Below are 115,343 nucleotides of genomic sequence, written 5' to 3'. Positions count from 1 at the left end.
TCCTCGCCCAGTCGTTTACTGTGATTCCATTCATTCATCACCGCTGCGCGGGATTCAACCTCCCACTCCAGCGAATGAATCGCCTGATCCAACACTGTCATCTTTTGCTGTATTTGCTCCGCTGCATACTGAATCTGCTTGCTCAGTGCCCGAAGCACATCCGGTTCCACACGAATGCGCATTTACCATCACCTTTCCTCTTCCCCTGCAGGCTGTTTAAGCCAGTCCAGCAGCATCTCGTGAAACTGTTCTCTAGTCGTCAGTGCTGCAACTAGCCAATCATCTGAAGCCGCTGTGCTCATACGGAACAACCAGTTGGATACCGCACTTGCAGCAAATGCTGCAGACTGCGACTTCCACCCGTCTTCATTCCATACGAGCAAACGAAGCTCCCCGTCTGACTCCTTACCCACCAGACAGCGTGCCAGCGCAAGTGAGCCCTCAGGATCACTTGTCTCCTGTGCGAGTTCATCTGCTACAGTCTGTACCTCACTGTTTTCGAGCTCATTCATGACATCATAAAATTTTTTCTTGGAGCACATTAGTGCCGGTTTCTCCACAGGAGAATGGCCGCTCCATTTCATCCGCTCTATCAGAACATCAATGGCTTCACGAACACTTCCCAGATCGCTGAGCCGGAACGCGTCCGGTACGTCGTCAACACGGGAAACTTCAACGACCCGCTCATCCGTGCAATGGATATAACTCTCATACGACTTGCCGTTGATCGTGTAGCGAATCCAACAAGCTCTGTCGGACAATCCGGCAATGGCTACCCTGGAGAAAACGGTCGGTGTCATGATCAGCTCATCGGTATCCTGATCCCGAATCAGATATCCTTTGTCAAGCAGGGAGGTTTTCACACGCTCCCACTCCATCGCGATATCCTCCGCCATATAGCCGCGAAACGGATCTTCCACACCAAGCAGTCGGTCTGAACCGAGAATACCAGCCAGGAAAAAAAGTTCCTTTGTTTGTAACGTGACTACCTTTTGCTTAGAATCATGAACCGTCAACATTATGAGCCACCTCCCCTCAAACTACAACATGCCATCGGTCACGAATTTCAGAAATCCAATCGGTCATTTTCCAGCTGTCATCACATGGAACTGCACCTTTAACCCTGGAATATTTACGTTTTACATAATAACCTTGACCCGGAGGCAGTACCTTCAGCCCACCTGAACTACCTCCAGATTCGGAATAAGGTATACGGAAGAACGAGAGATCGTTAGGGTCTAAAGTCCCGAACAGCATTCCGCTCTGGGAAGCCTTCACATCCGTTACCCAGTCAGAACCAAAGGTCGGGAAGTCTGCCGGAACCCCGGATAGAATCACGTGTACACCACGATCCCTTCCTTGACGAACAATCGCTCCCAATTGATCTTTTACATTAAAATCGTTTAGCTGCTTGGACAAGGTGTCCGCATCATCGATAACGAGCACAAGTTCCGGTCCACCGGAAATCTCGCCTCTTTTCAGAACTTCATCGTACAACTGTTGAATCACAGGTGCAAGCTGTTCTTCTCGCGATACATGTCCACGGACATGGGGCAAACTGCTAATTTCCCCCAGTCCACCTGAGCCATAACGCATATCTACTGTGTATATTTGTACATCTTCCGGAGAAGCATGATAAGCCAGTGATAACATCCATGTCAACAAAAATGTCGTTTTGCCGCCTTCCATCGGACTCGTTACCATGAAATGTGGACCTTCACGCAGATTAAGCTGGAATGGTTCCAGATCATCCGTAAGCAGTCCCACAGGGACAGTTATAGATGATGTATCCCAAGCCTGACCATATGATCCTGTCCGAATGAGCAAATCTTTCAGTTTGATCTCTTCCGGAAGTGGAGCAATCTGCGGCGCTTCTTCCCCTGTCCAGCCTTGGCGAATCTCAGCAATCGTACGGCGCAATGCCGATGAACGTTTGCCCTCATCTGCCCCGGAAGAAGGTAATGCAGCCTGGAACATCAACGGAGGTACTTGCCCTTTGACCAGACCTCGTCCTGGCGGAAGTTGGCTTGGTGCCTTGGAAGGTCTTCCCACGGCATAATAATAATCGCTTGGATCGGATAACTCAAATGAAACCGCATTGGGAATATTGCTTCTGAATTTTTCAAATACATCGGTTACCCGATTCGCAGTAAGCACAAAAGTGATACCCAGACTTCCGCCTTCACGCAGAATCGTCTCCAGAAGTTCATTTTCTTCCGGATAGGCATTGCGGAATGAAAGATAACCATCGATAACCACCACAACCTGCGGGACAGCCGCGTGAGCTGTCCGGCGGTAAGCCGAAATCGTTTTAACACCCGCCTCTGAGATGATATCTTTGCGTTGTGCTGACAGCTTGAGGATATAGCGGAATAACCGTTTGATCCGGTCTTCCTCTTCCGCCATCATCACGCCACCGATCTGAGGTAGTGCTGCAAAGTCCTTCATCATGCGGCCCATGTCGATAATGTAACCATGCCAAGGCTCAGTTCTATTGGAACGGGCCAGCGACATAAGTAAGGTCTGAACAAATGTTGTTTTTCCCAGTCCAGGCATGCCGTAAACGACCAGATGGCCTTGATCCACAGGCAATGCGAGCGGTTGTTGGCGCTGATTAGGGAGATCATCCAGCAAACCAACCAGTGGTTTCAGACCACTGGCCCCGCCATCAAGCAGCAGATCCCGATTCTCTTCTTCCTGCCAGTCCTGAAGACCTTCCCATTCCAGTGTCTCTGGTAAAGGTGGCAACCATGGTCCTGGCAAACGACGGATACCTGCATCCGCTGCAGACTTTGCAACATAATCAATAAATACCTGAAGCTGTTTTGGAACATCTTCACCTTTGAGAACGGCTCTGCGCTCTCCGGTTAACAGAGGCTCCCGCTTACCGTTCAGGCGTACTTCCATGACAGGCAGTACCGTCGTTGAATCCTCCTGTTGGTTATACGGTGCACCACTCCAAGCGAATTGCATTTCTTCAAATACTTCATCACTACCAACCTGGAAATATCCACGACCAGGCTTCGTAATCCAGGCAGCATTTGGAATCTTGATCATGTCCCTGCTATCTCCTTCACTCTGTACGCGAAGGCAGATCCGAAAGCGCGAATTACTCCATATTTTATCGTCCACAACACCAGCTGGCTTTTGGGTTGCCAGAATTAGATGAACCCCAAGTGTCCGGCCAATGGCCGCGATACTGATCAATTCATCCATGAACTCCGGCTGATCTCGCTTCAATTGAGCAAACTCGTCAATGATAATAACCAAATGCGGGAGTGGCTGTTCATGTCTGGAACGCAGAATCTTGTAATATTCATCAATATGCTGGAGGTTTCCCGCATCATTTAATATTTTTTGCCTTCTGACCAGTTCGGCGCGAAGTGAGATATTCGCCCGCTCGATCAGATTCCCATCCAGATTGGTAATCGTCCCTACCACATGAGGCAGATCAACAAATGTATTAGACATACCGCCACCTTTATAGTCGATCAGCATGAAGGCCAGATCATGCGGATGGAATTCAGCAGCCAGTGAAGCAACGATGGACTGGATGACTTCACTTTTACCTGAACCAGTTGTACCTGCAATCAGACCATGCGGACCATGACCCTGACGTTCAATTTTGTCATGCAGGTTTATCGCTATTTTTTTGCCGCCAGCTCGCACACCCATTGGTACGGGCAGCGTGTCCGGATATCTCGTCTGCCCCCATCTGGATACCACATCCAGATCTTCCACGCGTGATGTGCTCAGCATATCGAATAACGGAAGCACTTGCGGGATATCTGAAGCAGATGACCGCTTTAACCGGATCGGTGACATATAACGGGAAAGCGCCTCTGCCATCTCCTTCGAGATCACATCAGGCTTGTATGTTTGTTGAATAACATCTGCATCTTCCGTTTTTTTGATATACACCCCTTTGCCATGGGAGGCATCCATAATCAACTGACAATGCATCGGTAGAGATTCCTTACGATTAGCCAGTATGATGGTGCATACATCAATGTCCTGAGCAGATTCTAGCAGCAGTGGAAGTAACGGTTCTTCTTCAATCAATTGCGTATCGGAGAGAATCACAACGTAACACGGCGTTTGTATGCTTTTCTTGTAGCGATCTTCCTTATTGTTACGGCGCCGGTTCAACACGGAAAACAAGCTGTCCGCCAATTGATGCGCACCGCTGTGCCTGTCGGCCATATAGCGTTGTCCTTGGTCTTCATCCCAGATATGGGGCATCCAGCGAAGCCAATCCCATTCCTTGCTGTCCTTTTCTTCATAGAAAGCAGCAAGCTTCAGTTCATCCGGCGAATGACGTACCGTCAGTTGTGAGATGATGACTCGCAGGGAAGCTAGCACTTCCTCCCGATCACCGACCAGTCCCATAACCTTCGATTGGAACAAAGGTAATGTAATGGAAGCATCCGGTACCGTCTGGAATTCAGCCGCAAGTTCATGGGCCGCTTCAATTAGCTCGTCCTTCTCGTAACCATCAATCCGCGGAACCTGAAGTTTAATACGGAATGGAATCTCTCCCGTACCAATGCGCACCTGAAGGAAATCATCATCCTCTGGTGAACGCTCCCACAAGGAACTGTTCCGGTTCTTCACCACTTGAAGACACACACCCGGATCACCATGAATCTCGTACAGGCTCTTCACTTGCTCCGCCTGAGCTTCTTTCAGTTCTTCCCGGTGTTTGTCCAGTTGGGCAAGATACATTGTTTTTCGTTCTTCCAATTTTTTGCGATATGATTTCTTGTTGCTCAGATACACGAAGAATGGAATGGTGTAAGAAGTAAGCATCATCATGACCGTCATCATCTGAAACATCATATAACTGCTGTTATTCATTTTGCCGGTCATATTGATATATACGTAGAAACCAATGCTGACCATGGTCATCATGATCGGCACAATAATGGATATCATGGAAAACGTGGGTTTGCTCGGTTCTGTTGGAGGCCTGAGTATTTCGAGTCCTTCTTCCTTGAGAACCGGTGTCATTCTTGGAGAACGCTGATATAACACATTCACGAAGAGAAGACCTCCTTTAGTTCGTTCAATAATGAATGTATACGTTCAAAAGCCCTATTCGTTGCTGTCCTGTTGAAACAATGAACGTCTTCCATACACCGGCGCTTCTTCCGTAGTCGTTGAAAAAGCCCGCTGCACACGTACGCAACTGCCTTGCCGCAGCCCTGTTTCCATTAACTGCTGTGCGTTCTGTGGAGAGAACCACAGCCCTTCCGGAAACTTGGCTTCCAGGATGTACTGAATACCGTCTCCCGGTGCCTGTCCGAAAATGCGAACGCCAAGTAATGTCTTCAAATGTTCAATGGTACATTCATCCGGAACATCGATGTCGAACCATTCTCCTTCCTCGCGGCCGGAATACACGGTTAGAATCATCCGAATCCCTCCCATGGTCTCATATGTAAATTGTCCTAATGTCAGATTAAATCAAAAAAAAGAGAATGAATCGTTATATCAACCCTATTTTCTTACATAAACACCCTGTTTGCAATGTGCCACCTGTAATTTTGTTACATATGACCCACGTATATATTAAAATATCGTACATTCGACTCAGAACTTTCGTGGCAGTTATGCATTTAAATATTGCGAGGATACGAAACTTTTTATTTTTTGTTCCATTTAAATGGTAATTAAGTTTCGTTTTTCAGGACTTTTATTCCTTCGCTCACAATTGAATTGTGAACACTTTTCAAACATTACCCACCTTTATGTTTTCATAAGCTGATTTTAAGGTAATTTTAAGCATTGGAATTTAATATTACCTGTATGAAATAACAACCGTGAGGTGATTTCAAGTGAGAACCCTAATAACCTTTCAAAACAAATCAATCCCTGTGTATTTTAATCAAGAAAACAAACAACCTATGCAGAAGACATTAAGATTGCTTAGCAGTGCTCTTGAGCATAAAATTAGCAACGGTAAACGCGCCATTCAAAAATGTCTGCATTCTTTAATTAGTATTGAGATTGTCAATGGAGAAGCCATTCTCCACAGTCGAAGTGAAAACGACTCCCTTGCTTTATCATTATATTAAAAGGAGTCTACCAAGCCACATTTATTACAAGACATGAAAAAGGAAGCTGTCGTTACAGACAAGCTTCCTTTTTGAGGTGTATACACGTTAACAGCGGATTACAATTATGATCAGCCATCACTCAGTGCAGTTTGCTCAGGACATAGGCGGCATCATGCTCTTCCGCAATCTCGGCTTTACGAATACGAATGACAAACAGCCGAACCAAATTGGCACGTGTATGTTCTTCCTGACAGGTATTCAGTTTCCTCAGAATAAAGCGGTCAATGGACATGAATTTAACGCCCCTTTGCCATTGGATTTACGGATCGATTCTTCCGTGTATCCATAAATAACCAGATAGCGTCGGCCCCAAACAACTTTTCCGCTCTTATATTAAGCCGTATTTTGCTGTGGTGTAAAATTGTGCAAAAAGCCCGTCCCACCAAGCTGGAGACGGACTTTCGCATGATTTGTCGATCTTTTTTCAACCCACTCTAATCATTCATAAATACCTCTGCTAGTTCATCCTTTTTCGACTTATTTCACTCCCGGATATTCCCGATATTGGTGCTGAATGCTGATCCAGCGAGTACGTGTAAACTTCTCAATTGCCCAATCACCACCGAAACGTCCAATCCCCGAAGCTTTTTCACCGCCAAACATCACATGCGCTTCATCGTTCACAGACTGATCATTTACATGTACCATACCAGATTCAATGCGCTGGGCAACCTGATAGCCTCGATTCAGATCTGTGGTGAATACGGAACCACTAAGTCCATAAGGAGTATCATTCGCCAAACGTACAGCTTCATGCTCATCATGAGCCTTCATGATTACTGCCACTGGGCCAAACAATTCCTGCTGCACGATATCTTGTTCAGGTTTAACATCGGTAAGTACCGTAGGAGACAACACACTGCCTTTACTGTCTCCACCGAGTAATAACCGTGCGCCTTCGGCCTTGGCTTTGTTCACAAGCTCCATCAATCGTGTTACTTCTTTTTCCCGAATGAGAGGACCCACGAGTGTTTTGGCATCTGCCGGATCACCTGCCTGCACATTCTTCGTTTTGGCAACAAATGAATCGACGAATCTGTCGTAAATATCAGCATGCACAATGATACGATTCAGAGCCATACAGATCTGCCCCTGATGCAGAAACTTGCCAAAGACCGCGGCTTCAACAGCACGTTCAATGTCCGCATCTTCCAGCACAACCATGGCGTTGTTGCCGCCTAGTTCCAGTGCCGTTTCTTTTAAATGTTCACCCGCCAATTTACCGATCCCCTGTCCAACTTCTGTGGAACCCGTGAATGAAATTACTTTGGGAACCGGATGAGCGACAAAGTAATCCCCGATCTCACTGCCACTTCCAGCAACGACATTTAGCACGCCCTCAGGCAGACCGGCTTGTTCGAACAAATCGGCGATGAGCCAACCTGCCGTAATCGGAGTATCCGATGCCGGTTTAATCACCACACCATTGCCGAGCGCAATCGCTGGAGCTACGGATCGAAGGCATAGATGCAAAGGGAAATTCCATGGCCCGATGACACCGATCACTCCCTTCGGCTCTCGAACCACACGGTTCTCTTTGCCAGGGGTATTAGACGGGATAATCTCACCCTTCATACGATAAGGAAAAGATGCTGCTTCATCCACAATGCGTTTAGCCGCTGCAAACTCCGCCTCCGATTTGATTCGGGTACTCCCGGATTCTGTGATCAACAGTTGAATGATATCCTCTTTTCGCTCTGCCATCAGAGATGAAACTTTCCGCAGTACCTCTTCTTTCACAGCAGGTAATGACTTCGCCCACTCAATCGAATTTTTCTGAGCAGACTCATAAGCTTTATCTATGTCTTGCTTATTGGAAGAGCGCCATGTGGCAATAACTTCTCCCGTATAAGGGTTGATATTCTCCATTGTTTTCTCACCGGAGCCATCTACCCATTTGCCATTAATATATTGTTTCGTCCATGTTATATGTTCGGTGTCCATTAAAGTCATTTGAAAACGCCTCCTGATCAAGATTGAATGTCACACCTGCATAACGGTGTAATACATCATTAACCTTGTTCAGAATTACGCAAACGCGCAGCCTTGAATTAGCTATTCCATTCTTTATGCTTAAGGGAACAATACAACCTACAGTGTCCTATCCCTATCTGCACGTTTTTCATCGATCGGGCAGGCTCTTCTCTCCAAAGAGGCTCAAGTCTTCCCATCCGTAGCCAATTTCAATCAGATCTTGACCACCAATGCGGATGGACTGTGTCTTAACTGGAGTTCCTCCCATCTTTTCATAGAAGCGACAAGCTGAATTACGCTCCAAAGCCCATATGATCAAACGTTTCATATTGTGGGTCTGCAGATCATTAACGACATGTGTCGCCAGTTGCCGACCTATCCCCGTTTGTTGCACTTCCTTCAGCAAATATATAGCGTACAACTCTCCATCATAAGGTAATTTGCCTTCACGCTCCTTACCCCCACAAGCAAATCCGACAATGTTCCCGTGATCCTGTTCAGCTACCACCAAGATCTGATTCTTTTCGCCAGAACGAATGGTCTTCTCCCACTGCGACAATCTTGATTCTATAGTCAAATGATCCAAAAAATCGTCGGGCACAATTCCCCGATACGTTGTTTTCCAACTCTCCGTATGTACATGGGCTATCCCTTGCGCATCCCCTTCACGCGCCTGCCGGATTAACATCGCTATCACTCGCTTTCTCTCGTAACTGCCGTAGTTTTACCATATTATATGTTCATCTTTCTATAATTCCAAATTCATCCACTTCAGTCCTGGTTGTAAAAACTTATTTGGTAACTGGCTATCTTAACCTTATAATACGTGTTCAAAAAGTCTGGTTTTCAGTACCAAGAAGATGGAATGAAGCTAGAAATGGAGTAGCGGAGCGTAGATAGAGCTACGTGAGCAACGGACATTTCGGCTGAATTTCATATTCGATGCTGATGATGCCGCTAGGCATGATTCGTAATCAAAAGTGGACTTTTTGAACTACCTCTGCTCTTATAAAGTAAAATCCGGCCCTACGGCCGGATCGTTACTCTTGTGCCTACAGATACCTTGGAAGACAGATCCAATACATCCGAGTTGTACATGCGTATACAACCATGGGAGACAGACTTGCCAATGGACCAAGGCTCATTGGTTCCATGTATGCCATAATGGGGAGCTGACAGTCCCATCCACAACACGCCAAACGGCCCACCTGGATTGGATTGTTTGTTAATAATCGTGAAATCCCCGTTTGGACTCTGCGTGAGCATCTTGCCGGTGCCCACAGGATAGCCCTTAATCACCTGATTGCCATCCAGAAGATATAACATGTGGTCAGACAGATCTACAATAATCCTGTAATCTGGCATAATGACATCCCTCCTGACCTATCTTATGCAAGGTACCGGATGATGCCCGCCTGATTTCAGGCTTCCTCCCACTCTTTCACAGTACGGGAGTGCTTGGGTTTGCGACTAGTGGCCGGTTTGCTGGAGGCGGTACGCTTTCTGGATGCCACTTCTTCCTTGCGTTGCTGATATTGCAATTCCTTCTGCATTTTCAGATAATTATTCAATCTTTTTTCATCTAATGACCCATCCTGTATGGCCTCTTTCACTGCACATCCAGCTTCCCGTGTATGACTGCAATCCAGAAATCTGCACGTGGCCGCAAGTTCTTCAATTTCTCCAAACGCATGCGACAGCCCATCATTCCCCTCATCCCAGAGATTAAGTTCACGCATTCCTGGAGTATCGATCAATACAGCTCCCTGTGGAAGTACAAACATCTCCCGGTGTGTTGTGGTGTGTCTCCCACGGCTGTCTCCCTCACGGACGGACTGTGTAAGTTGTACATCCTCTCCCATCATCCAGTTCACCAGCGTAGACTTGCCACTGCCAGAAGATCCTGTGAGCGCAACAGTCAACCCAGGCTGCAAATATCGTTCCAGTAAGGATTTACCTTGACCCTCCACTGCAGATATCGCAAGCACTTCAACACCTGGAGCGATTCCTTCTACATTTCGGATCTTTTCTTCCACGTTGTTGCACAGATCACTTTTGCTCAAGACAATGACTGGCCTTACGCCACCATTCCAAGCCATCATCACGTATCTTTCGAGTCGTCTAAGGTTGAAATCATGATTAAGTGCAGCCACGATTAACAGTGTATCTACGTTTGCGGCGATTAATTGTTCTTTGGTCACTGGACCTGCCGCCTGTCTCGATACCCTGCTCTGACGAGGCACCAGATGGTGAATAATTGCTTCTTCACCTGCCTGACCTGTAATCGCCACCCAATCTCCAACCGCTGGTACCAAGCTGGTCTCCAGACTATCATGACGCATTCGGCCCGAAATTCTCCCCCAGCATTCGCCCTCTTCTGTAATCAAACGTTGCAGATGTCCATGGTCTGCGATAATTCTGGCTGGCTTTCTCTCCTGCTCTTCCATTCCTGTCTCTTGCCACAGTTTCTGCCACTTTGCAGACCAGCCGTACTTCTCAATATGATTATCTAAAATAAAAATTCCTCCCAAAATAGGTTTGTTTTCTTCGTTCAAGACCAGTGAACAATCATCTTTCCGGTTCAGATCAAAACAAAAAACCACGAGCAGAAATACACCCGCGGCAATGAGTAGTTAGACGAATCAAAGATTATTCCTTCTCGTAGATATACCGGATAGCATACTTAACCACCGCTATAAACAATTCAGGAACACCCTTTTATCGGCAAACAAAAAAGCCACGGGTGCGTCACCCGTGGCTTCATCTGAGCATGACATACTTCACGTTAAAATGGATACTGCTATCCAACTAACGCAAAATTACATGCTTTGATCCGTTCCGGAGACGCTGTTCATATTCAAATTAACGTATACTGCATTTAAGTTTGCCATTAACAATCGCCTCCCTTGTAGAATTATCCATTATGTTACACACTGCGCTTTGCAGTTGTCAAGCACAAATTCTTTTTACCAGCCTACTCTATTTGACCTGATCCCATCGTGTCCACATTTCCTTCGGATTCAATTCATAGATCTCCTCTTCCCGATACATGAACTGATGCATGATAAATTCCCGCCGAATCGTGGCAAAGTCTTCATGGTATTGCTTTATAAATGTATTGATTTCTTTCTCCGTATACTTCCGACCAAATTCAAGCTGCTCGACCAGATGACCAAGTACAATCAGTTTTTTCTTGTATTGAGCCGGAATCTGACGCAGTCGTCCATCTTTGGAGAAAAAATTTCTCATGACCGACGCTTTCAATGTTTCGTTCACATCACTCATATCCGTAACCTCCTCTCTCTTAAAGATAAAATCAACCGAAGCCTGTGCATTCTCGCGGATAAACGAAGGATTGAGTGTAAAATACACTGTATTTTTCTCCCGTCGTTCCTTAATCAGCGCCGCCTCTCTCAGCTTGGATGCATGATGTGTCACGGTTGGCTGTGACAGATTCAGCCGTTCGGCAAGTGCCTGTCCGTGAAGTTCACCCTGTGCCAACAACAGCAGCATGCGGAGCCGGGTCGGGTCAGCCAATGCTTTATGATAAGCCACAATTTTCTCCAGCTGCATCATCGTTCATCTCGCTTTCAATTAGATGTATATCTAATTTGATATTAGTCTTTTCTCCTCTCCGCGTCAACTCCTTGGGATTCAAGTAAGCCTGTCTAATTTAAACTCACGCTTGAACTGGCATTGGCTCGTTATTTACGGTAGGATTATATTGCTTGAAATAAGGAGGATTAAGAACATGGAAGATGTCATTATTATCGGCGGAGGCCCGTGCGGTCTATCTGCTGCCATTGAATGTGAGCGGCTGGGACTGTCCGCTGTGATCGTTGAGAAATACAATATCGTTCAATCTATTTATCTGTATCCAACCCATATGCAGTTTTTCAGCACAGCCGAGCTGCTTGAGATCGGGAATGTTCCGTTCAGCACACCTAATGATAAACCGTTTCGTTATGAAGCACTTGCCTATTATCGCAGGGTAGCCGAACATTTTGGTCTGCGTGTTCATAACTATGAGGAAGCCCGTGAAATTAAACGCAAGGATGATGGTACGTTTGAGGTACATACGCTCAATCGCCGCGGGGAGGCCATCGTACATGTTGGACGTAATGTAGTTGTAGCTACCGGTTATTTTGACCATCCTAACTATCTGGGCATCCCTGGAGAAGATAAAGATAAAGTAACCCACTACTTCCGGGAAGCCCACCCCTATACCCGTACACGTGTCGCCATTATTGGCGGAAGCAACTCAGCCGTGGACGCAGCCATGGAACTGGTTCGGGTCGGAGCACATATTGATATGGTTTATCGCGGCAGTGGTCTGTCCCAGCATATTAAACCATGGGTACGTCCATTATTCGAGAGCATGGTGACAAAAGGTCGCATCACGCTGCACCTGGAATCACGCGTAAATGAAATATTGGATGATTCGATTCGTCTGATACACACGGATGGTTCCACTCGGGAACTGGATAATGACTTTGTACTGGCAATGACCGGTTTCCGTCCAGATCGTCAACTACTCACGTCGGTAGGTGTGGAGATGTCTGATGATATGGATAAACCTCTATATGATGCACAAACGATGGAAAGTAGCGTACCTGGTGTATATGTGGGCGGAGTCATCGCTTCGGGTCGTAACGCCAATGAAGTCTTTATTGAATCCGGGCGCTGGCATGGACGTTACATTGCGGAACATATCGTTAGCAAACAACGTGGACAGACCGAAGGGAAATGAAAACAATGGATATGACTTCCCTGCTGTTGCTCGTATTTGCGGCTCTCGGGATTATCAGCAGCAACACACCTGTGACCGTAGCAATGGTATTTCTGTTGTTGCTACGAGTCCTGAACCTGAATCAGGCATTTCCATGGCTTGAAAAATACGGACTTACACTGGGCATTATCATTCTGACCATTGGTGTAATGGCACCTCTTGCCAGTGGCAAGATGAGTCTGCAGACGATCGGCGAGTCTTTCCTGCACTGGAAATCACTGCTCGCCATTGGCGTAGGATTACTGGTGGCATATCTCGGAGGACGCGGCGCTACGCTGATGGGAACACAGCCAACTATCGTCGCAGGACTGCTGATTGGAACGGTACTTGGGGTTGCCCTGTTCAAGGGTGTGCCTGTAGGGCCATTGATTGCTGCAGGAATATTGTCACTGCTACTGGGCAAATCCTAATGCCGGTTGTGATCGTTGAGACCTGACATGCTCTGCAGATTGGCTGTATTTCCCTCCGTTGTGTGATATACTTCTATTCATGCAAATTATGTACACGAGTCTACAGCAGAATAATGCATATTAGAGGTTGTTCAAAAAGTCCGCTTTTGATTACGAAGGATGCCTAGAGGCATCATCAACGTCGAATATGGAATTCAGCCGAAATATTTGAACACGTACTATTGTGGTTATGCTGTTGCATGAGATATAGATTCACTTTGCAACTATTAATGGCGCAGGAGGATTAAGGAACCATGTCACGTCAGTTTATTACAGAAGCCGTGATGGTGGCCATTTACGGTCAATTGTTAGCGCCGCCCGCGCCTGTTGAATATATTGTTCCTTATACCACCATCCTTGAGCTATATGAATTCCAGACCAGTCCTGATCCCATGATGGATAACCCGGCAGATGATCAGCATGTGAAATCCAAAATCAATGAAATGATTTCTTATTTCGAGGAACCGCTGAATAAGAAAAAAATAGAGCGTGCGTTACTTGTTCCATGGGCCAAAAGCCCCTCCATTTTATTTGGTGACCAAGTATCCATTGCCATTATCAACGCAATAGATACGGCACAGTACGGGGAGTATTTCGATCCGATTGAGACAGAATTACTGCTGACATCTCAGCGCCTGAGTATCCCGATTCTCACCGATCAGGTTGAACTGATCGCACGCATCATTGAGTCCGAATCACCAGTACAGGTATTTGATATTGATGATTTTGATTTTGCGATGGATGATGAACCACTGGATCAGGTATAATTCATGCTCTGAGCACGTGAATCGAATTCTTAAAAAAATGACCTTGTCACCCACTTTACGTGGATGCCAAGGTCATTTTTTGCGTCAACACTTATTTTATTCTGTAATATCCCGCGCTAACAGAATTCGGCTAATCTCATTCAGAGGTGGTAAAGACTCCAGAGCAAAAAACTTAAGACCCGCATCACTATTTACACGCGACTCCACAAGATCATCCTGAATGATCACTGTCCGAAACAGGGCAATGACATAATACTCTTCATCTCCGCTCGAATGCATATGCCGAAGATCAGGCCCCGAATACAGACCTTCCAGAATCATGGTATCAGCAGTCCAACCTGTCTCTTCCCATAACTCCCGATGTGCAGCATCTTCAATGGCTTCCCCAGGGCGCATCTCACCAGCTGGCAACCGCCACTGACCGTGCCCCGCATGCTGAATCAGCAGTAATTCACCTTGTTCGTTCTCAGCCCGCACCGCCGCTTTTACAACAATGTGAGAGCGTTTTGCGATATACTGGGCCAAATCTCGTGCTGGCAGATTCACTGCTTATCCCCTCCTCCTACTCGGAAGCCGGTGGCGACCTGTGATTCATCTATTGCCTAGCAGCATACTTCAAGGATTAGATATTTCAGTATAACGATATTCGATATCCTGACCTTCATCAACGATATCCACATGCAGTTGGTGCCCTTTCAAATACCAATAATCGTGATCTTCCATAAAGAATTGAATTCCCGACACTTCGGTTTGATCCGCAGGATGTCTTGGTTTCTCCACAGCAATACCTAGCGAAAATCCAGGGTGAAGACCTCCGCCAGAGCTATAACGGGCAAAAAATCGAATGCTGTCTCCCTCGTTCAAATTCAGTTCTTCCTTGTACCAGCGAGCAGCTTGATCGGATACATGTATGGTACTCATTTGGTGTCAGCTCCTTCTGTATATATATGTTCCATCATATCTCTACAGGGACTTGAATACAAACCCAAGTGCCCACATAAAGACAAAATTAATTGTGAAAAATGTTTGACAGATTGTAAAAGCCGGTGTTAAGATGCAAACATACGAGGTCTACATTGAATTTATTTCCAAAAAAAGAAAGGGTGATTACGGTGTTTAACAAACATATGATTGTTCAATTCAAAACACAATTAAATACCGGAGCACACCCGAAATCATTATTCCGTTCATAAGTCGGCATGACAGGCGGTCTTTCTTTAGAACCTCTGTGATGTTTACTCACAATCGAACTTATATATGGTGGCGGCTCTGTTCTCCGAGCCATGCTGCCGTATGATTATATGAAGACATACCGCCTGCGTGCGGTATGTCTTTTTTTGTGGGTACATTTCGGCATTCATGAACGGAATTTGCATTTCTCGGACATCGAAAGGAAGGGATAACACTTGTTCTCTGTACTTAAAAACCTGGCCTGGTTCTTCCGGCTGGAACGCAAACGATACCTAACCGGTGTCATCTTGCTTATTCTGGTGGGCATTGCCGAACTGCTGCCTCCTCGTCTTCTTGGTAATGCCATCGACGAGATTGTGCGCGGTTCCATTACCGGCACCTCACTTACGCGTTATATTCTGCTTATTCTGGGAACAGTCATCATTATCTATCTCGTTACATACGTTTGGATGCACAAACTGTTTGGTGGTGCCAATCTGGTGGAGCGGCTGCTTCGTTCACGCTTTATGGACCACTTGTTACGGATGACTCCTCCCTTTTTTGAGAAAAACAGAACAGGAGATCTGATGGCTCGAGCCACCAATGATCTTCGTTCCATTGCCACTACAGCAGGCTTCGGCATGCTGACCTTAACAGACTCTACAGCCTTTCTGGCCACCGTATTGTTCGCCATGGGTTTCCTGGTTAGTTGGAAATTAACCTTGGCGGCAATCCTGCCATTACCTTTTATCGCCATTGCCATGATGATCTATGGTAAAGCTGTACATCAACGTTACACCCTGGCACAGGATGCATTTGGAGATATGAATGACCAGGTGCTGGAATCCATCGCCGGTATTCGTGTTGTACGTGCCTATGTGCAGGAACGTCTGGACGAGAAACGGTTCGCCGACGTGACCGAAGATGTGTATCGAAAAAATCTGGCTGTTGCCAGAATGGATGCCCTATTTGAACCCACCATCCGCCTCTTCGTTGGACTCAGTTATGTGATTGCACTTGCCTACGGCATATATCTTGTATTTCATAATGAAATTACCCTGGGGGATCTCGTATCGTTTAACATGTACCTGGGGATGATGATCTGGCCCATGTTCGCCATCGGCGAATTGATTAACCTGATGCAGCGCGGTAGCGCTTCACTTGATCGGGTCAACGAAACTTTATCGGTAGAACCTGCTGTCCAAGATGTGGAGCAACCTGCTCACGTTACGAATCCGGAAGAAATTGCGATGCAGGATGTTACATTCCGTTATCCCAGCTCCACTGTCGACAATCTCAGTCATATCAGCTTTTCGCTGCGGCGGGGTCAAACATTGGGTGTTGTGGGTCGTACGGGTAGCGGTAAGTCTACTTTGCTCAAACAACTGCTTCACGAATACCCTGCCGGTTCGGGCACATTAAGCATCTCGGGTCATCCGATTCAGGATATCGCCAAAGATGACTTGCACAGCTGGATTGGGTACGTACCACAGGAACAAGTTCTTTTCTCCAAATCAGTTCGTCAAAACATTCAATTTGGTCAACCTGGGGCCAGTGATGAAGTCATCATGGAAGCCATTCGTACCGCCGCTTTTGACGGGGATCTGGGGACTTTATCCGATGGACTAGATACACTCGTTGGTGAAAAAGGAATCTCTCTGTCTGGTGGACAGAAACAGCGGGTATCGCTGGCGCGTGCCTTTATTGCTAATCCTGATATTCTGATCCTTGATGATGCCTTATCTGCTGTCGATGCACGTACTGAAGCCAAAATCATTGAAAATATACGCAACAAACGCTCGGGCAAAACTACGCTGATCTCGACTCATCGCCTGTCTGCTATTGAACATGCTGACCGAATCATCGTACTGGAGCACGGGAAAATTACGGAAGAAGGCACTCACCAGGAACTGTTAGCCATGAACGGCTGGTACCGTGAACAGTATGAACGGCAACAGGTCGAGTCCAATCTGTCCACGTAGGAGGTCAATTCATTGAAGTCTAATACAGGCAAAAGGCTGCTTGATTACGCCTTGAAAGCCAAAGGAACATTTATTGCTGCATTAATTATGCTTACCATTGGTGTTGCGGCCGAGCTTGCCGGGCCGTTCATCGCCAAATCCATGATCGACAATCACTTGCTCGCGATTGAGCAGCCTTTCTATGAGACGACAGCTTCAGATGAAGCCGCAGTCTACAACGGTAAGAACTACAAACGCGAAGGCTTGTTCGAACCGGATGAAAACAAAGGTTCCGAAGTGCGGGTATTACAAGCCGGCAGAAGTTTTTATTTTGTAAACGAACCGGTAAGCGCACCTGACGGGGACCGCACATATACGGATGGAACCCTCACGGTTACACGCGCAGGTGAGGTAACAGGCCAATATGCGGCAACACCCCTGTCCGCTGGTGAACTGTTTACTTTTTACAAACCGGAGATGCCCAGCATCTATCAATTAATTGTGTATTACATGATCTTCCTTGTGATCTCGGTCATTATGGAGTTTGGTAAAACTTTCTGGCTGCAATCCTCGGCCAACAAGGTCATTCAAAGACTGCGCAACGATGTGTATGCCCACATTCAGCGACTGCCGGTGCACTTTTTTGATAACCTACCCGCAGGTAAAGTTGTATCACGGGTCACGAACGATACAGAAGCCGTCAAGGATCTGTTCGTTGCCGTTCTTTCGAACTTTTTCTCAGGAATCATCACGATTACAGGTGTGTATGTCGCACTCTTCCTGCTCGATGTTCGCCTGGGCCTGATCTCATTATTCGTCGTGCCGATGCTCATTACATGGATTGTGCTCTATCGCAAATTCGCCACTCGCTACAACACGATCATTCGATCACGACTGAGTGAGATCAATGCAATCATTAACGAGTCCATTCAGGGGATGTCCATCATCCGCGTATTCCGCCATCAGAAACAAACCAAGCAGGAATTCGAAGATCTGAATGATGACTATATGAAACACCAGAACAAAATGCTTAACCTGAATGCCTTCACCTCACACAACCTGGTTAACGTATTACGGAATATCGCCTTTGCAGTGGTCCTGTGGTACTTCGGTTCCAGTGTGCTGGATGGCACAAGTATTATCTCCCTTGGTGTTCTGTATGCCTTCGTTGATGTTCTGGGACGTTTGTTCCAGCCAATTACCGGCATGGTGAATCAGCTCGCCAACCTGGACTCCTCCCTCGTATCTGCTGGTCGCGTCTTTGAGCTGATGGATGAAAAAGGAGAACCCGTAACCGATGGCTCCATGCCAAGATACAAAGGGAATGTTGTCTTCGACGATGTATCCTTTGCCTATAAAAAGGATTATGTGCTCAACAATATTTCGTTCAAAGCATCACAAGGTCAGACGGTGGCTCTGGTCGGCCACACCGGTTCGGGTAAAAGCTCCATCATCAACCTGCTGTTCCGGTTCTATGATCCGCAAAAGGGCAAGATCACGATCGATGGTCAGAACGTTAAGGATCTGCCTAAACAGTGGATTCGCGAGCATATGGGGATTGTACTTCAGGACCCGTATCTGTTCACAGGCACGATTGCTTCCAACGTCAGTCTAGGCGATGAGAAGATCTCCCGTGAACGAATTGAACAGGCGCTGCGTGATGTAGGCGCTGAGCGTATACTGGCTCATTTGCCTCAAGGCTTTGACGAACCTGTCATCGAGAAAGGAAGCACATTGTCTGCTGGTCAGCGTCAGTTAATCTCCTTTGCTCGTGCACTCGCATTTGATCCGGCCATCCTCATTCTGGATGAAGCAACTGCCAATATCGATACGGAAACGGAAGCTTTAATTCAAAACGCACTCGAAGTCCTCAAAAAAGGACGTACCACCTTCATCATTGCTCACCGTCTCTCCACCATTCGTTCAGCAGATCAGATTCTGGTTCTGCATCGCGGGCGTATCGTTGAGCAGGGTGCACATGATGAACTGATGGAGCTTAAAGGCCGCTATTATAAGATGTATCAGCTTCAGCAAGGTGCGCAAGCAGCAGCGGTCGCAACGCTCGAGAATCCGTCAGGCGAGACCGTTCGAACATCAGCCTCCTTTGCAGGAGGAAATGCATAAGCTAGTAAAACGGAAATCTGTTATGCGCATATCATTTTTGATTAATTCGTAAAACAGGCAACACAAAAACCGATCTACACAGCTACCTTAGGGGATTGCGGTGTAGATTGGTTTTTTAGTTTTATCAGGAGCCATGTTACTTAGCTGCTCATTTCCCCCAGACAAAAAAAACAATCCGCGCACAACCTCACGGCTGCTGCGGATTGTCTATCCATCCTTTGATCGTATATCCCATGTACATCACAGTCTCCCTTGCGAGAAAAGGAAACTTGCTGCGCCAGGTTCGATAAGCCGTTGTTCGTGTCGGAGATGGTACGGCATCCATACCCAGCCCGGCAGCCAGCTTCATGGCCCGTTTCATATGCAGCGGATCACTCACAATTGTATAGGTGTGATAACCGGCCTGTTCACCAATTGGAATTGAATTGAACAGATTCTCCTCAGTAATTCTGGATTTGGTCTCTATGCGAATGTCCGCAGGATCTACTCCATGTGCGATGGCATACTTCTGACCCACTTCAGCTTCCGTATGTTCTCCATCATCACCTGACCCGCCTGTAAAAAGCAGATTACGAACTTTACCCTGACGGTATAATTCAATCGCGTGTTCGATACGTTCGCGAAATACAGGTGAAGGGTTATCCCCCGCCACGGCTGCACCCAGAATGATGGCTGCGTCCGATATCCTGGATGAATCCTCATCCGTATATGCAGATATACGTACTGCCGTAACTACAGTCCACAGGATTCCAACCAATACTACAGCCAGAGTTATAATTAATATCCAGCGTTTCGTTATCCGTCTGCTTGTCATTCATCCTCTTCCAAAGCCCTTGCTTGCATACTCTCGGTATGCATACGCTCCAGCGTGTGCAGAGCTGCTGCGGATTCGGCATCCAGACCAAGCTCTGCAATCCAGGCACCCGTATATTGCTGGAGACGGATCTCCAACTCCTGTGCACGGTCTTTGAAATCCTCCAATTCCTTAATCATGCGTGATCGTCCTTCCGGACTGAATGTCTCGTGAATTCGTTCCTTGAAATAATGATGTACGATACGGTTACGTTGCTGCCATAACTCATTCAACTGGCGAGTCTCTTCCTCTGAAAATGTAAAATGATGGCGTACTTCATGAATGAGCTGCCCCAGTGAACTGCTCATTTTTCGTTCGTACAGATCTTCCAGGTCTTCTTCAGACACAGCCTTGCCCTGAGACATTTTCATTAATAAAATCAGATTGACCAGCTGCTGTTCAAGCGCCTGCCCGTAGTACACGGCCAATCCGTAATAGGCAAACAATTCCCTGGAGTGTTCGCTGTCCATCATGTCACCATTCTGGATATCTGTATTTTGCATTGCGAGCGCCTCCTTCAACCGTACGATGTTATCCATTCCATGTCACTCTATCCTAACCAAACCAAGAGCAACATTCAAGTTATCGGAAAGCACGTCTTCTAACCCCGCAGATCTCTCCTCCCGGACAGCCACACATGGATGATTAGTAACGCTAATGCATAGATCACAGTCCACAGCGTAACCGAAACAAAAGAGTTCATCTTTGATTCATCAAATAACATCATCTCACGAACCAGATAAAAGGCTGGTGGAAGAATACGGCCGATCCATTCTAACGATTCAGGCAAACGTTCGCTTAAGGAACCTTGGATAAACGATAGTAATAATACAATAATGAGGGCAGGCATACTGCGACTAATCAAGGGAATGTATGACTTTTGAAAGAATACACTGATGCCCAACCCCAGTAGCGATAACCCCAGATGTCCTAACCAGGTCATCATCCACTCCTCACTTGTGGGTTGTCTCTCGAACATTCCCGCGAACACGGGATACAGCACAGTGATTGCGGTGAGCAGGAATTGCATTATCCAGGCACAGATGAGTTGACTTGTTACCACCTTACGCCTGCTTCCTGCATGAAGGACCAGTAATTGAACCTGCTTCGCAGGTTCGGTATTCATCACCATTACTCCGAGCCAAGCAGCTGCCAGAAATAACAGCATAGCCGTGACACTGTAGCTGTCCGCAATAGGGTTGGGTTTGTAGGAATAAATTAGCAGCATGGCGATGATATAAAAGATAACCGGTGCAAAATATTTCTGTGAGCGAATGTGATGCCTTAACAAATATCGGGTCAGATAGATCATTGGGCTTCTCCCCCCGCATCATCCATGGAAGAGTTTAAGTCCACAGATTCTGTGACACCTCCACGACTCGTATGTACAGCTGGATGTTGTCCTTCCAGCAGACTTTCCATATGTAATTGACTTTCTTCCTGTTGTACAGTCACAACCGAACCTCCAGATGCCAGAATCATTCTGAGAACATCATCTGCTGATTTCTGAACCACTTTCCAATCCCACAACCAAGACTTCGATTTCTCCGAGCTCGTATTACGAACTAAAGACAGTACTCCCGGTTGTTCTACAACGGATGGATTGTTGGCCAGATCCTCTCCAGCTTCCGTCAGACTTTGAATACATACAACGGGTTCGCCAGCTTGTAGTATATCTTCACGACTCCAGTAGCGGAGCACGCGGCCTTTCTTCAACACAATCACCTGGTCTGCCAAACGTTCAATAAGCAACGGTTCATGGCACGCTGTAACGATGCATGTCCCTCCATCCTTCCATTGCCCCAATAAGGATACAACTGCCTCTTGAGCTGGAATATCCAAGCCTGATAAAGGTTCATCCAGTAACAAAAGACCACCCGGTCCAGGTAACAGGGCCTGAATCAAATTTACTTTTTGCAGGGTGCCCTTCGATAATAAGGGTAACTTCTGATCGATAGCGGTATCCAGATATAGAAGTTCACTAAGTTCTCTAATCCGCCCACGCAGTACTTCGGGGCGAATGCCCCGAATCCGTCCCATCTCCCACAAGTACTCTCCAGATGTAAAGGGTAAACGTGGCAGGCCATCTACTGCATACCTTTCAGAACCCTTCATTGTACGCTGGATCGATCCTGTATCGGGTAACAAAATACCTGCCAACATACGTAGCAACGTACTTTTACCAGAACCGTTTCTGCCAACAAGCACAGCACATTCTCCCTGCTTCACTTCCAGATTAATTTCATCAAGTACTTGAGCATTACCTAATCGCTTGCTCACTTGTTGAAGCAACATACCTCGACCTGATGAGTCTGCTACATCTTGATCGGCTTTCTTGAAAAGTCCACGTGTACTCCATATCACCTGGGATCACATCCGCTCTGGAGCTTGCACACCTAGCAAATGTAAACTGTACGCGAGGCGTTCGGCAGTCCGTTTGGCCAATGCCACCCTGAAGGGTCTTATATCAGATGGTGCATCCGCGATCCGTTCGGCGTGATAGAAGCGGTTGAACGCCTGAGCGACATCTATCGTATATTTGGCAATGACCGAAGGCTCATTTCGATGAATTGCTTTTTCCAAATACTCGGGATATTCACCGAGCAGCTTCAGCAACGCCCAAGCGGTATCTCCGATACTGGATGAAGTGGTCACTGTTACATTCTCACCATCCGCAAGGCTGGGGTTAGGCAGAGGGTTTTCATTTTCTACACGTATCGCCTCTTCTGCCTTGGCAAGCACACTTTGAATCCGGGCATGGGTATATTGCACATAAGGTCCGGTCTCTCCTTCAAAACTCACGGCATCTTCCAATGAGAAGTCCACATCATTTAACCGATTATTGCGCAGATCACCGAAGATAATAGCACCTACACCAACAGCCTCGGCTACCTTCTGAGGGTTCTCCAGATTCGGGTTTTTCTCCTGAATAATCTGTAGTGCACGAGCAACTGCCTCATCCAACACTTCCTGCAAAAAGACGACTTTACCACGACGGGTAGACATTTTCCGTCCCTCAAAACGCATTAATCCAAACGGGATATGTTCACACTTCGCAGACCATTCATGACCCATCCGGGAGAGGACCGCAAATACCTGCCGGAAATGTAGCTTCTGCTCGCCTCCGACCACGTATAACAACCGATCTGCCTTCATCACCTCATGACGATACACCGCCGTAGCCAAATCCCGTGTAGGATAGATGGTTGTTCCGTCTTTTTTGATAATCAGGCACGGGGGCATGTTCTCGTCCTCCAGACGTACCACGAGTGCTCCATCACTCTCTTCAAGTAAACCTTTTGTCTTGAGTTCTTCAACCACCGCGCCCATCTTGTCATTGTAAAAGCTCTCCCCCAACGTATGGTCGAACTGTACATTCAGACGTTCATACATCCGGTTGAATTCCTTCATGCTTACTTCCACAAAGAACGCCCATAACCGCTGTGCTTCTTCATCCCCTTGCTCCAGCTTGCGAAACCACTCCCGTGCCTCCATCTCCAGAGAAGGATCGTTCTCTGCCTCATCGTGGAAGCGCACATACAGTTCCAGGGACGTACGGATCGGATCTGCCTGCAGCGCTTCATCATTGCCCCACCGTTTGTAGGCTGCGATCTGCTTGCCAAACTGGGTTCCCCAGTCTCCCAGATGATTCACACTTACGGAGGTATAACCCGCTTCGTTATACAACCGATACAGCGCTGCACCGATTACAGTAGAACGCAAATGTCCGATACCGAAGGGTTTCGCGATGTTAGGGGAAGACATATCAATCACGACACGCGAACCCTGACCAAGCTGAAGCTTACCGAATGCGGCATCCCCCAGTTCTTTTAGCAGATTCGGCGCGAGCTCCTCCCGATTAAAGCGGATATTTACATACGGCCCGGCGGGAGTCGCTTCAATTCCAACTGCCTGCAATCCAGTTGCGAGCTCGATCGCAATAACTGGCGGTGCTTTTTTTAATGACTTCGCCAATGCAAAACAAGGGAATGCTGCATCACCCATCTCCGCTTGTGGTGGGACTTCCAGTAATCTCAGAACCTCTTTTTCATTCAATCCCGTTAAAGGCGCAATATCGGCCGCAGCCTGCTTCATCAACATGTCAAACACTCCTTATCCAATCATTATTGGGTGAAAATAAACACAAAAAAGCTCCCGTCTCTAAATAAGAGACGAGAGCTGACTTAACAGTTCCCGCGGTACCACTCTAGGTGAACAGCTGCTATTAATATGCATCAACATGCATACCAGTAGGACCTGTTCCGCTCGATGCGTATAACGGTCGCAAGCCGGGTTACCCTCAGACAGATATGGCCTATCCCCAATCGGGATACGTACATCTTTTCGGATAACCATCTCACGGGTGCGGTTCACTCAGGTCATGTCATACCGGCTTCCACCTCTCCCGGCTCGCTGTCATGTATGGATCTGGCTACTCTCCCGATCATTGATATTCTTCGTTTCAATTCATTGCCCTCATTATACATACCACGGTCAGACTTGGCAACCTGCATTAAAAATCCCCTACTGAAAGGCAACACATAGGCACATCGTCTCAGATGCCTGTGTTTCACTGCCTTCCCTCAGGGGACCAAGGTCATTATCGGTTTTAATTATATGTTCCAGTGAAATAGTAATTATGCTACTGCTGCCATCAACCGGCAAGCTTCGGCACATCTGCGGCAAGCCTCTGCACATGCTTGGCAGTGATCATGGTTGTGTTTGCCACACTCTGCGGCGCAAGCTTCACAAGCTTTCACACACAATTCGCATATTTCAGCAATGAAATCACTTCCACGTGTCATTGCTTGTGCAGCAAAACTGCAGATCTCCGCACATTCCCGATTCAAACGGATACAATCACGCAGCATCGCCAGATCATATTCTTTCAGACTCGATATGTAACATACGTTGCAAGCATTCATGCACTCCAGGCAAGCATCGATACATTGTTGATATTGTTGTTGTGTCATTTAAAGTTACCTCCCAGGCAAAGTTTGCTATGCTTCTTAATACCCAGTTGGGAGGAATATTGAATCATCTAACTTACTTTATCGCTTCCAATTCCAGTAATTGGTCACGAATGACAGTTTGGTCAAAATGTTCACCTATAAACACAGCAACATTAGGGACTTCTCCCTGAGGCGTGATCTTCATGTAGTCCGATTCACGGTAGGCATACTGGAACCAGAAGCGGCTCGCCGTGTCACTAAATGATAAAATGCCTTTTGCTCGATACACATCACGTGGGAGTGCGGATACAAATTGTTCAAACGCCTCGCTGTTCACCGGATGACTGAAATAATGCGTATAGACCATGACATGTTCGTGTGAGGCATGAGGAGCGGGATGCTCGTGACCGTGGTCATGGCTATAGGATGGGTCAGTATTCGTAGCCTCGCCTTGGACTGTATGATGTGTATGTTCATGTCCATGATTGCAGCCATGTGTACCACAGGTTTCCGTATGCACATGATGCTCTTGGTGAGCCGGCTTACCTGCTTCAGAAGCTGAATCACGTATATGCACGTCTGCCCCGCTACGAAGCAACAGATCCATCTCCACCTCACATTTGACCCTAGGAATTACGGGTGCGAAGCCATTCCATTTTGCCAAAAGCTGTTCCAGATCTTGCAGTTCCTGTGCACTCACCCGATCCGTTTTGTTCAAAAGAAGCACAGACGCACAACGAATCTGCTCCTGCATCAGTTTGAAGGTCTGCCCCTTCTGCTCCTGATACAGACCTGATAGATGTGCTGCATCCACAACGGTAATGAGACTTTTCAGTTCCAATCGCATGTAAAGTGAGGTCTCTGTAACTGCATCCAGAATCTCCATTGGATTCGCCGCACCGGTTGCTTCAATAACGATCACATCGGGTGATTCCTCCTGAACGAGATCAGCAAGTTGCAATCCCAAGTCACCACGTACGGTACAACAGATGCATCCACCTAACATCTCTGTCATTGGAACGGTGGAATCCACAATCTGACCATCCAGATTGACTTCGCCTAACTCATTCATGACCACTGCGGGACGCAAACCCTGCTGTTGCCAATGTTCGATCAACTGAACAAGCAGTGTTGTTTTGCCACTCCCCAAAAAACCTGACAGTATATATACAGGTATGGATTGTTCTTTTAAAATCGTTTCATTCATGCGTAACACCTCTCTGATTGTCCTTCTTGTAACCTAGTCTATCTATATCTAGCGAGTGTACACCATCCCGCATTCGTTGTGCAATAACGTTCAACTCTTCCCAGTACATTGCCTGATTCTACCGGATGGTCTATGCTATGAGGACATGTTGATTGAAGGAGGAAGTTTCATGACTAATTCAGTGGAACAACATCGCCAGGAAGCTCCGACCACGGTATCGTGCATGATTGTTACAGTGTCAGACACGCGTACCAAAGACACGGACACCAGTGGCCAGCTCATGCATCAGCTTCTGAATGAAGCAGGTTATCAGATTGTTGAATACATCATTACACCAGACGAAACGGAGAACATTCGAAGCATCCTGCAGGATGCAGCTGTTCGTGATGATATCGAAGCCGTGCTGCTCAGCGGCGGAACAGGGATTGCCCCCCGAGATACGACATACGAAGCAGTATCCTCACTACTCGACAAGGAACTCCCAGGTTTCGGTGAGATCTTCCGTTTTCTCAGTTACACCGAGGATATCGGTTCCGCTGCCATCCTGAGCAGAGCCGTCGCTGGAACAATCGGACGCACAGCGGTATTCTCCATGCCGGGTTCCAAAGGTGCCGTCAAATTGGCCATGGAAAAACTCATTTTGCCTGAACTGCGGCATGTCATGCGTGAAATATATAAACCCGTCTGAAAGATCAGACGGGTTTTTCGGGTTTATTTTCAGCAGTACGGTAAAGAACGAAGGGTATCTCGCTCTACTTACCTTAGTTGCCCCAGCACATGTTGGAACACCTGCATGACATCCTGCTCATACTTGTCCTTTTCCCCACCCGAAGCTGTATAAACGAGTGAGACGTATCCTTTGCTGCGAATCGTTGTCCGGCCAAGCGCATTCTCCAAGACAGCCTCATCACGATTCTCATTATACATTTGTTCCATGCTGGCAGCCCGGGTTGCTGCATCACTGAAAATATGGACTTTCACAATGTGTCTGCCACTTCCATTCAACAAATACATATAAGAAATCCCACCATGGCCGTCATCGGCAGACATGTTATTCATCAGCTGAATGCCTTTTGCTTCAAAACTCTTACTGATCTCACTTACCAATTCACCGTTTAATCCGTGTCCTTGACTCTGTGCCCGCACATTCCCTTCATCTGTCGCTTCGCGGGTGTAGACCTTCCGCTCCTGCTCAATGGATGATGCCGAACAAGCCACCAGGGACCAGACACTCGTGATCAACATTCCACTTACAAGTACCGACTTCATTGTTCTTCCAACCAGACTTCGCCCTTTTCTAGCAAACCACATGCCAATCCTTCCTTTCCAGCCACATGTACTGTGACCCAATCAGGTAGAATTAGCATGTCTAAGGACTTAGAATCTTATGCGGATGGCAGATCTGATATTGTATTGACCACAGTCCGACCTACTGCACCACCTTGGAGTATCGTCTCAAGCGTATGTGGCAACTGGTCTAGAGAAATTTCGCGGATTCCCAGTTCCAGCGCGCGCTCCGGTTTCCATTCTCCGCCGAGCAGTTCCCACAGCCGTTCCCGACGTTCCATCGGACAATATACAGAGTCTATACCAATAAGCTGGATACCACGCAGAATAAACGGAAGTACCGTAGATTCAAAAGCTGTGCCTCCGGTTAACCCAGATACCGCTAGTGCACCTCCGTATTGAATCTGTTTCAATCGCTCCGCAAGAGCCGGTCCTCCTGTTGGATCAACAACTCCCGCCCATAGCTGTTTCCCCATGGCTCCTTTAGCTGGAGCATCAGCTTCTTCACGAGTAATAACCTCTGAGGCGCCCAAGTTTCGGAGCAATGACTCCTCCTGCTCCTTCTTGCCTGTGCTGGCTGTTACTTCGAATCCAAGTTTTGCCAGAATCGCCACTGCCATACTGCCAACGCCACCCGTTGCACCCGTAACCAGAACCTTGCCCATCTCCGGTGTCACTCCAGCCTGTAACAGCGCATCTACCGAAAGTGCAGCCGTAAATCCTGCGGTTCCAATTGCCATGGCTTCTTTCTCACTGAGACCCGGTGGCAGAGGCACCAGCCATTCACTGCGCAGACGCGCATACTCGCTGTACCCTCCGTAATGGGATACGCCAGGTTCAAATCCTGTACTGATCACCCGATCTCCTGGTGCAAAACGTCCACTGACCGACTCCTCTACCGTTCCGGCCAGATCAATTCCCGGTACCATCGGGTACTCACGAACGACACCACCCTTTTCAAGAGTCGCGAGTCCGTCTTTATAATTGACACTGGAATACTGCACCTGTACCGTTACATCTCCATTTGGCAGATCTTCCTTCTTCAATTGCTCTATAGCAGCTTTCACTCCGCCCTGTTCTTCTTTACGGACAACATATGCGTTAAAAAGGTTTTTCATCGATAGCCACTCCTTCTTTGAATTTTATATATTTTTCCATTAAGCACATGAATTGTTCGCATTCAAGCTTAACGACTACCTTTTACTTCTGGATTCTTCAGATGTTGATGATCAAGCTCTGTCTCTCCTGAGCGTCAACAGATAGATTAGTGGACCCACAATAGGGATGATCCCCGCCGCTGCACAAGCTGGTGAACGTCGACTCACTTCAGTATCCCTGTATATCGCAATCACAGAAAGCAAGGTCAAAAGCACAAAATCAATCGTCATAATATGTACAAAGGATGATTGCTTGAACGCGTCCATATATACATCCGGATGACCTTGCGTCACGGCATAGAATGCGGTCCCCAGCGTCAACAGCAGAAGGAGTACATGCGTCAACTTATGGGCTGCTACCCGTCCAATTCCCGACTCCCGCTGACGACCAAAATGCAAGCTTGTGTAACCCGAAGATCTATTCGCGGATGACGACCATGCATAATAGGGAAGCAGCGCAAAAGCGCCTAGTCCAAAAGAAAGAAATACAAAAGGCCAAGCCGGTACACGGCCACCTCGTTCTTTCACAGATGTTCTTAACAGCATACAGGCATAAACTGCCGGGAAAATACCTAACCACGAAAACACAGTAAGCAACCAAGGCTCTTTGCTTTGCATTGTGATCAGTTCTTTGAATGTTGGATCACTTCCAGGGGACTGCCCCGGTGCCAACATCAATGCATAGGCCATAAAAGCGATCCAGACCAGTCCTAATATCCATCTCATGTCTGCACCTCCTCTTACTTTCATCCCCTACAGCTGCGGGATTGAATCAATAGATGCAGAATTTGGCGTCTCCTGCGCTTTCCCGAGAAATAATTACTGCGTTGCCCCTTTAAACACGTGTTCAAAAAGTATGTTTTCTAGAAAAAACCTCTTGGATTGCGCATGACCATTTCCAGTATAGCCTGCTACCTTGGAAGTCTGTCCATGAGATTTCTTACATACGGGTCCATGTCATCGAGTCGTTTAAGAATAACGTATACATTCCATGATCATCAAAAAGGCATAAGCCAGTATTCTTACCTGGTTATGCCTCATTGTCATTCTTGAGTTTAGATCATTCCTCTGTGGATTTCACATGTTCCGCAATGAGCTTCTGTTTCATATTCCATGCCGCAGGGCTGATGTTCACACGGTAGATCTCCGGGTTGAGCTTCCGTTGGTATTCAGGCCAAAATAGGTTCATCTGTTCCCGATGATACGTCCGAATCTCATCCAGATTAGGCAGCTCATACACTTTGCGTCCGTTCACAAAGATCGGCTCCAGCATATTGACCGCCTCGTAGCGGGTAACGGTTTTTTTCAGGTAAGGGTGTAGCGGGTTGAACAGCTTGAGCGGTCCGCCCTGTAGCGGCTGCTCTTCATCCGGATAGCAGATATAATCTGCAATCGCTTTGCCATGTTTCGGATCAATGATCCGGAACACTTCCTTTTTACCTGGAGTGGACACCTTTTCAGGATTGGCAGAAATTTTGATCGTAGGCAGCATGGCACCGTCCACTTCACGCTCCACCAATTTGTACACTCCACCCAAAGATGGCTGGTCAGAAGCGGTAATCAGCTGTGTGCCGACACCCCATGTATCAATCCGTGCTCCTTGAGCCTTCAGGTTGAAAATCGTGTTCTCATCCAAATCATTGGATGCTACAATTTTCACATAATCCAGTCCAGCTTCATCCAGCATCTGACGCGCCTGAATGGACAAGTACGCAAGGTCACCACTGTCCAGACGAATCGCATTCATCTTTTTGCCTTGGCTCTCCAACTTCTTGGCTGTCTTGATGGCGTGAGGTACTCCACTGTTCAACGTATCAAAGGTATCCACCAACAGCGTAACCTGATCAGGCAACACTTTGGCATACACGTCAAACGCCTCCTGTTCGCTCATAAAGCTCTGTACCCACGAATGGGCATGTGTACCTGCTGTTGGGATTCCGAAGCGCTCTCCGGCCAGCATGTTGGACGTTGCATGGAAGCCTGCCACATACGAAGCACGTGCACCCCAGATGGCAGCATCCGCTTCCTGTGCACGCCGTGTACCGAATTCGAGCAAAGTATCCTGTTGTGCTACCTGTTTGATCCGCGAAGCCTTGGTTGCAATCAACGTCTGATAATTCATGAAGTTAAGTATCGCCGTCTCCACCAATTGTGTCTCCATAATGGAGCCTTCTACCCGAATGAGCGGTTCGTCAGGGAAAACAATTGCACCCTCCTTCATGGAATGAATCGTGCCCTGAAATGAAAACTGGAGCAACTCTTCCAGAAAGACCGGATCGTAATTTTCCTCTTGTTTGGATAAAAACTTGATGTCGTCCATCGTAAACCGAAGCTGGCTGATATAGTTCACAATCCGTTCCAATCCGGCAAATACCGCATATCCATTGCCAAAAGGAAGCTTACGGAAATAGGCTTCAAATACCGCCTTCCGCTTGTGAGTACCATTCACCCAATGGGCGTACATCATATTGATCTGATATTTATCCGTATGTAAAGCCAGGCTAGTTGTCTGCATTTGTCTCATCCTCTCTGACTTCCGCTCGCGCCCCCAGATTTCAACCGAGGACACGGGTTAACATATGGAGACTTATTCTTCATGATTCTGTTCATCCGTATTAAACAAACAAGTCTCCCGTAAAACTCTATACACCATTCACCACATTCATCTGATTCCTAACAGGAGTTCAACCAAACAGGATTATCAATTCAATCACGCAAGGACTGTCTCACTCGCCTTAACCACCGAAGCACCCAGGCTGGAACGAAAATGTCCAAGCGCCCACTCATGTCCTGCCGGATTAAAGCTGGCAACAGCATCTTCATATACCGTAATATGAAATCCTTTATTGTAAGCGTCCACTGCGGTATGCAATATGCAAATATCCGTGCATACCCCTATTAGTGCAATATCCGTAATGCCACGTGCACGCAGTCTGAGTTCCAGATCGGTTCCACAAAATGCACTATATCTCGTCTTATCCATCCACCGAATATCGTTTTTCCGTTCTTCCATCACTTGGGCAAGACGTCCATATAACTGTCTTCCCTCCGTATTTCTGATGTTATGAGGTGGGAAAAGTACAGTCTCCGGGTGATACGGATCATTTTCTTCGTGGAGATCCACGGCCATGATTACCTCATGCTTGTTCTTACAATAGGCCTCGGTTACAGCTGCAATCGTCTCTTCGATCTCTACTGCCGGCTGACCTACAGGCAAAGAACCTGTCACAAAATCCTTCGTAAAATCAATCACAATCAGTGCTTTCATCGTCAACACTCCCTTAGCCCAGAAATGGTTGATCCTGATTCAATCCCATTGATACATCTACACTTTGTTACGTATAGATAGAAAGGCGTGGTACGAGTTCTGTAAAACGATATAGCTGCGCCGGACGCTGCGAGTACTGGTTGGAACTTACCAAGTTCCCCTCTTCATCCCGTACCTCTTCCACAATGCCTTTGCGACTGCGGGTAGACGTAATTTTGCGAATGAAGTTTGGTTCTTCAAAATCCGGTACAACACTTTGAATAACCTGATATAATTCACTTAATGTAAAATCACGTGGCAGGAACTGACGAGCAATCGTCGTTTCCAGCATCTGCTGTTGAATGCGTCGATAAGCATCTTCGATGATTGTTCTGTGATCAAAGGCCAGTTCCAATTCTTGCAGGGCCTCCTGAATGGTGAACAATCCAACATCTTCAGCATCATCTGCTGCTTGGCGTTGATCCAGCATCCATTCTTCCACAAGCGCGAAAAATGCGTGAGAGATAATCCAGCCCCTCGGGTCACGACCCGGCTGACTGTATACATTCAAGTACTCCAGATGTCCACCGTCTACACCTGTCTCTTCCATCAGCTCACGCTTTGCTGCTCCGTAGATGGATTCATTCTCCTGACAAAAACCACCGGGTAATGCCCATCTACCTGCAAAAGGCCAGCCTTTACGCTTGATCAGCATCACTTTCAGTTCCCGAATGGGAAGTGTCTTGGTCACCGTCTTGCGCTCCCGCTTGGTCAAGGTGAACATAACGATATCCGCAGGAACACCATCGGGGGTACGATATTTCTTGGAACTATAGGCACGTGCTGCTTGTTCGTCGCTCTCTGCATTAAAGTGTTCATAGTTTTCGTTCATGGGTGCACCACCGACTATTTTCATTTTGATAATTTCATTATGACATAATAATATTTTTTGTCAACTGCGGGATTCGTGCGTTACGTTCTCGGACGTGCTATACGGAATGTAGCCGTAGCCATGCATCCCAACGTGCCCGATGCATCACGAACCTCCGATTGAGTCGTAACACTGCGTCCAGCCTGATGTAGTACCGTAGCCGTCACCGTTAATTCCCCTTGTCTCATCGGTGCGAGAAAATGTACGTTCAGATTCGTTGTCACACAGCCATCTACTTCCATTGCTGCTGTTGCAACCATCCCCATCGCTTGGTCCATCAGTGAAGTCAGTACACCCCCATGTATAATCCCCATGGAGTTGGTATGATGTTCGCCTGCTGTCAACGCGATCTGTACTTCTTTGCCATCTCCTTTAATATATCGACATCCGAGAAATCCCCAGAATCGTCCGGCTCCGTCTTCTACCATTTTGTCCAAAATGCTCATTATTCATTTCTCCTTTATTCACTGTACGTATCAAGCTCTCTTGATGTCAGGTGTCTTTAACATTAAAAAATAAGCGCGCCACACAAAATAACCCCACAGCGTGGAGCTTTGCTTGGAATTATATTCCGAGTACTTGGCGATAGCCACTCCACGTTTACGGTTATGTAATGTAAGAAAAGCTTCTGATCGAAGCCTTATCGATGATGCCACATTCGTGGTTTAGCAGTTGCTTTTCTTGCGATTATCAAATCCTTCAGCTCCGCTGAAAACTTATAATTTTATAATCGTCAAAAAAGGCGCGGACAGCGTCCGCACCCTTCCGTCATTTAACCGCAACTGGTCGGAGGTGAATCCGTTCCAGCCTCCACGTTTACTTTTTCAGAAACCGTATCCCGGATTACCGAGATCACGAGTTGAAGCAAGTAGTTGATGTCGCTCTGGCTCTGCTGGAATTCCGTAACCAATGGAATACTATCCAGTTCACTTTGCAGATCTTCAATTTCCTGTTCAATTTTGCTGACCATCTCCACATTTTTGAAGCTCTCAAAGGCAACGATTTCTTTTTGTTTCTTCTTGATCGTTGCAATCAACTGCTGGATGCGCTCATGATCACGAATTTTGGTTTCAGCCTGTTGAAACTGTCTAACTTCCTCACTCGTTCCGAGCATATCAGCCAACTCTTTGGCTTTTCCCATAATGTCGTCGCGTATGACCAGATTGCGCGTATCGTAGGTTGGCATTCCATAATGGTTGTACTGCACTTCTTCCTGCGCCACTGAAATCGCTCCATTCTATGAGATGATATAAGATGAGAACTTGGGCTCAAATGAGTTCAAACGTCTGCTCCATGACCGCTTCGGGTACGGATCGTTCTTTTGATCGCTGTTGTCTCCGGATTTTTCTGATTACAACTGTTCAAGGTTAAAATCCGGAGACAAAGGAGAACGCTTCGCTTCTACAGACCGATTCCGTCCCCTCCGCTACTTGCGCAAATGTCCGAACCTGTTATTGAACCCCAAAATTCTCAACTTATTGGTGTGTGTATTACTGATTGGCAGCTACCGGCTCAGAGAGCAGGTTGCCCCGAATATAAAAAGTCATCGGATCGGTGATTTCAACTTGTACGAAAGTACCGATCAACTCTTTTGGTCCTTCAAAATGCACCAGCTTGTTGCTGCGCGTACGTCCTGCCAGAACTTCGGAATTCCGCTTGCTCTCACCTTCAACGAGCACTTCAACAACTTTGCCACGTTGTTCTTCATTGCTTCGATGGCTATATACGTTGATCGTTTCGTTCAAGCGCTTCAAACGTTCCTTCTTCACTTCCATCGGTACGTTGTCTTCCATCACCGCAGCCGGTGTACCTTCCCGTGGGGAATAAATAAAGGTATAGGCAAAATCATACCCTACTTCACGGACAAGGGAAAGTGTATCTTCAAACTGTTCTTCCGTTTCACCCGGAAAACCAACAATAATATCCGTTGTCAACACAACATTCGGGATGGCCTTCTTAATTTTGTCAGCCAGTTTCAAATAGTGTTCCCGGCTATACTTGCGGCTCATACGTTTGAGTACTTCCGAACTGCCAGATTGCACCGGTAGATGAATGTGCTCTACCAGATTTCCGCCCTTGGCCAGCACTTCAATCAAACGGTCATCGAAGTCACGTGGATGACTGGTTGTAAACCGTACTCGCGGAATATCAATTTGGCGAATGGCATCCATCAAGTCACCAAAGCTGTAATTCAGGTCAGTGAAGTCCTTGCCGTACGCATTCACATTTTGACCAAGCAGCGTGATCTCCTTAAAGCCTTGTCGAGCCAAATCCCTAACTTCGGCAATGACATCTTCAGGACGACGGCTGCGTTCTTTGCCCCGTGTAAACGGAACGATGCAATATGTACAGAACTTGTCGCAGCCATACATAATGTTCACCCAGCCGCGCATACCCTCACGTTTCTTCGGCAGGTTCTCAATAATGTCGCCTTCCTTGGACCACACCTCAACAACCATTTCTTTGCTGAACAACGCTTCCTGGATTAGATGTGGCAGTCGATGCACATTATGTGTACCAAAGATCATATCCACAAAGCCATGCTTCTGCATGATTCGGTTGACGACGCCTTCCTCTTGGGACATACACCCGCATACGCCAAGTAACAATCCCGGACGTTCAAGTTTTAGCGTTTTCAGGTGACCAAGCTCACCAAATACTTTATCTTCCGCATTTTCTCGTATGGCACATGTATTGAGCAGGATAATATCAGCTTCTTTGCGATCCTCTGTAGCCTGATATCCCATAGACTCAAGGAGTCCTTTGATGGTCTCCGAATCATGCTCGTTCATCTGACATCCATACGTATATACAATATAGTGTTTGCCTTTCCCTATGTTTTTCAGTTCATCGGGAACGGCATTTTCGTATAACACCTGGACGTCTTCCTTGCCCCGCTGTTTCTCCTGACGATGATTAGGTTCCGATTTGATGTTAATCTCACGGCCCCGGATTCTTATCTTTTTGCTGAATTCATCTTGCGAAATTACTTTGGCATCGGAGAAATCAAAATATTGGGAGTAATCCTTTTTTGAGTCTTTAGCCATTTCCTTCGGTCACTCCTTACAGCCTCTATTAATAAAAAATCGTTCATTCATCCCTGTTCCACGTGAATTACTTGCTTGGAACAGTAAAAGAGCATTACAGCAAATTATAGCATGAATTGGGCTGTAGTTCCACATCCAAACCGCATGTCCCTTCGTCTAATCCGAGACATGCCATGCTCAGAAGAACACTTAGAAAATACAAAAACCTGAGCCTTGCCATCAGGGCTGGAATTAACCGGCCCGTAATGGCTGTGCTCAGGTTTATACGTTATTCAGACCGCCCTAATTGGCTGCTGAAGCTATTCCATGGTATTAATCGATGATTTCAGCAGTGTCGCCATTACGAGCGCCAGCAGCGTTAGCTTCATCTGTATCAATATGCATGTCCAGTGCGAAAGAATCGGATACACGAGCCAGTACATTTTCCAGTACCAGACCGCGATCTCCGCCGAGGCGAACTTTTAGCATTTGTTTGTCCTCGATACCCCATTTAGCAGCATCCGAAGTATGGAAGTGAATGTGACGAGCAGCAACAATAACACCTTTATCGATTGTTACTTCGCCAGCAGGACCTTTAATCGTGATTCCTGGTGTACCTTCAATGCTTCCAGATTCACGTACAGGTGCTTTAACACCAATCGCAAATGAATCTGTCATGGAGATCTCCAGTTGTGTTTCAGGGCGAACAGGTCCGAGGATACGCACTTTATCAAACTGTCCTTTCGAACCAATTACCGCTACTGTTTCGTTAGCAGCGTATTGGCCAGGCTGGGACAGAGGTTTAAATTCAGTCAGTTCATAACCTTTGCCAAACAAAATTTCAACGTGCTCTTGGGATACATGAATGTGACGGGCAGATACGCCCACAGGTACTGTTTTACTCATTGTAAATTTCACTCCTTGTTTATCTATGGCCTGTACTCAGGCTCTTAACAATCCAATGGTATTATACCCCTTTTTGGAGTGAAATGAAAACGAACTGGTGAAAATTCATGAAATACACTTATTTCACCATCATTCCCCTCCTTTATTTGGAAAACAAGCTTTATTCAACCTATTCAACCCACACATCAGTTCACTATTTCATGGAATTCCCCTTCATCTGCATCTTCGGATTGCTCTCTGGCAAGTGTTCCCCCAGATAACTCATCGCATTCCCCCACAACCAGCCGCGCACTAAATGTTCATCATAATGTTTGAGCAGGATTTCCGTCAGTCTTGGATAATGCCCTGAGTGTTCAAGTCTCTGAATATACGTTGAGATTCCATCAAAATCCGACCCCATCATCAGATGGTTCTGTCCGCCCTGAGAACAGATCTGCTCGATATGAGGCAGCAGGTCTTCGATAAACACTTCCCCCTCCTGTTTAACAAACCAGGGCACAAACGTCAGTCCGATCCGCCCTTCCCGGGCAATGATGGCCTGGATCTGATCATCTTTCAGATTACGCACGTGGGGGCATACGCTATAGCTGTTGGAGTGGGAGGCAATAAAAGGACGCTTACTCAAGTCAGCCAGTTCCCAGAACCCTTTCTCTGTCAGATGCGACACATCGAGCAGCATTCCGATTTCATTACACTGGCGCACCAGTTCTTTCCCTTTCTCGGTCAGACCTGCCCCACGCTTCTCCATGACTCCGTCAGCCGCCCAATTGGCATAATTCCACGTTAATCCAATGATTCGAACGCCCATCTGATAACATAACTCCAGATAGAACAGGTTGCCCTCCAGACCATCTACACCCTCCAGTGTGATTAATCCCCACGGATCCTCTGTTTGCCCCACCTGAGCCACCTGTTCACGCCATAACAACGTCTGTGTGCCGCCAGGCCGCTCCTGATTTCTCTCTACACGTCTACGATAAATCTCTAACTGCCCCATCACATGTTCAAACTTGCCTCCGCCAAGTACTTCGGGTAAATAGATGGCGAACGCCTGCAACCCTACTTTCCCCTCTTTCAAGCGTTGCAAATTCACATCCAGTTCTGGAGCATCTTCAAAAGAAAGAGCAGGCTGCATCAAAATTTTGCTCAGTGCATCACAGTGAAAATCAGCTACACGCCAATCAGACATGGACATCTTATACCCTCCTCCATATTTTATTGCAAAGAAAACGCAAAAAAACCTGTCTACATCCATCGTAAACAGGTTCAATGCATACTGCATGTATTATCTGGGCTCCACAATCAGCTTAATGGCCGTTCGGTCCTCGCCGTCGATCACAATGTCTGTAAAAGCTGGAATACAAATCAGGTCAACTCCGCTTGGTGCTACAAATCCCCGGGCTATCGCTACCGCTTTAATGGCTTGGTTCAGTGCTCCCGCTCCAATTGCCTGCAGTTCAGCATTTCCACGTTCACGAAGAACCCCTGCAAGAGCGCCGGCTACAGAATTAGGATTGGACTTTGCTGAAACTTTTAATACATCCATGGTAAGTACCTCCCTGGGAATGTTGAAAGTTTGTTTCCACTTACTAGATGTTATTCGCGGGAGGCAAAAAAATTCCTTCTTTTTAGACGGGTTTCCCTGCAAATTGGGACAATACCCCTATTCCATGCGCCACTCGTCTTCCATCAGACGAATTTTTTCGATGCGTGTTGCCGCACCTGTAGCTTCATCAATTTCAACAAACACACCATGGAAATGCCATTTGCCATCATCCACAACGAAACGTACCGGGAGCTGGGTGTAGAACTTGCGCAGCACGGCCTCACGCTCCATGCCCAATATGCCGTCACGCGGCCCTACCATGCCCGCATCCGTCAAGTATGCCGTTCCTCCAGGCAGAATCCGATCATCGTTACTCTGTACATGCGTATGTGTACCTACAACGAGAGACGCACGTCCATCCAGATGCCATCCCATGGCAATTTTCTCTGACGTCGCTTCAGCATGCATATCGACCAGAATACATTTATAGTCCTGACGCAGCTCATCAACAATCTCATCAGCTACACGGAATGGGCAATCCAGAGCAGGCAGGAACGTTCTTCCTTGCAGATTGACAATGGCCAATTCTTTCCCTTCGCCTTTGACAACCGTGTATCCTCGTCCTGGTGTGCCTGGTGGAAAGTTCGCTGGACGAATCATGCGAGGCTCATCATCTATAAAATCAAAAATATCCTTATTGTCCCAGGTATGATTGCCAAGTGTAATACCATGTACACCCCAGTTGAAAAACTCATTTGCGATTGCACCGGTAATGCCGCGACCTGCTGCTGCATTTTCACCATTCACAATCACCACATGTGGTTTATACTTCGATTTCAGGTACGGTAGATTTTCCTTTAATGCCTTACGTCCCACATTGCCTACGATGTCACCTATAAACAAAACTTTCATTGATTACTGCCTCCTCAATTCCTGCAAACTCCTTTTACTTCAAATGTTGAACCTTTGCAGGACTCTATCTCTTTTTCCGTGATGTGTAGTTTGTACAAAAGCCTTTTAGAGGTTGTTCAAAAAGCCTGCTTTTGATTACAAAGGATGCCTATCAGCATCGAATATGGAATCCAGCCGAATAAGTATATGCTCTTTTTGAACACACACTTTAAGAGGCTATCAAAAGGAAAAGTGGCCCACTACTGCGGCCACTTTTCCGTATTGCTCTATTTTGCGTATTCAACCGCACGGGTTTCCCGGATGACGGTGACTTTGATGTGACCCGGATAGTCGAGTTCATTCTCAATCATCTTCGTGATGTCACGGGCGAGGCGGAAGGCTTCAGCATCATCGATCTTCTCAGGCTGTACCATAACACGAACTTCGCGTCCGGCCTGAATGGCGTATGATTTCTCAACACCTTCGAAGGATTCTGAAATCTCTTCCAGCTTCTCCAGTCGTTTGATATACGTTTCCAGCGTTTCGCGGCGTGCGCCTGGTCTTGCTGCGGAGAGCGCATCTGCTGCACCAACCAACATGGCAATGACCGAAGTCGCTTCGCAATCTCCGTGATGGGACGCGATACTGTTGATTACAACCGGATGTTCTTTGTATTTCTTCGCCAGCTCCACGCCAATTTCGACGTGTGATCCTTCCACTTCGTGATCCAGCGCTTTACCGATGTCATGCAATAGACCTGCACGTCTTGCCAGAGTTACGTCTTCTCCGAGTTCGCCAGCCATCAATCCAGCCAGATAAGCGACTTCCATCGAATGTTTCAAGACGTTCTGACCGTAACTTGTACGGAACTTCAACCGGCCCAAAATTTTGATCAGATCCGGATGCAGACCATGCACGCCCACTTCAAAGGTAGCTTGCTCACCGTATTCACGGATGCGCTCATCCACTTCTTTGCGGGATTTCTCAACCATCTCTTCAATCCGTGCCGGGTGAATACGTCCGTCAGCCACCAGTTTCTCAAGGGCAGTACGGGCAATCTCACGGCGAATCGGGTCAAAGCCCGACAGAATAACAGCTTCTGGCGTATCATCGATAATGAGGTCAATCCCTGTAAGGGTTTCAAGCGCACGGATGTTACGTCCTTCACGACCGATAATCCGGCCTTTCATTTCTTCATTTGGCAGGGTAACAACAGATACCGTTGTTTCCGCTACGTGGTCAGCCGCACAACGTTGGATGGCGAGTGTAATAATCTCGCGGGACTTTTTGTCCGCTTCTTCCTTCGCTTGTTGTTCAATGTCCTTGATCATTTGAGCCGTCTCATGACGAACTTCCTGTTCTACGTTGGACAGTATGATACTGCGTGCGTCTTCCATGGTGAGGTTGGATATACGTTCCAACTCTGTCACCTGGTTTTTGTAAATCATTTCGATCTGCTGCTGAGTCTCATCAATTCGTTTCTCTTTGTTAGCCACTTGCTCTTCTTTACGTTCGAGTGATTCCAATTTTTTATCCAGCGACTCTTCTTTTTGCAACAATCGTCTTTCTTGTCGTTGAATTTCATTCCGACGTTCACGAGTGTCTTTTTCAGCTTCAGCACGAATGCGATGGATTTCATCCTTCGCTTCCAGCACCGTTTCTTTCTTCAGTGCCTCTGCCTCTTTCTTCGCGTTCTCCACGATTTGTACGGCAGCTTGTTCCGCACTAGAGATTTTAGCCTCTGCAAGAGATTTGCGAATAAAATATCCTACTCCGAACCCAATGATTAGCGCGGCCACAACGAGAGCGATCGTGATTGCAGGATTCATACTGTTCACCTCCTCGTTGGTTCCTCCAAGGCATTCCTTGGGTCAATTTGCAGTTTTCAAACCTTACATATTTTTGGGAATAACGAATACTCACGGCGATCCCCCGCCGATTTTCATTTCACATGTACATGTTTCCACGTACTCTTCACTGTTTCCAGCGAACCCATAATTAAGAATGGTATAAATCTTAAGAAACCGAAACCGCTTTTTTGGAAGGAAAAAGGGTTGTCCATTTCTTACAGACTCATGTCCATTTTAGTATTTGACGAAAGAAATTGTCAAGAGAATGCAGTATAGAGACTCTGGGCTGCTAATCCCATAACAACGCTTCGTCATCTTCAGGGTCCCCAGCCTCATCTTCTTCAATTAAACAATTCACGACCCGGCGTACCATATCCATTGAAAAACCACGTCTCATTAAGAAGGGAAGCGTTTTATTTTTCTTCTCTTTGACGTCCCCTTTGACCTGATTCCATTTTTTTCGTCCGGCACTCATAGCAGTCTCAAATTCCGCATCCGTACTGACACCTTCCAGTGCTTCAGCAATGAGATCATTGGCAATGCCCTTTTGACGAAGCTCTTGCCTTATCCACAGTTTTCCCTTCCGCTTGCCCTCCATACGCTGTCTTGTCCATTCCTTCGCAAATAGGTCATCATCCACCAAATTCTCGCGCTCAAGTCGATCCAGCGTCTCTTCAATTAAAGGTGCAGCAAATTCTTTCTGACGAAGTTTCTGACTTAATTCATGACGTGTACGCGGCTTATGCTCCAAGAAACGCAGAGACTGTGCATACGTCCGTTGTCGCTCGTCAGCTACAATGATTTCTTCCAGATCCTTCTTCATAAACGTATTGCCTTGAGTCATCCTGTATTTAATCATCACATCTTCAAGAACTGTAATGGAGTGGATACCAAAAGTGATACGATAACGAGCTTGCCTGTGTTTCGTTCGTTCTACACGTGTTATAATAAGCTCTTCGTTGTCCGGAAATTGGGATAGGCCGTCCTGTTCTGCTTCTTCATATAAATCCTCGTCATGTTGATCCATTCAGGTCTCCCCTTTCACATTATTTTCAATCTGATTACGCCAGCGCCTCTTCACAAATGACAGAGAACGCTAATACAAAAGGCCGGGGACTCAGCCCGGCCTTTAGCTCCACAGTTAGCGTGCCAACAGCCCCTGTCCATTGGGACAGGGGCTGTTGGACAGCAAGAGCACTCCCACTACAATCCATTATCCAGATTGATCCAAGCTCAATCAGATAAGTTTACGGAGTCCAGTGGGAACCCCCCTCAAGGTCCTCCCTACAAGGGAGGATTTGAGAGATTACTCGTTGATTTCAAACAATTCTTGTTCTTCTTCTGCTTCTTTTTGTTGCTCTTCACTAGTTGGCGCAGGAACTGCGGTAGTCAAGTTACTAGCTACCCGAATTTTTTGTTCAATGATTTCAGCAATGTCTTTATGCTCTTTCATGAACTGCTTCGCGTTCTCACGACCTTGTCCTAAACGCTCGCCTTCGTAGGAGTACCATGCACCACTTTTATTAACGATGTCCAGCTCTGTACCAATGTCAATGATACTGCCTTCTCTTGAAATACCCTCGCCATACATGATATCCACTTCCGCTTGTTTAAACGGAGGTGCCACTTTGTTTTTCACAACTTTAATACGAGTACGGTTACCAATCATGTCATTACCTGATTTGATACTCTCAATACGACGCACATCCAGACGTACTGTAGAATAAAACTTCAGAGCACGACCACCAGGTGTTGTTTCCGGGTTACCAAACATAACGCCGACTTTCTCACGAAGCTGGTTAATGAAGATTGCGATTGTTTTGGATTTGCTGATTGCACCAGACAATTTACGCAACGCCTGAGACATCAAACGCGCTTGCAAACCAACGTGTGAATCACCCATTTCGCCTTCAATCTCTGCTTTTGGAACCAATGCAGCTACAGAGTCAATAACGACGATATCTACTGCACCACTGCGTACAAGAGCTTCTGCAATTTCCAGCCCTTGCTCACCCGTATCTGGCTGAGATAGAAGCAATTCGTCAATGTTAACGCCCAATTTGCTTGCGTATTGAGGATCAAGAGCATGCTCGGCATCGATAAATGCTGCTTGTCCACCAACACGTTGTACTTCAGCAATCGCATGCAATGCGACAGTTGTTTTACCTGAAGATTCAGGTCCATATATTTCAACAATACGGCCTTTAGGCAAGCCGCCTGTTCCTAATGCAATATCCAAAGCCAAGGAACCGCTGGGAATAATTTCCACATTCATATGAGTGGACTCACCCAGTTTCATGATGGATCCTTTACCAAATTGCTTCTCTATTTGACGGAGCGCCATATCAAGCGCGGCACGACGGTCTGACAATAAGCTCACACCCTTTACTGTTTATAAGATAATGATACCTTGTTTTAACACGTTTGCCAAGCTTTTTTTCGAACATACATTCGTTTTTTTTGTGAAGGCCGAGGCGCCTCTTCCTCAAAGAAACTTTCCATTAAACAGAAAAAAGAACCGTAAACAAGGCTGTAAAGCCTAATTCTACGGTTCTTCCGTCTTCCTTAATTATACTTCCTTAGAGCTTCAAATGCAATCGAAGCTATTAACTAATCAATCCATCGCCACAAGTTTTTGCCATAAGCGATAGAGAATCGCTTTGGCTGAACGAATGCGAACAGTCTCGCGATTGCCATTAATACGCAGCTCATGAATTTCCGTCTCTTTTCCACGTTCAGCAAGAGCGATGAAGACAAGTCCGGGTGGCTTGCGTTCCGAATATCCGGGTCCAGCTACACCGGTAACAGCCAAGCCAAAATCAGCATCGCCAATCATGCGAATCTGCTCAGCAAGCACTTTTGCAACCTCAGGACTTACTGCACCAGGTGCATCTTCACCTTCCAGATAATCATGAGGCACATTCAGCAGCTTTTCCTTAATTTCATTGGAGTAACAAACAATTCCACCTTTGAGCATGGAGGCACTTCCCGGTACAGAGGTCAGACTTTGCATGACAAGCCCTCCTGTACAGCTCTCAGCAGCGCTAAGCGTCAGCCCCATGTCAGACATCATGGTTACTATCGTATACTCTATAGGCACATCCTCGTTCGCGTAGAGATGTTCTGTCAAACGCTCCCGAATCTGAACCTCCATCGCATCCAGCTTCAGCTTCGCCTCTCCCTCACTCGCAGCCTTAGTAGAGACACGCACCGTAACTTCGCCTTCGCTAGCGTAAGGAGCAATCGTAGGGTCTGTCTGCGCGTCAATCAGATCCAGCAGTCGATCTTCCAGAGCAGATTCACCAATACCAGCGAATTTGAGCATTCGGGAATAGATCGGCATTTCTTCTGTTAGCACATGCTGGAACAGCCAAGGCTTGACTTCCTGTTCAAACATTGGAATCAGCTCTTTAGGTGGTCCAGGCATCACAATATAATGTTTATCATTATCAGAAATCGCATTTCCTGCCGCAAGGCCCGTTTCATTGGCCAGAGGTGTACCACCATCAATGACGATCGCCTGACGTCGGTTATTCTCTGTCATGTCCACATTACGATCTCTGAAAAAGCTTTCGATTTTGTCCATCGCCATTCGATCTGTATGCAGTTTTCGGTTAAGAACAGCTGCGAGCGCATCCTTGGTCAGATCATCTTGAGTAGGTCCGATGCCACCGGAAAATAAAATAACGTCTGCACGGCCCTGCGCAATGCGAATAGCTTCACTAAGTCGGTTCAGGTTATCCCCAACCACCGTTTGGAAATATACATCGATCCCCATCGCAGCCAATTCACGGGATAGGTATCTGGCATTGGTATTGACGATTTGTCCAAGCAGTAGCTCTGTGCCAACTGCAATGATTTCTGCCTTCATTGAGCATCCTCCTGTACATATGGTGAGTGATCAAAGGGCAATAGGATAATTTCCTATTGCCCCTGACCCAATGCTTCCTTCATGATTACCCATTTAAGAACAAACCATTATGCTTTTGTTAAATGAAGCAGGTTTTTGTTTTTGATAAAGTAATCGATACCCGACCAGATGGTAATAAGCGCTGCTGCCCATACCGCGATAATATCGACGTGAATACCCGTGTATGAGAACGGGAAATTGTTCAACAGCAGCAACACAATCGCTACAATCTGCACTACCGTCTTCAGCTTGCCCCAAGCACTGGCAGCAACAACCGAACCATCCAGCAATGCGATTTGGCGCAAGCCGGTAACTGCAAATTCACGACTAATAATAACCACTGCAATCCAGGAATCCAGCTTGCCCATCTCCACAAGCGAGATCAGAACTGCTGTAACCAACAGCTTGTCTGCGAGTGGATCGAGCAGTTTTCCCAGATTGGTAACCATGTTATTTTTTCGCGCAAGGTATCCGTCAATTCCATCTGTGCTTGCGGCGATGATAAAAATAACAGCAGCAATCAGTTGATTATATGGAAGCGAAAAGCTTCCAAGCTGCAACGGCTCTGGATAAAATGGAAAATCCACGAGCAGGAACACCATTAAAAAAGGGATTAAGCAAATTCGTGCAAGCGTAATCCGGTTGGGTAAATTCACAAGACGCCCTCCCTCATATCCTCCATTACTCCAAACAATCATCATAATCCCGTTATCATCATCCGGAACATGAAATGTACAGTTTCAATGTCAATCCATATTAACATGATCCCACTATGTAGAAACGCAAAAAATAAAGTCAACCGCTCAAAAGCAAAACCGCTTTAAACGTTCCGGCGACTTCCAGAAGATGTACTGCTTTTCACAAAGTCAGCAAACGATGAGGACTGGACTTGATGTATGACTGCCAGCAATGCACACTTAGTATAATATACGCCTAATACCGTGTCAAAAAACACTTCTGCTACAAAAAGGCCATATTATTTGAAATTTGTATATTGCAAATCCAGAGGCAGGTTAGCACCATTTAGCAGCTGCATGACTGCTTGCAAATCATTTTTACTCTTACCAGTTACCCGGAGCTGGTCCCCCTGAATCTGACTCTTCACCTTCAGCTTGGAATCCCGGATCAGGATATTGATTTTCTTGGCGATGTCCTGATCAATCCCCTGTTTAAAATTCAAACGCTGACGGACTGTACCAGAAGACGCTGGCTCTACCTTAGCGTAATCAATGTTTTTCAATGGTAGCCCACGCTTGGCCATTTTGGATTGCAGCACGTCAATGACAGCCTTAAGTTTGGTCTCATCATCAGATACGATCGTTAACGCATCCTTATCCAGTTTCAGGCTGCTCTTGCTGCCCTTGAAGTCATAACGAGTGCCAATTTCCTTCTCGGTTTGTGTAACGGCATTTGTCAGTTCTTGCAAGTCCATTTTGGACACGATATCAAATGAATTTTCTGAACTCAAACCAGTCACCCTTTCAGTTAATCGTATGTTCTGTAACATTATAGAGGATACCTTAAGCAAAAGTCTAATTTCAAGCTGGTTTACACAAAGAAAAAAGCATTTTTGGCTTCCACTTGAGGTGGCTGCCAAAAATGCTTGCTGGTCCAGCTTCCAACTAATAACGGCTCCGGTTGGGCTGTCTGAACATATCGAGCACACCCAAAAGTACATGTGCAAGTCCAAAGCCCAATATTCCGTAACCCCAAGCACTTGGAGTCAGGTAATAACCCAGGAGGCTGACAATGATCCCTAAACCCGTTACGATCCAGCTGACTGTCACAGCCATCCACCTCACTTCACCAAAAGTTAACTGCAAGTTAAGACACGATTATTGTCTCCTGCAGTTGACCCGGTTATTCGCTACCAGTGGTGCCTCCTGTAGTGTCCGTTGAACCATTTTCAACTCCTGTGGAAGAAGCAGTATTACCACTGTCTTCACCAAGCTTCAAACGGATCCGATTAGTCGCCTTGCCATCCGTTACAACTTGCCCACCAACCTCAATCGTGGTCGCTGCAGCGTAACCGGACTTAATATACATGCCTGCACTATCCAGCTCAAAGGTATAGCTGTCGCCTTCGGCTGTATTACCATACTCCAACTTCTCTCCACTGGAGTTCTCGCCCTTATACACTTCCAACCAGCTATGACCTGAGGCTTTGATCGTAACCGTTACAGGTTTCCCTGCACTTCCGTTAACTTTGAAGTTCGTAATGTTGCCTGATTTCCCATCTTCTGCAACTGTTACAGCAGACGGTGAATTGTCTGTCGGTTCCTGATTTTCTCCCGTCTGTCCGTCCGTTTGGCCATCCGTTTGACCATCAGTTTGGCCATCCGTCTGTCCTTCCGTGTCTGTACCGCCACCGTTACCACCAGCGTCGCCTTCACCCGTACCCTCAGCGCCTGAGTCTGTTGCAGGCGGATTAGATGCCTGTCCGTTGTCGGCAGGCTGATCCGGTTTATCTTCAGGCTTTTGTTGACTGTCTGTAATTTTGACCGAATCAAGACCTGGATTATCAGTTTCATCACCATTGTTATACACCACGTATACATACAACAGAACTACGATCAAAACAGGGAATGTCCACATCAGTGCGACAGACATCCATCGATTACTACGCTCAACCGGACGGCTGGAACGCTTCTGTATAACCGGTTCCATCGTTGCTTCCGCCTCTTCTGCCGGTACGTCTTTTTTGTGTCCCTCCAGCAGCTCATCAGGGTTCAGTCCAACGGTCTCCGCATAGGTTTTAATGAAAGCACGCACATAGAAGCTACCCGGCAGTACTTTATAGTCTCCAGCTTCTATGGCCTCCAAGTACCTCTTGCGAATTTTTGTCATTTCCTGTACATCGTCAAGACTCATCCCTTTTTGCAGCCGGGCCTCTCTTAACTGCTGACCCAGTTCAGACATGCCATCTCCTCCTTATGTTTATCTCATGAGTTGTTGCTAATCTATTCCATGATTCCGTACGGATCCTTACAATTCATCGGTGTAGCTAGCCGTAAACGTATCATAAATAATTTCTTCATTCGGATTGTTACGAAGTTCAATGATAATATCAAAATCATTAAAATCATATTCGGATTCCTGTACAAAAATATCTGGATGTTCGATAACCTTGGTACTTGGCATCGACATAATATCCTGCAACAAATTGTAATGCCGCTCACTGGAACGAATCGTACTTACAATTCCATCAATGATGAAGACATTATTCGGGTTCAATTCGTCTTCGGACATTTGACTTCTTATCGTCTGACGAAGAAGTGTGGAAGAAACAAAAGTCCATCGCTTCATTGCACATACGCTGCCCGCAATAATGGACTCTGTTTTACCCACACGAGGCATTCCGCGCAAACCAATGACCTGATTGCCTTCTCTCTTAAATACTTCACCCAAAAAGTCCACAAGTAACCCAAGTTCATCTCGTGTGAAACGAAATGTCTTGCGATCATCCGAGTCACGGTCAATGTATCTGCCATGACGAACGGCCAGAATATCCACCAATTTAGGTTGACGCAAAGCCGATACGGTGATGCTGTTGACTTTGCCAAGCATTTCACCAAGCAAACGGATTTTCTCATCATCATCCGATTCAAGCAGCATACCTCGCGTTTTGCCTTCCACACCGTTAATGGTCAATATATTCACTTCAAGCATCCCCAGCATAGAGGCAATATCGCCTAACAAACCGGGTCTGTTCTTATGTATTTTATATTCCATGTACCATTGTTTAGATTCCATTTCAACACCCCGTAATGCATTATTCCACATTATTCGACAGCAACAGAACGTGTCCACTGGACAACAAACTGAGACATCTTCTAAAAATGGGTCACGTTAATGATATATAAAATGAAAATGAATTACAAGAACAGCTCTGTAATCCGTTTGTAATCATTAGAGAAAAGCCCCCTTGCGGGAGCTCTTCATCTGTAATCTTATGCGTTTTGTTTGGCCAATTTGACCATCAGGCACGCAATCGTACGACGCTCATCTGCATCGCCGACATCCCATAACTCTTTCAATGCCCGGTTGGAATGGTTCGCTGGATCGACTTTCTCATCAAGGAAGTCGCCGATTTCATACGCAAGTTTGTTGATGGTTTCTTCACTCATCCCCATCTTCTCTGCTTGCAGTACGCGGTCACCCAGGAACTTCTTCCACGTGTCAAAACTGGAGAGCACTGTTTTTTCTGTTGACATGATAAATCCTCCTTAGATGACGCATGAGATTTAAAATCAACAGTTGTAATATGTGCTTTCGAGGCATTTTATATACGAGCATCTTAAAAATAATCCGGAAGACGGCTGCTTCTCGGCAACCTTCACTTATTTTGTTCATAGCCAGTCAAGTTTTATTGCTGCTCTACGTTAACCAACCGCCATTTGGACTGATAATCTGCCCGTTGATATACCCCGATTCAGGGAGGGCCAGAAAATAAACCAGTGACGAGATTTCATCAGGTTGAGCAAGTCTTCCTGCCGGAATTTCCTCTTCCAGCATCTTCAATTCACTCTGATCCAGATGGTTTAACATGGATGTCTGAACGGCGCCAGGAGCAACAGCATTTACGGTTACTCCGGAAGGAGCGAGTTCTTTCGCAAGTGCCTTGGTGAATGCATTCACCCCGCCCTTGGTTGTAGAATACAACACTTCGCAAGAGGCACCAGACAGCCCCCAGATCGACGATACATTAATGATTCGACCATACCTTTGGGAGATCATGTGCGGCATCATTTCCTGTGTACACATAAACGTGCCTTTGAGATTGATGGCCATCACTTCATCCCATATCTCCTCTGTAACATCAGACAACATCCCATAGTGCGATATTCCTGCATTGTTCACGAGGATATCTGGCATGAGATTGTGTGACTCCAGCTTCTCACGCATACGTTCAATCTGTTCCCGGCTGCGAAGATCCGCAGACACCGTCATGATTCTCCCACTGCCCTGTTCCATGCACCGTCTGGCGGCTTCATTCGCTGCTTCATGCGATTTCATATAGTGTATAACAACATTCATTCCCACTCTGGCGAAACGTTCTGCGATAGCCGCTCCGATTCCACCACTTGCTCCAGTTACCAGTACAGTCATTTCCCCAATTGCCTTCAATTGTCCTGTTCCCCTCTCCATATCAAGGACTCACGACTAGCGATACAGCCAGTTGATCCCAGCGAATATGCTCTCTCAGTCTGAGATTTACATCTTCCAGTGTAATCGATTCATAGAGCGGAAGCATATTGAAGAAATCACCGCCACGGAATTGCTGACGTGTAAATTCATGCGCAATGTTCTCTGGAGAATTGAGCATACGCAAATATCCGCCTATTTTCTTTTTGCGTGCACGTTCAAAATCCGTCGATTCAAACCCCTTTTCTACAATGGCATCCACTTCCTCACGTATACGTGCCAGCAGTTGATCCGGGTCTTTCGTATCACCACCAATAGCTGAAAACGCGTATTGCGGCGAACTGTTATACTCATGTCCAAAGCTGTCCGAGATCAGATCTTCATCATAGAGCTTCTGAAATAATCGTGTGCTTGAACCAAACAAAAGATCCATCATCAGCTGCGTTGTCATATCCCGCCGTAACAATTTTTCTCCGGTAAGTCCAACGTCCGTCTCCTTGAATCCAAACAGACATTTCGGCAGTGAAACAGCCAGTTTGGCTTCCCTTCTGGCTTCTCCTACCTGCTCAGGTTCCGGCTCAAAGAAACGTTGAATACTCCCCTGTGGCTTATAATCTTTCTGTTCCTGGTTCGAACGAACCATATCAATGACTTCCTGTGGATCTACACCACCTACCACGAATAAGAGCATATTACTCGGGTGATAGAAGGTGTTATAACACTCATATAACATCTCTTTGGTAATTGTACGAATGGATTCGACCGTTCCTGCAATATCGATATGCACCGGATGTTTCTGATACATGGCTTCGATTAATCCAAAATAAACACGCCAATCCGGATTATCAGCATACATGTCAATTTCCTGTCCGATAATGCCTTTTTCCTTTTCCACATTTTGATCCGTGAAGTAAGGATTTTGCACAAAGTTGACTAATGTTTGTATATTTTCATTCACATGTTCGGTCGCTGAAAACAAATAAACCGTCTGATCAAAGCTCGTAAACGCATTAGCTGAGGCACCGTAAGACGCAAATGTTGCAAAGATATCACCTGTTGGTTCTTCAAACATTTTATGCTCCAGAAAATGGGCAATCCCATCCGGAACTTTCACTGCTTCCTGTCCTTCAACCTGAAAATGATTATCCACCGATCCATACTTGGTTGCAAACGTAGCATACGTTTTCTGGAATCCCGGTTTAGGCAAAATATAGACATGCAGTCCGTTATCCATTACTTCGTAATATAGTGTCTCCTGCAGATGCTCATACCGAATGCTCTCCACCGACTATTCCTCCTTCTCGTCCCGCAAGAAATAAATCGTATCCAGACGGAATTGTTCTGCCGCCTCACGCACATCTTCCTTGCTAATATGTTCTACCTGAGCCAACAGTTCTTCAGCCGTTCTCTCTTTGCCAGACAACTGTCGATTGAAGTCATAAGCGATCATCTCAAAGGCAGAATCCTGCATTTCCTTAAGCAGGTTACGGATCATTGCTTTGGTCTGGGACATTTCCAGATCACTGATTGTACCGCTTTTCATTTCTTCCAGCTGCTGCTTGATGATAGTGACGGCCTTCTCATAATTAGGGATTTCAATTCCGGATTGAATCGTTGCAATGCCCTTATGTCCGTCATATCGCGAAGACGCGTAATACGCCAGGCTCTCTTTTTCACGAACATTTACAAACAGTTTGGAATGAGGATAACCACCGAGAATCCCGTTGTACATTAGTGCTGCTGCATACTGAGGATCTCCATACGTGATAGATGTACGGAGTCCCATATTGAGTTTTCCCTGACTCACATTCAGTCGCTCAACAACGGTCTCTACTTCCTTATCTCCTCGAACCGCGGCCTGTGTCTTGTAATCGGAGGAGGACGTTCGATCTACATTGAAATGACGCTGAACAAGGTTCTCCACCTCCTCCAGTGTCGTATCCCCTACCACGTACAGATCCATACTCGCCTGTTGCAGCCACTCCTGATAAGACGCAGTCAGTGTATCAGGCTCAATCCCAGGCAGATCCTTTCGCTCACCCAGTGGATGAAGACGATACGGCTCGTTCTTGCACATCTCCTCAATACTGCGTTCCGCGGCATAGCGCATTTTATCATTCACGATGGACTCCAGCTTTTTCCGCACCGTCTCTCGCTCTGCTTGTACATAAGACGTCCTGAAATGTCCATTCTCCTGTGCAGGTCGGGTAAGAACCTCTCCCAGGAAGGCAAATGAACGATCCAGCAGTTGCTCATCCCCTCCAACAAAGGAGTCATTAATGGTATCCATCCGAAACTGTACAATCTGATAATCCCCGCGTTTATAAACATCAAAACCAAAACCGGCTCCATACAGATGCTCCAGTTGTTCACGAAATTGCGTTGTTTCCGGATAGGACTCTGTGCCGCGTCGCAGAACAAAGGGTGTCAGCGCTACTTTGGTTACTGTATCTTCTCGTAAGGGAACGCCTGCATATAGCGATATAGCGAACGTTTTGAAACGTTTAGTCGGAAGCACATGTATACGAAACTCTCTCTTGCTACCTCGTTCAAATCCTGATGTATTCAAATGTCAAAACCCCTTTACGGCGTCATTTGTCATGCAATCGTATTACGCTAAATGTAACAACCATTTTAACCCATTCAAAAGGCAAGAAGCAACCGAAGTCACGCCTTCTGGTTGCTTCCAACATCATCACATACAAAAAATATGTTGCCCGATTGTTTTCACCTGTGGACGGGTCCAGATCCATTTGGATGTTGCTGTCTTTGGATTAAAATAATAGAGACAACCACCGGACGGGTCCCAGCCATTCAGGGCCTGCTCAACTGCCTTTTTGGCTTGTGCGTTTGGTTCCAGATAGATCTGTCCGTCCGCTACAGCCGTAAATGCACCGGGTTGAAAAATTACGCCTGAGGGTGTACTTGGAAAGCTTGGGGATTTTACACGATTCAGAATGACTGCCGCTACTGCGACTTGCCCTTCAAACGGTTCACCCCGTGCTTCACCATATACAGCGTTAGCCATAATCTTGAGTTCATTCTCGGAGAGACCGAGTGCATTGGCAGATCCCATATTGTCTTGCTCTTTATCTGCCGTATTGTTATTACTATCCTTTCCACCTGAGGATTCCTTGTGAAGCGGCGGTTCTGTTGGCGACCATTTGGTTGACGCATTGTACAGCTTGAGCTTGGTTTCAGCTCCAACCACACCATCTGCCTTCATGCCAAACTCTGATTGAAACCATTTGACGGATTTCAATGTGCTGCTGCCAAAATTACTGTCGATTTTACCATTGTAAAATCCCAGATACTTCAGACGTCCCTGAAGCTCATATACATCCTGACCGTAACTTCCATATTTCACTGTATTACTGCTAAACGTAGGCAAGGCCTTTTCTTCTACCTGCGGTGTACGCTCGGCTGAACTTTCCGTTGCTGTATTCCCAGGAAGCAAATAACGGATTCCCAATGCGGATATCAGCAAAATAGCAGTGAAAAGCCATAGGTTCATTTTTCGCATCGACTGTGCTCTACCTTTCTCTTGTGGGATTAACAGAATCGCTAAGGTTATTATGACAAGCCTGCTTGTTTCCTATGCACCAAATCATCCGATCTTTGGAGTAGATGGCAAAACTTCAGTCTGCAGAGCATACAAAAAGCCCCCAACCAATAGGTTGAGGGCTTAATCGACCGATGCTCCAAGTCACTATGAGCTTATTTTATTCTGTTGATACTGTTCAAGTGATACCAGCACTTCCCGTGGTTTGCTACCCTCGTAAGGGCCGATGACCCCCCGGGCTTCCATGGAGTCAATTAAACGCGCTGCACGTGTGTAACCAACCCGCATACGACGTTGCAACAGAGAGACAGAAGCTTGTTTTGCCTCAAGAATAATCTGTACCGCTTGCTCATATAACTCATCCTGTACTTCATCTGCTGCCTGAGTGGAATCATCCACTTCAGGTACAATGGACTCATCATACTGTGCTTCACCTTGACCACGTACGTAGTTTACAATATTCTCGACTTCTTCATCGCTCATAAATGCACCTTGTACCCGAACCGGTTTTGATGCACCCATTGGCATGAACAACATGTCTCCACGACCCAACAGCTTCTCTGCCCCACCCATATCCAGAATCGTTCGGGAATCCACTTGTGAGGATACGCCGAAGGCAATTCTCGATGGAATGTTGGCCTTGATTACCCCGGTAATAACGTCAACAGAAGGTCGTTGTGTGGCAATAATCAGATGGATTCCGGCTGCACGAGCCATCTGAGCGAGGCGCGCAATGGCATCCTCGACATCTCCGGCTGCAACCATCATGAGATCTGCAAGCTCATCCACAATGACAACGATATAAGGCAGAACAGCCGCAGGATTATCTTTCATCAGATTATTGTAGCCCTCAACGTTACGCGTGCCTGATTTGGAGAACAGTTCATATCGTTTCTCCATCTCGACCACAATCTTTTTGAGAGCAAGTGACGCTCGTTTAGGATCAGTTACTACTGGCGCCATCAGATGTGGAATTCCGTTATATACGTTCAACTCAACCATTTTAGGATCGACCATCAAGAACTTCACTTCATCCGGCTTTGCTTTGTACAATATGCTGGTAATAATTCCGTTAATACATACCGACTTACCGGAACCTGTAGCACCTGCGACCAGCAAATGGGGCATACGAGCCAAGTTACCAATGATTGTCTGTCCGGAGATATCTCGGCCAAATGCAATAGTCACTTTGGATTCTGCATCCTGGAATGTTGCAGTCTCCATTACTTCACGCATCGTTACAACCGACACCTCGCCATTAGGTACCTCGATACCTATAGCGGACTTCCCGGGAATCGGCGCTTCCATCCGAATATCTTTTGCAGCCAGAGCCAACGCGATGTCATCAGTTAGGCTGACAATCCTGCTGACCTTAACTCCAATATCAGGCTGAATTTCATACCTTGTAACAGCAGGACCCCGAACCACTTCAAGTACTTTGGCACGAACACCGAAGCTTTCCAGTGTAGCTTCCAGCTTGCGCGCTGTCTGCATATAATCCTTCTGATCACCCGCCTTGCCCGCATTGTTAGGCTTGGCAAGAAGACGGAAGGATGGCAGCTTGTACGGCTTAGGAGGAGGCGGTGGTGGTTTCACTGGTTGTTTGTCCTGCCCTTCAGGAGTCGGAGTATCTGTTCCCAATATTGCATCATTAGGCATTTCTTCTCCACTCTGAATCCCATCCACTGCATTCAGCTCATCCATACCCGCACCGGATGCTGACCACTCTGTCTCTACCAGTTCATCCGTTATTTTAATGGCATGTTCGCCCTGTTGAACTACGTTTGGATCAGCGAGATCATCAGGGAATGGATAAGCATCGTCCAGATCATCTTCAATGCTTGCATCTTCGGCTCTGACATGCTCGAAAAAGTCTCGAATGATTGGCGCTGAGTTAGGTTTAGCCTGAACAGGAACATGTGAAGAAGCTGATTTGTTCGCTACGTCTTCGTTTGCATCCTGCCACGACTCTACATTGTGATCTTGTTCAGCGCGGTATACAATCTGTTCTGTTTCAACCGAATCGTCCTCATCCATTTCACGTCCTGATGTCGCCTGTTCTCGATTAGCTCCCCATTTTCCGAAAAGCTGGAAGAATATTGGTGCTTTTCGTTTTGGCAGATGCTGTTCCTCTAATTCATCCTCATACTCGTCTTCATCATCGTCAACAGGAACAGGTACCACTTTACGAGCGTTACCTTTCTTCCTTCCATCAGTCACAGAAGCAGAACGTGCAGAAGGCCTTGACTCCAGCTTTTTGTACATCGAACTCCCGGCATCCCAAATCTTGGTTCGGAATATTCGAATCAGATCCACATAAGATAGACTCGTAATCAACATAAAACTGATGACAAACATGACAATCATGATGAGTCTCGCACCCAGGCTGCCGAACAGCCACAGGAAAAGAGCAAATTGTCCAGCCCCAAGATAACCACCGCTGATATCCTTGTTAAGCATGGAGTCTCTCTCCCCTGGTGCAGCAGGGGTTAGCAACTCGGTTTGCATATCATTATGTACCTGTGTAATCACAGCACCAGGCTCAAGCGCACCAACCGGAATGAGCTTCTGGTGCATTGCCGAGACGGTACTCATCAGGGTTAAGGCAAAGACCAGCAATACCAGTCCTGTTTTGCGTGTGGTCCAGCCACTCGGCCATTTCCGGTGAATCATCACCATGAGACCATAATAAATACCAACAAGTGGAATCGCAAAATAAAACTTACCAAGCATCAGTCCGAACATCTTGGAAAGCGAACGTCCAACGGTGGCTTCACCCGATAATGCAATGACAGCAAGGGTAATAAGCACAATTCCGTAAATTTCATATTTTAAAACGCCACTAAAACCAGCGCCCTTTTTTTTCCTCTTTTTTCTTCTGGCCAAAATCAGGTCACCCCCAGAAGAATATTATACCATACAAATATAATCCGTACATATGTTCTTTTTCTGCTCAATTTGTCTGAATTCGTCGCGTTATGCTGATCCCAAGTTACCTGAAAGCGGAATGGTCGAACCGGGCATATTAGCAGGATTGAGATAGGCTTCGAGTGGACAATCCAGCAAACGTACGATAACGGCTTCATTGTCATTTACAGGCCTCACCTGCATTAATAAACCATTCATCTTAATTTCTCTTGTATCTTCGCCCTCTTTCCACATTCCTGACCAGAGTTGTTCAGGGGGCATTACTGTATATAACGTCATTGGGTATAACCTCCCGCTTGCAGCGTCTGTCTCTTGTCTCCTATGAGCTGATTTAACTGAGCAATGGCTTGCCCAATTCCGCCTACCGCATCCATCAATCCATATTTCACTGCATCCGCGCTTCCTACAGCTGTGCCGATGTCCCGATTCAACTCACCGGTCTTAAACATCAGTTCTTTGAACATCTCTTCAGAGATATTCGAATGAGAAGTCACGAACCGTACAACCCTCTCTTGCATTTTCTCCATATACTCAAACGTCTGCGGTACACCGATGACAAGGCCGTTCATCCGAATGGGATGGATCGTCATCGTTGCACTTCCTGCAATCAGGGAATACGTTGAAGCTACAGCAATCGGCACTCCAATGCTATGTCCGCCTCCAATGACCACAGTAACCGTAGGTTTGCTTAGAGAAGCGATCATCTCTGCAATGGCCAGACCGGCCTCTACATCTCCACCTACCGTGTTCAAAATGATCAGTATACCTTCAATACGCTGATTCTGCTCTGCAGCCACCAGCTGTGGGATAATATGCTCATACTTTGTAGTTTTATTTTGTGGCGGCAAAATCAAATGCCCTTCGACCTGTCCAATAATGGTCATACAGAAAATATTCGATTCACCTGCCGGCGACTGTGTCTGCCCAAATTGCTGAATAGTCTCTGTAACGGGAGAGATGTTCTTGTCCTCCTGAATCGGAATCTCCGGCGCTTCAACTTCCGGTTGATTGGATTTTGACGCCTGCTTGTCATTCATACGTTCATTCATTTCATTAATCCCCTTCTCCAGAAACGTTTAATGTATTCCTTAGTATGGGGATTTTTCCAGCCGCCTTATACCCGCTACATCTAAATTGCTTCACATATTGACCATATTGCGGATCTTCCTGAAAAACGCAAAAAAAGCCCCTTCTCTACGAGGAACCGTCCAATATTACTCGTAGAGAAGGGGCGACTGTGTGCCTGAATATATGTTTTTTGTTTAGCCTATTTTAAACTTCCATAATGATTGGCAAAATCATCGGTCTACGACGAGTTTGCTCATACAGGAAGCGTCCAAGTGCATCTTTAACATTCGTTTTGAGTGAAGCCCACTCGTTAACGTTCTCACTCATCAACTTCTGCAATGTGCTGCTAACGATGCGGTTGGCCTCATCAAGAAGTCCTTCCGATTCACGTACATACACAAATCCGCGAGAGATGATGTCAGGACCGGAAACAATTTTTCCATCCTGTTTGCTCAGTGTTACAACAACAACAAGGATACCATCTTGTGACAACAATTTGCGGTCACGCAATACAATGTTACCCACATCGCCTACACCCAAGCCGTCGATCAATACGTTACCTGCAGTGACTTTACCTGCTCTACGTGCTGCTCCACCTTGGATTTCAATAACTTCACCGATATCCGTGATGAAAATGTTTTCCGGTTCTACTCCTACAGATTCAGCAAGAACCGCGTGGCGACGCTGCATACGGAATTCACCGTGAATTGGCAAGAAGAATTTCGGTTTCATCAGGTTGAGCATCAGTTTCAACTCTTCCTGGCTACCGTGACCAGATACGTGAACACCACTGTTAGCACCGCTGTAATGCACGTTAGCGCCCAGACGGAACAGTTCATCAATCGTACGGCCTACATATTTTTCATTACCTGGAACCGGTGTTGCTGCGATAATAACGGTGTCGCCTGGCAGGATGTCCACTTTACGGTGCGTGGAACGAGCCATACGTGTCAGTGCTGACATTGGCTCTCCTTGACTTCCTGTGCAGAGAATCACGACACGATCAGCAGCCATCTTGCCTACTTCTTCAGGTTCAATGATCATGCCATCCGGAATCTCAAGGTAACCCAGTTCTGAAGCAATACCCACCACATTCACCATGCTGCGTCCGATAACTGCAACTTTACGTCCAGTCACTTCTGCTGCGTTGATCACCTGTTGGATACGGTGTACGTTCGATGCAAAAGTCGCTACAACAACACGTTGACTTGCTTTACGGAAGATATCTTCGAGAACGATACCCACATTTTTCTCCGATGGTGTGAATCCAGGTTTCTCAGCGTTCGTACTGTCAGACAACAGCGCTAGCACGCCATTTGTTCCGATCTGTGCCATACGCTGAAGATCTGCATATTGACCATTGACTGGAGTGTGGTCGAATTTGAAGTCACCCGTGTGAACAACTGCACCTTCCGGTGTTTCGACACATACACCAACAGAATCCGGAATACTATGGTTAGTAGCGAAGAACGATGCTTTCAATGCAGTTCCAAGTTGAATCTCGGAATCCGCATCAATCAGAATACGTTTTGTTTCACCCAGCAAGTTCGCTTCTTTCAACTTGTTTTCTACAAGTCCAAGCGTCAGTCTTGTTCCGTATACAGGAACATTCAGATGTTTGAGAACATATGGCAGACCACCAATGTGATCCTCATGTCCGTGAGTAAGGATAATTCCTCTTACTTTGTCACGGTTCTCAGTCAGGTAAGAAATGTCAGGGATGACAATATCAATACCAAGCATATCTTCTTCAGGGAATTTAAGACCAGCATCTACGACTACAATGTCGTTGGCGTATTGGATGACGTACATATTTTTACCAATCTCGCCTACGCCGCCCAAAGCAAAAATCATCAGTTTATCGTTATTATTTTTCTTAGACAAATGAATCTAAACCTCCTATGGTAGTTGGACGTCGTACCTTATTATTTATTGTAAGTTAAGAAAAGTAGTCCATACATCACATACCCATCTATCGGGATGAATGCAAAAGAACACCTTTATTCACGATATTTGGAAGAAGTTCTTCGAAGTTATTCCCTTTTACCAACAAGTTGGAGTTGAAATTTCCTCTTAGCCGTTCCTTCCTTTTTCACCGCAAAGCTACACCACGAAACGATGTCGCTTTCAATTTCAAAAAAATACCGCACCCAGTCACTTGACATCATTATACATGATTAAAAACAAAAAAAACAAGTCACTCTCTCGTTAACCTGTAGGTTTCCCTTTAGCAATGGAAAAGAAACCTCACATTACTCATAAAAAAAAGAACCGCATCCTCTACGAAGAGGAGCGGTTCTTTTGCTGATCTGAAGGATATTCCATGATTAATAAAATAGTGCCATATACAACCAAAATGATTACAAATTAAGCAGTTCTTTGATATAAACCTGCTCCTCTTCCGTTGGCGGAATAAGAGGCAATCGTACGGAGCCAACGTTCAAACCACGCAAAGTCAGCGCATATTTCACTGCTACCGGGTTCGGTAGAGGCTGTGGACACTCAAACAGGCCTTTAAACACAGGGAACAGCTGCTGATGAATCTGAGCAGCCTGAAGAGGTTCTCCGCCATAGAAGGCGTCAATCATTTTCTTCATTTCTGCCCCTACGACATGACTCGCCACGCTGACAATTCCATGTGCTCCAACCGCAATCGCCGGCAAGCCTGAAGCATCGTCACCGGAATAGACTCTGAAATGTTCTGGAGCACTCGCTGCAATCAGCGTAACCTGCTCCGTAGACGCACATTCCTTCGTAGCGACGATATTAGGGATCTCTGCAAGACGAAGCGTTGTTGCTGCGGACAGGCTGGTTACTGTACGCCCAGGCACGTTGTACAGCATAATTGGCAGCTTAGTAGAGCCTGCAATCGCTTCAAAATGTCTGAACAAACCTTCTTGGCTTGGTTTGTTGTAATACGGAACAACCAACAATATGCCATCCACTCCGGCACGTTCAGCTTCCTGTGTCAAATGGATGGAATGTGCCGTGTTATTGCTTCCCGTTCCGGCTATAATTTTGCACCGACCGGCCGCATGTTTCACTGCAAATTCGAATAATTGAACTTTCTCAGTATCACTAAGTGTTGGAGACTCCCCTGTTGTTCCGGAAACCACAAGCGTCTCCGACTTTTGATCTACAATCAGATAGTCGATTAGACGTGCCGTTTCCTCCCAATGAATCTCTCCTTGTTCATTGAACGGAGTGACCATTGCTGTAATCAATCTTCCAAAGTCCAATTCGATTCCTCCTTCAAAACAGGTTTGGCTCCTCTAACTTCAGTTATTTACAAATGAAGTTCGAATGAGGCGTGAAGTGCCCTCAGGGCCTGAACCATATCTTCTTTTTTTACGAGTACCCAGATCGTTGTATTCGAATCTGCCGATTGCAGGATCTGAATGTCAGCCAGTGTCAAGGACTCGACGATTCGAGCCATAATTCCAGGTACACCATTAATGCCTCCGCCAATAACGGACACTTTTGCGCAACCGGACAGGCTTTGTGGCTTGAGACCTATCTCCTGCAATACTTGTATGGCTTTCTCGGAATCACTGTCAAAAACCGTATAGACAACTCCCGAGGGGGTAACATTAATAAAATCAACGCTGATCGAATTCTCGGCCATGGTTTTGAACACTTTTAGTTGCAATCGATCTGCTCCACCAGGCACATCCACCGTAATTTGCGTTACATTGCTCACGTAGGCGATACCTGTTACATAACGGTCAACAATGCCTGTCTGCACATCCCGAAATCCTTCCGGATGCGTAACCAGCGTTCCTTCCGTGTCTGCAAAAGTAGATCTTACCCGTACTGGAATCTGGGATTGCATGGCAATCTCGACCGCACGTGGATGGATGACCTTGGCCCCGTGGTGGGCCATATTACAGATCTCAGCATAACTCACAACAGTCAACGGACGCGCATCCTCAACAATTCGCGGATCGGCAGTGAGTATCCCGTTCACATCGGTGTAGATATCCACCATTTCAGCACGTAATGCTGCACCAAGTGCTGTTGCAGACGTATCACTTCCCCCACGCCCCAGTGTCGTGAAGTCTCCGTTCTCCGTCTGGCCCTGGAATCCGGTTACAATGACGACACGGCCGAGCTGAAGCTGCTCCAACACACGAACAGGACGGACATCCAATATCCGGGCATTCCCGAAATTGTCGTCCGTCACAAAACCTGCTTGTGCACCGGTCAGCACTGTAGTTGGAATGCCTTCATGTTCGAGTAAACTGCTCAAAGTCGTCGCTGATATGATTTCACCACAGCACAGCAGTAAATCCTTTTCGCGTGCGGATAGTGCGTTTCCGTTCTGTGCAGCCCAGTCCAGCAACGTATCGGTTGCATATGGCTCGCCGCGGCGACCCATCGCAGACACAACAATGACTAGACTCAATCCTGCCTCAAGTTCACGTTTAACGTGACGGAGCACATGCTCTCTCGCCTGAACAGTGGAGAGAGACGTGCCTCCGAATTTCTGTACCATGATACGCATCTTTATTCCTCCATTTGTGTACGCAAGAAGACTGGACACGGGTCAAATCAACAAATGGATCACTCTAGGGAGCGTTCTGATGCGATTGTTATCGAGATCATGACGCAAACATTCACAATAGACCTCTCCCGCTTGCTTAACCTTTACTGCCCGCAAGCAGGAATGCCTTATAGACAGGAACGTGGACACAAGTAGCTGTTCAATCCAGCATATCGTCCCCCATGATTTTCTTTGTCTCTCAAACCCTTCATTTCTCCAAGCGCATAAACGTTGTCACCCAATCAATGATCCTTTAAGCTTGTGAAGAGCGCTCCACAATCATCGGCTGCAACTGTTTGCCCTCAAGGGCACTCCAGCAAGCCTCTGGAATCAATTCCATTTTGGCGACTAACGAGTTTGGTTTCTTCACTGGATCGTCCTGCCCAAATGGCACAAAATACAAGTATTTGGCCACGAGCAATTTGGCGATATTCGCAGCATTCAAGCCCAGACCGTCATTCGTGGAAATCGCGAGCACAAGCGGACGCTGGTTGCGCATCTGCGCTTTGGCTGCCATTAGCACTGGACTGTCGGTCATCGCATTAGCCAGCTTGCTTGTTGTATTTCCTGTGCATGGAGCAATCACCAGCACATCAAGCAGCTTGGAAGGCCCTAATGGCTCCGCTTCAACAATTGTAGAAATGATATCATTACCTGTTATATCTTTCAACTGTTTTTGCCAATTTTGCGCCGTACCGAAGCGTGTATCGGTCGTCAGAACCGAATTCGAAATAATCGGAATGACGTTGGCACCTTCAGCCACGAAGCGGCTAATAACCGGCATAACCTCTTCAAACGTACAATGAGAACCTGTAATTGCATAACCTACCGTTTTTCCCTGCCAGTTCATGATTTAACCTCCCGTGCGTTCTGTTCTTCCAAAAGCAAACGGATCAACGCGTCGGCAATAATGCCGCCAGCCGTTTTGGGAGCAACAATGCCGGGGAGGCCAGGCGCAAGTAGCGCTTTGATACCGCGTTTGTCTGCATACCTGAAATCACAGCCGCCAGGAGCGGATGCGAGGTCAATAATGACAGCCTTTTGCGGCATTCTGGACAGGATTTGTGCTGTGATTATCATAGTCGGTATCGTATTAAAAAGCAAGTCAACTTCCCCGGTTTGAGCGGCCAAATCCGTTGTCATGAAAGGCTTCCAGCCCATTATTGTAGCGCGGGCAGCATCCTCTTCCCGCCTGATTCCCACCCGTACATTTGCTCCAAGTCCTTGCAGTGTTTTGGCCATTGTGTATCCTGTTCGACCTATGCCAAGTACAATGCATTCCGAACCATGGATTGTGAAGTCCGTCTCCCGAATAGCTATGGCGATGGCTCCCTCAGCTGTTGGAATAGAGTTGTAAAGTGCAATATCATCACGATCAAGTACTTCAACAAGTCGCAGCCCATTTTCAAGACAAAGTTCGCGCAAGTAAGGCTTAGCCATACCTGTGAACACAATACAATGCTCCGGTAATGCTGCAATATGTTCTTTTTTCAAATAGATCGGCGTGTCACTGAATGAAGTACTTACTTTTCCCTGATCATCGCAACCGACAACAGGCAGTACCAGCACATCTGCGGAAGCAAATACTTCGTCCTCCAGTTCCTGATGCTCGATCCCTGGAATGGAACGCTCTATTTTATCGAAACCCACCACACTTACCGTTGCATCCAGCTCAGCGCATTTTTGAATGACTTCAAGCTGCCGCGCATCTCCGCCCAGGACTACAATCCGGACTCCGGTCAGCATCGGGACGTCACTCCTTTCACCACATGTATGCCTTATCGTATGCAGGGGCCCACAGGGGGGTGAAAACAATAATTGTAATCCATCGTCCGTTTCTCGAATGTAAAAAAGAGCCGCCCCTGTCAGGGACGACTCTAAAGAATGCATATATTAACGCTGATTATTTGCCGGTATGACCGAATCCGCCTTCGCCGCGTACTGTTTCCGAAAGTTCATTCACTTCCGTCAATTCAACCGCAGGCACGGTCTGGAAGACGATCTGTGCGATGCGCTCTCCCCGTACAATCGTGAACGGTTCCTGACCCAGATTGATCAACAGCACTTTAACTTCTCCGCGATAGTCCGCATCAATGGTACCCGGTGTGTTGAGGCAGGTAATTCCATGTTTGAAAGCCAGTCCGCTCCGAGGACGGATCTGTGCTTCCAATCCAGCTGGCATTGCCATCGCAAGTCCGGTTGGAATCAGCGTACGCTGACCCGGCTGCAACACAACATCTTCCTGAAGTGCAGCTACGACATCAAAGCCGGATGCCAGCTCCGACATTTTTTGAGGCAGTTTAATATCTTCATTGCCCGGCAGTTTCTGTATTTGAACGTAATGCAACAAAATCATCCCTTCTCAATCCAGCGATCGTCTTATCTGAAGCGCCAACCATAGCAAGTGCAAAAGGCTCTGCAAACATCAGATCAAGTACCGCGTTAATATCGTCCATGGTCACTTGCTCAATTTTGGTGATCATCTCATCCAGCGTATGGTGTCTACCCAGCATCAGCTCGTTTTTACCCAGACGATTCATGCGACTACCTGTGCTTTCCAAGCTAAGAATCAGGCTTCCCTTCAGCTGTTCTTTTCCTTTACGAAGTTCATCTTCGGACAAGCCGTTTACAGCCAGGTCGCCCAGAACCTCTTTGGTGAGGTCGAGCACTTCTTTTGTCTGTTTCGGTGCTGTACCCGCGTATATCGTGAACAATCCGCTGTCCGCATGAGAACTATGATAGGAATACACGGAGTATGCAAGCCCACGTTTCTCACGAATTTCCTGGAACAGTCTGGAGCTCATGCCTCCACCAATGGCGTTATTCAGAACAACCATAGCGAATTGAAGCGGATCTCCGATTTTACAGCCCGGGAACGAGATACAGATATGATTCTGTTCCGTTTTCTTTTTGTGGAAGAGCTGTCCGCTTTGGAACGCTGGCATCGTAACTGCTTCCGTTACACCATTTACATCAAAAGCACCAAAATGCTTCTCCATCAGATCGATTACACTGTCGTCAATATTACCCGCAATACTAATGACCGTGTTCTCAATTGTGTAGTGCTCCTTCATATATGCACGCAGATGGCTGGAATCCATCGCTTTGAGACGTTCTTCCGTACCCAGAATAGGATATGCGAGTGGATGCTCACCATAGGCGGCCAAGGCCATCAGATCATGCACCATATCATCAGGCGTATCCTCATACATCGAGATTTCTTCCAGAATGACGTTTTTCTCCTTGATCAGTTCACCATCATCCATTTTGGAACGGAAAAACATATCAGATAACACATCAACTGCAATCGGTAAATGTTCATCCAACACTTTTGCATAATAACATGTGTATTCTTTGGAAGTGAACGCATTCACGTTACCACCAATCGCATCGAACTGCTCCGCAATCGCCTTGGCATCATAACGATCTGTTCCCTTGAATAACATGTGTTCAATAAAATGTGATACTCCGTTACTTGCAGGTTGCTCATTGCGCGAACCTGTCTTGACCCATATTCCGAAAGACACAGAACGGCAGGTCGGTATCTGTTCCATGACAACTCTGAGGCCATTGCCCAGCTGAATTTTTTTCATGGTTGGCCCTCCTACATCTCTATAATTGCCTTGATCTCAACCTTGACATTGAAATCGACATTTGGTTCCAACTTTTTGATATTAACAAAAAAACAACGTTCACTCAACCGCAGAGGTATTTACACGTTCCGAAGACAACGTCTCACTTACTGTTCCGAGCACGAGACCTTTGGCCCGAATGGATTGAATCATCCCTTTTAAAGCTCCCGAAGAAGCAGCTGTAGGGTGCATTAGAATTAACGTGCCTGCCTCGGTATTTTTCGCAATTTTGGCAACAACGGCATCCGAGCTTGGTTTACGCCAGTCCACGGTATCTACAGTCCATAATACGGTTTGCAAGCCCATGGAAGAAGCAATGTCAACGGTCTTCTGATTAAAGTCACCCGAAGGCGGAGCAAACCAACGATTCTCTACCCCCAGTGTTTTATGGAGCAGATCCTGCGTTTTACTAATTTCCAGCTTGGCCCGTTCTGCGCTCAATCGACTCATATTAGGGTGAGAATATGCATGATTGGACATCTCATGCCCTCGTTTTTGAATTTCCTTGGCCAGTTCAACGTTTTTGCTTAACCAACTTCCATCCAGAAAAAAAGTGGCCTTCACTTTCTCTGCATCGAGCGTATCCAGCATCGGTATGATATATTCGTTCCCCCAGGCCACATTAATCATAAAAGAGACCATCGGTTTGTTTGCATTCCCCCGATAGATTGGATGTGCACCCAAGTCTTTAAGCTGAATTGCCGGCTCGATCTGACGGTAGACATAAGCAATTTTGGTATTCAACGTTCCACTCAGCGCCTTACGGTATGTCGCTTCCACATCAATCTCCATGCCATTATAGCCAGGAATCGCTTTCCATACCCGATCCACTCTGGCATTCACCGGAGCAATTTTCGTTTCAGCCGCTTTATCCCGAATCGCCGACAACAGCGCATCTTCTCCCGTTGCTTCCTTGAACATGTCAAAAGCATTTTGCGTACCTGGCCCATCACGGATCTCCGTAATGTATGTACGTACACTGCCAACTTGTCCGATCAATATGACCGCAGTCACACCTGCCAGAACAGCCGCCAGCTTTTTGGATTGGTTTCCCACAGCTCCATCCTCCCGCCGTCTTTGTCCCCATCATATGAGGACAAGGGCAAGAATATGAATACTAAGCCATGGTTTCATCCTTGTTTTTCGTATTTAAACGTTAAAAAAAGAGCCAGAAATTCACATTCTGTCTCTTCATTCAATATATCCATTTATAACCTGTCGCTTCGGTATCCTAAGATTGAGCCGGAGCTTCAGTAGTCAAAACCGCTTTACGGGACAAGTTGATTCGACCTTGTGGGTCAATTTCCGTTACTTTTACCGTAATGGAATCACCGATGGCTACCACATCTTCGACTTTGGCAACACGTTCTGTTGACAGTTGTGAGATGTGTACCAGACCTTCTTTGTTCGGAAGTACTTCAACGAATGCACCGAATTTCTCAACGCGTTTTACTTTACCGACATAAATCTCGCCGACCAATACTTCGCGCACAATACCTTCGATAATCGCTTTGGCCTTATCATTCATCTCCTGGTTGGAAGAAGCGATAAAGACACGTCCATCCTGTTCAATATCAATCTTAACACCGGTTTCTTCGATGATTTTATTGATAATTTTACCACCTGCACCGATAACATCACGGATTTTGTCTGGATTGATATGCATCGTTGTAATTTTAGGCGCATATTGTGATAACTGCTCACGTGGCGTATTCATCACTTCAGTCATTTTGCTCAAGATGTGCAAACGACCTTCTTTGGCTTGAGCCAATGCTTCAGACAAAATTTGACGATCAATACCATCAATTTTGATGTCCATTTGAATCGCGGTTACACCTTCAGGTGTTCCGGCTACTTTGAAGTCCATGTCACCGAGGTGATCCTCCATACCTTGGATATCACTCAGAATGGATACATGATCTCCGTCTTTGATCAGACCCATAGCTACACCCGCAACTGGAGCTTTAATTGGTACTCCTGCATCCATCATAGCTAGTGTGCTGGCACAGATACTTGCCTGGGAAGTTGAACCGTTGGATTCCAGAACTTCTGATACCAGACGAATCGTGTATGGGAAGTCTGTTTCGGAAGGGATTACTTTGGAAAGCGCACGCTCACCCAGAGCACCATGTCCGATTTCGCGACGGCCTGGAGCACGCAATGGACGAGCTTCACCTACGCTGAATGGTGGGAAGTTATAGTGATGCATGAAACGTTTCGTTTCTTCAAGGCTAATTCCGTCCAAAATCTGAACATCGCCAAGTGCACCAAGTGTACAGATGCTAAGTGCTTGCGTTTGACCACGTGTGAACAAACCTGAACCGTGCGTACGTGGCAGCAGGGAAGTATCACATTCGATTGGACGAATCTCAGCAAGTCCACGTCCATCTGGACGAACTTTATCATGCGTAATCAGACGGCGCACTTCTTCTTTAACGATATCGTGCAGAACTTCCTTCACGTCTTTAAGCAATTCAGGACTTTCAATATATTTCTCTTCAAAGTGAGCAACAGTTTCGTCATTCACTACATCGATTGCATCTTGACGAGCATGCTTCTCGGCAATTTTAACGGCTTCAACCAGACGAGCACTTGCGAAATCACGCACACTGCTGTTGACTTCAGCATTAACGGCATGCAACTTAACAGCCATTTTTTCCTTACCAGCGACTTGCACGAGTTGTTCGATTACCGCAACAATGTTTTTGATCTCGTCATGTCCGAACATGATTGCTTCGAGCATCACTTCTTCCGGTAATTCGTTTGCTTCAGCCTCAACCATCATGATGGCATCCTTGGTTCCTGCAACCACCAGTTCAAGTTCACTGATTTCAAGCTGTGCAATCGTTGGGTTAATGATGAACTGGCCATCAATACGTCCAACTTTTACGCCACCAATTGGTCCGCTGAATGGAACATCCGAAATGCTCAATGCTGCTGATGTACCAATCATTGCAGCGATTTGCGGTTCGCAATCCTGGTCCACACTCATAACGATATTCAGAACTTGTACATCATTCCGGAAGCCTTCCGGGAATAAAGGACGAATTGGACGGTCTGTCAGACGGCTTGAAAGAATTGCTTTCTCACTCGGTCTGCCTTCACGTTTAATAAATCCACCCGGGATTTTACCTACGGCGTACAATCTTTCTTCATAGTTCACCGTTAATGGGAAAAAGTCCAGATCTTTCGGCTCACTTGATGCTGTCACGGTACACAATACAACGGTATCCCCGTATGTTACCTTAACGGCAGCATTAGCCTGCTTGGCCAAACGCCCAGTCTCAAGCGTAAGCTTTCTTCCACCAAGCTGCATTTCAACACGCTGTTCCATGAAACCCCTCCTTTTATTCGTTCCTAATTCAATGGATTCTGCATATTCACAGTATTTCCTGCTTGTCCTGCATTCATTAGCTATGTATGGATCTTTCAACATGCTAACCTGCACAACAAAAGCTCCTCACGGAGCCCCATCTACAAATATATGGCAACATGTTCATCTACAAAACAACCCGGCTGTAGGTTCCGCTTGTCCTTTTAGACAAAAGAATGACGGATAACAGCCAGGTTGGTTTTGAAAACATGTACGATAATTAACGACGCAATCCGAGTTTTTCGATCAGTGCGCTGTAACGTTTAACATCTTTGTTTTTCACGTAAGCCAAAAGCTTACGACGTTGACCTACCATTTTCAAAAGTCCACGACGTGAGTGGTGGTCTTTCTTATGCGTACGCAAGTGGTCTGTCAAACTTCTGATGTTTTCCGTAAGGATAGCAACTTGCACCTCTGGAGATCCTGTATCGGACTCGTGAGTTTTGTGCTCGTCGATCAGTTGTTGTTTACGTTCTTGAGTCAATGCCATCCTGTTCACCTCCTTCAATATAATCGCCATTAGCCTCGTCACCGCCGGTGAGAGCAAGCAACCAAGCCAAGGTTAATGTTGTCTCAATCGACAACGTAGTACAGTATATCATAATTGCCTAGTTAAAGTAAATGTAAACATGCATTTAATCCAGAACCTTTAAGATAACAGGCGGCCGGCAGTTAATGCATCTTCACGAATCTGGCTAATCAATGCATCAATAGAGTCAAACTTTCGTTCTGCACGAATATAGTGAACGAGCTCAACCTTTAGTTCCTGGTCATACAAGTGTCCGTCAAAATCAAGCAGGTGCACTTCAAACGTAGGTTTCATCCCGCTTTCGTGAAACGTAGGTTTCACACCTAGATTCATTACGCCGTGCAGTTCCTGTTCGCCATACTGCACACGAACAGCGTAAACACCCTTCGACGGGGTAACGTAATGATCCGTGAGTTCAAGGTTGGCTGTAGGAAATCCAATCGTTCGTCCACGCTTCTCCCCGTGAATGACGGTTCCTCTGATGCTGTAAGGTCGGCCAAGCCACTGACTGGCCTCATCCATCTCCCCACGCTTCAACAGGCCACGAATGAGAGAACTGCTCACTTTTTCACCATTTAACAAGAAAGGAGGAACGGTTTCCACCGTCATCTCTCCTTCTCCCAAAGTACGAAGAAGCTGTTCATCCCCTGCACCCTTATGACCGAAACGGAAGTCAAAACCCACCACTGCTGTTCGTGTCTGAAGAGGAATCAACAGGTCCTGTACGAATTGTTGTGGCGTCAACCGTGAGAAATCTGCATTGAACTCCACCACATAAAGTACATCAACGCCCATTCCTGCCAAGATGTCTTCTTTATCTCTCAAGGGAGTTAAATAACCCTCGTAATCCCCTTTGCGCATAACTTCCTTCGGATGTGGATGAAAGGTCATGACCGCTGCCTGCATGCCCGTTTCCCGTGCAATGCGGACAGCTGATAAAATGACACTTGCATGTCCGAGATGCAGTCCGTCGAATTGACCAATCGCAAGCACTTGCGGAAGTGTGCTCAGCTCAGTCGAATGTAACGTCTGCGGATAGGTTAGCATTACGGTTTTCACAATCATTCACCTGCATTTCACTAGATAGGCCAAGCTTGAGCATCACCACAACAGCTTCAAGCCCGAGACCTCTTTATTCCGGCAAAAAGACTTTAACTGCCCTCACCGTTGGTTTTAGTTCATCCCGTTCAAATATCCCCAGAAACGTATCATCCTGAGCATACAACCGTAACAAACCAGGTTGCTCTACAGGGGGTTCCAGAAGACGTGCAGACAGTTTCTGACCTTGAAGTGCTCCTTTGGCCTGTTCTTCTCCAACCTTGTGGGCCGGAATCGAAGCAATAGCCTCGTCAACAGGAATCAGCGCCTCCGCCAAAGTCCCATCAGCCATAAGTTGTTCCACTTCTTCAATACGAAGACAACGATCTGCAGAGATACCTGCCGATATTGTACGCTCCAGTCGAACCATGGTCGATGGATATCCGAGTTGTCGGCCGATATCTACACACAATGTCCGAATATAGGTACCTTTTGAACACAAGGCCCGGAAAGAAATATCGGTCGTCTCGCCCTGAGTCTCAATCCCTGTAAGCTCAAGCTCATAGATTGTGACCTCACGGCTCTTGCGCTCTACCGTTTTCCCTTCACGAGCAAGCTCATAAAGCCGTTTACCATCTACCTTAACCGCAGAATACATGGGTGGCACCTGAGAGATCGTGCCCAGAAACTGCTCAAGCACCTGTTGAACCTGATCCTGTGTGACTTCCACCGGTGTTTCAGCACGCTCAATGACTTCCCCTGTCATGTCCTCTGTGTCAGTAGCAAGTCCCAATCTAAGCGTAGCCAGATATTCCTTCGGAAGCTCCTGCATGTACTCCACCACGCGTGTCGCCCGTCCAAGACAGAGCGGCAAAACGCCTGTAACTTGTGGGTCCAGTGTGCCCGTATGACCAATGCGCTTCATCTTGAGAATGCGACGCATCTTGGCTACAACATCATGAGAAGTAAATCCCGCCGGTTTATATACCGGAAGTACACCTTCAAATGGCTTTACCATTGTGAATTCACCTGCTTTAGTACTTTTGCAACAATATCATCAAGACTGCCTTCCAGACGACATCCGGCTGCGAGCACATGCCCGCCTCCGCCAAAGGTCTGTGCTAATGCAGCAACATCAATCTTGCCAGCCGAACGCAGAGAAACCTTGACGGCGTTCTCGTTGATCACTTTGAAAAAGATACCTACTTCCACACCTTGAATGTTGCGCGGATAGTTCACTACCCCTTCAAGATCTTCGTTAGCTGCTCCGCAAGCTACCATATCATCTGGTGTAATAACAACCCAGGCTATCTTGCCATCATCTGTCATCTGCAGGCTTGATAGTGCCTGATTCAAAATCCGAATTTGTGGAAGAGTCACCTGCTCCAACAAGGTCTGAGCAAGATAGGGTCCATCCACGCCATGTTCAAGCAGTCTGGAGGCCGTTGTCATTACATTGGGACTGGTGTTGGCATAGCGGAAACCACCTGTATCCGTAAGCAATCCTGTATAAACTGCCGTCGCAACATCTTTATCCCATGTTACTTGGAACAGATTAAGAAAATCGAATAAAATTTCAGCCGTTGCAGCAGCATCTGACTTAATGATGTTGACTGTACCATAACCGTCATTCGTAGGGTGATGATCGATATTCAAAATAACAGCATCTTCTTCAAAATAATGACGCGTCAAACCTACTCTGGCAAAGTCAGCACAATCCACACAAATAACAGCTTTATATTTTCGCTGCGGTGGTTGTTCGGTCATGTTCACAATGTTGCCTGCTTCCCACAGAAATTGCATGCGCCCGGGGATTTCGCCTTCATTAATCATCGTGAATGTCTTACCCAGACATGACAGCAGCCAGCCCACCGTTACCGTCGAGCTGACTGCGTCACCGTCCGGCTGTACATGCGACACGACCAGGTAATCATCATGCTCCAGCAGAAATTGCTTTCCGGCCTGGAGCGCCTGTTCATAAGTGTGCATTGCCGTCTCCTCTATTCTGTTACTGGGATTCGTTCTTGTCGGAACCAATATCGCCAAGCAGCTTCTCAATTCGGCTACCATAAGCGATGGATTCGTCAATCTTGAATATCAACTCGGGAACATGACGAAACCGGATACGTTTGCCCAGCTCGGAACGCAAAAATCCATTTGCTTTTGCCAATGCTTTGAGCGAGTTATCTTTTTGTTCCTGTTCACCGAAGACACTTAGATAAACTTTGGCTTGCGACAAGTCTCCTGTCACTTCGACTCCCGTTACCGTAATAAAGCCGATACGTGGGTCCTTCAGTTCAGACTGGATGAGCAAACTCAATTCTTTCTTGATCTGCTCGCCCACTCTACCTGTACGAATCTTAGCCATTGTTGTTCACCTCATGCTTCCTTGCTTATCGTTGTACTGTCTCCATAATGAAGGCTTCGATAACGTCGCCCTCTTTGAGATCATTGTATTTATCCAGTGTGATACCGCACTCGTAGCCTTGGGCTACTTCTTTGGCATCATCTTTATAACGTTTCAGGGAATCCAGCTTACCTTCGTAAAGGACGATGCCATCACGAATCAGGCGTGCTTCCGCAGAACGCGTAATTTTACCCGAGGTAACCATACAACCAGCGATGGTACCCACTTTACTGATGGAGAACGTGCTACGAACTTCAGCATGACCGATAACTTTTTCTTTGTAGATCGGATCAAGCATTCCTTTCATCGCTTGTTCAATTTCTTCGATAACACTGTAGATTACGCGATGCAGACGAACGTCTACTTGCTCTTGATCTGCAGTTGTTTTCGCCTGGTTATCAGGACGAACGTTGAAACCAATCACGATGGCATTGGATGCTGCAGCCAAAATGATGTCGGACTCAGTGATTGCACCAGCTCCGCTATGAATGATTTTCACGCGAACACCTTCAACTTCGATCTTCGCGAGGGAACCTTTCAATGCTTCAACCGAACCTTGCACGTCACCTTTGATGATAACGTTCAAATCTTTGATCTCGCCATCTTTGATATGTTGGAACAGATCATCCAACGTTACGCGAGTATGTGTCCCCAGATCGGATTCACGTTGCGTAATCGCACGTTTGTCAGCGATGGAACGCGCTTTGCGCTCATCTTCAAACACCATGAATGGATCTCCAGCACCTGGAACTTCAGTTAGACCTGTGATCTCTACAGGTGTTGAAGGTCCAGCCTCTTTCAGACGACGACCTTTATCATTGACCATCGCACGGACACGACCGAAGCAGTTACCTGCTACGAAAGCATCTCCGACTTTCAATGTACCGTGCTGTACGAGGATACGGGCAACTGGGCCACGTCCTTTATCCAGCTCGGCTTCGATCACTGTACCACGGGCACGTTTGTCCGGGTTCGCTTTGTATTCGTTCACTTCTGCAACGAGCAGAATCATTTCAAGCAGACCTTCCAGACCCATTCTTTGTTTCGCAGACACGTTAACAAAGATGGTATCTCCGCCCCACTCTTCCGGAACGAGTTCATAGTTAGTCAATTCTTGTTTTACTTTATCCGGATCAGCACCCGGTTTATCGATTTTATTGACAGCTACGATAATTGGAAGCCCAGCAGCTTTGGCATGGTTAATGGCCTCAACCGTTTGTGGCATAACACCGTCATCAGCAGCTACGACAATAATTGTAATATCCGTAACCTGTGCTCCACGCGCACGCATCGCTGTAAACGCTTCGTGACCCGGAGTATCCAGGAACGTAATTTTCTTGTTGTTGATTTCAACTTGATATGCACCGATGTGTTGCGTGATTCCGCCTGCTTCGCCGCCTGTTACATTCGTAGAACGAATGGCATCAAGCAATGTAGTTTTACCATGGTCAACGTGTCCCATGATGGTTACTACTGGAGGACGAGACTGCAAATCTGCAGGATCATCATTCTCTTCCAGTGTTTCGAAACGGTCATCTTCGAGCACAATCTTCACTTCAACTTCAACACCGAACTCTCCAGCAAGCAGCAGAATTGTTTCGATATCAAGTTCTTGGTTGATTGTTGCCATAACGCCCATCGCGATGAGTTTTTTGATAACTTCGGAAGCATCCTTATGGAGCAACTTCGCTGTTTCACCTACGGTCATATCACCACGAACGATGATTTTCTTAGGTGTGTTATCAATTTTCTCACGTTGCTGGTACTGTTGTTGATTTCTGTTGCGGTTGTTCTTACCACCACGGTTACCACGGAAGTTGCCACCACGATTGTCATCATAACGACGTCCACCGCCACCGCTGTTTGAACGGTTGCCACTATTGTTGTTGTTGCCAGTAGTACCACCTGGGCCGCTTCTGCGTTGGCCTTGTCCTTGGCTCTGACCTTGACCACCGCTACGGTTGCCGCCAGTACCTGTATTACCACCGCTGTTAGGTCCGGAAGTTCTTACTTGACCGCCACCGCTGTTATTCGGACGTTGACCCGTTCCTTGCGGACGGGATGCAGTACTGCTTTGTCCGCCTTGAGCTGGTCTTGGACGGTTAGTTGATTGTCCTCCTTGGCTTGAGCCTTGGGAAGAGTTCGTTCTGTTGCGGCTGTCTTGGCCGCTGGGTCTTTGGGTGCCATTGTTATTGTTGGAATTTGGTCTATTGTTCATACCTACCTGCTTTTCCTGTTGTATTTTTGTTTGTACGGGACTACCGGATGGGTTACTGCTATTCGGCGTGTTCACTCCGCCGGCCGGCTTGTTGCTGTCCACTGTTTTGTCACTGCGTACTGCCGAAGTAGCAACTGGTTTTGCTTCGTTGCCTTGTTTGGAAGCAGCAGTGGATTTTATATCTTTAAAAAATTGTTCCACCTTACCCACTGAACCATTCTCCATGACACTCATATGATTGTTTACGGGAATTTCCAGTTTTTTAAGAATGGTTATAATTTCTTTACTACTCATATTAAGGGACTTCGCATATTCATAAACTCGCAATTTATCCTTGTTTTCCTGTTTACTCAATATACTCCACCTCCGACATTATACCGACTTGCTTGGAGATCATTTTTGCAAACCCTCGATCCGTTACTGCAAGAACAACACGCGTGTCTTTACCGATACTTGAACCCAGACTATCCCGGTCAAATCCGATCAACAGAGGAACCTTATATGTTCCGCATTTATCGCGAAATTTCTTTTGTGTATTGGCTGAGGCGTCACCCGCAACAATAACCATTTTAGCTTCGGAAGAACGGATCGCTTTAAGTACAATTTCTTCACCTGTTACAAGTTTACCTGCACGCATAGAGAGTCCCAGATAAGACAGCGTTTTAATATTAGTCATGTTCACGCTCCTGTGCTGCTTTGAATTCATCCTCAACCGCGATGAAGTCAGCTGCTAGTTGCTCGTAAATTTCAGGTGAGACTTTGCCTTTTAACGCCCGATCCAAAGCCCGGTTTTTGAGTGCGAGCTTAAAACAGGACTCTTTGCCGCATAAATAGGCACCACGTCCGGATTTTTTGCCAGTCAAATCGATCAGCACTTCATCCTCTGGCGTTTTAACGATGCGAATCAGCTGCTTTTTGGGCATCATTTCCTGGCATGCCACACATTTGCGCAGCGGCACTTTTTTTGGTTTCATACGTCAGCGCCCCCCGTACTTTACTTTAGTCGACGGAGACGGAATCCTGATGCATTTCAGAAGAAGAATCTTTTTCTCTGCCGAATTCCTGTTCCGCCTGGCTCTCGCTCTTAATGTCGATTTTCCAGCCGGTTAATTTGGCTGCCAATCTGGCATTTTGGCCTTTGATACCAATTGCGAGCGACAGTTGATAGTCCGGAACGATAACCCGAGCCATCTTTTCTTCCTCAAATACATGAACTTCCAATACTTTGGAAGGGCTCAGTGCATTAGCAACATATTCGTCTACCTGATCGGAGAAACGAACGATGTCGATTTTTTCACCGCGCAGCTCACCCACAATGGTCTGCACGCGCATTCCCTTAGGACCTACACAAGATCCAACTGGATCAACTTCCTCGTTGCGGGAATGTACGGCAATCTTGGAGCGGAACCCTGCTTCGCGAGCGACGGAGCGAATTTCAACAACACCGTCAAAGATCTCAGGCACTTCCAGTTCAAAGAGACGTTTCAAGAGGCCCGGATGGGTACGGGACAAAATGATTTGCGGCCCTTTAGTCGTATTCTCGACCTTGGTGATATACGCCTTAATACGGTCACCATGAACAAACTTCTCGTTCGGCATCAATTCGGTCAGCGGTAAAGCCGCTTCGATTTTGCCCAGATCGATGTAGATATTGCGCAAATCCTGACGCTGCACCACTCCCGTAACGATATCTTCTTCCTTATCTACGAAAGCGTTGTAGATCAGGCCGCGTTCGGCTTCACGAATCCGCTGGGTCACTACCTGTTTGGCAGTCTGTGCGGCGATACGGCCGAAATCACGCGGCGTAACTTCAATCTCCGCAATATCTTCCAGCTGGAAGTGTGGGTTGATTTCTCGTGCAGCAGGCAATGAAATTTCGGTACGTGAATCCAGGACTTCTTCCACGATCAATTTGCGGGCATACACCCGAATAACTCCCGTATTACGGTTCATGTCAACACGCACATTCTGGGCCGTGTTGAAATTCCGCTTGTAGCTGGAAATTAGTGCAGCCTCGATCGCTTCAAACAGCACGTCCTTGCTGATCCCTTTTTCCCGTTCCAATTCATTCATTGCTTCAATAAAATCCATACTCATGAATGTTGATCCCCCTTTCAAACATGGCATCTCATACGTAAAACGGCGAAAGGCTCTGAACTCATGAGCACCTTGCCGTTATCGTGAGATGTGTCTTTTTCATTAATAAAGTGAACAAGGCACTTAAAACAAAATAGCTAGGCGCGCACTGGCAACCTTATCATAAGAAATGGCATGCTGTTTTTTGCCTGCTTCGATCACGAGTTCCCCGTCATCAAAGGAAAGCAGCTTGCCTTCAAATTCCTTCAATCCGTTCACCGGCTCGTAGGTTGTAACAAAAACATTTTTGCCTACAGCTTTGGTAACGTCCTCAGGTTTTTTCAGTGGACGCTCCGCACCGGGAGAAGACACTTCAAGGAAATAGATGGTTGGAATCGGATCGTTCTCATCCAGCTTGGCGCTCAGCTTTTCGCTGATCAAGACGCAATCGTCGATGTCGATGCCACCCTCTTTGTCGACATACACCCGTAAAAACCAGTTGCTGCCTTCTTTGACGTATTCGATGTCAACCAGCTCGAAGCCTTGTTCGTTCAAGTAGGGTTGGATCATTTCTTCCACGGTAGATTTAATGTTCGTTGTGCTCAAAACCAATAACCTCCAACTTAGGTTACACCAGCAAAAAAGCACTGGCAGATTATTCAATACCCAAGATTCTTGTATACCAAAGACTAAAGAGTGGGTTTCCCCACTCTTTAGAAATTCGTACTATCTCGTTCACTTCAAAAATTATAACATAGTCTGGTAATAGTGACAAGTAAGCGATGATTCAGTCGGTTTACTTACTAATGAAGGAAAAATTATGTTCCCTCCATCAATCACCATTTTTAAGATCCAAATCCAATCCTAGAAAAGGGAAAGCTGGTTGCTCTCTGGCAAGCCACGGAAACATCCCATATTCGACAGCAGTTCAACAATGGTCTTACTTGCTTTCGACTTCTGCTGGAAGTCCTCAACCGACAGAAACTCACCATGATCTCTTGCTGCAGCAATGTTGCGAGCAGCATTATCCCCGATTCCTGCCAACGCTGAAAATGGAGGGATTAGTGATTTTCCGTCAACGATGAACTTCGTCGCTTCCGAGCGGTATAAGTCAATGGATTTCAGCGAGAATCCGCGTGCTGCCATTTCCAGACCCATTTCCAGGACAGGCAACATGTTTTTCTCTTTCGGAGGTGCCTGGAAGCCTAATTGCTCAATCTCCGTAATTTTTCGATAGATCGCGTCATATCCCTGACACATCAGTTCGATATCAATCTCATCCGCCCGAACGGTAAAGTAGGTTGCGTAATATTCAATCGGATGATATAGCTTGAAGAACGCCGTACGTACTGCTGAAATAACATAAGCGGCCGCGTGAGCCTTCGGGAACATGTACTGGATTTTGAGACACGAATCAATGTACCATTGAGGCACTTTACAATTCTTCATCTCGTCAATCCATTCCTGTGGTAGACCCCGTCCCTTACGAACGCTCTCAGTAATTTTAAATGCCAGACTTGCGTCCATTCCCGTTTTATAGATTAGGAATAACATGATGTCATCCCGACAACCGATTACCGTCTTAATGTTACACGTTCCGTTCTTAATTAGATCCTGAGCGTTTCCAAGCCATACCCCTGTACCATGGGACAATCCGGAAATTTGCAGTAAATCGGCAAAAGACGTCGGCTGGGATTCAACAAGCATCTGACGTACAAACTTCGTTCCCATCTCCGGCACGCCAAACGTCGCGACTGGCGACCTAATCTGTTCCGGTGTAACACCCAAAGCTTCAGTTGAGTTAAACATACTCATGACTTTGGGATCATTCATTGGAATGGTCGTTGGGTCGACCCCTGTCAAATCCTGCAACATCCGCATCATCGTTGGATCATCGTGCCCCAGAATATCAAGTTTCAGCAAATTTTCTTCAAAAGCATGATAATCAAAGTGTGTTGTTTTCCACTCCGCATTAACATCATCAGCCGGGAACTGAACAGGTGTAACATCTTCGACCTCGATATAATCAGGTACTACGACAATACCGCCGGGATGCTGTCCAGTGCTCCGTTTTACGCCTGTACACCCCGAAGCCAATCGATTCAATTCAGCTCCGCGCCATTTCTTGTGATGTTCTTCCTCATATTTCTTGGCAAAACCAAATGCCGTCTTCTCAGCGACCGTACCAATGGTCCCCGCACGGAAAACACTCTTCTCACTAAATAGTACTTTCGTATAGTTATGAGCATGAGGTTGATAATCACCAGAGAAGTTCAAGTCAATATCGGGAACTTTATCTCCTTTAAATCCAAGGAAGGTCTCAAACGGGATATCTTGGCCTTCTCCTTTAAGCGTGCCACCACAATTCGGACATTCTTTCTCAGGAAGGTCAAATCCACTCCGAACACTACCATCCAGGAACCACTCGCTGTGTTTGCACTCCGGATTCACACAAATATAATGAGCAGGTAGTGGATTAACCTCGGAAATACCCAGGAATGTAGCAACGACAGAGGAGCCTACCGATCCCCGCGAACCTACGAGATAACCATCCTGATTCGATTTTTTAACCAAACGTTCCGAGATCAGATAGTTGGCAGAAAAACCATATTTAATAATTGGAATGAGTTCTTTCTCTAGTCGTGCCACGATTACTTCTGGTAATTCCTCGCCATAAATGGACTTGGCAGTGTTATAGCAGGTATTACGGATTTCTTCGTCCGCACCCTCCAGAATCGGAGTAAATAGTTTGTCCGGGAATAATTTAATTTCCTCGAATCGGTCAGACAACTCCACCGTATTTGTAACAACGACTTCGTATGCTTTTTCTTGGCCTAGGAACTGGAACTCTTCCAGCATTTCCTCTGTCGTTCTAAAATGTGCATCCGGTTTACGTTGATCTTTCAATGGACTAAATCCTGTAATTCCGTGAATGGTGATATCCCGATATAACTTGTCACGCGGCTCCAGATAGTGCACGTTACCTGTGGCTATGACCGGTTTGTTAAGCTTTGCACCTATATCAATGACTTTACGGATCGCTGTTTTGATCTCTTCGGGTGTAGCCACCAGACCTTTATCCACCAAATGCATATACATTGTAAGTGGTTGGATCTCCAGTATGTCATAGAACTCGGCGATCTCTTCCGCTTCTTCAAGTGATTTGTTAAGTACCGCTTCGAAAAACTCACCTTTTTCACAGCCCGATATAACAACAAGGCCTTCACGCAAATTAATCAGTTTTGATTTGGGAATGCACGGTACCCGCTTGAAATGTTCAGTATGAGAGAGAGATACCAGCTTATATAGATTTTTCTTACCGATATCATTCAGTGCATAGATTCCACAATGGAAAGGTCTTGTATTCGACAAGTCGACACCCACATAATCATTCAAACGATCGAGCCTCGTCAAACCTTTCATCTGTGCAGCATCATTTAGCAGTCCAATCAGGATACCCGCGAGTGCAACAGTATCATCAATGGCCCGGTGATGGCTTTCGAGTCCAACCTTATATTTATCCGCCATCGTATTCAGACGGTGGTTCTTATTTTTCGGAAATAACAATCGCGCCAGTTCCAACGTATCAAGGACCGGGTTAGGAAGCTCCGGCATTCCAATTTGCTTCAAGGATGCCTGAATGAAGCCCATATCAAAACGTGCATTATGGGCAACAAGTACACCATCTCCCGCAAACTGCACAAAATCACGAATAACAGGCTCAAGTTCAGGTGCATCTTTTACCATGTCATCATTAATATTCGTCAATTGCTGAATGTTGTAGGGAATGCGTTCATGCGGATTGACAAACGTCGCAAACCGGTCGATTTCTTTGCCATCTTGCATCTTCACGGCAGCAATCTCAATAATTTTGTTCTGCGTTACCGAAAGACCTGTGGTCTCGATATCAAATACGATGTATGTCGCGGTTTGCAGATCCAAAGGCTGCGGAGCCATTACAACTGCGACAGAGTCATTCACGACATTAGCCTCAAGGCCGTAGATCATTTTAATTCCATTTTTCTTAGCAGCCTTGGATGCCTCGGGATATACCTGCACTCCACCATGGTCACTGACAGCAATAGCCTTATGTCCCCACTCCGCTGCCATTTTCACGTATTTGTCAATTGAAGTTACAGCATCCATGGTACTCATCGTAGAGTGCAGATGGAACTCCACCCGTTTCTCTGGTGCATTGTCTTTGCGAGACGGCGGTGCTTTGACTTCAATCAGATCGGATGGAATCATCGCGAGTTCAGGAATTTGCATAAACCGGTCATATTCTACACGACCACGCACTTTGACCCACTTACCGTTTGCCAGCAAACTGAGAATTTTAACATCCTCTTTTGTTTTGGCAAACATCTTCATTTGCATGGAGTCCGTAAAGTCGGTCAAATAGAAGGTAAACAACGTATTGCCGTTTCGCAGTTCTTTGCGATCCAGACCAAACACCGTACCTTGAAGCGTAACCTTTTTCTCTTCATCCTGGATTTCCTGCATAGGTACTGCTGGCTCCTTGATATCGTAACCCATCTGCAAACGCAGATCCCCCTGCTCCTCATCCACCGGGATTTCTGTATCCACTTCACTCATCATCTTTTCGATGACCTCAAGTTCCTCAACACGCTTTTGGGCCTGGAACTGTTCCATGGCCTCTTTATTGCTCTCCACTTCGCCTACTTGCATCTTGATGCGGAGCGGTAAATGAAAGTATTTTTCATAGAACGTCTTAATGGCCTGATCAATCTGTTTCTTACGAGCCAATTCCATTGACGTTGCATCACTCATCGTCAGTTGCAGGAGATCTGCTTCACATTCAAACGTAGTCCGGTTCATCCAACCATTCACGGATGGAATCTCACGTGTAACCCACTCCCGAAACAAATTCCAATATTCACTAACGATATCGCCATTCTGTACCTTGTCCGTATATTTAAAGCCAAATGAAATTTTGGCAATATGATTCAACTTCTCTTGAATATGCAGACAAAATGTGCGATAGATTGGAGCCGGTACCAATGTATCCTTCGCAATCAGAATATTCCATTCCCGATTACTTCGATTGGTCTCTACTTGTTCAATCCATCCATCCAAAAAATAGGGCTCTAACAGACCAGCCGGAAGCTCTGCCTGTTTCATCAACAACTCAAACCGTTTTCTCTTCTCCTCGAATCCGCTCATCGTGTTCCTCCTTGTACCCCCTTAAAGCATGAAAAGCCCCTGCATTCAAAAATGTCACCGATCCGAACTCGCACCGACTCATTTTATCCGACAGAAGCTCCCCACTCATTACTCAACTGGTGAAAAAGTGCTCTTCGTCAGGTTATCCTGACTTAATACGCTCTTGCAAACACAACCGTGTGTTCAGCCTTTTCACCACAAGCCAGGCACGTATGCTTTTCTTCCGCAGGCTGGAACGGAATGTTCCGGCTTGTTGCACCAGTGACTTCTCTTACTTTATCTTCGCAAGCTTCTGAACCGCACCATCCAGCCAGAGTAAACCCGCGTTTATTTTCCATCAGTTCTTTCATCTCATCGAGTGTATCCACAGAGTAGAAGTTATCCGACATAAATGTGCGAGCACGCTCTAACATATCTACCTGAATCTGTGCCAGCATAGACTGGATTTCTTCTACCAAGTTCGCTTGTTCTACAACTTTTTTCTCACCTGTGATCCGTGATACAAGTACACAAACACCATTTTCCATATCCCGTGGACCAATCTCCAGACGAATCGGAACACCGCGCATCTCATATTCATTGAATTTCCAACCTGGGCGAACATCACTGCGATCATCCATTTTTACACGGACTCCAGCTTTTTTCAACTCAGTGAACAACTCATCTGCACGCCCAACCACAGCATCACGCGTTTTCGGAGGTCCAATTGGGATCATGACCACTTGTGTCGGTGCGACTTTAGGAGGAAGTACGAGACCACGATCATCTCCGTGTACCATAATTAACGCACCGATCAAACGTGTGCTTACTCCCCATGAAGTGGTGTAAGCCAGCTCCAGCACATTGTTCCGGCTAAGATATTGAATTTCAAATGCTTTTGCAAAGTTAGTCCCCATGTAGTGAGATGTACCTGCTTGTACAGCACGTCCATCCTTCATCATGGCTTCGATCGAGTACGTATCCACCGCACCCGCAAACTTCTCGGATTTGGTTTTCTGACCCACAATTACAGGAATAGCCAGGTACTCTTCAACGACTTCACGATAAATCTCAAGCATTTTCATCGTTTCTTCACGTGCTTCTTCTTCGGTCTCATGCGCAGTATGACCTTCCTGCCACAGGAACTCACTTGTGCGAAGGAAAGGCAACGTTCTTTTTTCCCAACGAACTACGTTAGCCCATTGGTTGATCAGTACCGGAAGATCCCGATACGACTGAATCCACTTGGAATACATGTGACCAATAATCGTTTCGGATGTAGGCCGGATTGCCAGACGTTCTTCCAGCTTCTCTCCGCCAGCTTCCGTAACCCATGGTAATTCAGGGTTAAAACCTTCCACATGCTCTTTTTCCTTTTGAAAGAAGCTCTCAGGAATGAACATCGGGAAATACGCATTGCGATGACCCGTTTCCCGGAAACGACGATCCAACTCATCCTTAATATGTTCCCAGATTTCAAATCCGTCTGGTTTGAACACAATACAACCGCGTACGGGTGCATAGTCCATGAGATCAGCTTTTTTGATAACATCAATATACCAGCGTGAGAAATCCTCACCCTGTGGTGTGATTTCGGTCACGAACTGTTTATCATTTTCCTTTGACATAAGACTCCAGCGTCCTCCCATAACGACTACACTCTGAGAGAAAAGTTCAGAGCGTAGTCCAACCGTAATTATCCGTTAATTAAACGTAATATATCATTATACGTTACTGCCAGCATCAAGACGAACAACATCGCAAACCCGATGAAATGAACCATACCTTCGCGATTGGGATCAACTGGTCTGCCGCGCAGCGCTTCAATTCCCAAAAATACCAGGCGGCTACCGTCCAGTGCAGGTATTGGTAGCAGATTGAATATCCCAAGATACAAACTCAAAATCGCTGCCCATCTCGTTAACTGTTCAATCCCTTGCTTAGCAATTTGCCCTGTTACTTCAAATGTACGAACCGGACCACCAATATCATCCATGTTGAATTGATTGATCAGATGTTTAAAACCTTCAAATATCACTTTGGTTGTATCAACCATGGCCACGCCTGAGACTTTAAATGTCTCTGCAAATCCGACAGATCGGGTTGGTAGCGTAGGTACGATCCCCACTTTACCGCCTTCTTGTCCTTCTACAGTACGTGGAGTAATCGTTATATTAAACGTATCCGAACCCCGGCGCAGCGTCCATTCCATCGGCTTGTCTTTGGATTCGGCAATCATCGACACCATTTTTTGTGAATCTGTACCAATAGCAGTACCATTGATCGTCTCGATAATATCGCCCTTTTGCAGGTTCGCCTGATCGGCTGCCCCGCCTTCAAGCACTTCACCAATTTCAAGATTTTTAGGATTCTCCACTGGAACTCCTGCCATCTGCGCATATACAGCAAACAGCACAAAGGCCAAAATAAAGTTCATCAGGGGGCCCGCAAAAATAGCTAATGCACGCTGTCCAACCGTTTTGCTTCCGAATTGACGATCTTTCGGTGCAATCTGCGTTTGTTTACCACGACTTACCAACATCGCTTGGGGATGTATTCGGTACTCCTGAATTTCACCATCTACATCAAGTTGAAGCTTCAGGGCACTCTCCATGTCAATGGAGATGACTTCACCACGTATTACATTTTTACGGTTATCCAGCTGGTCCAGATAGATCATCTTCACCTGGTCATCCACTGATCTTACCGCAATGGTCTGTCCTTCCTGGATCTCTACCAGTTCCGGATCTTCCCCTGCCATCCGTGCATATCCACCAAAAGGCAACAAACGCAATGTAAACTGGGTCTCGTTTCTTTTATATGAGAACAATTTGGGACCAAAACCGATCGCAAATTCCCGTACAAGAATACCGGCGCGTTTGGCAAAATAATAATGCCCCCATTCATGAACCGTCACGATGACAAAGAACATGAGCACCGTTAGAAATACCACTTGTATGGTTTCCAATCCCTATCCATCCTCCTTCACGGCACATACCGCAGTCTGTCCCTCTAGATTATCATTATTCTCTGATGCCGCACAAGAGAATCACTTCTTCCAATTTGTTATGAAAAAAGAGATTACAGACTGGATGCAAGCTTACGGCTCTCCTGATCACAACGGGCGATCTCCTGCAGATCAGGCTCGTCCACATTGTGGTGTGCTTCCAGCACAGAAGCAATAATATCTTCTATTTTAAGGAATGAAATCTCTTTACGCAAGAAACGGGCTACAGCAACCTCGTTGGCTGCATTAAACGCCGTTGTTGCGGTTCCTCCCATTTTACCACACTCATATGCCATTCTTAAACATGGGAACCGTTCCATATCCATCTCACGGAAATGTAATTTCCCAGCTTGAGCAAGAGATAGACGTTGTGCTGGTGCTGGCAGGCGGTCAGGGTAAGTCAATGCATATTGAATTGGAACTCGCATATCCGGATTCCCTAGTTGAGCGATGATGCTGGTGTCATCAAATTCCACATAGGAGTGAATAACACTCTCTGGATGAAGCAATACATTAATCTGATCATATCGAAGGCCAAATAACCAATGAGCTTCAATGACCTCAAGTCCCTTGTTTACCATTGTTGCCGAGTCTATCGTAATTTTGGAACCCATTGACCAATTCGGATGTTTCAGTGCATCCTCTATAGTCACACTCTTCAACTGTTCACGGGTAAGATCACGGAATGATCCGCCTGAAGCAGTGAGCGTGATACCTGTCAGGCGTTCTCTGTTCTCACCATTCAAGCATTGGAATATCGCAGAGTGCTCGCTATCGATGGGTAGTAAAGAAACTCCTTTGGCAGCCGCTCTTGTAGTAACAATGTGCCCTGCCGTAACCAATGTCTCCTTATTGGCCAGTCCGATCTGTTTACCTGCGTCTATGGCTGCAAGCGTCGACTCCAATCCAACACTTCCCACAACTGCTGTAACAACCGTATGCGCATCAGTTCCTGCCGCAACTTCTACGAGTCCTTCTGTGCCATAAAACAGTTGCGTTCCTGCGGGCAAATGTGGAGCAACCTTATCCGCCAATTCCTTGGAACCCACGGATACCTTCTTCGGTCGGTAACGTTTGGTTTGTTCGATCAGCAGGTCTGTATTGCCTCCGGCAGCCAGTCCCTCCACTTGAAAGAGTTCAGGATGCATGTCAACTACATCCAGTGTCTGGGTTCCAATGGAACCGGTCGAGCCGAGAATCGCAATTTTTTTCATGCTGCACCTCATCTTTAATTATCCAATGCCTACAGCGAACAATGCTGTTATCTCAGACTCATGTTCTTCTTTAGTAGGGCAGTAGCATTAGTATATGTACGAATGGAAAAACAACAATCCAGCTGTCGCACCGATCAAGAATGCCTCCATGCCCTGGGAGAAGACTGCCTGAATCCTTGATATTATATACACGTTTGTATGCAGACTGGATCAAGTCACCCATCTGACCTACGACTGCACAGGCAATTCCGATCACAATAGCTCTCTGCCAGGAAAGCAAACCATCTGATACTAATGCAAAAATAACAGACGTAACAATTGCAATCACGATGCCACCCAGTGCACCCTCCACAGTTTTGTTTGGACTGATGGAAGGCCACAATTTGTTTCTACCAATTAGTTTCCCTACAAAATAAGCTCCTGCATCACTGGCCCATATGGAGCCCAGCAACAGAAACGTCCAAAACAATCCATGATGCAGATGTCTGGATTCTGCAATGTAATAGAAACCGATCCCTATATACAACACGCCGAGGAAAAGCATGGCCACTGTATTCACGGGGACCTTATTTTTGGTGACAACCGAAGCGGTCATCAGTACAAGCATTACAATCCAGATGACCTGAAATAAGGATAGCGGTCTTGCCTCCCAAAGCATTTCCCAGGGAAACACAATGGCAAAAACACCAGCATATCCAATCAGGGCCACACCTGAAAAAGGCATCACCCCGGTCATTTTAACAAACTCATAATAACCGATGAGAGCCATAAGCAATACCAAACCATGGTACCAGGGTCCGCCCAGCATGCAAAAACCTAAAAACAACACACCTGCTATGATTCCTGTCGTTAATCGCTGTTTCAACGGCTTCATCCTCCATCTATTTCAAACCGCCGTAACGCCTTGTTCTGCGCTGATATTCGGCTACTGCTTCAAGCAAATGCTTTTTGCCAAATTCGGGCCAGTATATATCCGTAAACCATAATTCACTATATGCAAGCTGCCAAAGCATAAAGTTGCTTAATCTCAGCTCTCCGCTCGTCCGGATCAGCAGATCCGGATCGGGCATATCAACTGTCAGCATATGTCTATCAATGAGTTCAGGTGTTATGTCCTCTTCAGATAGTTCCCCCGACTTCACCTGCAGAGCGATCTGTTTAACACAGTCCGTCATTTCACGACGACTTCCATAGTTCATTGCAAAGTTCAAAACGAGACCTGTATTATGTTCCGTAAGACGAATGGCTTCCCGCAAGGCATTGATGGTATGAGAAGGTAAATGTTCCTCTTGGCCCATCATGCGAATGCGCACATTTTTTTCTATAAGTTCATCCAGCTCTATAGCCAGAAATTCTTGCGGAAGTCGCATCAGAAAATCCACTTCTTCTTTTGGACGCGTCCAGTTTTCTGTCGAAAAAGCGTACATCGTCAGATATTTGATGCCCAGTTCTTCCGCCGCGATGGTCGCACGTTTGACCGCCTTCATGCCATTTTGGTGCCCGGCTATACGCGGGAGTCCCAGACGTTTGGCCCATCGTCCATTGCCGTCCATGATGATGGCGACGTGCTGCGGGATATTGTCCTCGGATATAGTCAGCGTTTCCTGCTTGTCAGCCCCATTCCACCACGACCGAACCCGTTTGATCATTCCTGTTCCTCCAAAATCCCTGAAGTTTCTTCATCTGAAGCTTGGAAAAAGAGACAAAACCCCACCGTATTGGAGGGGCTGCGCTTGTCTTACACTTCCATGATTTCTTTTTCTTTGGCAGCGAGTACCTTATCGACTTCAGCAATAAACTTGTCGGTCGATTTTTGGATATCTTCCTGATGTCTCCGTGATTCATCCTCGGAAATATCTGACTTCTCCATTTTCTTGATATCATCATTCGCATCACGGCGAATGTTACGAATCGCTACTTTACCTTCTTCACCGAACTTCTTCGTCAGCTTTACAAGTTCCGCTCTACGTTCTTCCGTCAATGCCGGAATAGACAAACGGATCATGTTACCATCGTTGGCTGGAGTAAGACCCAGATCAGATTTCATGATGGCACGCTCGATTTCACCCATGGAAGATTTGTCCCAAGGCTGAATCATCAGTGTACGGGAATCCGGAGTACTGATATTAGCGAGTTGATTCAATGGCGTCATTGCTCCATAATACTCTACCTGAATTCGGTCCAAAAGAGCTGGAGTTGCGCGGCCTGCGCGCAAAGTAGCCAGGTCACGACGCAATGCTTGAATTGCTTTTTCCATACGCTCTTCGGCATGTTGTTTAACCGCTTGTGGCATTAATCTACACTCCCTTTAACGATTGTTCCGATACGTTCACCCAGAACAACACGTTTGATGTTACCTTGTTCCGTAATGGCAAACACGATCAACGGGATGTTGTTGTCCTTACAAAGCGAGGATGCCGTTGAATCCATTACACCAAGGTCTTTGTTAAGAATATCCATGTAAGTCAACTGATCAAATTTCACAGCTGTACTGTCCTTAAACGGATCTGCTGAGTATACACCATCAACTTTATTTTTGGCCATCAAGATAACTTCTGCTTCAATCTCCGCTGCGCGCAGTGCTGCTGTTGTATCCGTGGAGAAGAACGGGTTACCTGTACCTGCTGCAAAAATAACGACCCGGCCTTTCTCCAGATGGCGAATAGCTCTACGACGAATATAAGGCTCTGCAATTTGTTGCATTGCAATAGATGTTTGTACACGTGTAGGTACTTCAATCTGTTCCAAAGCATCCTGCAGTGCCAGCGAGTTCATTACTGTCGCCAGCATACCCATATAATCGGCAGTTGCACGATCGATGCCATTTTCGCTACCGGCAATTCCACGCCAGATGTTTCCGCCGCCACATACAATAGCAACCTGTACACCAAGTGCAACAACCTCTTTTACCTGTTGGGCAATCGACGAGATCGTATCTGCATCAATACCGTAGCCGTTTTGACCGGAAAGAGACTCTCCGCTGACCTTTAAGACAACACGTTTAAATACTGGCTGTTCCAATTATTCACCCTCCACTTTGAATTGAACACGCTCGGTGTTCAACCAACAAAACTTCTCGCGCATGGCCTCCTGCTTAAAAAGAAAGGAACACAGTTGTGTTCCGCTCTTTTAGGAAAAACGTTTAACCGGTAAGGCACTGTTTTCCTGAGATATAAGGGAGTTTACGCTTCGAAGTTTGTTCATTCTTATATCTTCGAAAATCAATCCTGTTCGCCGGTTTAAAGAAACCGTCTTATTTGTTTACTTGGGACATTACTTCTTCTACGAAGTTGTCTACTTTTTTCTCAAGACCTTCACCCAGTTCGTAACGAACGAAACGACGGATGGAGATGTTTTCACCAATTTGGCTGATTTTTTCGTTCAGCAATTGGGAGATGGTTTTGTCTGGATCTTTAACGAAAGTTTGTTCCATCAGGCAATACTCTTCGTAGTATTTACCAATACGGCCTTCAACCATTTTTTCAATGATTTTCTCTGGTTTGCCTTCGTTAAGAGCTTGAGCTTTCAGGATTTCTTTTTCTTTTTCCAGCTCATCTGTAGGAACTTCTTCACGTGTAACGAATTTAGGATTAGCTGCAGCGATTTGCATAGCTACATCTTTAACGAAATCCTTAAATTGATCCGTTTTACCAACGAAGTCTGTTTCACAGTTAACTTCAACCAAGACACCAATACGTCCACCAGCGTGGATGTAAGATTCAACAACACCTTCAGTTGCTGCACGGCCTGCTTTGCTTGCTGCTGCGGAAAGACCTTTCTCACGCAACAATTCAGCTGCTTTCGTTACATCACCGTTTGCTTCTTCCAGTGCTTTTTTGCAATCGAGCATACCAGCGCCCGTTCTTTCGCGAAGTTCTTTTACTGCACTCGCATTAACTGCCATTATAAATTCCCTCCAAAATTAAGTATTGTACGTACACTCTAAAAAAAGGGCAGTGAGAGGTTATCCACCTGCCAACCACCCTTTTCATTTAGTTTATAACATATGTTCGAATCTATTAAGCGGAAGTTTCTTCGCCTTGGTTAGCTTCGATTACAGCATCAGCCATTTTACCTGTCAGCAATTTAACAGCGCGGATCGCGTCGTCATTACCCGGGATAACATAATCGATCTCATCCGGATCGCAGTTAGTATCAACGATACCTACAATTGGGATACCCAATTTGCGAGCTTCCGCAACAGCGATACGCTCTTTGCGTGGATCGATGATAAACAGGGCGCTTGGCAGGCCTTTCATATTTTTAATACCGCCCAAGAATTTCTCCAGACGATCTTTTTCTTTGCGAAGCAAGATAACTTCTTTTTTAGGCAATACAGCGAATGTACCGTCTTCTTCCCAAGCTTCCAACTGTTTCAAACGATCAATACGTTTTTGAATAGTTTGGAAGTTAGTCAGGGTACCGCCAAGCCAGCGTTGGTTAATGTAGAATTGACCAGCACGTTCAGCTTCTTCTTTAACGGAATCTTGAGCTTGTTTCTTAGTACCCACGAAAAGAATTGTACCATTCTCTCCTGCGATTCCTTTAACGAAGTTGTAAGCCTCTTCGACTTTTTTCACCGTCTTTTGCAAGTCGATGATATAAATTCCGTTTCTTTCAGTGAAGATATAACGATCCATTTTTGGGTTCCAACGACGAGTTTGGTGACCGAAGTGTACCCCAGCTTCGAGAAGCTGCTTCATGGAGATTACTGCCATCTTCACACACCTCCTAATATGGTTTTTATTGTGTCCTCCGCCGGCATCATTTTTCGCCAAGACTCTCCATAAGGAAAGCACCCTCAACAAAATTAGCACATGCGTGTGTTTTAACACCGTTATCTAATATAGCACAACTGGATGTCTGATGCAACAGTCTTTGAAGCTAAAATCTACTTTTTACTTTTTGCTAGTATCGAATCATTTTAAACCTGATATGTAACTCAACACTAATTATTATCAAGCTTTGAAAATGCACCATTTAATACGCAAAAACCGTCCTGTCCGAGCATGCTCAGTTTGACGGTTCTTTCGTAATTTTTGCGATAATGGATTTGAAACTTTCGCCTTTTTCAAGCGCATAAGTACCCACTTGGATTTTGGTATTGATTCGCTCAGCTTTGCCAGCCTTTATGAATGCTTGGGCATCATCTACGATTCCCGCGGTTTTCAGGTTTGCTGCAACGATCGCAAGGCTATTGCCTGAACGTACTTTGAATGATACTGTTGCGCCTTTCGGATTGCTCGGCGTTACAGGTTCTGTTGTCTTCGGCTCAGTTATCTCTTTCTGCCCTTTAACTTCATTTGTAGCAGGCTCTTCTGGCTTCTCAGGATCTGCAGGTGTCTCCGTAGAGGTTACTGTCTCAGGTGGTGTTGCTGTATTCCCCTGTAACTCACTGCTCTCCTGCTTTTTCTTCGCCACCCACTCTGCTTCTGTGTATAGTTCCTCTTCAGAACCAACCAACTTCATATCCAAACTTTTCGCCGCTGTTTCAAGCTGTTCTTTGGTCATATTGGCAGTCTGCTCAGGGGCCAGATTACTATCCGATAATGCATTTTGTCCGACTGTGGCCAGTTGAAGCAAAACTGCACCAATAATCATGCCGCTCCCCAGACCAATCCATAAGGATCGCTTGTCCATGACTTAGCTTTCCTCCCGTTCTGCCAATTGAAGTATTAACTGTACCTCACCACGCTGAATGCCTGTTTGCTTGGATATGGCATCCATCGACTTACCCTCAGCATGTAAATTAAAGAGTTCCGGATATCGATCTTTAATCGATTCACGCTCAGGCAAAGTTTCGACCTTGCTGGTCTGTAGGTCTGCTTCTAACGCCTGCTGGGCCGCCTCTGCTTGTACACTTTTCACGAGCGCTTGAGCTTGCAAACCTTCGGAAGCTTGCACAGGTACATTACCTGATTGTGGCACAGTTGATGCGACAGATTCGTTCTTTTTGCTCTGTTCCAGCTGATCCAACCGCTGCTGTAATTCCTGAAGTTGCAATTGCATACGTTGATCTGCTGCTGTCGCTTCTCCCTTCATTTCAGCCACACGTTGAATAAGAGCATCATTATCATTTTCGATCTCGGTCATGTAGTGTTCAAGCGTAGATTCCATCTCCTGCACCAGTTGATGCCCGGGCTCTTGCGCCTTGTTTTTCCGAGGCATGATATAAGCGTAGGCGATGGCGCAGGCCCCTAATATGACAATAATGATCCATGGTGACAAATTGGGTTCTCTCCTTCTGATTCAACCATCGGTGCGCAAGGCTTCATGTCTATAACAACCATCTTTTAAAATGAGAAATCTATGTGTTTACCTTTGTACGGGTGTTCTGCAGGTTTGACCGTTTCTTGAGCCTGAGCAGTCTCCTGTCCATCGGAACCACTCTGCTGATTCCCATCATTGGTATGACCATCACGCACCGAAGTCTGTGAAGTTTCGTCCATTGCTTCACTTCGTTGCCTTGCTTCATTTGCTTCTTTTGACGTTTGCTCTGCCAAAAGATTCTGATCCGTAATCGGTCGCTGTTGGGCTTCACTTTGATAACGTCCCGCTTCACTTGTTCGTGGTACCGCAATCTGCAACTCCACTGCTTTGAAACTCATACGCTCACCTCACGGTTTCGAATGGATTTCTTCCTGTGCCTGAATGCTGTACTTAAACGTATGGAACCATCGTAATATCACCATCGTGATAATAAAATGAAATTCGACTCACTGGATCTTTAATAAATTTCGTGTATCTGCCGATAACTATTTTAGAGCCTCCATAAATCATCTTCAGAATATCAACACGAGCCTTACTTGTATCTTCAAGCGCCTTTTCAATTTCAAAGATACGCATTTTCGTTTCTTCACTTATACGAAGAGCAGATTTCTGCGTAGCATTCAGTTTGATCCGCATCGACATTTTATCCGGACTTAATTGTCCAGCGGCAGCTAACTGGTCTAACAATGTCAAAGCCTTCTTTGTTTTGTCCAAGGAGTCCATCTGTTCTCTGGCTTCCTTACGCAAATCATTCAGTTCGTTACGCAGCTTCGGCAGTACACCAACTTCAATGGAAGTGACCGTGGACATGCTGTTGCCCACAACACGCGCAGAGACGTTCTGACCGGCCTGGATCGAGCCACCAACAATAAGACCCTTGGTTCCCGCACAGATGACACCGTGCCCAGCCCGAATATTGGAATGCATAATGCTCTGGGAGACAAGAACATCTTCACCAGCATCCACGTTGCCCTCTTGAATAAACGTACATTTAACATTATGGCCTGCTTGTACCAGTCCTTTGTTATAACCAATAATACCACCGGTAATTTCGATTGAGCCGCCTGCTTCCAGTTCCGCTCCTTCGACACCTCCGACGACACGAATATCACCTGCTGCTTTCACTTTAAATCCGGTAAGTACATTGCCTCGTATGACAACTGTGCCTACAAAGTCGATATTACCGTTATTGTAATCAACATCACCATTGACTTCATAGACCGGAAACACATTCAGTTTGTTACCGTCCGTTTTGGTAACCAGCCCATCCAGTGCAGCGTACATCGCAGAACCATCCGGGTTAATCACAACATTTTTTCCAACTTTAAACCGAGCTTCTTTTCCCGGACGATAAGGAATTTCCTCACCTGTTACTGCCCTGCCTGGTATGCCATCGCAAGGAGCGATCCGCTCTGCAATGATCTGACCACTACGGACATTGTTTAACCGGGTCACTTCTTTGTAATCGACGGTTCCATCTTCCGATTCGAGCGGTCGTCGTTCGTTCGTATCGTCCATTCCAACCAGAATCTTGATGAATCCATCTGTTCCCTGAATAGGAGCGATACCTTCGGCAATCTTGTATTTATCTTTTAAATAGGTTTCAGGGTTACTCACAAAAAGTAGTAATGCCTCTCGCATTACACCCTGTTTGATGCCCTTGTTCGCCACAAATTGTTCAAGTTCATCGATCGTGCAGGCAAAGCCTTCTTCCTCTTTGGAAAATTCAAGGTAGGCTATGCATTTGTCGTCCGATAAAACAATGTTTAAACACTGTTCCAAAGCAGTCCGCTGTGTCACTGCAATTCTTCCCCCTTTTAGACTTTCCACTCCCCAAACTCCAAATTATATTACTTTTCTCTATTAATCTTTACGCATCAACAAATCTTTCTGTTTGTCCAACGTGCCGCGTAATCGTAATATTGCCTTGGAATGTAACTGGGATATACGAGACGGAGAAAGAGACATGACCTCAGCAATTTCACTAAGAGAAAGATCTTCGTAATACAAGAGCGAAACAACCGTTCTCTCTTTTACCGTCAACTTGTCAAGCCCTTGCACCAAAGCTTCCTTTAAATAAAATTCATTCACTTTATAATCCGGATTTTTGGCTTTCTCATCCACCATCAAAGATAGACGAGTCTCAGACTCTTCTTCACGAATGGGGTCTTCTAGCGAGCAAAGTGACATAACTGCCACTTCCTGAAGCATATGTTGAAAATCTTTGGTAGACACGTCCAGATACTGACTCATTTCCTCATCACTGACGGACCTAAGATAGCTTTGTTCCAGCTGTTGGTAGGCGTCTTCAATTCGCTTGGCCTTCTCTCGAACAGAACGCGGAACCCAATCCCCTTGACGCAGACCGTCAAGAATGGCGCCGCGGACCCTCCATGATGCATAAGTTTCAAATTGCAGACCACGTTCATAGTCGAATTTCTCCAATGCATCAATTAACCCCATAACTCCATTGCTCTCCAAGTCATCCTTGGGAACATTTTTGGGTAAACCAACAGCCAGTCGACCAGATACATAGTTTACAATATGAAGATACTTTTCAATCAACGTTTTCTTGGCTTCAAGATCTCCATGTTCTTTCCACTTTTCCCACAGATCAGAATGGTTCAAATGTGAAGCTTTACGCTCGTTCAATTGCTTTCACCCTCCTTATTTGTCTGTCAGGTGACGAACGGCCTGCGCCAATTCCTCCGGATCCTTGGTCCGGACAAGTTTAGGCGGATCCAAAGGGGCGAATCCCGTTGGAGCTTTCGTCTCAGATGGCGGAAGATCATCCCCAGATGAAGCGTTCTGTCCACTTTTGAGCAAATCATTCAGCTCTTGTCCATCGTCTTCGATTTTAATGTCCACCTGTGAACCTCTTTGATCTTGAGCACTTGGTGAATCATAACCATATCCATTTCCCTCGGCCTGAGGGTTCAGCAGCAATCCCAATCCCCAGCGTAAACCGTATGCAAGGACAAACCAGGCTACGAATCCAATCAATCCGCGAATTAAACTGGTCATCAACACATTGCTGCTGTATGCTACAAAAAAAGTAAGAATAAACCCAACGATGCCTGCTCCAAGATTAATGCGGTAGTTTCCTATCATAGTCTTATAGTTCCTTTACACCCATTTGTACACTTCGAATAGTCAAAAGTCCAGTTTCACAGTCCATCTCAATCGTTCGTCCATAATTCCCACCCGTATCTTCTGCAAGAAGAGGGATTTTGAGTTTTTGAAGCCACTCTCGACATGAATCTGCATTCCGTGGTCCAATGCGCATTGTATCTCCAGCGCCAGCAAAGGCAAACATCTGAGAGCCTCCCGCCATTTTAGACACAATACGTGAGTGAGAAGCGCCTAGTTTTATCATCTTTTCCAAAAGCTCAGGCAACGCCGTATCCGCATATTTCGCCGTGTTCAGTTTCCCTTCGCGGGCGATCTCTGAACTAGGAAGCATGACATGCGCCATTCCAGCCAGCTTCAAATGTGGGTCATACATTGTTAATCCCACACACGAACCCAAACCAGTCGTACGGATTACACCAGGAAGATGAGCGATGTTTAAATCCGCCATACCGACTTTAACGACGCTTTTGTCCTCAATCATGGCTCAGTGGCACCCCTAGCGATTCAAATATCTTTGCAAAGGATGGTGGATCCGGAATAAGGAAAAACTGACCCTCAACTTGATCTTCACCTTCAAAGAAAGATGTGTCAATCAACAATGCAGCGTCACCCATCTCGCCAAACTGCAACAAACCATAGCTTAGAATGGCACCCGCCATGTCGATGGCAAGTCCAGGAACGGTTGGGTACATGGACAATTTCGTGAAATCTGCCAAAGAAGAAAGATAGGATCCAGCTAAAATATTTCCAATCTCGGAAAGCGCTGATTGCTCCATATCTGTAAACGCGAGTCCTTCTCTCAGATCAAACCCGGCAAGTCTATTCAACAACATTTTAGCAGCCTCTGGTGTCATCATAAAGAAAAGATTTCCCGGTGCTTCACCTTCTACACGAAGAAATACGGTAACAACGATGCGTTCATCTCCGCCCACTTTTTCGGCAACTTCTTCAAAAGGCAGCATTTGTACTTTAGGTACACCCATGTCAATCGGTCTGTTGAGGAGCTGAGACAACGCCGTTGCGGCGTTGCCTGCTCCAATGTTACCGACCTCTTTGAGCACATCCATCTGGAATACCTCAAATCGGTTGAACATCTCCACGGTACTAGCCCTCAACACTTTCCAGCTGTACAATCTCGCTTTTATTTAATACTTCGTTCAAGTTAAGCATAATCAGCAAGCGTGAATCCTCCAATTTAGCAACACCTCGCAGGTATCTCGCTTTGACGCCACCAACCACTTCTGGTGGGCTATCAATCGCACTGCTCTTGATATCAATAACATCATTAGCAGAATCAACGATAAAGCCAACTTGCATGTCATCTACACCTACGATAACAATACGAGTCTGATCTGTGTACTCCGATTCCGGAAGGGAGAAACGACCGCGCAGATCGATGACCGGAATAACAACACCGCGTAGATTGATAACTCCTTTTACAAAGGAAAGTGTCTTGGGAACACGGGTAATTGGCATCATGCGCTCAATCGTCTGAACCTTGTCTACCTCAATACCATACTCTTCGGAACCCAATTTAAAGACGATGACTTTCAACTCTTCTTCCATGTAAAAAACCTCCCTATTAAATGTAAGACTTAGCTCTATGCTTATTTAATAAATGCATTAGGATCAAGAATCAGGGCTACTTGTCCATCTCCGAGAATGGTTGCTCCAGAGATTCCTTCAATAGCAGGCAGATAGGTTCCCATTGATTTGAGAACAATCTCACTTTGTCCAATAAATTCTTCAACCGCTACGGCTGCAAGACGGTCACCTTTGCGAATCACGACAATTTCTGTTTCCTGCTCATCAGCGTCATTGAAATCCGGTACGGAGAAAACTTCGCTCAATGACAAGTACGGAATCAGTGACTCACGGAACGTAATCATTTTATTGCCGTGAATATTACGAACTTGCTCACGTTGTACAATGGCCGTCTCTACAATGGAAGATAACGGAACAGCGTATTTCTCTGAACCAAGTCGTACAAGCATTGCAGCAATAATGGATAGAGTCAACGGAAGCTGAACAGAGAAGTTTGTACCTTTGCCTGGAGTTGAATGAATCGTTACATTACCACCAAGCGAAGTGATCTTCGATTTTACTACATCCAAGCCAACGCCCCGGCCAGAGATATCCGAGATAATATCAGCAGTACTAAAACCAGGTGCGAACAACAGTTGATTCACTTCGTCGTCACTCATCTTGGCACCTTGTTCTTCGGTTACAACACCACGTTTGATCGCGGTTTTCAAAAGCTTGTCGCGATAGATACCTTTACCATCATCTTCAATTTCAATAAACACGTGATTTCCACTGTGGAAGGCGCGCAGGTTCACTGTGCCCATCTCTGGTTTACCAGCAGCTACACGCTCTGCAATGGATTCCACACCATGGTCAACCGCGTTACGCAGTAGATGCACAAGCGGATCACCAATCTCATCAATTACCGTACGATCCAATTCTGTCTCAGCACCTGTAATGACCAAATCGATTTTCTTATCAAGTGTCTTAGCCAGATCACGGATCATGCGCGGGAATCGATTAAATACGGTATCTACCGGAACCATCCGTAATTTCAGTACAATATTTTGCAAATCTGTGCTAACTCGGCTTAAATGGGCTACTGTATCGGATAAATCATTGTTGCCTGTCTCACTGGCCAGTTGCTCCAGACGTGAACGGTCAATCAACAATTCACTGAACAGATTCATCAATACATCGAGACGTTCAATATCCACACGAATGGTACGTGAAGGTGCAGCAGCTTGCTTCGGCGCAGCTGTTTTAGCTGGTGCCGTCTTGGCTTCTTCTTTAGGTGCAGAATTATTATCTGACGAAGCAACCTCAGTTACAGCTGTTGGTGCGATTGGCGCTTCAACTGTAGCTGCTACTTGATTGGCCATCTGCTGAAGAGTCTCCTGATCCAGTTGAATGAGCTTCGCACTTTCAATTTCAGAGATACTCATGATGCCTTCTTCCAGTTCGTGCGCCTCTTTAGTTGTTATGTAATACAACGAGAAACTGCGCTCAAACTTCTCCTGCTCAATATCCTGAACAGACGGGTAAGCTTTAACAACTTCACCTGAACGTTCCAGCATATCAAAGACCATATAAGCCCGTACACCTTTTAACTGGCTATGTTCGCTAACAAGCACATCCACATAAAACACACGGTGGCCTTCAGCAATGGACTGATCCAGCACCGAATACTGGAATTCATCCAGCTCCACAGCCGAAGCAATTGAGGCGTTAGCCGGTTTGTTTTCAGTTGCAGGAGCAGCTCCGCTTGTCATCTCACCATTTTCAATTGCCTGAAGTGAAGCAACGATGGATGACACATCCGCTTTACCTTGTCCACCTTCAGTAATATCCTGAACCATGGTTTCCAAAGCGTCCAGACTCTTAAACATGGTGTCAAAAATGTAATCCTGCATTTTCAACTTCTCATTACGAACCAGATCCAGCACATTTTCCATTTTATGTGTCAGTGATGCCAAATCTTCAAAGCCCATTGTTGCTGCCATACCCTTCAAGGTATGAGCAGAACGGAATATAACCTGAACTATACCCAGATCTTCCGGATTGCCTTCAAGTTGTAGCATGTTTTCGTTAAGCGATTGCAGATGATCATTAGACTCATCAATAAACATGGATAAATATTGGTTCATGTCCATTGTGAGGCACCTCCTCCGTGAGTTACACTCCGTTATTTCACTGCTTGAACAAGTTTAGACGCAATCTCCTGCAGTGGCAGAAGATGACGAACGCATTGCAGCTCTACAGCAGAACGCGGCATACCATATACAACACATGTTTCTTCATTCTCGGCAAAGGTTGATGTAACTCCAGCTTCGTATAATTTCTTCATCATACGTGCTCCGTCACTTCCCATTCCTGTCAGCAAAACAAGATGCCTTTGTAAAGATGTAAACGGCAGAAGCGACTCAAACATCGTATCCACTGAAGGCCTATGCCCATTCACTGGTTGATCTTCAGTCAACTTCACAACAAACTTCCCGTCTGCTGTTTTGTTAACTTTCACATGGTATCCGCCGGGTGCTATATAGGCGGTCCCTTTTTTCAGGACCATGCCCTCTTCGGCTTCAACCACATGCAGTGGACTGAACGTATTCAGTCGTTGAGCCAGAGAACGTGTGAAATTGGGCGGCATATGCTGCACAATAATGACCGGTGCAGGCAAGTCAGCAGGCAACTGCTCGAGCAATGTCTTGAGAGCCCTTGGTCCACCCGTAGAACAACCTATTGCTACAAGCTTGTTGAATGTCCCTTCCGGCCCCGCTGCACCTTTGGGGATAGGATTAGGCTTGATTAAATCCTTGGCTTTTGCAGAGGCTGCTGCTACTTGATCAGCTGCCAGTCTAGCTGCATTAGGTAGCCGAACTTCCTTCGGAGTCTGCACTGGATTAGCGGACCTCACTACTCTCTCTGCATTCGTCCCCGACTTCCGCTCTGCCTTCGGCAAAGGCTCAGGTTTATTCTCTACCCGGCCTGGTTTCGAAGGTGATAATGGCTCAATTGGTTTCTTTGATTTGGCCTGAAAGACTTCAGTCCGCTCTTGAAGAGAGTGTTGACTCGTCTGGGCAGGTTCAATCATTTTTTTCACAGGCTCGACTCGATCCCTGCCTGGCATTTCTTTCTGTACCTGCTGAGCTGAAGGGACAGCTGTTCCTTGCGGAATCTCTCTATTTTTTAAGGATAAATTACGATCAGCTTTTCGTTTGATCTCATTCATCGCAGCACGCATGCGCTCAACCAAGGCTTTACCAACTTGAGCAATATCCTGGTCGTGTGAAATAGATGGTTTGCGAATGAAGTCAAATGCCCCGGCTTCAAGCGCCATAATGGTTTCTTTCATGCCTTGTTCATTGATACCAGAGAGCATAATCACAGGAACGAAGGATTCCTTCATAATTGATTTTAATGCGTCCAGCCCATTCATTTCGGGCATCTCAACGTCCATTGTAATAATATCGGGTTTCAATTCTAGTGATTTTTGAATCGCTTCTCTACCGTTTGATGCCGTTGCCGTGACCTTAAATTCCGGATCCGCTTGGATCAAATCCGTAACAATCTTACGCATAAAAGCGGAATCATCGACAACCAATACTTGATACACCGCCATGTTGTGTCACCCCTGTTTCCTTTATTCAGAAATCATGTTGTCCGTTTAAGCCACTTATTCATAAATCCCCTGATTCCTGTCAAGGTTCCGGATCCCGGAGTTGCAGGTACAGCCAGATAACGAAGAGCAAGTTTCTCTATATCTTTGGAGGCTTTGGCATTGGGATAAGCCAGACTATAGGGCATTTGCCTTTTAACCGCCTTGACTACCTGAGCGTCTTCTGAAATATACCCAAGCAGCGGAATATCCGTCTGCAAAAACCGCCTTGCCACTCCAGCTATTTTATCTGCCACCCGTTCCGCTTCTCGTTCGTCCTCCACCCGGTTAACGATCATCCGAAAGGGCGTAGCATTTTCCTGGCCGTGCATAACTTTGACTAAAGCATAAGCATCGGTTATTGAAGTCGGTTCAGGTGTGGTTATAATCAGGCATTCATCGGCAGCACCGATGAACTTCATATTCTCCCTGGAGAGTCCTGCCCCAGTGTCAAAGATGACATAATCCATTTCCTGGGCAATATCCTCCACTTGACTGGCGAAGAACTCCAGATCACGATCAGACAATGAGAATAACTCTTTCATGCCTGATCCACCAGCAATGTAAGGCAAGCCGCTGGCACCCAGTTGTATGATCTCCCTTATAGATTTTTGTCGGTACAATAGGTGGTAAAGATTATAGGAAGAAGAAGTACCCATAAGAACATCAATATTTGCCATTCCAATATCGGCATCAAACACAAGTACCTTTTTTCCCAAAGCCTGCAATGCCAAGGCAAAGTTCAGTGTAAAATTGGATTTCCCAACACCTCCCTTACCACTGGCCACAGTAATGATCTTTGAGGATCGATTATCTCGCTCAATGCCTTCTAATTCCAATGGCGCGGAGAACATACTTCGAAGTGCAGCTGCCTGATCCTTCATTGTGACCCTTCTCCCAGCAACTGTTTAGACAACGAATCTGCGTCCGGCTTCAACAAATCGTCCGGAACATTTTGTCCATTTGCCACATATGCGAGCTTGAGTGGAAAACGGTGTAACAAGTTAAATAGTGGACCGCAGCTCCCAGTCTCATCCATTTTGGTGAAAATCACCTTATCCAGTCCATATTTACTGAAATGTTCCGTGATCTGAACCATATCAGCACTTTTGGATGTCATACTCATGACCAGAAAGGTTTCGCTGTTCTCTACAGGAGCAAGCAAACTTTGCAGTTCCGAAACAAGTAATTCATTTCTGTAGTTTCTGCCCGCTGTATCCATAAAGATCAAGTCACAATGCTCTAATCTAGAAATGGCACGTTGTGTATCACCGGGCGATTGAACCACCTCAAGTGGAACATTCAGTATAGATGCATATGTTCTAAGCTGTTCTACTGCCGAGATCCGATACGTATCTGATGTAATGAATCCAACTTTACGCTGTTTTTTGAACATTTGTTCAGCAGCCAATTTTGCAATTGTCGTCGTTTTTCCTACACCTGTTGGTCCAGCTACATAGACGATTCGAGTGGTAGGAAGTATCCCTTCTTCAATACGTTGCTCCAAAAAGTGCATGACCTCAAGCTTTACCACTTGTTCTACATCCTGTTCTTTCAATCCATCCTCAGACAATCTTGCTTGAATTGAATCGAACCAGGATTCCCATACTTCAGGCCAAACATCTTGTTCTGTCAAACGTTCTCGGATCGGTTGCAGTTCCTCTGGTACAGGGTCCGCAGAAGTACCCTGCTTCGAAAGCCTGGTCACCATTTGTTTAAGATCCTGCAATTCAGTCATCAACTTATCCTGCTGCAGGTCTGAACCTGTTTGCTTCGTGCCAGTTGTTGAACCCGAAAAATCCGCCCCTTGCGGTCGCGGTTTATGATCCGTGCTCGAAGAACCTGGGCCGCTGTCTATGTCTGAACTGATATTACGTGATTCAAACACAGACGGCGCGGCCGCAGACTTTTCCTGTACACTTTGATCAGCTGTATTCGTTGTCGTCGACTCATCAGAAGCCGCAACAAACGAACGAGCAGTTTGCCGATAAGCCTCAGGTACAAATGCACGAGGTACAGGTGTGAATTGATTTTGTACTTGCTTTGTCGTTTGCTTGTTTTCTTCCTTATCCACTGCAGCTACAACTTCGATCCGTTTTTTGCGAAACATTCCCATCACACCGCCCACCTTGATCTCTTTGGTGGACAGAATGACGGCATCACTTCCCAGGTCTTTGCGAATTTGAAGCATAGCTTCGGGCATGGTCTCAACAACGTATTGTTTTACTCTCATAAGTTCACCACCCCGATACTTTGAATTTCAACATTCGGCTCCAACTCGCTGTAGGAAAGCACTGGAATGTCCTGCATAGTACGTTCAATAACCTGACGCAGATACATCCGAATGGTTGGAGAAGTTAATACAACAGGTTGTTGACCTGATTGAATCAAACGGTTCACTTGTTCACTCAGCTTCTGATACACACTTTGTGTGGAAACAGGGTCTAGCGCAAGATAGCTTCCTTGATCCGATTGTTGCACACTTTCAGCAATTTTCTTCTCAAGACCAGGTCCAACGGTGATCACCCGAAGTGTCTCACCTTTCTGTGAGAACTGCTGAGTAATCTGACGTGAGAGGGATTGTCTGACGTACTCAGTTAGCACATCAGGGTCCTTCGTATACGTACCATAGTCAGCTAGTGTCTCGAAGATGGTAACCATATCACGAATAGATATTTTCTCACGCAATAACTTGGCAAGTACTTTCTGCACATCACCAATGGAAAGTAGAGAAGGAATCAGTTCATCCACCAGGGCAGAATAGTTCTCTCTGAGATTATCCACAAGTGCTTTCGTTTCTTGTCTTCCAAGTAACTCATGCGCATGCTTTTTAATCAATTCCGTCAGATGTGTAGCCACAACGGAAGGTGGGTCTACGACTGTATATCCTGCAAGTTCCGCTCTGTCTTTGGTTACTTCATCAATCCATAGTGCCGGAAGTCCAAAAGCAGGCTCTGTCGTTTCAATACCTGTCACTGACTCCTCATCATAACCTGGACTCATGGCAAGGTAGTGATTCAACAACAGTTCTCCGCCACCTACCACGTTACCTTTGATTTTGATAACATACTCATTGGGTCTGAGCTGGATGTTATCTCGAATCCGTATGACCGGAACGACCAACCCCAGTTCAAGAGCACACTGCCGCCGAATCATAATGATCCGATCCAATAAGTCTCCACCCTGCTGATTATCAGCAAGCGGGATTAAACCATAACCAAATTCAAACTCAATAGGGTCCACCTGAAGCAGGTTAATTACACTTTCAGGACTTCTAACCTCTTCAATCTGCTGTTCTTCTTCCAACTGTTCTTCCGCCACTTGTTTCATATTCAGATTATTCTGCATACGCCACGCGGCATATGCCAACACACCTGCCAACGGAAGCGTAGTAATAACATGAATTGGTGTGAAGAAACCGAGCATGGCAATAACGAAAGCTACGATATAAATGAGTATTGGATATGTAAACAGTTGCCCCGTAATATCATCTGCCAAGTTTCCTTCTGATGACGCTCTGGTGACGATAAGTCCTGCTGCTGTGGAAATAAGCAGAGCAGGGATTTGGCTTACCAATCCATCTCCAATAGTCAATACAGAGTACGTTGACATGGCATCCGCGAAAGCCATCCCATGCACAGTCATCCCGATAATAAATCCACCAATGAGATTGATCAGGAGGATGATAATACTTGCAATTGCGTCACCTTTTACGAATTTACTTGCTCCATCCATTGCTCCATAGAAATCGGCTTCACGTTCAATTTTGGAACGTCGCTCACGAGCTTGTTGCTCGTTGATCAGCCCCGCATTCAAATCCGCATCAATACTCATTTGTTTACCAGGCATCGCATCGAGGGTGAATCGGGCAGCAACTTCAGCTACGCGCTCAGACCCCTTCGTAATAACGATAAATTGAACGACAACCAGGATCAAAAACACAATAAATCCAATCGCAATCTGCCCTCCGGCAATCCAGCTACCAAAGGTAGCAACTACGGCTCCGGCATCCCCTTCACCGAGGATTAGCTTGGTTGTCGAAATATTCAGAGCCAGTCGGAATAGTGTGGTGATCAGCAGCAAAGCTGGAAAAATAGAAAACTGCAACGCTTCTTTGCTGTTCATGGCAACAAGGAGTATCATCAGCGCAATTGAAATATTGACGACCAGTAACAAGTCCAACAGCCAGGTCGGGATCGGGAGAATCATCATCAACACAATGCCAATGATACCCGCAAGGACAGCTATATCTTTAATCTTCAATGAATGTACGGCCTCCGATCCCCTTTTATTTCGTTCTGCCCTTTAGTTTATATACATAAGCCAGCACTTCGGCTACCGCTTGAAACAAATCGGCCGGTATGGCATCACCAATCTCGGCTCTCTGGAACAATGCCCGTGCTAACGGCTTGTTTTCCATCGTAATAACACCGTTTTCTTTGGCAATTTCCTTAATACGCAAGGCGACATAGTCCTGACCTTTGGCAATAATCTGCGGTGCCTCCATCTCTGAACCTTCATACTTTAGCGCAACCGCAAAGTGAGTCGGGTTTGTGATGATTACATCCGCATTTGGCACTTCCTGCATCATACGCTGCATAGCCATACGACGCTGGCGTTCCCGGATTTTACCTTTGATCAGCGGATCACCTTCCATTTTTTTGTACTCGTCCTTGATGTCTTGCTTGGACATTCGGATATTCTTCTCATAATCATACTTCTGGTACATGTAATCAAATATCGCAAGTACCAACAGAGCTACCGCAATCTTGACTCCAAGACTTAAAGTAATTGAAGCAGCAAAATGCAAAATGGCATCCATTGAAAAATGAGAGAGCGATGCAATATCGGACTGGTAACTTGTAATTGTGCTATACACAAGATAGCCGATGATGGTCATTTTCAAAATGGATTTAGCAAATTCGACCAAAGAACGAAGAGAAAAAATATTTTTAAATCCCTTGATCGGATTCAACTTTTCCAGTTTCGGCTTCAAACCTTCACCTACAAGTAGAAAACCTACCTGCATGTAGTTAACGATCAAAGCAATTAATGCTACACCAAGCAGAACAGGAGCAAGCAACAACATCACTTCTATACCGTATCGCATCATGAGCGACATTACATTTTCGTCAGTGACTTCCATGCTCAACCGATTGATGAAGATATCCGTGAAGAGTCGAACCGTACGCTCCTTGTAAAAATCACTGAAAACCATCATGATTAAAAAAGTGAACAGGAGAATTGAAGCACCAGATATCTCCATGCTTTTGACAACCTGTCCCTTTTTACGTGTATCCTGTCTCTTCTTCGGGGTAGCTTTCTCCGTCTTTTCCCCTGAAAATAACTGGAGGTCGAGTTGAAGTTTCATTCGAATCTTGTCCTCCGTTTCACTCATCCCGGCCTTTGCCCAATGGTCCCAAGCAATTTTTCCATGGATCTGAACATTACTTCGAACAATTGACCAAATACAAAGGCGAAGCTGGGAACCAGCAAAAGCAAAATAGCAAGCCCGACAAGCACTTTAAGCGGCATTCCGACAGCAAACACATTAAATTGAGGAGCTGTTTTTGCCAAAAATCCTAATCCTACATCCGTTAAAAACAACGCAACTACCATAGGTGCAGCCATCTGAAAAGCAAGCATAAATGATTCACCTAGCGTCCGAATCAAAAATTCAGCAATACTTCCATCGGCCAACCTTAGGAAAAATACATTTGACAACGGGATCCAGCGATAACTGTATACGAGGGCATCCAGCAGATAATGATGTCCATTCATAGTTAGGAATAAAAGCACTGCAAATGCATATTTGAAGTTACCTGTGAGGGGAGCTGAAGCACCTGTCATTGGATCATATACATTTGCAATACCAAAACCAATTTGTATATCAATAAAAGCACCTGCTGTCTGTACAGCCGTCATCAATAGATACGCAACAAATCCCAAAAGCAAACCAATCAAAATCTCTCTGATGATGAGCAAAATATAACTCAAATCTGTGGGTACAGTCTGGTTTATGCCATATATCATATATACAGTCAATGTGACAAAAGCAGACAGTCCAATTTTGACTGAAGCTGGTACATTTCGAGCCGAAAAAATCGGCGCAGTTACAAAAAATGATGTGATTCGACAAAACATAAGCAGAGCGACAGGGAAACTTTGCAATAATGTCTCCATCTGCTAAAGCCTACCCTATGTATCTGTATAGATTATCGAGAATGTTGAACGTAAAATCGACCAAGATATTTAAAATCCAAGGCCCAAACAAAAGTACCGCCAGAAGTACGGCAACAATCTTTGGCACAAAAGCTAATGTTTGTTCCTGAATTTGAGTTGTCGCTTGGAAAATACTGATTGCAAGTCCTACAACCAGAGCTAGTATAAGCATGGGTGCACTGGCCAGCAATGACGTGTATACCGCTTTCCCGGCCAGACCGATAATAAATTCCGAAGTCATGACCGTCCTCCTTTAACTTTCCGGATCAAGTATTAAAACTCAGTAACAGTGACTTGACAACCAGATACCACCCGTCCACAAGGACAAATAGTAGTATTTTGAAAGGTAATGAGATCATGACCGGCGGAAGCATCATCATGCCCATTGCCATGAGTGTACTCGCAACAACAATGTCTATCACCAGAAAAGGAATAAAAATCATAAACCCCATCTGGAATGCTGTCTTCAACTCACTGATTACATATGCTGGTACCATCACAGTGATTGGAATGTCCTGGTAGGTTTTTGGCTGTTCAGTTTGATTGTACTTCATAAATAACAACAGATCTTTTTCTCTGGTGTGAGTAAACATAAATTTCTTTATGGGATCCGCTGCTTTTTCCAGCGCCTCGGTTTGTGTAAGGTCTCCCTGGAGATAGGGCTGAAGCGCTACCTGATTTATGGAAGACAACGTCGGCGACATAATGAAAAGTGTCAGAAATAGCGCCAAACCGACCAGCACCTGATTGGGTGGCATTTGTTGTGTACCCAAAGATGTACGTACAAAACCTAGCACAATCACAATCCGAGTAAAACTGGTCATCAGTACAAGCATTGCTGGAGCAATACTAAGCACCGTAATTAACAGAATAATGGACAGTGAACTCGTGCTTGGTGTCCCTCCATCACCGTTTCCAATCTGAATATCAATATTCGGAATGGGTTCGGCAAAGGCAACTGTGACAGAAGCCAGACTGATAAGTCCTAGCAAACAACACGCTAACCAAATCTTTTTCTTCATGAATCCCTCGACCGATCTGTAGTATTGTCTTTATCCAGGAGCTTTTCCATCTTCTCTTTACGGTTAGGCATCTGCCGAAGTTTGGATTCAAACATTTCGTGAAAAGAAGTTGTATCCTCTAATTCCATTTCCCGCGGCGGTTCATCTTTACGGAAGCGTTTTGCGAGCTTGGCAATGAGGGGCGAGAAACTTCCTTGTTGTGCAGCAGCATCTCGTTCGAAGGAATCAATGATTCTCTGCGCCTCTTCCAAATCTGAAACCTTATCTACCAACTGGATGTCTTCACCTACACCAAGCAGATATACACTTCCACCAATTTCTATAATTTGCAGCGACTTGTTTTGTCCCAGTCCGACCCCACCCAGAATACGAATCGTGCCCTTCCGGAACCACTGCTGATTCCGCTTGTTTAAGAATCGGATCAGATAGACAATAAGGACCAGGATGACGGCCAGGACAACAATCACCCATACAAGCTGTAAATAATAATTGGTTCCCGCGCCAGCTCCTCCTGGTATATCACCCTGAGCCATCATCATGTCTCTTAAACGCCCAGTGTCTTGCTAATCGCTTCGATAACCCGGTCAGATTGGAACGGTTTAACGATAAAGTCTTTGGCACCAGCTTGAATGGCGTCGATTACCATCGCTTGTTGACCCATCGCGGAGCACATAATCACTTTAGCGTTAGCATCAATCTTCTTGATTTCTTTCAAAGCTGCAATGCCATCCATCTCAGGCATCGTAATATCCATTGTGATCAGATCCGGACGAAGCTCTTTAAATTTCTCAATTGCTTGTGAACCATCCTGTGCCTCACCAACAACCTCATATCCATTTTTGGACAAAATGTCCCGGATCATCATTCTCATAAATGCAGCGTCGTCTACGACTAAAATTCGGTTTGCCATCTTGATTCAAGTCCTCCCTAAATTGTGCTTATTGTAATTTCTGAATTCGGTCCCATTGGCTAACGATATCTATAACACGAACACCAAAGTTTTCGTCAATAACGACAACTTCTCCCTTGGCGATCAGTTTGTTATTCACCAAAATATCGACAGGTTCCCCGGCTAACTTATCCAGTTCGACAATCGAACCCTGTGACAGTTCCAAAATATCTTTAATTTGCTTCTGGGTCCTTCCTAATTCTACGGTGACTTTAAGGGGAATGTCCATCAATAAATTCAAATTGTTTTCGTCAACCTGGCCATACGCCCCATTTTGCAAATTGGCGAATTGAACTGGTTGTACGTTAACATTCCTATTTGGCATTCCACCGTAATGTTGAGGTGCACCATAAGGTTGCTGTGGCGGCATACCATACGGCTGCTGCGGCGGCATTCCTTGAGGCATTCCCATTGGGGTCTGTCCATATCCATTATAGTCCTGAACAGGCTGTTGAGGAGCCTGCGGGGGCTGCTGTTGCTGAACAGGCGGCTGCTCCGCAACCGGTGGTGGCGTTGCTGGTACTGCTACTGGTGCAGGTTCAGGTGTTGTTGCCACCGGTGCGCTGGCAGTTGACTCCTGAGCGCCTCCAATCAGCATGTCTACCATGTTTTTGGCAAAATGCACTGGAAGCAACTGCATCAGATTGGAATCAATCAGATCCCCGATTAACAAACGAAATGAAACTTGGATAAGAGTCTCATCTGCTGGAAGATTACTTACACCCTCTCCACTTTCCAGATTGAGAATATCGATTCCCGGAGGAGAAATATTCACAAAACGATTAAAAATCGTGGACATTGAGGTTGCAGAGGAACCCATCATCTGGTTCATTGCTTCCTGTACCGCACTAATATGGATTTCATTCAGTTCTTCATCGACCGGATTACCTTCGCCACCCAGCATCAAATCAGCGATAACTTGAGCATCTCTCTTCTTGATAACAAGCGAGTTAATGCCTTCAAATCCATCCACGTAATTTACATGAACAGCAACATGCGGCTTAGGAAAAGCTTCTTCAAACTGCGTTCGACTAATAATAGAAACTTTAGGTGTTGTAATATCTACTTTGAGGCCCAATAGCGTGGATAAGGCTGTTGCCGCGCTACCAAATGTAATGTTACCAATCTCCCCCAAGGCATCCTGCTCCAGCTCGGTCAAAAAATCATCAACCGTCTTTTCAGCGGGTTCCGAGCTGTTTATCGACTCCGATTGCCTGAGCAAAGCATCGATTTCTTCTTGGGATAAATAATCCTTACTCGTCAAATTCTTCAACTCCTTCGGTGACAATCTCGTCTATTTGCACAGCCACACGGTCCTTGATTGTCCCCGGACTGCCCATGTATTTCAGTTTGTCACCCACTTTAATGGAAAGTCCCTCATCAACGGGTTTGTTCAACGTAATGACATCACCAACGGACAGACCCAAAAATTCTGCAATTGAAATTCTGGATTCTCCCAATTCCGCAACGATGGGTAACTTGGCTTTGTTCACACGCTCTCTTAGAGCATCATATTCTTCCGGCGCTCTCGTTTTCTTCTCCGAAACAAACCACTGATGAGTGGACAACCGTGACATAATAGGTTCAAGAACGACATGCGGTATACATAGATTGATCATGCCTGTCGTGTCACCAATTTTGGTACTGAGCGAGATCAGAGCAATCGTTTCATTGGGAGATACAATCTGCATAAATTGCGGATTGGTCTCGAGCGCTTCCATCCTTGGGGAAATATCCAACACGGTCTTCCATGCTTCCTGCAAACTTTCAAATGCACGGCTGAATATTCGCTCCATGATGGTCGTTTCAATCTCCGTCATCGAAGCAATCTTTGTCGGAGCACTCCCGGTTCCACCAAGTAGGCGATCCAACATCGCATATCCCACGTTCGGATGGACTTCCATCACCATTCGTCCCTGTAGGGGCTCCGCTTCAAAAATGTTCAATATCGTCATCTTAGGAATAGAACGGATAAACTCATCATAAGGCAACTGTTCGACCTGAACGACATTGATTTGAACGAACGTCCGCAGTTGGGCTGAAAAATAAGTGGTGAGAAAGCGTGCAAAGTTTTCGTGAATACGAGTCAAGCTTCTGATATGGTCTTTGGAAAAACGCACTGCCCGCTTAAAATCGTACGATCTAATTTTCTTCTGAGTTTCTTCCTTCTTCAATTCTTCGGCGTCCATCTCACCAGAAGAAAGGGCTGCTAATAGGGCGTCAATCTCATTTTGTGATAATACATCCACCATGTTCTCACCCCCTTACAGGTCTACAGCGTGTTCTGTTCATTTACATTGGTGCTATAACAATGTCTGAAAAACTAGTGCTTTTCAATTTCGGCTCAGGCAATGCCTCATTAATTAGACCCGTCAGTTTTTCATTGAATTGTTTCATACCCTTGGCCGAACTCAGTTCCTCAGCCTTGGTGTCTGCGAGTGCCTGAATAATAATGGGCTTCACCGTAATACTTTTAATTTTCTCAAAATCTTCTTTGGCTGTTTTATCAGATAAGCTAAAAGAAAAACTAACCATAATAATACGATCAGGATCGGCCAGATTTGTTTTAATCTGTGCGAGCTCTGACGATACCTCTACAATCTCATCCGCAGTCATCTTCTTGGCTTCTGAAGCTGAAGCAGTATGTGTGTCGTCCTTAGTCCCGTTCTGTCCTTGCATAAATACAAACACAACCACCACAATGAGTGTTATTGCAAGCAACATCGTTGCAAGCCAGGGCATCATTTTTTTCATCAGGATTCCTCCGTTTGCTGCACTTTAATAGTGGCTGCCTGAACCCCGATTTCACGGTTGTAATCTTTAATCTTGGAAATAACGTCATCGGCTTTTTCAAGCACAATCAGTCTCTTTCCAGTTACCAGAGTAATATACGTATCCGGCGTCTCTTCCACAATTTCAACCATCAGCGCATTTAACCACATGGGAGAACCATTTAACCGCGTAACCGAAATCATGCTAAGCCCCCTTGATCAGAGTGGGAGGAGCAAGCTCCTCCACGTTTTACAAATTCATTAATCAGCTATTAACGTTTCAGGTTAACAACTTCCTGAAGTATTTCATCCGACGTTGTAATGATCCGGGAGTTTGCCTGGAATCCACGTTGAGCTACGATCATCTCAGTAAACTCTCCAGTCAGATCCACGTTAGACATTTCGAGCTGTCCAGCAATGATTGCTCCTGTTCCGTCCTCAGCACTGTTCGCTGTCAATGGTTCCAGCGCCCCATCCGGATTCGCGTTTGCTGTCATACGGTACAAGTTGCCTCCAATTTTCTCAAGACCTTCCGGATTGACAACTTTACCTATTCCAATCTGCGGACCCGCTTCGATGGTTCCGTCTGCCATGGTCTGGTTAATTGTTCCATCCTGACCAATCGTGAAGGAAACAACATCATCTGGTATCGTAATATTTCCACCACCGCTATCCAGAACAAACAACCCATCAGATGTCAAAAGGTTACGTGCAGCATCCACATGGAAGTCCCCCGCACGAGTCAGATAAGGCACTTCCTGATCTTCACTCAAACGCACCAAGAAGAATCCATCTCCATTAATCCGAAGATCTGTTGGATTGTTCGTTGTCATTGGGCTACCTGCCAGATGCAGCGTATCAATTGAACCTACGGACACACCAAGGCCGATTTGTTTCGCATTGACACCACCAGTTGCATCGCCAGGGGCAGTTACCCCTGCCGTAGTTTGGCTCATAATATCTTTGAACATAACCCGACTGCCTTTGAAGCCAACCGTGTTTACGTTCGCGATATTGTTACCAATTACGTCGAGTTTTGTTTGAAAACCCCGCATCCCGGAAACGCCTGAGTACATTGATTTCAACATTTTTAAAAATCCTCCCAGTCTTCATTTGGTTACCGCATCAGTCGGTCAGCGGCATTCCGGCTCCCGAGAAGGGCCAGCCGGTCAAGAAATGATTACGGCACTATCAATCTGAGTGAACACATTATCCTTCATGCTTTCACTATCCATAGCTGTAACCACAGTACGATTTTTGACATTGACGATAAAAGCCATATCCTGCATTAAAATCAATGACTCTTTGGCTCCTTTGGCAGCAGCTTTGTCCAAAGCAGAACCAATCTGTTCCATTTGCTCGGTCTTGAGTTCAATACCACGCTGTTCCAATCGTTTGGCAGCATGATTGCTCAATTTCAGAAGATTATCTTCCAGCACCTTTGCAAAAGGTTTTTCGGGTATAGCTGTGGCTTCTCCCGTTTTGGGTCTTTGAAGCATATTCGGTGTAATCGGGCCTGCATATAATTGTCCAACCGTTATGCGATCACTCATATCGTTTTCCCGCTATCTTCCGTATCACCCGGTTCAGCGGATGATTCAACTTCCTTGCTCTCGTTCGTTTCAGGGGCTACGTCCTGAACATTCTGTACCGGAGTTTGACTCTCTTCTGCCTGTTTGGGATAGTTCACCTGAATGATCTCATCCAGCTTAATTTCGTCTTTGCCCACTTTTGCGTACTGAACGCTATCTCGTACAATGATGGAATCAACAATTCCCTGACGAAGAGTTCCGTTATCTTCTTTATTAGAAGAAAGCCAACTTACCTCCATGCCAATCATGCCGGATACAGCACCGAGTGACTGGTTCAATGTTTTAAGTTGTGTAGAAATGTTGACCAGTTGTTCCACTGAGCTGAACTGTGCCATTTGAGCGATAAATTCCTTATCCTCCATTGGCTGCATAGGGTCTTGGTTTTGCAGCTGGGTTATCAGGATTTTTAGGAACTGATCTTTACCTAATTCTTTTGTTGCAGCACTTGTGGTTGCTTTATTAGCTGCCGAATAGTTCGGCCAGGTATTATTCGTTGAGACAATTTCGTTAGCCATTTGTTCACCTCATTTCTGTTTAAGCCTTCGCACTAAACGTATCTCTCTGTAATTCATTTCCTTCGACTTGCTCGCTACGCCAGTTACGCAATTCTTCCTGAATTCCTGCTGTAGCTATAGCATCATCCGATTGTTCCTCACGCTCCCGCGAACGGCGTTGTTGCTGAGAGTTACTTCCCGGCTGACGGCCTCCGTCCTGATACATCTGTGATCCGATTGAACTGTTCTGGGTAACCTCAAGTCGTTCCACTTGGATCCCCTGGGCTTGAAGTGAAGAACGCAGCTGTGTCATTTGTTGTTCAAGCATGTCTTTGGCCATCGTATGCTCAGTCATAAACCTTGCAACCAACTGCCCGTTCTGAAGGGTAATTTGAACATCCAACTTCCCTAGATGCTCAGGCCGAAGTGAGATCGTCGCCTCGGAGAATCCTTTTTGCTGTACTATATCCAGCTTGTTGACTACAAACTGTGTCATTTCTTTGGCAAACTGTGATGTTTGCATTACAGGTTCAGCCGGTTTTCCTGCTGTTGTACCTGATGAACGCAAGGACAGCTCTCCCGCAGTAATGATGGTTGAATGTTCCACTTCTCCACCTGCATTGGAAGCAGATGTCGTATCCGCCTCATCTTTCACCTTGGTTCCAGAATTCGCCACTGCCGCAACAAGAA

Annotated in this window: 114 protein-coding genes (2 of these 114 cut by a window edge); 7 read left to right on the top strand and 107 right to left on the bottom strand. The window is 46.1% G+C overall.

The genetic code is table 11. From position 1 onward, the window contains the following. The 4 genes in view from NKT06_RS11690 to NKT06_RS11675 are tightly spaced (at most 54 nt apart) and all read right to left on the bottom strand, a layout consistent with a single transcriptional unit that may run on beyond the window. Positions 1 to 182: the 5' portion of a WXG100 family type VII secretion target gene (locus tag NKT06_RS11690; RefSeq protein WP_017689072.1), read on the bottom strand. It extends 367 nt beyond the left edge of the window; 182 of the gene's 549 nt are visible here — the first part of the coding sequence; its start codon is at positions 180 to 182; the stop codon falls past the left edge of the window. Between the two features lie 6 nt (positions 183 to 188). Next, positions 189 to 1,019: a hypothetical protein gene (locus NKT06_RS11685; RefSeq protein ID WP_253433987.1), complete on the bottom strand. Its 831-nt coding sequence runs from the start codon at positions 1,017 to 1,019 to the stop codon at positions 189 to 191. A 16-nt stretch (positions 1,020 to 1,035) separates the two neighbouring features. Then, positions 1,036 to 5,040, bottom strand: coding sequence for a type VII secretion protein EssC (gene essC, locus NKT06_RS11680; protein ID WP_253433985.1), 4,005 nt, complete (start codon positions 5,038 to 5,040; stop codon positions 1,036 to 1,038). Between the two features lie 54 nt (positions 5,041 to 5,094). Continuing rightward, positions 5,095 to 5,415, bottom strand: a complete 321-nt coding sequence (locus NKT06_RS11675) for a hypothetical protein (RefSeq protein WP_253433982.1) — start codon at positions 5,413 to 5,415, stop codon at positions 5,095 to 5,097. Between the two features lie 422 nt (positions 5,416 to 5,837). On the opposite strand from NKT06_RS11675, the gene NKT06_RS11670 reads away from it, so the two are divergent. Continuing rightward, entirely contained in the window at positions 5,838 to 6,077 is a 240-nt protein-coding gene (locus tag NKT06_RS11670) for a hypothetical protein (protein ID WP_074094612.1), read from the top strand. Positions 6,078 to 6,198: 121 nt separating this feature from the next. On the opposite strand, the gene NKT06_RS11665 is transcribed toward NKT06_RS11670, so the two are convergent. The 6 genes from NKT06_RS11665 to NKT06_RS11640 all read right to left on the bottom strand — a co-directional run bounded on the left by NKT06_RS11665 (position 6,199) and on the right by NKT06_RS11640 (position 11,666). Further along, entirely contained in the window at positions 6,199 to 6,351 is a 153-nt protein-coding gene (locus NKT06_RS11665; RefSeq protein WP_164783094.1) for a hypothetical protein, read from the bottom strand. Between the two features lie 245 nt (positions 6,352 to 6,596). After that, positions 6,597 to 8,072: an aldehyde dehydrogenase family protein gene (locus NKT06_RS11660; RefSeq protein ID WP_253433979.1), complete on the bottom strand. Its 1,476-nt coding sequence runs from the start codon at positions 8,070 to 8,072 to the stop codon at positions 6,597 to 6,599. A 169-nt stretch (positions 8,073 to 8,241) separates the two neighbouring features. Then, complete coding sequence (locus NKT06_RS11655; protein ID WP_253442501.1) at positions 8,242 to 8,781, bottom strand: GNAT family N-acetyltransferase; 540 nt, start codon at positions 8,779 to 8,781, stop codon at positions 8,242 to 8,244. Positions 8,782 to 9,119: 338 nt separating this feature from the next. Continuing rightward, positions 9,120 to 9,458, bottom strand: a complete 339-nt coding sequence (locus tag NKT06_RS11650) for a L,D-transpeptidase (RefSeq protein ID WP_253433976.1) — start codon at positions 9,456 to 9,458, stop codon at positions 9,120 to 9,122. Positions 9,459 to 9,514: 56 nt separating this feature from the next. Continuing rightward, the gene (gene rsgA, locus NKT06_RS11645; RefSeq protein WP_483311618.1) at positions 9,515 to 10,540 is read right to left on the bottom strand and encodes a ribosome small subunit-dependent GTPase A; all 1,026 of its coding nucleotides are present in this window, start codon (positions 10,538 to 10,540) and stop codon (positions 9,515 to 9,517) included. 532 nt (positions 10,541 to 11,072) lie between these two features. Next, positions 11,073 to 11,666 (bottom strand): DUF2087 domain-containing protein, encoded by a 594-nt coding sequence (locus NKT06_RS11640; RefSeq protein WP_091034982.1) that lies wholly within the window; start codon positions 11,664 to 11,666, stop codon positions 11,073 to 11,075. 178 nt (positions 11,667 to 11,844) lie between these two features. Between NKT06_RS11640 and NKT06_RS11635 the strand changes: the two genes are divergently transcribed. From NKT06_RS11635 to NKT06_RS11625, 3 genes are all read left to right on the top strand, one after another. Continuing rightward, the gene (locus tag NKT06_RS11635) at positions 11,845 to 12,843 is read left to right on the top strand and encodes a YpdA family putative bacillithiol disulfide reductase (RefSeq protein WP_017689082.1); all 999 of its coding nucleotides are present in this window, start codon (positions 11,845 to 11,847) and stop codon (positions 12,841 to 12,843) included. A gap of 5 nt (positions 12,844 to 12,848) precedes the next feature. Then, a complete protein-coding gene (locus NKT06_RS11630; protein ID WP_017689083.1) occupies positions 12,849 to 13,292 on the top strand; it encodes a DUF441 domain-containing protein in 444 nt (147 codons plus the stop codon). Positions 13,293 to 13,585: 293 nt separating this feature from the next. Then, a complete protein-coding gene (locus NKT06_RS11625) occupies positions 13,586 to 14,098 on the top strand; it encodes a hypothetical protein (RefSeq protein ID WP_036609214.1) in 513 nt (170 codons plus the stop codon). Between the two features lie 96 nt (positions 14,099 to 14,194). Here NKT06_RS11625 and NKT06_RS11620 read toward each other — a convergent pair whose 3' ends face one another. Both NKT06_RS11620 and NKT06_RS11615 read right to left on the bottom strand, forming a co-directional pair. Next, positions 14,195 to 14,644 (bottom strand): NUDIX domain-containing protein, encoded by a 450-nt coding sequence (locus tag NKT06_RS11620; protein ID WP_253433969.1) that lies wholly within the window; start codon positions 14,642 to 14,644, stop codon positions 14,195 to 14,197. A 69-nt stretch (positions 14,645 to 14,713) separates the two neighbouring features. Next, entirely contained in the window at positions 14,714 to 15,019 is a 306-nt protein-coding gene (locus tag NKT06_RS11615) for a HesB/YadR/YfhF family protein (protein ID WP_253433966.1), read from the bottom strand. 485 nt (positions 15,020 to 15,504) lie between these two features. Here NKT06_RS11615 and NKT06_RS11610 point away from each other — a divergent pair, with 485 nt between their 5' ends. Together NKT06_RS11610 and NKT06_RS11605 are read left to right on the top strand one after the other, a co-directional pair. Then, positions 15,505 to 17,250 carry an ABC transporter ATP-binding protein gene (locus NKT06_RS11610; protein ID WP_036609220.1) on the top strand — a complete coding sequence of 582 codons (1,746 nt, stop codon included), beginning with the start codon at positions 15,505 to 15,507 and terminating at the stop codon, positions 17,248 to 17,250. 12 nt (positions 17,251 to 17,262) lie between these two features. Next, positions 17,263 to 19,353 (top strand): ABC transporter ATP-binding protein, encoded by a 2,091-nt coding sequence (locus tag NKT06_RS11605; protein ID WP_253433961.1) that lies wholly within the window; start codon positions 17,263 to 17,265, stop codon positions 19,351 to 19,353. A 187-nt stretch (positions 19,354 to 19,540) separates the two neighbouring features. Here NKT06_RS11605 and NKT06_RS11600 read toward each other — a convergent pair whose 3' ends face one another. The 8 genes from NKT06_RS11600 to NKT06_RS11570 all read right to left on the bottom strand — a co-directional run bounded on the left by NKT06_RS11600 (position 19,541) and on the right by NKT06_RS11570 (position 26,365). Further along, positions 19,541 to 20,167, bottom strand: a complete 627-nt coding sequence (locus NKT06_RS11600) for a YdcF family protein (protein WP_253433958.1) — start codon at positions 20,165 to 20,167, stop codon at positions 19,541 to 19,543. Further along, entirely contained in the window at positions 20,164 to 20,709 is a 546-nt protein-coding gene (locus tag NKT06_RS11595; RefSeq protein ID WP_253433955.1) for a hypothetical protein, read from the bottom strand. Before NKT06_RS11595 ends, NKT06_RS11600 begins: the two co-directional genes overlap by 4 nt. Positions 20,710 to 20,807: 98 nt before the next feature. After that, a complete protein-coding gene (locus NKT06_RS11590) occupies positions 20,808 to 21,518 on the bottom strand; it encodes a hypothetical protein (protein ID WP_253433951.1) in 711 nt (236 codons plus the stop codon). Then, positions 21,515 to 22,570, bottom strand: coding sequence for an ATP-binding cassette domain-containing protein (locus NKT06_RS11585; protein WP_253433948.1), 1,056 nt, complete (start codon positions 22,568 to 22,570; stop codon positions 21,515 to 21,517). The genes NKT06_RS11590 and NKT06_RS11585 overlap by 4 nt, the downstream gene beginning before the upstream one ends. 6 nt (positions 22,571 to 22,576) lie before the next feature. Then, complete coding sequence (gene argS / locus NKT06_RS11580; protein ID WP_253433945.1) at positions 22,577 to 24,307, bottom strand: arginine--tRNA ligase; 1,731 nt, start codon at positions 24,305 to 24,307, stop codon at positions 22,577 to 22,579. A gap of 278 nt (positions 24,308 to 24,585) precedes the next feature. After that, complete coding sequence (locus tag NKT06_RS31680) at positions 24,586 to 24,720, bottom strand: hypothetical protein (protein ID WP_301289890.1); 135 nt, start codon at positions 24,718 to 24,720, stop codon at positions 24,586 to 24,588. Between the two features lie 123 nt (positions 24,721 to 24,843). Continuing rightward, positions 24,844 to 25,179 (bottom strand): four-helix bundle copper-binding protein, encoded by a 336-nt coding sequence (locus NKT06_RS11575; RefSeq protein WP_253433942.1) that lies wholly within the window; start codon positions 25,177 to 25,179, stop codon positions 24,844 to 24,846. Between the two features lie 73 nt (positions 25,180 to 25,252). Continuing rightward, positions 25,253 to 26,365 carry a CobW family GTP-binding protein gene (locus tag NKT06_RS11570; RefSeq protein WP_253433938.1) on the bottom strand — a complete coding sequence of 371 codons (1,113 nt, stop codon included), beginning with the start codon at positions 26,363 to 26,365 and terminating at the stop codon, positions 25,253 to 25,255. Positions 26,366 to 26,534: 169 nt separating this feature from the next. Here NKT06_RS11570 and NKT06_RS11565 point away from each other — a divergent pair, with 169 nt between their 5' ends. Next, positions 26,535 to 27,053: a MogA/MoaB family molybdenum cofactor biosynthesis protein gene (locus NKT06_RS11565; RefSeq protein ID WP_047842524.1), complete on the top strand. Its 519-nt coding sequence runs from the start codon at positions 26,535 to 26,537 to the stop codon at positions 27,051 to 27,053. Positions 27,054 to 27,121: 68 nt separating this feature from the next. On the opposite strand, the gene NKT06_RS11560 is transcribed toward NKT06_RS11565, so the two are convergent. The 87 genes from NKT06_RS11560 to NKT06_RS11130 all read right to left on the bottom strand — a co-directional run. Continuing rightward, complete coding sequence (locus NKT06_RS11560) at positions 27,122 to 27,676, bottom strand: hypothetical protein (RefSeq protein ID WP_253433935.1); 555 nt, start codon at positions 27,674 to 27,676, stop codon at positions 27,122 to 27,124. A 74-nt stretch (positions 27,677 to 27,750) separates the two neighbouring features. Beyond that, positions 27,751 to 28,770 carry an oxidoreductase gene (locus NKT06_RS11555; protein ID WP_253433930.1) on the bottom strand — a complete coding sequence of 340 codons (1,020 nt, stop codon included), beginning with the start codon at positions 28,768 to 28,770 and terminating at the stop codon, positions 27,751 to 27,753. 111 nt (positions 28,771 to 28,881) lie between these two features. Further along, a complete protein-coding gene (locus tag NKT06_RS11550) occupies positions 28,882 to 29,535 on the bottom strand; it encodes a hypothetical protein (RefSeq protein ID WP_253433927.1) in 654 nt (217 codons plus the stop codon). A 334-nt stretch (positions 29,536 to 29,869) separates the two neighbouring features. Then, the gene (locus NKT06_RS11545; RefSeq protein WP_253433924.1) at positions 29,870 to 31,324 is read right to left on the bottom strand and encodes a nicotinate phosphoribosyltransferase; all 1,455 of its coding nucleotides are present in this window, start codon (positions 31,322 to 31,324) and stop codon (positions 29,870 to 29,872) included. Positions 31,325 to 31,519: 195 nt separating this feature from the next. Continuing rightward, the gene (locus tag NKT06_RS11540) at positions 31,520 to 32,077 is read right to left on the bottom strand and encodes a cysteine hydrolase family protein (protein ID WP_253433920.1); all 558 of its coding nucleotides are present in this window, start codon (positions 32,075 to 32,077) and stop codon (positions 31,520 to 31,522) included. A gap of 67 nt (positions 32,078 to 32,144) precedes the next feature. Next, on the bottom strand, positions 32,145 to 32,948 hold the full coding sequence (locus NKT06_RS11535) for an NUDIX hydrolase (protein WP_145318769.1): 804 nt from the start codon (positions 32,946 to 32,948) through the stop codon (positions 32,145 to 32,147). Between the two features lie 80 nt (positions 32,949 to 33,028). Next, the gene (locus NKT06_RS11530) at positions 33,029 to 33,433 is read right to left on the bottom strand and encodes a PaaI family thioesterase (protein WP_253433917.1); all 405 of its coding nucleotides are present in this window, start codon (positions 33,431 to 33,433) and stop codon (positions 33,029 to 33,031) included. Between the two features lie 326 nt (positions 33,434 to 33,759). After that, positions 33,760 to 34,173, bottom strand: coding sequence for a YlbF/YmcA family competence regulator (locus tag NKT06_RS11525; protein ID WP_197997748.1), 414 nt, complete (start codon positions 34,171 to 34,173; stop codon positions 33,760 to 33,762). 304 nt (positions 34,174 to 34,477) lie between these two features. Next, positions 34,478 to 36,034 (bottom strand): tRNA (N6-isopentenyl adenosine(37)-C2)-methylthiotransferase MiaB, encoded by a 1,557-nt coding sequence (gene miaB, locus NKT06_RS11520; RefSeq protein ID WP_253433914.1) that lies wholly within the window; start codon positions 36,032 to 36,034, stop codon positions 34,478 to 34,480. Positions 36,035 to 36,346: 312 nt separating this feature from the next. Beyond that, a complete protein-coding gene (gene pduL, locus NKT06_RS11515) occupies positions 36,347 to 36,919 on the bottom strand; it encodes a phosphate propanoyltransferase (protein WP_017689107.1) in 573 nt (190 codons plus the stop codon). A gap of 193 nt (positions 36,920 to 37,112) precedes the next feature. Beyond that, on the bottom strand, positions 37,113 to 38,114 hold the full coding sequence (locus tag NKT06_RS11510; protein WP_483311571.1) for a dipeptidase: 1,002 nt from the start codon (positions 38,112 to 38,114) through the stop codon (positions 37,113 to 37,115). Positions 38,115 to 38,204: 90 nt separating this feature from the next. Beyond that, positions 38,205 to 38,465 carry a stage V sporulation protein S gene (locus tag NKT06_RS11505; protein WP_007430104.1) on the bottom strand — a complete coding sequence of 87 codons (261 nt, stop codon included), beginning with the start codon at positions 38,463 to 38,465 and terminating at the stop codon, positions 38,205 to 38,207. A 117-nt stretch (positions 38,466 to 38,582) separates the two neighbouring features. After that, positions 38,583 to 39,377, bottom strand: coding sequence for a TIGR00282 family metallophosphoesterase (locus NKT06_RS11500; protein WP_145146946.1), 795 nt, complete (start codon positions 39,375 to 39,377; stop codon positions 38,583 to 38,585). A gap of 266 nt (positions 39,378 to 39,643) precedes the next feature. Then, positions 39,644 to 41,185, bottom strand: coding sequence for a ribonuclease Y (gene rny, locus NKT06_RS11495; RefSeq protein ID WP_036609258.1), 1,542 nt, complete (start codon positions 41,183 to 41,185; stop codon positions 39,644 to 39,646). A gap of 310 nt (positions 41,186 to 41,495) precedes the next feature. After that, positions 41,496 to 42,233, bottom strand: a complete 738-nt coding sequence (locus NKT06_RS11490) for a regulatory protein RecX (RefSeq protein WP_253433911.1) — start codon at positions 42,231 to 42,233, stop codon at positions 41,496 to 41,498. Positions 42,234 to 42,512: 279 nt separating this feature from the next. Then, complete coding sequence (gene recA / locus NKT06_RS11485; protein WP_062833851.1) at positions 42,513 to 43,577, bottom strand: recombinase RecA; 1,065 nt, start codon at positions 43,575 to 43,577, stop codon at positions 42,513 to 42,515. A gap of 243 nt (positions 43,578 to 43,820) precedes the next feature. Further along, positions 43,821 to 45,077: a competence/damage-inducible protein A gene (locus NKT06_RS11480; RefSeq protein WP_253433907.1), complete on the bottom strand. Its 1,257-nt coding sequence runs from the start codon at positions 45,075 to 45,077 to the stop codon at positions 43,821 to 43,823. A gap of 107 nt (positions 45,078 to 45,184) precedes the next feature. Continuing rightward, complete coding sequence (gene pgsA / locus NKT06_RS11475; RefSeq protein ID WP_062833849.1) at positions 45,185 to 45,772, bottom strand: CDP-diacylglycerol--glycerol-3-phosphate 3-phosphatidyltransferase; 588 nt, start codon at positions 45,770 to 45,772, stop codon at positions 45,185 to 45,187. Between the two features lie 320 nt (positions 45,773 to 46,092). Beyond that, positions 46,093 to 46,584 (bottom strand): YajQ family cyclic di-GMP-binding protein, encoded by a 492-nt coding sequence (locus NKT06_RS11470; RefSeq protein WP_253433904.1) that lies wholly within the window; start codon positions 46,582 to 46,584, stop codon positions 46,093 to 46,095. Positions 46,585 to 46,738: 154 nt separating this feature from the next. Beyond that, the gene (locus NKT06_RS11465; protein ID WP_017689116.1) at positions 46,739 to 46,909 is read right to left on the bottom strand and encodes a hypothetical protein; all 171 of its coding nucleotides are present in this window, start codon (positions 46,907 to 46,909) and stop codon (positions 46,739 to 46,741) included. Positions 46,910 to 46,976: 67 nt separating this feature from the next. Continuing rightward, positions 46,977 to 48,035, bottom strand: coding sequence for a helix-turn-helix domain-containing protein (locus tag NKT06_RS11460; protein ID WP_253433901.1), 1,059 nt, complete (start codon positions 48,033 to 48,035; stop codon positions 46,977 to 46,979). Between the two features lie 66 nt (positions 48,036 to 48,101). Further along, positions 48,102 to 48,869, bottom strand: coding sequence for a DUF3388 domain-containing protein (locus tag NKT06_RS11455; protein WP_047842510.1), 768 nt, complete (start codon positions 48,867 to 48,869; stop codon positions 48,102 to 48,104). A 197-nt stretch (positions 48,870 to 49,066) separates the two neighbouring features. Continuing rightward, a complete protein-coding gene (locus tag NKT06_RS11450; RefSeq protein WP_017689119.1) occupies positions 49,067 to 49,330 on the bottom strand; it encodes a DUF3243 domain-containing protein in 264 nt (87 codons plus the stop codon). A 163-nt stretch (positions 49,331 to 49,493) separates the two neighbouring features. Beyond that, a complete protein-coding gene (ymfI, locus tag NKT06_RS11445) occupies positions 49,494 to 50,264 on the bottom strand; it encodes an elongation factor P 5-aminopentanone reductase (RefSeq protein ID WP_253433898.1) in 771 nt (256 codons plus the stop codon). Position 50,265: 1 nt separating this feature from the next. Continuing rightward, a complete protein-coding gene (yfmH, locus tag NKT06_RS11440; protein ID WP_253433894.1) occupies positions 50,266 to 51,546 on the bottom strand; it encodes an EF-P 5-aminopentanol modification-associated protein YfmH in 1,281 nt (426 codons plus the stop codon). Between the two features lie 3 nt (positions 51,547 to 51,549). Beyond that, the gene (yfmF, locus tag NKT06_RS11435) at positions 51,550 to 52,830 is read right to left on the bottom strand and encodes an EF-P 5-aminopentanol modification-associated protein YfmF (RefSeq protein ID WP_253433892.1); all 1,281 of its coding nucleotides are present in this window, start codon (positions 52,828 to 52,830) and stop codon (positions 51,550 to 51,552) included. A gap of 126 nt (positions 52,831 to 52,956) precedes the next feature. Next, entirely contained in the window at positions 52,957 to 53,784 is an 828-nt protein-coding gene (gene sleB, locus NKT06_RS11430; protein WP_253433890.1) for a spore cortex-lytic enzyme, read from the bottom strand. Positions 53,785 to 53,970: 186 nt separating this feature from the next. Beyond that, complete coding sequence (locus tag NKT06_RS11425) at positions 53,971 to 56,709, bottom strand: FtsK/SpoIIIE family DNA translocase (RefSeq protein WP_253433887.1); 2,739 nt, start codon at positions 56,707 to 56,709, stop codon at positions 53,971 to 53,973. A gap of 90 nt (positions 56,710 to 56,799) precedes the next feature. After that, positions 56,800 to 57,030, bottom strand: a complete 231-nt coding sequence (locus NKT06_RS11420) for a YlzJ-like family protein (protein ID WP_036609282.1) — start codon at positions 57,028 to 57,030, stop codon at positions 56,800 to 56,802. Next, the gene (locus NKT06_RS11415) at positions 57,027 to 57,800 is read right to left on the bottom strand and encodes a ClpP family protease (RefSeq protein ID WP_253433885.1); all 774 of its coding nucleotides are present in this window, start codon (positions 57,798 to 57,800) and stop codon (positions 57,027 to 57,029) included. Before NKT06_RS11415 ends, NKT06_RS11420 begins: the two co-directional genes overlap by 4 nt. Before the next feature lie 223 nt (positions 57,801 to 58,023). Then, the gene (locus NKT06_RS11410; protein ID WP_062833839.1) at positions 58,024 to 59,703 is read right to left on the bottom strand and encodes a ribonuclease J; all 1,680 of its coding nucleotides are present in this window, start codon (positions 59,701 to 59,703) and stop codon (positions 58,024 to 58,026) included. Positions 59,704 to 60,179: 476 nt separating this feature from the next. Next, positions 60,180 to 61,058: a 4-hydroxy-tetrahydrodipicolinate synthase gene (dapA, locus tag NKT06_RS11405; protein WP_253433883.1), complete on the bottom strand. Its 879-nt coding sequence runs from the start codon at positions 61,056 to 61,058 to the stop codon at positions 60,180 to 60,182. A 47-nt stretch (positions 61,059 to 61,105) separates the two neighbouring features. Then, the gene (gene dapG / locus NKT06_RS11400) at positions 61,106 to 62,323 is read right to left on the bottom strand and encodes an aspartate kinase (protein ID WP_253433880.1); all 1,218 of its coding nucleotides are present in this window, start codon (positions 62,321 to 62,323) and stop codon (positions 61,106 to 61,108) included. 292 nt (positions 62,324 to 62,615) lie between these two features. Continuing rightward, positions 62,616 to 63,212 (bottom strand): dipicolinate synthase subunit B, encoded by a 597-nt coding sequence (locus tag NKT06_RS11395; protein WP_062833836.1) that lies wholly within the window; start codon positions 63,210 to 63,212, stop codon positions 62,616 to 62,618. Beyond that, positions 63,209 to 64,108 carry a dipicolinate synthase subunit DpsA gene (gene dpsA, locus NKT06_RS11390; RefSeq protein WP_253433877.1) on the bottom strand — a complete coding sequence of 300 codons (900 nt, stop codon included), beginning with the start codon at positions 64,106 to 64,108 and terminating at the stop codon, positions 63,209 to 63,211. Before dpsA ends, NKT06_RS11395 begins: the two co-directional genes overlap by 4 nt. 157 nt (positions 64,109 to 64,265) lie before the next feature. Beyond that, positions 64,266 to 64,712 carry a dUTP diphosphatase gene (gene dut / locus NKT06_RS11385; RefSeq protein ID WP_017689132.1) on the bottom strand — a complete coding sequence of 149 codons (447 nt, stop codon included), beginning with the start codon at positions 64,710 to 64,712 and terminating at the stop codon, positions 64,266 to 64,268. After that, the gene (locus NKT06_RS11380) at positions 64,672 to 65,955 is read right to left on the bottom strand and encodes a M16 family metallopeptidase (RefSeq protein WP_076326816.1); all 1,284 of its coding nucleotides are present in this window, start codon (positions 65,953 to 65,955) and stop codon (positions 64,672 to 64,674) included. Before NKT06_RS11380 ends, dut begins: the two co-directional genes overlap by 41 nt. Before the next feature lie 99 nt (positions 65,956 to 66,054). Further along, the gene (locus NKT06_RS11375; protein ID WP_253433872.1) at positions 66,055 to 67,050 is read right to left on the bottom strand and encodes a polysaccharide deacetylase family protein; all 996 of its coding nucleotides are present in this window, start codon (positions 67,048 to 67,050) and stop codon (positions 66,055 to 66,057) included. A gap of 175 nt (positions 67,051 to 67,225) precedes the next feature. Beyond that, on the bottom strand, positions 67,226 to 69,328 hold the full coding sequence (pnp, locus tag NKT06_RS11370) for a polyribonucleotide nucleotidyltransferase (protein WP_253433869.1): 2,103 nt from the start codon (positions 69,326 to 69,328) through the stop codon (positions 67,226 to 67,228). A gap of 259 nt (positions 69,329 to 69,587) precedes the next feature. After that, the gene (rpsO, locus tag NKT06_RS11365; RefSeq protein WP_056700672.1) at positions 69,588 to 69,857 is read right to left on the bottom strand and encodes a 30S ribosomal protein S15; all 270 of its coding nucleotides are present in this window, start codon (positions 69,855 to 69,857) and stop codon (positions 69,588 to 69,590) included. Between the two features lie 159 nt (positions 69,858 to 70,016). Then, entirely contained in the window at positions 70,017 to 70,955 is a 939-nt protein-coding gene (locus NKT06_RS11360) for a bifunctional riboflavin kinase/FAD synthetase (RefSeq protein WP_442030716.1), read from the bottom strand. Between the two features lie 73 nt (positions 70,956 to 71,028). Then, on the bottom strand, positions 71,029 to 71,952 hold the full coding sequence (gene truB, locus NKT06_RS11355; protein WP_253433865.1) for a tRNA pseudouridine(55) synthase TruB: 924 nt from the start codon (positions 71,950 to 71,952) through the stop codon (positions 71,029 to 71,031). Then, the gene (locus NKT06_RS11350) at positions 71,946 to 72,923 is read right to left on the bottom strand and encodes a DHH family phosphoesterase (protein ID WP_253433862.1); all 978 of its coding nucleotides are present in this window, start codon (positions 72,921 to 72,923) and stop codon (positions 71,946 to 71,948) included. The genes truB and NKT06_RS11350 overlap by 7 nt, the downstream gene beginning before the upstream one ends. 19 nt (positions 72,924 to 72,942) lie before the next feature. Beyond that, positions 72,943 to 73,302: a 30S ribosome-binding factor RbfA gene (gene rbfA, locus NKT06_RS11345; protein WP_062833829.1), complete on the bottom strand. Its 360-nt coding sequence runs from the start codon at positions 73,300 to 73,302 to the stop codon at positions 72,943 to 72,945. Between the two features lie 25 nt (positions 73,303 to 73,327). Beyond that, a complete protein-coding gene (infB, locus tag NKT06_RS11340; protein WP_253433858.1) occupies positions 73,328 to 75,913 on the bottom strand; it encodes a translation initiation factor IF-2 in 2,586 nt (861 codons plus the stop codon). Continuing rightward, positions 75,906 to 76,235, bottom strand: a complete 330-nt coding sequence (locus tag NKT06_RS11335) for a L7Ae/L30e/S12e/Gadd45 family ribosomal protein (protein ID WP_017689142.1) — start codon at positions 76,233 to 76,235, stop codon at positions 75,906 to 75,908. The genes infB and NKT06_RS11335 overlap by 8 nt, the downstream gene beginning before the upstream one ends. Beyond that, positions 76,228 to 76,533: an RNase P modulator RnpM gene (gene rnpM / locus NKT06_RS11330; protein ID WP_017689143.1), complete on the bottom strand. Its 306-nt coding sequence runs from the start codon at positions 76,531 to 76,533 to the stop codon at positions 76,228 to 76,230. Before rnpM ends, NKT06_RS11335 begins: the two co-directional genes overlap by 8 nt. A gap of 25 nt (positions 76,534 to 76,558) precedes the next feature. Further along, entirely contained in the window at positions 76,559 to 77,656 is a 1,098-nt protein-coding gene (gene nusA / locus NKT06_RS11325) for a transcription termination factor NusA (RefSeq protein ID WP_062833827.1), read from the bottom strand. A 123-nt stretch (positions 77,657 to 77,779) separates the two neighbouring features. Beyond that, positions 77,780 to 78,241, bottom strand: coding sequence for a ribosome maturation factor RimP (gene rimP, locus NKT06_RS11320; RefSeq protein WP_062833826.1), 462 nt, complete (start codon positions 78,239 to 78,241; stop codon positions 77,780 to 77,782). Between the two features lie 258 nt (positions 78,242 to 78,499). Continuing rightward, a complete protein-coding gene (locus NKT06_RS11315; protein WP_253433855.1) occupies positions 78,500 to 82,819 on the bottom strand; it encodes a PolC-type DNA polymerase III in 4,320 nt (1,439 codons plus the stop codon). A 152-nt stretch (positions 82,820 to 82,971) separates the two neighbouring features. Continuing rightward, the gene (proS, locus tag NKT06_RS11310; RefSeq protein WP_253433852.1) at positions 82,972 to 84,426 is read right to left on the bottom strand and encodes a proline--tRNA ligase; all 1,455 of its coding nucleotides are present in this window, start codon (positions 84,424 to 84,426) and stop codon (positions 82,972 to 82,974) included. 68 nt (positions 84,427 to 84,494) lie between these two features. Beyond that, complete coding sequence (rseP, locus tag NKT06_RS11305) at positions 84,495 to 85,766, bottom strand: RIP metalloprotease RseP (protein ID WP_253433848.1); 1,272 nt, start codon at positions 85,764 to 85,766, stop codon at positions 84,495 to 84,497. Between the two features lie 113 nt (positions 85,767 to 85,879). Continuing rightward, entirely contained in the window at positions 85,880 to 87,019 is a 1,140-nt protein-coding gene (locus NKT06_RS11300; RefSeq protein ID WP_253433845.1) for a 1-deoxy-D-xylulose-5-phosphate reductoisomerase, read from the bottom strand. A gap of 70 nt (positions 87,020 to 87,089) precedes the next feature. After that, positions 87,090 to 87,884, bottom strand: a complete 795-nt coding sequence (locus NKT06_RS11295) for a phosphatidate cytidylyltransferase (RefSeq protein WP_253433842.1) — start codon at positions 87,882 to 87,884, stop codon at positions 87,090 to 87,092. 16 nt (positions 87,885 to 87,900) lie between these two features. Next, on the bottom strand, positions 87,901 to 88,668 hold the full coding sequence (locus NKT06_RS11290; protein ID WP_253433840.1) for an undecaprenyl pyrophosphate synthase: 768 nt from the start codon (positions 88,666 to 88,668) through the stop codon (positions 87,901 to 87,903). A gap of 89 nt (positions 88,669 to 88,757) precedes the next feature. After that, complete coding sequence (frr, locus tag NKT06_RS11285) at positions 88,758 to 89,312, bottom strand: ribosome recycling factor (RefSeq protein WP_253433837.1); 555 nt, start codon at positions 89,310 to 89,312, stop codon at positions 88,758 to 88,760. Further along, on the bottom strand, positions 89,312 to 90,040 hold the full coding sequence (gene pyrH, locus NKT06_RS11280) for a UMP kinase (RefSeq protein WP_017689153.1): 729 nt from the start codon (positions 90,038 to 90,040) through the stop codon (positions 89,312 to 89,314). The genes frr and pyrH overlap by 1 nt, the downstream gene beginning before the upstream one ends. Positions 90,041 to 90,272: 232 nt before the next feature. Next, positions 90,273 to 90,923, bottom strand: a complete 651-nt coding sequence (gene tsf, locus NKT06_RS11275; RefSeq protein WP_253433834.1) for a translation elongation factor Ts — start codon at positions 90,921 to 90,923, stop codon at positions 90,273 to 90,275. Between the two features lie 115 nt (positions 90,924 to 91,038). Then, positions 91,039 to 91,737, bottom strand: a complete 699-nt coding sequence (gene rpsB, locus NKT06_RS11270) for a 30S ribosomal protein S2 (RefSeq protein ID WP_047842496.1) — start codon at positions 91,735 to 91,737, stop codon at positions 91,039 to 91,041. 295 nt (positions 91,738 to 92,032) lie between these two features. Next, a complete protein-coding gene (locus NKT06_RS11265) occupies positions 92,033 to 92,659 on the bottom strand; it encodes a hypothetical protein (protein ID WP_253433831.1) in 627 nt (208 codons plus the stop codon). A 3-nt stretch (positions 92,660 to 92,662) separates the two neighbouring features. Further along, a complete protein-coding gene (locus NKT06_RS11260; RefSeq protein ID WP_253433827.1) occupies positions 92,663 to 93,247 on the bottom strand; it encodes a hypothetical protein in 585 nt (194 codons plus the stop codon). A 65-nt stretch (positions 93,248 to 93,312) separates the two neighbouring features. Continuing rightward, the gene (locus tag NKT06_RS11255; RefSeq protein WP_253433824.1) at positions 93,313 to 93,627 is read right to left on the bottom strand and encodes a hypothetical protein; all 315 of its coding nucleotides are present in this window, start codon (positions 93,625 to 93,627) and stop codon (positions 93,313 to 93,315) included. A 52-nt stretch (positions 93,628 to 93,679) separates the two neighbouring features. Then, positions 93,680 to 95,089, bottom strand: coding sequence for a flagellar assembly protein A (locus NKT06_RS11250; RefSeq protein WP_253442496.1), 1,410 nt, complete (start codon positions 95,087 to 95,089; stop codon positions 93,680 to 93,682). A 63-nt stretch (positions 95,090 to 95,152) separates the two neighbouring features. Next, positions 95,153 to 95,941 (bottom strand): FliA/WhiG family RNA polymerase sigma factor, encoded by a 789-nt coding sequence (locus NKT06_RS11245; protein ID WP_253433820.1) that lies wholly within the window; start codon positions 95,939 to 95,941, stop codon positions 95,153 to 95,155. Positions 95,942 to 95,956: 15 nt separating this feature from the next. Then, positions 95,957 to 96,400, bottom strand: a complete 444-nt coding sequence (locus tag NKT06_RS11240) for a hypothetical protein (protein WP_253433817.1) — start codon at positions 96,398 to 96,400, stop codon at positions 95,957 to 95,959. A gap of 4 nt (positions 96,401 to 96,404) precedes the next feature. Next, complete coding sequence (locus tag NKT06_RS11235; protein WP_253433814.1) at positions 96,405 to 96,902, bottom strand: chemotaxis protein CheD; 498 nt, start codon at positions 96,900 to 96,902, stop codon at positions 96,405 to 96,407. Beyond that, on the bottom strand, positions 96,895 to 97,515 hold the full coding sequence (locus NKT06_RS11230; protein ID WP_253442494.1) for a chemotaxis protein CheC: 621 nt from the start codon (positions 97,513 to 97,515) through the stop codon (positions 96,895 to 96,897). The genes NKT06_RS11235 and NKT06_RS11230 overlap by 8 nt, the downstream gene beginning before the upstream one ends. Positions 97,516 to 97,525: 10 nt before the next feature. After that, positions 97,526 to 97,987, bottom strand: a complete 462-nt coding sequence (locus NKT06_RS11225) for a chemotaxis protein CheW (RefSeq protein WP_145318865.1) — start codon at positions 97,985 to 97,987, stop codon at positions 97,526 to 97,528. Between the two features lie 41 nt (positions 97,988 to 98,028). Next, positions 98,029 to 100,098, bottom strand: coding sequence for a chemotaxis protein CheA (locus NKT06_RS11220; RefSeq protein ID WP_253433811.1), 2,070 nt, complete (start codon positions 100,096 to 100,098; stop codon positions 98,029 to 98,031). Between the two features lie 32 nt (positions 100,099 to 100,130). Further along, complete coding sequence (locus NKT06_RS11215) at positions 100,131 to 101,567, bottom strand: protein-glutamate methylesterase/protein-glutamine glutaminase (RefSeq protein WP_253433808.1); 1,437 nt, start codon at positions 101,565 to 101,567, stop codon at positions 100,131 to 100,133. Positions 101,568 to 101,599: 32 nt separating this feature from the next. Further along, positions 101,600 to 102,487 carry a MinD/ParA family protein gene (locus NKT06_RS11210; protein WP_253433805.1) on the bottom strand — a complete coding sequence of 296 codons (888 nt, stop codon included), beginning with the start codon at positions 102,485 to 102,487 and terminating at the stop codon, positions 101,600 to 101,602. After that, entirely contained in the window at positions 102,484 to 103,836 is a 1,353-nt protein-coding gene (gene flhF / locus NKT06_RS11205) for a flagellar biosynthesis GTPase FlhF (RefSeq protein WP_253433802.1), read from the bottom strand. The genes NKT06_RS11210 and flhF overlap by 4 nt, the downstream gene beginning before the upstream one ends. Then, on the bottom strand, positions 103,833 to 105,866 hold the full coding sequence (gene flhA, locus NKT06_RS11200) for a flagellar biosynthesis protein FlhA (protein WP_133384326.1): 2,034 nt from the start codon (positions 105,864 to 105,866) through the stop codon (positions 103,833 to 103,835). The genes flhF and flhA overlap by 4 nt, the downstream gene beginning before the upstream one ends. Before the next feature lie 25 nt (positions 105,867 to 105,891). Continuing rightward, a complete protein-coding gene (gene flhB / locus NKT06_RS11195; protein WP_483311570.1) occupies positions 105,892 to 106,974 on the bottom strand; it encodes a flagellar biosynthesis protein FlhB in 1,083 nt (360 codons plus the stop codon). Positions 106,975 to 106,997: 23 nt separating this feature from the next. Continuing rightward, on the bottom strand, positions 106,998 to 107,786 hold the full coding sequence (fliR, locus tag NKT06_RS11190; protein ID WP_253433796.1) for a flagellar biosynthetic protein FliR: 789 nt from the start codon (positions 107,784 to 107,786) through the stop codon (positions 106,998 to 107,000). 10 nt (positions 107,787 to 107,796) lie between these two features. Continuing rightward, complete coding sequence (fliQ, locus tag NKT06_RS11185; protein ID WP_047842485.1) at positions 107,797 to 108,066, bottom strand: flagellar biosynthesis protein FliQ; 270 nt, start codon at positions 108,064 to 108,066, stop codon at positions 107,797 to 107,799. A gap of 25 nt (positions 108,067 to 108,091) precedes the next feature. After that, positions 108,092 to 108,847 (bottom strand): flagellar type III secretion system pore protein FliP, encoded by a 756-nt coding sequence (fliP, locus tag NKT06_RS11180; RefSeq protein ID WP_253433793.1) that lies wholly within the window; start codon positions 108,845 to 108,847, stop codon positions 108,092 to 108,094. After that, entirely contained in the window at positions 108,844 to 109,380 is a 537-nt protein-coding gene (locus NKT06_RS11175; protein WP_253442492.1) for a flagellar biosynthetic protein FliO, read from the bottom strand. Before NKT06_RS11175 ends, fliP begins: the two co-directional genes overlap by 4 nt. An 11-nt stretch (positions 109,381 to 109,391) precedes the next feature. Beyond that, positions 109,392 to 109,757, bottom strand: coding sequence for a response regulator (locus NKT06_RS11170; RefSeq protein WP_017689175.1), 366 nt, complete (start codon positions 109,755 to 109,757; stop codon positions 109,392 to 109,394). A gap of 28 nt (positions 109,758 to 109,785) precedes the next feature. Next, on the bottom strand, positions 109,786 to 111,060 hold the full coding sequence (gene fliY, locus NKT06_RS11165; protein ID WP_253433790.1) for a flagellar motor switch phosphatase FliY: 1,275 nt from the start codon (positions 111,058 to 111,060) through the stop codon (positions 109,786 to 109,788). Further along, a complete protein-coding gene (gene fliM, locus NKT06_RS11160; RefSeq protein ID WP_253433786.1) occupies positions 111,050 to 112,048 on the bottom strand; it encodes a flagellar motor switch protein FliM in 999 nt (332 codons plus the stop codon). The genes fliY and fliM overlap by 11 nt, the downstream gene beginning before the upstream one ends. 40 nt (positions 112,049 to 112,088) lie before the next feature. Continuing rightward, positions 112,089 to 112,550, bottom strand: coding sequence for a flagellar basal body-associated FliL family protein (locus tag NKT06_RS11155; RefSeq protein WP_253433783.1), 462 nt, complete (start codon positions 112,548 to 112,550; stop codon positions 112,089 to 112,091). Beyond that, positions 112,550 to 112,771, bottom strand: coding sequence for a flagellar FlbD family protein (locus NKT06_RS11150; RefSeq protein ID WP_076208897.1), 222 nt, complete (start codon positions 112,769 to 112,771; stop codon positions 112,550 to 112,552). The genes NKT06_RS11155 and NKT06_RS11150 overlap by 1 nt, the downstream gene beginning before the upstream one ends. Before the next feature lie 68 nt (positions 112,772 to 112,839). After that, complete coding sequence (gene flgG, locus NKT06_RS11145; protein WP_253433780.1) at positions 112,840 to 113,655, bottom strand: flagellar basal body rod protein FlgG; 816 nt, start codon at positions 113,653 to 113,655, stop codon at positions 112,840 to 112,842. 81 nt (positions 113,656 to 113,736) lie between these two features. Continuing rightward, complete coding sequence (locus tag NKT06_RS11140; RefSeq protein ID WP_442031582.1) at positions 113,737 to 114,066, bottom strand: TIGR02530 family flagellar biosynthesis protein; 330 nt, start codon at positions 114,064 to 114,066, stop codon at positions 113,737 to 113,739. 50 nt (positions 114,067 to 114,116) lie between these two features. Further along, a complete protein-coding gene (locus NKT06_RS11135; protein ID WP_253433774.1) occupies positions 114,117 to 114,674 on the bottom strand; it encodes a flagellar hook capping FlgD N-terminal domain-containing protein in 558 nt (185 codons plus the stop codon). Positions 114,675 to 114,693: 19 nt separating this feature from the next. Next, a protein-coding gene (locus NKT06_RS11130; protein ID WP_253433772.1) for a flagellar hook-length control protein FliK crosses the window boundary here: on the bottom strand, positions 114,694 to 115,343 show its 3' portion. 739 nt of this gene lie beyond the right edge of the window; 650 of the gene's 1,389 nt are visible here — the last part of the coding sequence; the start codon falls outside the window, past its right edge; the stop codon is at positions 114,694 to 114,696.

This window comes from Paenibacillus sp. 1781tsa1 (assembly GCF_024159265.1).
GTDB lineage: Bacteria > Bacillota > Bacilli > Paenibacillales > Paenibacillaceae > Paenibacillus.
The sequence above is the reverse complement of the archived record's forward strand: the minus strand, read 5'-3'. Positions and strand labels throughout refer to the sequence as shown.

What these genes read in the sequence shown, in the direction of transcription:
- NKT06_RS11535 (WP_145318769.1), bottom strand. Translation starts at nt 32,948, where the DNA reads ATGAACGAAAACTATGAACACTTTAATGCAGAGAGCGACGAACAAGCA.
- NKT06_RS11630 (WP_017689083.1), top strand. Translation starts at nt 12,849, where the DNA reads ATGGATATGACTTCCCTGCTGTTGCTCGTATTTGCGGCTCTCGGGATT.
- NKT06_RS11640 (WP_091034982.1), bottom strand. Translation starts at nt 11,666, where the DNA reads ATGCAGCTGGAGAAAATTGTGGCTTATCATAAAGCATTGGCTGACCCG.
- NKT06_RS11685 (WP_253433987.1), bottom strand. Translation starts at nt 1,019, where the DNA reads ATGTTGACGGTTCATGATTCTAAGCAAAAGGTAGTCACGTTACAAACA.
- NKT06_RS11240 (WP_253433817.1), bottom strand. Translation starts at nt 96,400, where the DNA reads ATGATAGGAAACTACCGCATTAATCTTGGAGCAGGCATCGTTGGGTTT.
- NKT06_RS11530 (WP_253433917.1), bottom strand. Translation starts at nt 33,433, where the DNA reads ATGAGCATTTTGGACAAAATGGTAGAAGACGGAGCCGGACGATTCTGG.
- NKT06_RS11660 (WP_253433979.1), bottom strand. Translation starts at nt 8,072, where the DNA reads ATGACTTTAATGGACACCGAACATATAACATGGACGAAACAATATATT.
- NKT06_RS11545 (WP_253433924.1), bottom strand. Translation starts at nt 31,324, where the DNA reads ATGCAGACAACTAGCCTGGCTTTACATACGGATAAATATCAGATCAAT.
- NKT06_RS11570 (WP_253433938.1), bottom strand. Translation starts at nt 26,365, where the DNA reads ATGAATGAAACGATTTTAAAAGAACAATCCATACCTGTATATATACTG.
- pnp (WP_253433869.1), bottom strand. Translation starts at nt 69,328, where the DNA reads ATGGAACAGCGTGTTGAAATGCAGCTTGGTGGAAGAAAGCTTACGCTT.
- NKT06_RS11140 (WP_442031582.1), bottom strand. Translation starts at nt 114,066, where the DNA reads ATGCTTCAAAGACCCAAAACGGGAGAAGCCACAGCTATACCCGAAAAA.
- rbfA (WP_062833829.1), bottom strand. Translation starts at nt 73,302, where the DNA reads ATGGCTAAGATTCGTACAGGTAGAGTGGGCGAGCAGATCAAGAAAGAA.
- pduL (WP_017689107.1), bottom strand. Translation starts at nt 36,919, where the DNA reads ATGAGTAAAACAGTACCTGTGGGCGTATCTGCCCGTCACATTCATGTA.
- proS (WP_253433852.1), bottom strand. Translation starts at nt 84,426, where the DNA reads ATGTCAAAGGAAAATGATAAACAGTTCGTGACCGAAATCACACCACAG.
- NKT06_RS11615 (WP_253433966.1), bottom strand. Translation starts at nt 15,019, where the DNA reads ATGAGTACCATACATGTATCCGATCAAGCTGCTCGCTGGTACAAGGAA.
- NKT06_RS11665 (WP_164783094.1), bottom strand. Translation starts at nt 6,351, where the DNA reads ATGTCCATTGACCGCTTTATTCTGAGGAAACTGAATACCTGTCAGGAA.
- NKT06_RS11450 (WP_017689119.1), bottom strand. Translation starts at nt 49,330, where the DNA reads ATGTCAACAGAAAAAACAGTGCTCTCCAGTTTTGACACGTGGAAGAAG.
- NKT06_RS11155 (WP_253433783.1), bottom strand. Translation starts at nt 112,550, where the DNA reads ATGAAAAAAATGATGCCCTGGCTTGCAACGATGTTGCTTGCAATAACA.
- dpsA (WP_253433877.1), bottom strand. Translation starts at nt 64,108, where the DNA reads ATGCTGACCGGAGTCCGGATTGTAGTCCTGGGCGGAGATGCGCGGCAG.
- NKT06_RS11315 (WP_253433855.1), bottom strand. Translation starts at nt 82,819, where the DNA reads ATGAGCGGATTCGAGGAGAAGAGAAAACGGTTTGAGTTGTTGATGAAA.
- fliQ (WP_047842485.1), bottom strand. Translation starts at nt 108,066, where the DNA reads ATGACTTCGGAATTTATTATCGGTCTGGCCGGGAAAGCGGTATACACG.
- NKT06_RS11625 (WP_036609214.1), top strand. Translation starts at nt 13,586, where the DNA reads ATGTCACGTCAGTTTATTACAGAAGCCGTGATGGTGGCCATTTACGGT.
- NKT06_RS11415 (WP_253433885.1), bottom strand. Translation starts at nt 57,800, where the DNA reads ATGAATGAACGTATGAATGACAAGCAGGCGTCAAAATCCAATCAACCG.
- NKT06_RS11220 (WP_253433811.1), bottom strand. Translation starts at nt 100,098, where the DNA reads ATGGACATGAACCAATATTTATCCATGTTTATTGATGAGTCTAATGAT.
- fliM (WP_253433786.1), bottom strand. Translation starts at nt 112,048, where the DNA reads ATGGTGGATGTATTATCACAAAATGAGATTGACGCCCTATTAGCAGCC.
- nusA (WP_062833827.1), bottom strand. Translation starts at nt 77,656, where the DNA reads ATGAGTATGGATTTTATTGAAGCAATGAATGAATTGGAACGGGAAAAA.
- NKT06_RS11215 (WP_253433808.1), bottom strand. Translation starts at nt 101,567, where the DNA reads ATGGCGGTGTATCAAGTATTGGTTGTCGATGATTCCGCTTTTATGCGT.
- NKT06_RS11255 (WP_253433824.1), bottom strand. Translation starts at nt 93,627, where the DNA reads ATGAGTTTCAAAGCAGTGGAGTTGCAGATTGCGGTACCACGAACAAGT.
- NKT06_RS11635 (WP_017689082.1), top strand. Translation starts at nt 11,845, where the DNA reads ATGGAAGATGTCATTATTATCGGCGGAGGCCCGTGCGGTCTATCTGCT.
- NKT06_RS11460 (WP_253433901.1), bottom strand. Translation starts at nt 48,035, where the DNA reads ATGTCTGAACTGGGTCAGCAGTTAAGAGAGGCCCGGCTGCAAAAAGGG.
- rnpM (WP_017689143.1), bottom strand. Translation starts at nt 76,533, where the DNA reads ATGAAACCAAAAAAAGTGCCGCTGCGCAAATGTGTGGCATGCCAGGAA.
- NKT06_RS11395 (WP_062833836.1), bottom strand. Translation starts at nt 63,212, where the DNA reads ATGAACTGGCAGGGAAAAACGGTAGGTTATGCAATTACAGGTTCTCAT.
- flgG (WP_253433780.1), bottom strand. Translation starts at nt 113,655, where the DNA reads ATGTTGAAATCAATGTACTCAGGCGTTTCCGGGATGCGGGGTTTTCAA.
- flhB (WP_483311570.1), bottom strand. Translation starts at nt 106,974, where the DNA reads ATGAAACTTCAACTCGACCTCCAGTTATTTTCAGGGGAAAAGACGGAG.
- NKT06_RS11150 (WP_076208897.1), bottom strand. Translation starts at nt 112,771, where the DNA reads ATGATTTCGGTTACGCGGTTAAATGGTTCTCCCATGTGGTTAAATGCG.
- NKT06_RS11505 (WP_007430104.1), bottom strand. Translation starts at nt 38,465, where the DNA reads ATGGATGTATTAAAAGTTTCAGCAAAGTCCAATCCTAATTCTGTAGCC.
- NKT06_RS11210 (WP_253433805.1), bottom strand. Translation starts at nt 102,487, where the DNA reads ATGAAGGATCAGGCAGCTGCACTTCGAAGTATGTTCTCCGCGCCATTG.
- ymfI (WP_253433898.1), bottom strand. Translation starts at nt 50,264, where the DNA reads ATGGAGAGGGGAACAGGACAATTGAAGGCAATTGGGGAAATGACTGTA.
- NKT06_RS11555 (WP_253433930.1), bottom strand. Translation starts at nt 28,770, where the DNA reads ATGAAAAACCTTTTTAACGCATATGTTGTCCGTAAAGAAGAACAGGGC.
- NKT06_RS11490 (WP_253433911.1), bottom strand. Translation starts at nt 42,233, where the DNA reads ATGGATCAACATGACGAGGATTTATATGAAGAAGCAGAACAGGACGGC.
- sleB (WP_253433890.1), bottom strand. Translation starts at nt 53,784, where the DNA reads ATGCGAAAAATGAACCTATGGCTTTTCACTGCTATTTTGCTGATATCC.
- NKT06_RS11170 (WP_017689175.1), bottom strand. Translation starts at nt 109,757, where the DNA reads ATGGCAAACCGAATTTTAGTCGTAGACGACGCTGCATTTATGAGAATG.
- rpsO (WP_056700672.1), bottom strand. Translation starts at nt 69,857, where the DNA reads ATGGCATTGACTCAAGAACGTAAACAACAACTGATCGACGAGCACAAA.
- NKT06_RS11290 (WP_253433840.1), bottom strand. Translation starts at nt 88,668, where the DNA reads ATGATCAAACGGGTTCGGTCGTGGTGGAATGGGGCTGACAAGCAGGAA.
- NKT06_RS11590 (WP_253433951.1), bottom strand. Translation starts at nt 21,518, where the DNA reads ATGATCTATCTGACCCGATATTTGTTAAGGCATCACATTCGCTCACAG.
- rsgA (WP_483311618.1), bottom strand. Translation starts at nt 10,540, where the DNA reads ATGGAAGAGCAGGAGAGAAAGCCAGCCAGAATTATCGCAGACCATGGA.
- NKT06_RS11225 (WP_145318865.1), bottom strand. Translation starts at nt 97,987, where the DNA reads ATGGAAGAAGAGTTGAAAGTCATCGTCTTTAAATTGGGTTCCGAAGAG.
- NKT06_RS11235 (WP_253433814.1), bottom strand. Translation starts at nt 96,902, where the DNA reads ATGATTGAGGACAAAAGCGTCGTTAAAGTCGGTATGGCGGATTTAAAC.
- NKT06_RS11600 (WP_253433958.1), bottom strand. Translation starts at nt 20,167, where the DNA reads ATGACAAGCAGACGGATAACGAAACGCTGGATATTAATTATAACTCTG.
- rny (WP_036609258.1), bottom strand. Translation starts at nt 41,185, where the DNA reads ATGAATCCTGCAATCACGATCGCTCTCGTTGTGGCCGCGCTAATCATT.
- NKT06_RS11300 (WP_253433845.1), bottom strand. Translation starts at nt 87,019, where the DNA reads ATGAAAAAAATTGCGATTCTCGGCTCGACCGGTTCCATTGGAACCCAG.
- truB (WP_253433865.1), bottom strand. Translation starts at nt 71,952, where the DNA reads ATGGTAAAGCCATTTGAAGGTGTACTTCCGGTATATAAACCGGCGGGA.
- NKT06_RS11510 (WP_483311571.1), bottom strand. Translation starts at nt 38,114, where the DNA reads ATGTCCATGTCTGATTGGCGTGTAGCTGATTTTCACTGTGATGCACTG.
- fliR (WP_253433796.1), bottom strand. Translation starts at nt 107,786, where the DNA reads ATGGAGACATTATTGCAAAGTTTCCCTGTCGCTCTGCTTATGTTTTGT.
- NKT06_RS11265 (WP_253433831.1), bottom strand. Translation starts at nt 92,659, where the DNA reads ATGGACAAGCGATCCTTATGGATTGGTCTGGGGAGCGGCATGATTATT.
- NKT06_RS11540 (WP_253433920.1), bottom strand. Translation starts at nt 32,077, where the DNA reads ATGAAAGCACTGATTGTGATTGATTTTACGAAGGATTTTGTGACAGGT.
- tsf (WP_253433834.1), bottom strand. Translation starts at nt 90,923, where the DNA reads ATGGCAGTTAATGCGAGTGCAGTAAAAGAACTTCGCGAAAGAACGGGC.
- NKT06_RS11465 (WP_017689116.1), bottom strand. Translation starts at nt 46,909, where the DNA reads ATGGCTGTGACAGTCAGCTGGATCGTAACGGGTTTAGGGATCATTGTC.
- NKT06_RS11350 (WP_253433862.1), bottom strand. Translation starts at nt 72,923, where the DNA reads ATGCACACTTATGAACAGGCGCTCCAGGCCGGAAAGCAATTTCTGCTG.
- NKT06_RS11175 (WP_253442492.1), bottom strand. Translation starts at nt 109,380, where the DNA reads ATGGCTCAGGGTGATATACCAGGAGGAGCTGGCGCGGGAACCAATTAT.
- NKT06_RS11135 (WP_253433774.1), bottom strand. Translation starts at nt 114,674, where the DNA reads ATGGCTAACGAAATTGTCTCAACGAATAATACCTGGCCGAACTATTCG.
- NKT06_RS11655 (WP_253442501.1), bottom strand. Translation starts at nt 8,781, where the DNA reads ATGTTAATCCGGCAGGCGCGTGAAGGGGATGCGCAAGGGATAGCCCAT.
- NKT06_RS31680 (WP_301289890.1), bottom strand. Translation starts at nt 24,720, where the DNA reads ATGCAGGTTGCCAAGTCTGACCGTGGTATGTATAATGAGGGCAATGAA.
- NKT06_RS11550 (WP_253433927.1), bottom strand. Translation starts at nt 29,535, where the DNA reads ATGAGATGGATATTAGGACTGGTCTGGATCGCTTTTATGGCCTATGCA.
- NKT06_RS11480 (WP_253433907.1), bottom strand. Translation starts at nt 45,077, where the DNA reads ATGAAGGCAGAAATCATTGCAGTTGGCACAGAGCTACTGCTTGGACAA.
- NKT06_RS11565 (WP_047842524.1), top strand. Translation starts at nt 26,535, where the DNA reads ATGACTAATTCAGTGGAACAACATCGCCAGGAAGCTCCGACCACGGTA.
- NKT06_RS11675 (WP_253433982.1), bottom strand. Translation starts at nt 5,415, where the DNA reads ATGATTCTAACCGTGTATTCCGGCCGCGAGGAAGGAGAATGGTTCGAC.
- NKT06_RS11230 (WP_253442494.1), bottom strand. Translation starts at nt 97,515, where the DNA reads ATGTTCAACCGATTTGAGGTATTCCAGATGGATGTGCTCAAAGAGGTC.
- flhF (WP_253433802.1), bottom strand. Translation starts at nt 103,836, where the DNA reads ATGAGAGTAAAACAATACGTTGTTGAGACCATGCCCGAAGCTATGCTT.
- NKT06_RS11380 (WP_076326816.1), bottom strand. Translation starts at nt 65,955, where the DNA reads ATGAAAAAAATTCAGCTGGGCAATGGCCTCAGAGTTGTCATGGAACAG.
- NKT06_RS11455 (WP_047842510.1), bottom strand. Translation starts at nt 48,869, where the DNA reads ATGGAATCTAAACAATGGTACATGGAATATAAAATACATAAGAACAGA.
- NKT06_RS11335 (WP_017689142.1), bottom strand. Translation starts at nt 76,235, where the DNA reads ATGACTAATATTAAAACGCTGTCTTATCTGGGACTCTCTATGCGTGCA.
- dapG (WP_253433880.1), bottom strand. Translation starts at nt 62,323, where the DNA reads ATGCGTATCATGGTACAGAAATTCGGAGGCACGTCTCTCTCCACTGTT.
- NKT06_RS11575 (WP_253433942.1), bottom strand. Translation starts at nt 25,179, where the DNA reads ATGACACAACAACAATATCAACAATGTATCGATGCTTGCCTGGAGTGC.
- frr (WP_253433837.1), bottom strand. Translation starts at nt 89,312, where the DNA reads ATGCCACAAGCGGTTAAACAACATGCCGAAGAGCGTATGGAAAAAGCA.
- miaB (WP_253433914.1), bottom strand. Translation starts at nt 36,034, where the DNA reads ATGGCTAAAGACTCAAAAAAGGATTACTCCCAATATTTTGATTTCTCC.
- fliP (WP_253433793.1), bottom strand. Translation starts at nt 108,847, where the DNA reads ATGAAGAAAAAGATTTGGTTAGCGTGTTGTTTGCTAGGACTTATCAGT.
- NKT06_RS11650 (WP_253433976.1), bottom strand. Translation starts at nt 9,458, where the DNA reads ATGCCAGATTACAGGATTATTGTAGATCTGTCTGACCACATGTTATAT.
- NKT06_RS11560 (WP_253433935.1), bottom strand. Translation starts at nt 27,676, where the DNA reads ATGTGGTTTGCTAGAAAAGGGCGAAGTCTGGTTGGAAGAACAATGAAG.
- NKT06_RS11420 (WP_036609282.1), bottom strand. Translation starts at nt 57,030, where the DNA reads ATGACGTTATATACAGTAATGCCCCCTGAACAACTCTGGTCAGGAATG.
- rpsB (WP_047842496.1), bottom strand. Translation starts at nt 91,737, where the DNA reads ATGGCAGTAATCTCCATGAAGCAGCTTCTCGAAGCTGGGGTACACTTC.
- argS (WP_253433945.1), bottom strand. Translation starts at nt 24,307, where the DNA reads ATGTTGATGAAGCAGGCTGCGGCCGATATTGCGCCTTTAACGGGATTG.
- NKT06_RS11595 (WP_253433955.1), bottom strand. Translation starts at nt 20,709, where the DNA reads ATGCAAAATACAGATATCCAGAATGGTGACATGATGGACAGCGAACAC.
- NKT06_RS11500 (WP_145146946.1), bottom strand. Translation starts at nt 39,377, where the DNA reads ATGAAAGTTTTGTTTATAGGTGACATCGTAGGCAATGTGGGACGTAAG.
- NKT06_RS11525 (WP_197997748.1), bottom strand. Translation starts at nt 34,173, where the DNA reads ATGCCAACCTACGATACGCGCAATCTGGTCATACGCGACGACATTATG.